This is a genomic window from Flavobacterium sp. ZE23DGlu08, assembly GCF_030505335.1.
Taxonomy (GTDB): Bacteria; Bacteroidota; Bacteroidia; order Flavobacteriales; family Flavobacteriaceae; genus Flavobacterium; species Flavobacterium algoritolerans.
Map to the genome: position 1 here is coordinate 3,113,712 of NZ_CP130045.1, position 115,343 is coordinate 3,229,054.

Annotated in this window: 103 protein-coding genes and 1 pseudogene (1 of these 104 only partly in view); 29 read left to right on the forward strand and 75 right to left on the reverse strand. The window is 34.1% G+C overall.

Going from position 1 to position 115,343, the window contains the following annotated elements:
* The 4 genes from Q1W72_RS13645 to Q1W72_RS13660 form a co-directional block, all read right to left on the reverse strand.
* A protein-coding gene (locus Q1W72_RS13645; RefSeq protein WP_302135852.1) for a DUF937 domain-containing protein crosses the window boundary here: on the reverse strand, positions 1–36 show its 5' portion. Its footprint begins 531 nt before the window's first position; only the first 36 of its 567 coding nucleotides appear in the window; it begins with the start codon at positions 34–36; its stop codon lies beyond the left edge, outside the window.
* 96 nt (positions 37–132) lie between these two features.
* Positions 133–1,083, reverse strand: coding sequence for a D-2-hydroxyacid dehydrogenase (locus Q1W72_RS13650; protein WP_302135854.1), 951 nt, complete (start codon positions 1,081–1,083; stop codon positions 133–135).
* 161 nt (positions 1,084–1,244) lie between these two features.
* The gene (gene serC / locus Q1W72_RS13655; RefSeq protein WP_099714778.1) at positions 1,245–2,315 is read right to left on the reverse strand and encodes a 3-phosphoserine/phosphohydroxythreonine transaminase; all 1,071 of its coding nucleotides are present in this window, start codon (positions 2,313–2,315) and stop codon (positions 1,245–1,247) included.
* Between the two features lie 93 nt (positions 2,316–2,408).
* Entirely contained in the window at positions 2,409–3,467 is a 1,059-nt protein-coding gene (locus Q1W72_RS13660) for an acyl-CoA reductase (protein WP_099714779.1), read from the reverse strand.
* Positions 3,468–3,602: 135 nt separating this feature from the next.
* Here Q1W72_RS13660 and Q1W72_RS13665 point away from each other — a divergent pair, with 135 nt between their 5' ends.
* On the forward strand, positions 3,603–3,953 hold the full coding sequence (locus tag Q1W72_RS13665; protein ID WP_091171992.1) for a 4Fe-4S dicluster domain-containing protein: 351 nt from the start codon (positions 3,603–3,605) through the stop codon (positions 3,951–3,953).
* 82 nt (positions 3,954–4,035) lie between these two features.
* Here the strand turns inward: Q1W72_RS13665 and Q1W72_RS13670 are convergent, their stop codons facing one another.
* Both Q1W72_RS13670 and Q1W72_RS13675 read right to left on the reverse strand, forming a co-directional pair.
* Positions 4,036–4,572 carry a hypothetical protein gene (locus Q1W72_RS13670; protein WP_099714780.1) on the reverse strand — a complete coding sequence of 179 codons (537 nt, stop codon included), beginning with the start codon at positions 4,570–4,572 and terminating at the stop codon, positions 4,036–4,038.
* Positions 4,573–5,011: 439 nt separating this feature from the next.
* Entirely contained in the window at positions 5,012–7,705 is a 2,694-nt protein-coding gene (locus tag Q1W72_RS13675; RefSeq protein WP_099714781.1) for a TonB-dependent receptor, read from the reverse strand.
* Between the two features lie 303 nt (positions 7,706–8,008).
* On the opposite strand from Q1W72_RS13675, the gene ychF reads away from it, so the two are divergent.
* The 5 genes from ychF (at position 8,009) to Q1W72_RS13700 (ending at position 14,840) form a co-directional block, all read left to right on the forward strand.
* A complete protein-coding gene (gene ychF / locus Q1W72_RS13680) occupies positions 8,009–9,103 on the forward strand; it encodes a redox-regulated ATPase YchF (protein WP_099714782.1) in 1,095 nt (364 codons plus the stop codon).
* 251 nt (positions 9,104–9,354) lie between these two features.
* Positions 9,355–9,876 (forward strand): NADPH-dependent FMN reductase, encoded by a 522-nt coding sequence (locus Q1W72_RS13685; RefSeq protein WP_099714783.1) that lies wholly within the window; start codon positions 9,355–9,357, stop codon positions 9,874–9,876.
* Between the two features lie 163 nt (positions 9,877–10,039).
* On the forward strand, positions 10,040–11,902 hold the full coding sequence (locus tag Q1W72_RS13690; protein WP_099714784.1) for a DNA topoisomerase IV subunit B: 1,863 nt from the start codon (positions 10,040–10,042) through the stop codon (positions 11,900–11,902).
* A gap of 11 nt (positions 11,903–11,913) precedes the next feature.
* The gene (locus tag Q1W72_RS13695) at positions 11,914–12,099 is read left to right on the forward strand and encodes a hypothetical protein (protein ID WP_121342524.1); all 186 of its coding nucleotides are present in this window, start codon (positions 11,914–11,916) and stop codon (positions 12,097–12,099) included.
* Positions 12,100–12,149: 50 nt separating this feature from the next.
* Positions 12,150–14,840, forward strand: coding sequence for a DNA gyrase/topoisomerase IV subunit A (locus Q1W72_RS13700; RefSeq protein ID WP_302135867.1), 2,691 nt, complete (start codon positions 12,150–12,152; stop codon positions 14,838–14,840).
* Positions 14,841–14,896: 56 nt separating this feature from the next.
* On the opposite strand, the gene Q1W72_RS13705 is transcribed toward Q1W72_RS13700, so the two are convergent.
* The 8 genes from Q1W72_RS13705 to murQ form a co-directional block, all read right to left on the reverse strand.
* Positions 14,897–15,559, reverse strand: coding sequence for a PolC-type DNA polymerase III (locus tag Q1W72_RS13705; RefSeq protein ID WP_367881664.1), 663 nt, complete (start codon positions 15,557–15,559; stop codon positions 14,897–14,899).
* Positions 15,556–17,475, reverse strand: coding sequence for a DUF294 nucleotidyltransferase-like domain-containing protein (locus Q1W72_RS13710; RefSeq protein ID WP_099714788.1), 1,920 nt, complete (start codon positions 17,473–17,475; stop codon positions 15,556–15,558). The genes Q1W72_RS13705 and Q1W72_RS13710 overlap by 4 nt, the downstream gene beginning before the upstream one ends.
* A 158-nt stretch (positions 17,476–17,633) precedes the next feature.
* Positions 17,634–18,404 carry a TerC family protein gene (locus tag Q1W72_RS13715; protein ID WP_099714789.1) on the reverse strand — a complete coding sequence of 257 codons (771 nt, stop codon included), beginning with the start codon at positions 18,402–18,404 and terminating at the stop codon, positions 17,634–17,636.
* A gap of 39 nt (positions 18,405–18,443) precedes the next feature.
* A complete protein-coding gene (locus Q1W72_RS13720; protein WP_099714790.1) occupies positions 18,444–18,818 on the reverse strand; it encodes a DNA topoisomerase IV in 375 nt (124 codons plus the stop codon).
* Between the two features lie 23 nt (positions 18,819–18,841).
* On the reverse strand, positions 18,842–19,414 hold the full coding sequence (locus tag Q1W72_RS13725; RefSeq protein WP_099714791.1) for a pentapeptide repeat-containing protein: 573 nt from the start codon (positions 19,412–19,414) through the stop codon (positions 18,842–18,844).
* Positions 19,414–19,635: a DUF6095 family protein gene (locus tag Q1W72_RS13730; protein WP_099714792.1), complete on the reverse strand. Its 222-nt coding sequence runs from the start codon at positions 19,633–19,635 to the stop codon at positions 19,414–19,416. The genes Q1W72_RS13725 and Q1W72_RS13730 overlap by 1 nt, the downstream gene beginning before the upstream one ends.
* 10 nt (positions 19,636–19,645) lie before the next feature.
* On the reverse strand, positions 19,646–19,948 hold the full coding sequence (locus Q1W72_RS13735; RefSeq protein ID WP_099714793.1) for a Dabb family protein: 303 nt from the start codon (positions 19,946–19,948) through the stop codon (positions 19,646–19,648).
* Between the two features lie 6 nt (positions 19,949–19,954).
* Positions 19,955–20,767, reverse strand: a complete 813-nt coding sequence (gene murQ / locus Q1W72_RS13740) for an N-acetylmuramic acid 6-phosphate etherase (RefSeq protein ID WP_099714794.1) — start codon at positions 20,765–20,767, stop codon at positions 19,955–19,957.
* Positions 20,768–20,980: 213 nt separating this feature from the next.
* Here murQ and Q1W72_RS13745 point away from each other — a divergent pair, with 213 nt between their 5' ends.
* Entirely contained in the window at positions 20,981–22,123 is a 1,143-nt protein-coding gene (locus Q1W72_RS13745; protein ID WP_302135869.1) for an AraC family transcriptional regulator, read from the forward strand.
* Between the two features lie 156 nt (positions 22,124–22,279).
* Positions 22,280–24,670, forward strand: coding sequence for an outer membrane beta-barrel family protein (locus Q1W72_RS13750; protein WP_302135870.1), 2,391 nt, complete (start codon positions 22,280–22,282; stop codon positions 24,668–24,670).
* 47 nt (positions 24,671–24,717) lie between these two features.
* On the opposite strand, the gene Q1W72_RS13755 is transcribed toward Q1W72_RS13750, so the two are convergent.
* A complete protein-coding gene (locus tag Q1W72_RS13755) occupies positions 24,718–25,386 on the reverse strand; it encodes a ZIP family metal transporter (protein ID WP_302135872.1) in 669 nt (222 codons plus the stop codon).
* Complete coding sequence (locus Q1W72_RS13760; RefSeq protein ID WP_099714798.1) at positions 25,387–26,151, reverse strand: bifunctional 2-polyprenyl-6-hydroxyphenol methylase/3-demethylubiquinol 3-O-methyltransferase UbiG; 765 nt, start codon at positions 26,149–26,151, stop codon at positions 25,387–25,389.
* 69 nt (positions 26,152–26,220) lie between these two features.
* Between Q1W72_RS13760 and Q1W72_RS13765 the strand changes: the two genes are divergently transcribed.
* Positions 26,221–27,396 carry a class I SAM-dependent RNA methyltransferase gene (locus Q1W72_RS13765; RefSeq protein ID WP_099714799.1) on the forward strand — a complete coding sequence of 392 codons (1,176 nt, stop codon included), beginning with the start codon at positions 26,221–26,223 and terminating at the stop codon, positions 27,394–27,396.
* Between the two features lie 58 nt (positions 27,397–27,454).
* Entirely contained in the window at positions 27,455–27,691 is a 237-nt protein-coding gene (locus tag Q1W72_RS13770) for a hypothetical protein (protein ID WP_099714800.1), read from the forward strand.
* Positions 27,692–27,772: 81 nt separating this feature from the next.
* Here the strand turns inward: Q1W72_RS13770 and Q1W72_RS13775 are convergent, their stop codons facing one another.
* From Q1W72_RS13775 to rlmD, 3 genes are all read right to left on the reverse strand, one after another.
* A complete protein-coding gene (locus Q1W72_RS13775; RefSeq protein WP_302135875.1) occupies positions 27,773–28,606 on the reverse strand; it encodes a DUF6048 family protein in 834 nt (277 codons plus the stop codon).
* Positions 28,578–29,114: a DUF6452 family protein gene (locus Q1W72_RS13780; protein WP_099714802.1), complete on the reverse strand. Its 537-nt coding sequence runs from the start codon at positions 29,112–29,114 to the stop codon at positions 28,578–28,580. The genes Q1W72_RS13775 and Q1W72_RS13780 overlap by 29 nt, the downstream gene beginning before the upstream one ends.
* A 118-nt stretch (positions 29,115–29,232) precedes the next feature.
* Positions 29,233–30,645 carry a 23S rRNA (uracil(1939)-C(5))-methyltransferase RlmD gene (rlmD, locus tag Q1W72_RS13785; RefSeq protein ID WP_099714803.1) on the reverse strand — a complete coding sequence of 471 codons (1,413 nt, stop codon included), beginning with the start codon at positions 30,643–30,645 and terminating at the stop codon, positions 29,233–29,235.
* Between the two features lie 501 nt (positions 30,646–31,146).
* Here rlmD and Q1W72_RS13790 point away from each other — a divergent pair.
* Together Q1W72_RS13790 and Q1W72_RS13795 are read left to right on the forward strand one after the other, a co-directional pair.
* A complete protein-coding gene (locus tag Q1W72_RS13790; protein WP_099714804.1) occupies positions 31,147–32,190 on the forward strand; it encodes a sensor histidine kinase KdpD in 1,044 nt (347 codons plus the stop codon).
* Between the two features lie 108 nt (positions 32,191–32,298).
* Positions 32,299–32,709, forward strand: coding sequence for an OsmC family peroxiredoxin (locus tag Q1W72_RS13795; protein WP_099714805.1), 411 nt, complete (start codon positions 32,299–32,301; stop codon positions 32,707–32,709).
* Between the two features lie 69 nt (positions 32,710–32,778).
* On the opposite strand, the gene Q1W72_RS13800 is transcribed toward Q1W72_RS13795, so the two are convergent.
* The 3 genes from Q1W72_RS13800 to cysM form a co-directional block, all read right to left on the reverse strand.
* A complete protein-coding gene (locus tag Q1W72_RS13800) occupies positions 32,779–33,765 on the reverse strand; it encodes an aldo/keto reductase (protein WP_099714806.1) in 987 nt (328 codons plus the stop codon).
* 26 nt (positions 33,766–33,791) lie between these two features.
* A complete protein-coding gene (locus Q1W72_RS13805; protein WP_233206874.1) occupies positions 33,792–34,484 on the reverse strand; it encodes an SGNH/GDSL hydrolase family protein in 693 nt (230 codons plus the stop codon).
* A 143-nt stretch (positions 34,485–34,627) separates the two neighbouring features.
* Positions 34,628–35,515: a cysteine synthase CysM gene (gene cysM / locus Q1W72_RS13810; RefSeq protein ID WP_099714808.1), complete on the reverse strand. Its 888-nt coding sequence runs from the start codon at positions 35,513–35,515 to the stop codon at positions 34,628–34,630.
* Between the two features lie 392 nt (positions 35,516–35,907).
* Here cysM and Q1W72_RS13815 point away from each other — a divergent pair, with 392 nt between their 5' ends.
* Positions 35,908–36,606, forward strand: coding sequence for a DUF1003 domain-containing protein (locus tag Q1W72_RS13815; RefSeq protein WP_099714809.1), 699 nt, complete (start codon positions 35,908–35,910; stop codon positions 36,604–36,606).
* A gap of 35 nt (positions 36,607–36,641) precedes the next feature.
* Here Q1W72_RS13815 and Q1W72_RS13820 read toward each other — a convergent pair whose 3' ends face one another.
* The gene (locus Q1W72_RS13820) at positions 36,642–36,920 is read right to left on the reverse strand and encodes a DUF2752 domain-containing protein (protein ID WP_199074775.1); all 279 of its coding nucleotides are present in this window, start codon (positions 36,918–36,920) and stop codon (positions 36,642–36,644) included.
* Positions 36,921–37,021: 101 nt separating this feature from the next.
* Here Q1W72_RS13820 and Q1W72_RS13825 point away from each other — a divergent pair, with 101 nt between their 5' ends.
* Positions 37,022–37,204 (forward strand): hypothetical protein, encoded by a 183-nt coding sequence (locus Q1W72_RS13825; RefSeq protein ID WP_099714810.1) that lies wholly within the window; start codon positions 37,022–37,024, stop codon positions 37,202–37,204.
* Positions 37,197–37,748: a Smr/MutS family protein gene (locus tag Q1W72_RS13830; RefSeq protein WP_099714811.1), complete on the forward strand. Its 552-nt coding sequence runs from the start codon at positions 37,197–37,199 to the stop codon at positions 37,746–37,748. Before Q1W72_RS13825 ends, Q1W72_RS13830 begins: the two co-directional genes overlap by 8 nt.
* A gap of 153 nt (positions 37,749–37,901) precedes the next feature.
* On the opposite strand, the gene Q1W72_RS13835 is transcribed toward Q1W72_RS13830, so the two are convergent.
* A complete protein-coding gene (locus Q1W72_RS13835; RefSeq protein ID WP_143394884.1) occupies positions 37,902–38,846 on the reverse strand; it encodes a hypothetical protein in 945 nt (314 codons plus the stop codon).
* Positions 38,847–39,050: 204 nt separating this feature from the next.
* Here Q1W72_RS13835 and Q1W72_RS13840 point away from each other — a divergent pair, with 204 nt between their 5' ends.
* Both Q1W72_RS13840 and Q1W72_RS13845 read left to right on the forward strand, forming a co-directional pair.
* Positions 39,051–39,971 (forward strand): EamA family transporter, encoded by a 921-nt coding sequence (locus Q1W72_RS13840; protein ID WP_302135880.1) that lies wholly within the window; start codon positions 39,051–39,053, stop codon positions 39,969–39,971.
* An 18-nt stretch (positions 39,972–39,989) separates the two neighbouring features.
* Positions 39,990–41,114, forward strand: a complete 1,125-nt coding sequence (locus tag Q1W72_RS13845; RefSeq protein WP_302135881.1) for a cysteine desulfurase family protein — start codon at positions 39,990–39,992, stop codon at positions 41,112–41,114.
* Positions 41,115–41,185: 71 nt separating this feature from the next.
* On the opposite strand, the gene Q1W72_RS13850 is transcribed toward Q1W72_RS13845, so the two are convergent.
* The 25 genes from Q1W72_RS13850 to Q1W72_RS13970 all read right to left on the reverse strand — a co-directional run bounded on the left by Q1W72_RS13850 (position 41,186) and on the right by Q1W72_RS13970 (position 73,925).
* Complete coding sequence (locus Q1W72_RS13850) at positions 41,186–43,402, reverse strand: glycosyltransferase (protein ID WP_302135882.1); 2,217 nt, start codon at positions 43,400–43,402, stop codon at positions 41,186–41,188.
* Positions 43,403–43,412: 10 nt separating this feature from the next.
* A complete protein-coding gene (locus Q1W72_RS13855; RefSeq protein ID WP_302135883.1) occupies positions 43,413–44,456 on the reverse strand; it encodes a pesticidal protein Cry7Aa in 1,044 nt (347 codons plus the stop codon).
* A 20-nt stretch (positions 44,457–44,476) separates the two neighbouring features.
* Positions 44,477–45,475 carry an MlaD family protein gene (locus Q1W72_RS13860; RefSeq protein WP_302135884.1) on the reverse strand — a complete coding sequence of 333 codons (999 nt, stop codon included), beginning with the start codon at positions 45,473–45,475 and terminating at the stop codon, positions 44,477–44,479.
* Positions 45,476–45,483: 8 nt separating this feature from the next.
* Positions 45,484–46,236: an ABC transporter ATP-binding protein gene (locus tag Q1W72_RS13865; RefSeq protein WP_282716067.1), complete on the reverse strand. Its 753-nt coding sequence runs from the start codon at positions 46,234–46,236 to the stop codon at positions 45,484–45,486.
* 6 nt (positions 46,237–46,242) lie between these two features.
* Positions 46,243–47,025: an ABC transporter permease gene (locus Q1W72_RS13870; protein WP_282743925.1), complete on the reverse strand. Its 783-nt coding sequence runs from the start codon at positions 47,023–47,025 to the stop codon at positions 46,243–46,245.
* A gap of 176 nt (positions 47,026–47,201) precedes the next feature.
* Positions 47,202–49,097, reverse strand: a complete 1,896-nt coding sequence (locus Q1W72_RS13875) for an SPFH domain-containing protein (protein WP_099714820.1) — start codon at positions 49,095–49,097, stop codon at positions 47,202–47,204.
* A 220-nt stretch (positions 49,098–49,317) separates the two neighbouring features.
* Positions 49,318–51,921 carry a cation-translocating P-type ATPase gene (locus Q1W72_RS13880; protein ID WP_302135888.1) on the reverse strand — a complete coding sequence of 868 codons (2,604 nt, stop codon included), beginning with the start codon at positions 51,919–51,921 and terminating at the stop codon, positions 49,318–49,320.
* A 49-nt stretch (positions 51,922–51,970) separates the two neighbouring features.
* Positions 51,971–52,264 carry a chaperone modulator CbpM gene (locus Q1W72_RS13885; RefSeq protein WP_302135890.1) on the reverse strand — a complete coding sequence of 98 codons (294 nt, stop codon included), beginning with the start codon at positions 52,262–52,264 and terminating at the stop codon, positions 51,971–51,973.
* On the reverse strand, positions 52,261–53,175 hold the full coding sequence (locus Q1W72_RS13890; RefSeq protein WP_302135891.1) for a J domain-containing protein: 915 nt from the start codon (positions 53,173–53,175) through the stop codon (positions 52,261–52,263). Before Q1W72_RS13890 ends, Q1W72_RS13885 begins: the two co-directional genes overlap by 4 nt.
* Before the next feature lie 54 nt (positions 53,176–53,229).
* Positions 53,230–53,802, reverse strand: a complete 573-nt coding sequence (locus tag Q1W72_RS13895) for a YceI family protein (RefSeq protein ID WP_302135892.1) — start codon at positions 53,800–53,802, stop codon at positions 53,230–53,232.
* Positions 53,803–54,061: 259 nt separating this feature from the next.
* A complete protein-coding gene (locus Q1W72_RS13900) occupies positions 54,062–55,123 on the reverse strand; it encodes a reverse transcriptase domain-containing protein (RefSeq protein ID WP_302135893.1) in 1,062 nt (353 codons plus the stop codon).
* A gap of 498 nt (positions 55,124–55,621) precedes the next feature.
* Positions 55,622–56,776 carry a phosphatidylserine/phosphatidylglycerophosphate/cardiolipin synthase family protein gene (locus Q1W72_RS13905; RefSeq protein WP_302135894.1) on the reverse strand — a complete coding sequence of 385 codons (1,155 nt, stop codon included), beginning with the start codon at positions 56,774–56,776 and terminating at the stop codon, positions 55,622–55,624.
* Positions 56,763–57,866 (reverse strand): site-2 protease family protein, encoded by a 1,104-nt coding sequence (locus Q1W72_RS13910; RefSeq protein ID WP_302135895.1) that lies wholly within the window; start codon positions 57,864–57,866, stop codon positions 56,763–56,765. The genes Q1W72_RS13905 and Q1W72_RS13910 overlap by 14 nt, the downstream gene beginning before the upstream one ends.
* 97 nt (positions 57,867–57,963) lie before the next feature.
* The gene (locus Q1W72_RS13915) at positions 57,964–58,953 is read right to left on the reverse strand and encodes a 2-hydroxyacid dehydrogenase (RefSeq protein WP_302135897.1); all 990 of its coding nucleotides are present in this window, start codon (positions 58,951–58,953) and stop codon (positions 57,964–57,966) included.
* 182 nt (positions 58,954–59,135) lie between these two features.
* Entirely contained in the window at positions 59,136–60,134 is a 999-nt protein-coding gene (locus Q1W72_RS13920) for an alpha-ketoacid dehydrogenase subunit beta (RefSeq protein ID WP_302135898.1), read from the reverse strand.
* A gap of 12 nt (positions 60,135–60,146) precedes the next feature.
* The gene (locus Q1W72_RS13925; RefSeq protein ID WP_199074777.1) at positions 60,147–60,452 is read right to left on the reverse strand and encodes a zinc ribbon domain-containing protein; all 306 of its coding nucleotides are present in this window, start codon (positions 60,450–60,452) and stop codon (positions 60,147–60,149) included.
* 28 nt (positions 60,453–60,480) lie between these two features.
* Positions 60,481–61,428: a thiamine pyrophosphate-dependent enzyme gene (locus Q1W72_RS13930; RefSeq protein WP_302135901.1), complete on the reverse strand. Its 948-nt coding sequence runs from the start codon at positions 61,426–61,428 to the stop codon at positions 60,481–60,483.
* Positions 61,429–61,544: 116 nt separating this feature from the next.
* Positions 61,545–62,003 carry an OsmC family protein gene (locus tag Q1W72_RS13935; protein WP_233206876.1) on the reverse strand — a complete coding sequence of 153 codons (459 nt, stop codon included), beginning with the start codon at positions 62,001–62,003 and terminating at the stop codon, positions 61,545–61,547.
* 35 nt (positions 62,004–62,038) lie between these two features.
* Positions 62,039–62,794: an SDR family oxidoreductase gene (locus tag Q1W72_RS13940; protein WP_302135904.1), complete on the reverse strand. Its 756-nt coding sequence runs from the start codon at positions 62,792–62,794 to the stop codon at positions 62,039–62,041.
* A 12-nt stretch (positions 62,795–62,806) separates the two neighbouring features.
* A complete protein-coding gene (ppsA, locus tag Q1W72_RS13945) occupies positions 62,807–65,227 on the reverse strand; it encodes a phosphoenolpyruvate synthase (RefSeq protein ID WP_302135906.1) in 2,421 nt (806 codons plus the stop codon).
* A gap of 735 nt (positions 65,228–65,962) precedes the next feature.
* On the reverse strand, positions 65,963–71,218 hold the full coding sequence (locus Q1W72_RS13950) for an endonuclease (protein ID WP_302135908.1): 5,256 nt from the start codon (positions 71,216–71,218) through the stop codon (positions 65,963–65,965).
* Positions 71,219–71,546: 328 nt separating this feature from the next.
* Entirely contained in the window at positions 71,547–71,993 is a 447-nt protein-coding gene (locus tag Q1W72_RS13955; RefSeq protein ID WP_302135910.1) for an endo-arabinase, read from the reverse strand.
* 111 nt (positions 71,994–72,104) lie between these two features.
* Positions 72,105–72,590: a DinB family protein gene (locus Q1W72_RS13960; RefSeq protein WP_302135912.1), complete on the reverse strand. Its 486-nt coding sequence runs from the start codon at positions 72,588–72,590 to the stop codon at positions 72,105–72,107.
* 29 nt (positions 72,591–72,619) lie between these two features.
* Complete coding sequence (locus Q1W72_RS13965; RefSeq protein WP_099714836.1) at positions 72,620–73,201, reverse strand: TIGR00730 family Rossman fold protein; 582 nt, start codon at positions 73,199–73,201, stop codon at positions 72,620–72,622.
* 106 nt (positions 73,202–73,307) lie between these two features.
* Positions 73,308–73,925, reverse strand: coding sequence for a hypothetical protein (locus Q1W72_RS13970; protein ID WP_302135914.1), 618 nt, complete (start codon positions 73,923–73,925; stop codon positions 73,308–73,310).
* A 128-nt stretch (positions 73,926–74,053) separates the two neighbouring features.
* On the opposite strand from Q1W72_RS13970, the gene Q1W72_RS13975 reads away from it, so the two are divergent.
* Positions 74,054–75,592, forward strand: a complete 1,539-nt coding sequence (locus Q1W72_RS13975) for an IS1182 family transposase (RefSeq protein WP_302135917.1) — start codon at positions 74,054–74,056, stop codon at positions 75,590–75,592.
* A 223-nt stretch (positions 75,593–75,815) separates the two neighbouring features.
* On the opposite strand, the gene Q1W72_RS13980 is transcribed toward Q1W72_RS13975, so the two are convergent.
* The 10 genes from Q1W72_RS13980 to truA all read right to left on the reverse strand — a co-directional run bounded on the left by Q1W72_RS13980 (position 75,816) and on the right by truA (position 86,520).
* The gene (locus Q1W72_RS13980) at positions 75,816–76,268 is read right to left on the reverse strand and encodes a hypothetical protein (protein ID WP_302135919.1); all 453 of its coding nucleotides are present in this window, start codon (positions 76,266–76,268) and stop codon (positions 75,816–75,818) included.
* A 191-nt stretch (positions 76,269–76,459) separates the two neighbouring features.
* Entirely contained in the window at positions 76,460–77,845 is a 1,386-nt protein-coding gene (locus Q1W72_RS13985) for a WD40 repeat domain-containing protein (protein ID WP_302135921.1), read from the reverse strand.
* 150 nt (positions 77,846–77,995) lie between these two features.
* The gene (locus tag Q1W72_RS13990) at positions 77,996–78,364 is read right to left on the reverse strand and encodes a hypothetical protein (protein WP_302135922.1); all 369 of its coding nucleotides are present in this window, start codon (positions 78,362–78,364) and stop codon (positions 77,996–77,998) included.
* A 261-nt stretch (positions 78,365–78,625) separates the two neighbouring features.
* On the reverse strand, positions 78,626–79,099 hold the full coding sequence (locus tag Q1W72_RS13995; RefSeq protein ID WP_302135924.1) for a nuclear transport factor 2 family protein: 474 nt from the start codon (positions 79,097–79,099) through the stop codon (positions 78,626–78,628).
* Between the two features lie 80 nt (positions 79,100–79,179).
* Entirely contained in the window at positions 79,180–79,749 is a 570-nt protein-coding gene (locus tag Q1W72_RS14000) for a Crp/Fnr family transcriptional regulator (protein ID WP_302135925.1), read from the reverse strand.
* Positions 79,750–80,213: 464 nt separating this feature from the next.
* Positions 80,214–81,131: a cysteine synthase A gene (cysK, locus tag Q1W72_RS14005; RefSeq protein WP_121342479.1), complete on the reverse strand. Its 918-nt coding sequence runs from the start codon at positions 81,129–81,131 to the stop codon at positions 80,214–80,216.
* 3 nt (positions 81,132–81,134) lie between these two features.
* Entirely contained in the window at positions 81,135–81,971 is an 837-nt protein-coding gene (locus Q1W72_RS14010) for a serine O-acetyltransferase (protein WP_121342478.1), read from the reverse strand.
* A gap of 229 nt (positions 81,972–82,200) precedes the next feature.
* Positions 82,201–83,589 (reverse strand): dihydrolipoyl dehydrogenase, encoded by a 1,389-nt coding sequence (gene lpdA, locus Q1W72_RS14015; protein WP_099714842.1) that lies wholly within the window; start codon positions 83,587–83,589, stop codon positions 82,201–82,203.
* Between the two features lie 300 nt (positions 83,590–83,889).
* Positions 83,890–85,644 (reverse strand): ABC transporter ATP-binding protein, encoded by a 1,755-nt coding sequence (locus Q1W72_RS14020; RefSeq protein WP_099716297.1) that lies wholly within the window; start codon positions 85,642–85,644, stop codon positions 83,890–83,892.
* Between the two features lie 120 nt (positions 85,645–85,764).
* Positions 85,765–86,520, reverse strand: a complete 756-nt coding sequence (gene truA / locus Q1W72_RS14025; protein WP_302135927.1) for a tRNA pseudouridine(38-40) synthase TruA — start codon at positions 86,518–86,520, stop codon at positions 85,765–85,767.
* 247 nt (positions 86,521–86,767) lie between these two features.
* On the opposite strand from truA, the gene Q1W72_RS14030 reads away from it, so the two are divergent.
* Entirely contained in the window at positions 86,768–87,265 is a 498-nt protein-coding gene (locus Q1W72_RS14030; protein WP_302135928.1) for a metallophosphoesterase, read from the forward strand.
* Here the strand turns inward: Q1W72_RS14030 and Q1W72_RS14035 are convergent.
* The 3 genes from Q1W72_RS14035 to Q1W72_RS14045 form a co-directional block, all read right to left on the reverse strand.
* A complete protein-coding gene (locus Q1W72_RS14035; protein ID WP_302135929.1) occupies positions 87,240–88,967 on the reverse strand; it encodes a tetratricopeptide repeat-containing sensor histidine kinase in 1,728 nt (575 codons plus the stop codon). The genes Q1W72_RS14030 and Q1W72_RS14035 overlap by 26 nt on opposite strands.
* 67 nt (positions 88,968–89,034) lie before the next feature.
* Positions 89,035–89,697 (reverse strand): response regulator transcription factor, encoded by a 663-nt coding sequence (locus tag Q1W72_RS14040; protein WP_099714846.1) that lies wholly within the window; start codon positions 89,695–89,697, stop codon positions 89,035–89,037.
* Positions 89,698–89,856: 159 nt separating this feature from the next.
* Complete coding sequence (locus Q1W72_RS14045) at positions 89,857–90,270, reverse strand: DUF4293 domain-containing protein (protein WP_099714847.1); 414 nt, start codon at positions 90,268–90,270, stop codon at positions 89,857–89,859.
* A gap of 181 nt (positions 90,271–90,451) precedes the next feature.
* Here Q1W72_RS14045 and rho point away from each other — a divergent pair, with 181 nt between their 5' ends.
* Positions 90,452–92,242: a transcription termination factor Rho gene (gene rho, locus Q1W72_RS14050; RefSeq protein WP_302135931.1), complete on the forward strand. Its 1,791-nt coding sequence runs from the start codon at positions 90,452–90,454 to the stop codon at positions 92,240–92,242.
* Between the two features lie 130 nt (positions 92,243–92,372).
* Here the strand turns inward: rho and Q1W72_RS14055 are convergent, their stop codons facing one another.
* From Q1W72_RS14055 to Q1W72_RS14070, 4 genes are all read right to left on the reverse strand, one after another.
* A complete protein-coding gene (locus tag Q1W72_RS14055) occupies positions 92,373–93,638 on the reverse strand; it encodes an RsmB/NOP family class I SAM-dependent RNA methyltransferase (protein ID WP_099714849.1) in 1,266 nt (421 codons plus the stop codon).
* A gap of 181 nt (positions 93,639–93,819) precedes the next feature.
* Positions 93,820–95,805 (reverse strand): KUP/HAK/KT family potassium transporter, encoded by a 1,986-nt coding sequence (locus Q1W72_RS14060; RefSeq protein ID WP_099714850.1) that lies wholly within the window; start codon positions 95,803–95,805, stop codon positions 93,820–93,822.
* A gap of 117 nt (positions 95,806–95,922) precedes the next feature.
* Positions 95,923–97,884: a KUP/HAK/KT family potassium transporter gene (locus Q1W72_RS14065; protein WP_099714851.1), complete on the reverse strand. Its 1,962-nt coding sequence runs from the start codon at positions 97,882–97,884 to the stop codon at positions 95,923–95,925.
* A gap of 118 nt (positions 97,885–98,002) precedes the next feature.
* Positions 98,003–99,409 carry a hypothetical protein gene (locus Q1W72_RS14070; protein ID WP_302135934.1) on the reverse strand — a complete coding sequence of 469 codons (1,407 nt, stop codon included), beginning with the start codon at positions 99,407–99,409 and terminating at the stop codon, positions 98,003–98,005.
* Positions 99,410–99,527: 118 nt separating this feature from the next.
* Between Q1W72_RS14070 and Q1W72_RS14075 the strand changes: the two genes are divergently transcribed.
* A complete protein-coding gene (locus Q1W72_RS14075) occupies positions 99,528–100,589 on the forward strand; it encodes an oxidoreductase (protein ID WP_099714853.1) in 1,062 nt (353 codons plus the stop codon).
* 71 nt (positions 100,590–100,660) lie between these two features.
* Here Q1W72_RS14075 and Q1W72_RS14080 read toward each other — a convergent pair whose 3' ends face one another.
* The 5 genes from Q1W72_RS14080 to Q1W72_RS14100 all read right to left on the reverse strand — a co-directional run bounded on the left by Q1W72_RS14080 (position 100,661) and on the right by Q1W72_RS14100 (position 103,816).
* Entirely contained in the window at positions 100,661–101,119 is a 459-nt protein-coding gene (locus tag Q1W72_RS14080; protein ID WP_099714854.1) for a sensor of ECF-type sigma factor, read from the reverse strand.
* A gap of 48 nt (positions 101,120–101,167) precedes the next feature.
* Entirely contained in the window at positions 101,168–101,581 is a 414-nt protein-coding gene (locus Q1W72_RS14085; protein WP_099714855.1) for a hypothetical protein, read from the reverse strand.
* 33 nt (positions 101,582–101,614) lie between these two features.
* Positions 101,615–102,157: an RNA polymerase sigma factor gene (locus Q1W72_RS14090; protein WP_099714856.1), complete on the reverse strand. Its 543-nt coding sequence runs from the start codon at positions 102,155–102,157 to the stop codon at positions 101,615–101,617.
* A gap of 60 nt (positions 102,158–102,217) precedes the next feature.
* Positions 102,218–103,339, reverse strand: a complete 1,122-nt coding sequence (locus Q1W72_RS14095; RefSeq protein WP_302135937.1) for an SRPBCC family protein — start codon at positions 103,337–103,339, stop codon at positions 102,218–102,220.
* 288 nt (positions 103,340–103,627) lie between these two features.
* Positions 103,628–103,816 carry a hypothetical protein gene (locus Q1W72_RS14100; protein WP_099714858.1) on the reverse strand — a complete coding sequence of 63 codons (189 nt, stop codon included), beginning with the start codon at positions 103,814–103,816 and terminating at the stop codon, positions 103,628–103,630.
* 81 nt (positions 103,817–103,897) lie between these two features.
* Here Q1W72_RS14100 and Q1W72_RS14105 point away from each other — a divergent pair, with 81 nt between their 5' ends.
* A complete protein-coding gene (locus Q1W72_RS14105) occupies positions 103,898–104,290 on the forward strand; it encodes a nucleoside triphosphate pyrophosphohydrolase family protein (protein ID WP_282716120.1) in 393 nt (130 codons plus the stop codon).
* 88 nt (positions 104,291–104,378) lie between these two features.
* Here Q1W72_RS14105 and Q1W72_RS14110 read toward each other — a convergent pair whose 3' ends face one another.
* Positions 104,379–105,446: a branched-chain amino acid aminotransferase gene (locus Q1W72_RS14110; RefSeq protein WP_099714860.1), complete on the reverse strand. Its 1,068-nt coding sequence runs from the start codon at positions 105,444–105,446 to the stop codon at positions 104,379–104,381.
* Positions 105,447–105,750: 304 nt separating this feature from the next.
* Here Q1W72_RS14110 and mnmD point away from each other — a divergent pair, with 304 nt between their 5' ends.
* Positions 105,751–106,413, forward strand: a complete 663-nt coding sequence (mnmD, locus tag Q1W72_RS14115) for a tRNA (5-methylaminomethyl-2-thiouridine)(34)-methyltransferase MnmD (RefSeq protein ID WP_302135941.1) — start codon at positions 105,751–105,753, stop codon at positions 106,411–106,413.
* A gap of 168 nt (positions 106,414–106,581) precedes the next feature.
* Positions 106,582–106,779, forward strand: coding sequence for a hypothetical protein (locus tag Q1W72_RS14120; RefSeq protein WP_099716298.1), 198 nt, complete (start codon positions 106,582–106,584; stop codon positions 106,777–106,779).
* A gap of 30 nt (positions 106,780–106,809) precedes the next feature.
* Here the strand turns inward: Q1W72_RS14120 and Q1W72_RS14125 are convergent, their stop codons facing one another.
* On the reverse strand, positions 106,810–107,751 hold the full coding sequence (locus Q1W72_RS14125; RefSeq protein ID WP_099714862.1) for a LysR substrate-binding domain-containing protein: 942 nt from the start codon (positions 107,749–107,751) through the stop codon (positions 106,810–106,812).
* A 97-nt stretch (positions 107,752–107,848) separates the two neighbouring features.
* Between Q1W72_RS14125 and Q1W72_RS14130 the strand changes: the two genes are divergently transcribed.
* From Q1W72_RS14130 to can, 4 genes are all read left to right on the forward strand, one after another.
* Positions 107,849–108,328 carry a Dps family protein gene (locus tag Q1W72_RS14130; protein ID WP_302135943.1) on the forward strand — a complete coding sequence of 160 codons (480 nt, stop codon included), beginning with the start codon at positions 107,849–107,851 and terminating at the stop codon, positions 108,326–108,328.
* 492 nt (positions 108,329–108,820) lie between these two features.
* Entirely contained in the window at positions 108,821–110,416 is a 1,596-nt protein-coding gene (locus Q1W72_RS14135; protein ID WP_302135945.1) for a SulP family inorganic anion transporter, read from the forward strand.
* 19 nt (positions 110,417–110,435) lie between these two features.
* Complete coding sequence (locus Q1W72_RS14140) at positions 110,436–111,119, forward strand: carbonic anhydrase family protein (protein WP_099714866.1); 684 nt, start codon at positions 110,436–110,438, stop codon at positions 111,117–111,119.
* An 81-nt stretch (positions 111,120–111,200) separates the two neighbouring features.
* Positions 111,201–111,836, forward strand: coding sequence for a carbonate dehydratase (gene can, locus Q1W72_RS14145; protein ID WP_282712502.1), 636 nt, complete (start codon positions 111,201–111,203; stop codon positions 111,834–111,836).
* 28 nt (positions 111,837–111,864) lie between these two features.
* Here the strand turns inward: can and Q1W72_RS14150 are convergent.
* Together Q1W72_RS14150 and Q1W72_RS14155 are read right to left on the reverse strand one after the other, a co-directional pair.
* Positions 111,865–113,069, reverse strand: a pseudogene (locus tag Q1W72_RS14150) (LETM1-related biofilm-associated protein).
* Between the two features lie 277 nt (positions 113,070–113,346).
* Positions 113,347–114,123: a superoxide dismutase gene (locus tag Q1W72_RS14155; RefSeq protein WP_302135949.1), complete on the reverse strand. Its 777-nt coding sequence runs from the start codon at positions 114,121–114,123 to the stop codon at positions 113,347–113,349.
* Between the two features lie 297 nt (positions 114,124–114,420).
* Between Q1W72_RS14155 and Q1W72_RS14160 the strand changes: the two genes are divergently transcribed.
* Entirely contained in the window at positions 114,421–115,338 is a 918-nt protein-coding gene (locus Q1W72_RS14160) for a YihY/virulence factor BrkB family protein (protein WP_302135951.1), read from the forward strand.
* Positions 115,339–115,343 lie beyond the last annotated feature (5 nt).

Sequence of the window (115,343 nt, forward strand, 5' to 3'; positions counted from 1 at the left end):
AAACTGTTGTGCTAATTGTGTTAATTGTTCAAACATGGAAAGTATTTTTTAAATTAGAAATCAAATTTAATGAAAAAAGGGACTTATTAAACAAAGTTAATAAATCCCTTTTTATTTATTTAGTCAAAAATACTAGCCTAATATGCTAATAATTTGTGAAGCTAATTCAGTACCAATTCTATCTTGAGCTTCTCCTGTTGCTGCTCCAATATGTGGAGTCAACGAGATTTTATGATTCATCAAAATAGCCATTTCAGGAGTTGGTTCGTTTTCAAAAACATCTAATCCTGCAAATAATACTTTTCCGCTGTCTAATGCTTTTACTAATGCCACTTCGTCAATAACACCACCACGAGCACAGTTTACAATACCTACACCGTTTTTCATGATTGCCAATTCTTTCTCTCCAATGATGTAACCATCTTGAGCAGGAACGTGTAATGTGATGAAATCAGCTTCTTTGAATAAAGATTCCAATGGTTGAGAAACGATAGTTGTTGTGATAGATTGTCCGTCAAAAAACGCTACTTTAATATCAACTTGCGGGATAAACATATCAGCAGCAATTACTTTCATACCTAAACCTAGTGCCATTTTAGCGGTAGCCTGACCAATACGGCCAATTCCTACAACACCAAGCGTTTTTCCTCTTAATTCAACTCCGTTTGCATAGGCTTTTTTCAAACCTTCAAAGTTTGTATCTCCTTCAAGAGGCATATTTCTGTTAGAATCGTGTAAAAAACGAACACCAGAAAATAAGTGTGCAAAAACCAATTCTGCCACTGATTCTGATGACGAAGCTGGAGTATTGATTACATGAATTCCTTTGCTTTTAGCATAATCCACATCAATGTTATCCATTCCTACACCACCACGACCTATAATTTTTAATCCTGGGCAAGCGTCGATGATATCTTTACGAACTTTAGTCGCACTACGTACCAAAACTACACTTACATTATTTTCGTTTACAAAATTAGCTACTTGTTCTTGAGCTACTTTTGTAGTTATAACTTCAAATCCACCTTTTTCTAAAGCTAGAATTCCACTTTTTGAAATTCCATCGTTGGCTAATACTTTCATTTGTATTTATTTGTTTATTCGGTTATTTGTTTAATCGTATTTTGGATAAAAAATAACTGAATTATTAATTAATTTGATTGTTGGTTTAAATAATTAAAACAACACAATAATATTTTCTTGTTTTTTGGTTATTTCGATTAAACAAATAACCAAATTAACAATTAAACTTTTGACTCTAATGCTTTCATTACATCAACTAATACTTGAACACTTTCTAATGGAAGTGCGTTGTACATAGAAGCTCTGTAACCACCTACTGAACGATGTCCAGGTAATCCGGATATTCCAGCTGCTTTCCACATTGTATCAAATGTTGCCGCATGTGCTTCATCATTTAATAAGAAAGTAGCATTCATGTTTGAACGGTCTTCAACAACTGCAGCCCCTTTGAATAATGGGTTTCTGTCTATTTCTGCATAAAGTAATGCCGCTTTGGCATTGTTTATTTTTTCTATAGCAGCAATTCCACCAAGGTTTTTCAACCATTGTAATGTCAATAACGAAGCATAAACTGGAAAAACAGGAGGAGTATTATACATACTTTCTGCTTTGATATGTTTAGTATAATCAAGCATGCTTGGGATAATTCGGTTATTTTTAGCAAGAATTTCTTCTTTTACAACAACCAAAGTAGTTCCTGCCGGTCCCATATTTTTTTGAGCTCCTGCATAAATCAAATCAAATTTAGAAAAATCCAATTCTCTTGAAAAGATATCAGAACTCATGTCACATACAATTGGCATATCAACTGATGGGAATTCCTTCATTTGTGTACCAAAAATGGTGTTGTTACTCGTACAATGGAAATAATCTGCATCTGCTGGTACGGTATATCCTTTTGGAATATGATTGTAATTTTGTTCTTTTGATGAAGCGACAACAACTGTGTCTCCAAAAAGTTTCGCTTCTTTTATTGCGCCGGAAGCCCATGTTCCTGTATCAAGATAAGCTGCTTTTCCGCCTTCTTTCATTAAGTTATAAGGTACCATCAAAAATTCTAAACTAGCTCCGCCAGCAAGAAATAATGCTTGATATCCTTTGCCTTCAAGGCCTAAAAGTTCAATAACAATTGCTCTTGCTTCATCCATAACGGCAACGAAGTCTTTGCTTCTATGCGAAATTTCTAAAAGTGATAACCCAGAATCGTTAAAATTTAATATAGCTTGTGCTGATTTTTCAAAAACTTCTTGTGGTAAAATACAAGGTCCTGCGCTGTAGTTGTGTTTTTTCATGGTGTAGTTTATGTCCAAAAATTTAAAGTGCAAATTTCGGCAATAGGAATTTAAAAGGCGTTAAATAATTCGAAATAATTAAACATATTTCTACTATGTTGTTAACAAAAATGAAATTGTATCAATGTTATCTGCGTAATTCCACAATTTAGGTTTTTGGGTTTGTCCAAAATCAATACTGCCTTCTATAAGATTGTCACTTACAATGCACTGAATTTGCTCATTTTCTGATTGTAATCTCGTTTTCAACTCATTGATATCCTCATAAAACTCATAAAACACACTAGAAATAGGTGAGGCATGGCTTTGATCTTCTTTTATTGTCAAAAAGCCATTGTCTAATAATTTAAAATTACTCATTAGGAAAACGGCCTTGTTGTAATCGTAATTGTTAGCGTATTTTTCATAATGGATCACGTCTTGGTACTCAAATATTGCTTCAAAAAATGCGTTAAATACGTATCCTTTTGGGACAAAAAGTTTAGAAACATTTCGACAGCCCAATCCAAAATATCGAAATATATCTTCCCCTAAAGCGGTTAGCTGCTCTTTGGTTTCTTTGCCAGTTAAAACAGCAATTGAGTTTCTGCTTTTTCTAATGATAGAAGGTTTGTCTTTGAAATAATATTCAAAATAACGGGCCGTATTATTACTTCCGGTTGCTATTACGGCATCAAAGTTTTCTAATTTTCCTGCTACAAAAGTGATGTTGTTGGCTAATTCAGAATCAATTGCAATGATGTACTTCGCCAAAAAAGGCAACAAATGTTGGTCATTTGAGGAAGTTTTTACCAATACATTATTTCCCGTAATTAAAACCGACAGGAAATCATGGAAACCCACCAACGGTATATTTCCGGCAAGAATTAAGGCAATGTTTTTAGGTTCTTTTATTTGAAAATCATAAGCAGAAAGCCATTGATTTAAGTTTTCGGCAGTCAATGCTTCAGCCCAAGATTGGATAGAAAAATAGACTTGTTCCGGTGTATACCATCCATTATGTGATTGAGATAATTTTATTAATTCGATAAAATCATCAAAAAACACATCGTTGTGCAAAACAGTTGGATTCTTAGAGCTATTATCTTCGGAAAATTGACTTAAGAATTTTCCTAATTCAACAAAAACACTTTTTTTTGTTTCTAATGTCATAATGTTTGCTTATGAATAGTTTTGATTGTAATTTTGCACAAAAATAAGCATAAATATGTCGAAAGTCAAAAGTCCTAATGTCAAAAGAATTTTGGCGTTTGACATTCGATATTAAGACTTTAAAACTATAGAAAAATGGCAATTATTATAACAGACGAATGTATCAACTGTGGTGCTTGTGAACCAGAGTGCCCAAATACAGCAATATACGAAGGAGCAGATGACTGGAGATATAAAGACGGAACAAAACTTAAAGGGAAAGTGATTTTACCGGATGGTACCGAAATTGATTCTGATGAAGCTCAAACTCCTATTTCTGACGAAGTGTACTACATTGTACCAGGAAAATGTACAGAATGTAAAGGTTTTCATGACGAACCACAATGTGCTGCAGTATGTCCTGTAGACTGTTGTATTCCGGATGATAATCATGTAGAAAGTGAAGAAACGTTATTGAACAGACAAGCGTTTTTACATAACGAATAAAGATAAAATTTTATATTTTTACAACAAAAAAAACCTGTTTGCCTCGGCAAACAGGTTTTTTTTTGAGGTATTTTGAAACAGATTATTTTTTGATAATTACAAAAGTTTCTACCGTTATTTTGTCTGTTTTGTCATCATAGGATTCTAAAACTAAATTCCCATTGGCATCAAAGTAACCATAAGAAGTTTTGTTTTTTGAACTATAGATATAGTTGTTGTTTGATGTTTTTCTCAAAACAGCGGCTTTTTCAGCATTAGGTTGGTATATCGTATATCCACTTTCAGCGAGTTTGACTTCATATTTTTGTCCGTTCAAATCATAATATGCGGATCTATCTACATCAACAATATTTGTAACTCCATTTGCGGTAATGCTAGTAATAGCCGTTACTTCAACAGGTGTTTCTTTTCTTTCTTTGTTTAAAGCATTAGATTCAGCGTCTTTTAATTCAATTTTTTGAATTTCTTTTACTTCTTGAGTTTTTATTGATTTTTTTTGACCATCAGAACTTTTTACAGTAGTTACAGTCGTTTTAACTTCGGATTTAACATTGTTATTCTGAGCTTGAATATTTATTGAAAATAGAAAAGCAACCATTCCAAAAATTAGAGTCTTCATAATATTTAATTTTGTGATTAATACAAAGCAAATTTACAATCCTCTGGCTCAGTACTTGTTACGTAATTATTATAAAAGATTATATAATTTACATAAAGGGGCATAATAAGTATGTTTGATTCTTGATTTGCAAGAATTATAAATGTGTCATTCCTATAGATTTTCCGGTCAATTGTAATGATTCCAAAGTCATTTAAATATAAAACAATTGTATTTCGTTTTAAGGTAAAAATGAGAACTGTAGAAAAAATCACCTGTAATTATTTCTTTTTCATCTTTTTTCAAGGTGTAATATTACGTGGTGCAATCCAGTATAAAATTTTATGATGAATTTGTTTTACAATTGCGATGTGCGATAATAACTAAATTCATGTAGAATAAACGAAATAAAAAAAGGGCTATCTTTCGACAGCCCTTTTTGAGTTATTCAATAAATGAATTAGAATTTATAGTTTAAAGATAAATTAAACATAGTTCCTAATTGGCTAAAGTGATATCCATCATACGTCATTTGAGAATAACGTTGGTTGAAAGTGATCAAGTTAGATTGATTTTTTACTTGAGCTGGGTCATTTAAAAGTTCTACACCCTTAGCATTTTCTGCTACAAATTTCCATTCAGGTAGTACATTTAAAAGGTTGTTTACATTCAATGCCAAAGTTAGCTTTTCAGTAGCAGAAAAAGTAACTCCTAAATCAGTAACAATTTTTGGAGTAAATTCAGTTTTTAAATTAGCTCTTAAATACTCTACAGATCCAACTGGAGCATTCGGGTCATTTGTAGCTAAACCATCTTGATTAAAGGTAGTTTTACCAAAGTAAGTGTTGTTAAGAGAGAAACCAAATTTTCCAATTTCATAATTCGCTCCTAAAATCCATTTTGTTTCTGGTCTTGAAGTAAACATTAAAGATTCAAGTATAGGTCCAAAATTGTCACTTTTTACAGGTGAGATTCTTTCATTTTGAAAAGTAATATTTCCAGATAAATTGAATCCAAGTTTTCCTGTTCCTAATAGAATGTTGTTGTAATTAGCAACTACATCTAAACCTGAAGTTCTAGAGTCAAATGAATTCTCAAACCAAGCTACATTACCAAATTGAGTATCCTGTCTGTCTCCTAAAACGATTCTGTCTTCCACTTTAATGTTGTAGTAATCGATTGTGAAATTAAAGTTTTTAGAAGGTTTTGCTCCAATTCCTACAGTAATATTTGTTGATTTCTCAGCATCTAAAGGATCAATTCCTAATTGACGTGCTTGTGGAGAAACGTTATTTATAATTCCACTAACTTGTATTCCTTGTCCAGCAACGAATGAATACTGTGATTTTTGAGTGTAAATTTGGTGTAATGTTGGAGCTCTGAATCCAGTAGAAATAGATCCTCTTAACGTGATTTTGTCATCTAAGAATTTATATCTAGAACTCAATTTCCATACTGTGGCATCACCAAAATCGCTATAATCTTCATAACGAACAGTACCATTTATCAAGAAATCTTCCGTTACATCATAAGCAAGGTCAAAATAAGCACCAATATTATAACGGTTCCATTTTGATGAATTTTCAGGTCTGTTTCCAGCGAATGAATCTGCTCCCATACCATCCCAAGAAGCTTTGTCTCCTTCAATTACTTCAAAAGTTTCTGTTCTGATTTCAGATCCAAAACCAATACTGATTTTATCTGATAATACTTTAGAGATATCTAAATTCCCTACAACATGGTTGAAAGAAGTTCCCCCTGGTTTAAAAGAGATTGGACTATTTTCTAAATACACATTATTTCCATCAGCATCTTGAATATCTGATCTGTTAAAAGAGTTGTCCACTGAATAAGTTTGTGTATTTCCACCTACAGTAATACTGGCGTCAGTATTCCAATCGTTTTTTGTTGATTTATATCCCAATGTACCATTGTAATCATTTAAATCTCCCGTAAATGTTGGTACATATCCTTGATAAGATGCTGGTGTTCCATCTCCAAAAAAGTCTTTTAGGAAAGGATAATCAGCTAAAGTTCTCCAGTATGGAGTTCTGTAATTAGCAAATGAGTTTACTTTTTTGTAAACATAAGCAGCATTGTAGTATAATAATGTTTCATCAGATAAACTAAATCCACCGTTTACCAAGAATTTAGCAGCTGCAGTTTCTGGAGATCCATTGATATTTCCTGCGTCTGGTTTTTTAGCTAGGAAAGCTTGAACATCAGAAAGTGAAGCTCCAAAATCTCCTGCTTCACCAGCAGCGTCTACAGTTCCAGGTCTGTTAGATAAATTTACTTTAGAAAAATCAACTGTATAATTTACAAATCCTTTATCTCCTACAGTAGAACCATTATTCATACTAACCCCTAACATTTCACCATCACCTTCAGAAGTCATTCCACTTCTTACAGTTACAGATCCACCGTTTGTATTCTTTTTCAAAATGATGTTCATAACTCCTGCAATCGCATCAGAACCGTATTGAGCAGATGCACCGTCACGAAGTATTTCTACTCTTTCGATAGCATCAGTAGGAATTGCTGAGATATCAGCACCTGTTTCTCCACGTCCCGGAGAGGTTTGTACATATAATAATGAACTTAAATTTTTACGTTTCCCGTTGATAAGGATTAAAGTTCTACTAGGTCCCATGTTTCTGATTTCATATGGATCCAATAATGAAGTCGCATCATTCACAGGTGTTTGAACCGTGTTGAAAGATGGAATTTTGTACTGTAACGCTTTGTCAAAAGAAGCTTGTCCTGTTGATGTTAAGTCTTTTGAAGACAATACATCTATTGGAAGTGCAGATGTCGTGTTACTTCTTGGCGCCGTTCTGGTTCCAGTAACAACAACTTCGTCTAGATTTTGTCCACCTTCTTCTGATAAAACAACATTTATAACAGCATCTGTAGCGGCTTTTTCTAATTTAGAAAACCCTACATAGCTGAAAACTAGTGTAGCTCCTTCTTTAACTTTTATCTTGTATGCGCCATCCATATCGGTAGAAACCCCATTCTGAGTCCCTTTTTCAACAATGTTTACACCTGGCAAAGGGTTGCCGGTATTGTCTTTAACGACACCCGAGACTTCTTTTTGTGCGAAAAGAAACGAGACGTTTAATAGAAATAATAATAATGCAAATTTTTTCATAATAAGTTGTGTTTGGTTTTTGTTTGGTTTAAAATCGTTTGCAATATAATTTTTTTTTTAACAAAAGATTAGCATATCGTTTAATTTTTTATAAAAAACATATGAGACCTGTTTAAACTGCAATTTTTACTTACTTAAACATTTATAAAATCTTATATTTGCAAACTTTTAAAGTAAATGCTAAACTTTTAACAGGCAACGGTTATCGGTAAAGAAAATGATCATAATGTCTCAATCGTTCTGTTTTTTTAAACAAATAGGATTGCGATACAATATTCCATTAAAAATAAATATTATCTACATATGAAAGCAGGGATTGTAGGATTACCAAATGTTGGAAAATCAACATTATTCAATTGTTTATCTAATGCAAAAGCACAAAGTGCGAATTTTCCTTTTTGTACTATCGAACCTAATATAGGTGTTGTGAATGTTCCGGATTCCAGAATAGAAAAACTGGAAGAATTAGTAAAACCAGAACGTGTGCAAATGGCAACTGTTGATATCGTTGATATTGCAGGATTAGTAAAAGGAGCTAGTAAAGGAGAAGGTTTAGGAAATCAGTTTCTGGGAAACATTAGAGAGTGTAATGCTATTATTCACGTTTTACGTTGTTTTGACAACGATAATATTGTTCACGTTGACGGGAATGTAAATCCAATTCGTGACAAAGAAACAATCGACATAGAGTTGCAGTTGAAAGATTTAGAAAATGTTGAAAAACGCTTGGAAAAAGTAAAACGTGCCGCTAAAACTGGAAATAAAGAAGCAATTGTCGAAGAAGCATTGTTGAACAGAATTAGAGAAACGCTACTTCAAGCAAAATCAGCGAGAACTATTACGCCACAAAACAATGACGAAGAAGTTTTGATGGAAGGTTTTCAATTGATTACTGCAAAACCAGTATTGTACGTTTGTAATGTTGATGAAAATTCGGCAGTTAACGGGAATAAATATGTAGACCAAGTTCGTGAATTGGTAAAAGATGAAGATGCTGAGGTTATCGTGCTTTCTGTAGGTGCTGAAGCGGATATCACCGAATTGGAAAGCTACGAAGAACGTCAGGTTTTCTTAGAAGATATGGGTTTAAGTGAGCCAGGAGCATCAGTATTGATTCGTGCTGCTTACAAATTATTGAAACAACAAACTTATTTTACGGCAGGTGTCAAAGAAGTTCGTGCTTGGACTATTAATATTGGAGCAACTGCACCGCAAGCTGCAGGAGTGATTCACACTGATTTCGAAAAAGGATTTATCCGTGCCGAAGTTATTGCGTATGAGGATTTCGTTCAGTACGGTTCAGAAGCTAAATGTAAAGAAGCCGGAAAATTCAAAGTAGAAGGAAAAGAATACATTGTTAAAGATGGTGATGTGATGCATTTTAGATTCAACGTCTAAAAAAAAGTTATAAAATCAAAAATCATAAAGTCGAAAGTTAGTAATTGCTTTCGACTTTTTTTATGCACCTAATCCAGCTTTACACTTTAAGATTGATCTGAAAAATGCTTTACGTTGTAATCTGGGGTAAAATAGATTTGGGTGAATACCAGATTTCATAGTTTCATATTCGTTTTCAAAATGGGAGAATCTGTGGCTAATTATTTTGCAACAGAGTCAATTTTTACTACTTTTAGTAAAAATAAAGTATCATGAAAATAATCGCTTTTGGCGGAAGCCCCAGCAAAAACTCTATCAATAAAAAATTAGCGACGTACGCAGCAAATCTTTTTGAAAATGCCGAAGTGGAGGTATTGGATTTAAACGATTTCCAAATGCCCATATTTACTGTTGATATAGAAAAAGAAATTGGTCAGCACGAGTTAGCAAAAGCATTTTTGGCTAAAATTGCCACCGCAGATATTCTAGTGGTTTCTCTTGCTGAAAATAATGGAAATTATTCAGCGGCTTTCAAAAATGTTTTTGATTGGTGTTCCAGAATTACAGGAAAAGTTTTTCAGGAAAAACCTATGCTGTTGATGGCAACTTCTCCGGGAGCCAGAGGTGGCGCAAGTGTTTTGGAAATCGCTAAAAAAGCTTTTCCATTTTATGGCGGAAACGTTAAGGCTGCTTTTTCACTTCCTAGTTTTGATGCTAATTTTGATATTCTAAACGGTAAAATTTCTAATCCTGAATTAGACAATCAATTGAAAGAGATTATCAAGAATTTTTAAATTTGAACATCAAAAATCAATATCAATTTGAAATCTGCAATCTAAAATCATTAATCCTAAATCCTCAATCGGTTGTCAATATCATTCTTAATAACTTTGATGACTACCTATTTTAAATTTTATCGAATTACACTACATTAGCACAAAATCCACAAATTTTACAATGTCCGAACAAAATCAATATACCGAAGATAATATTCGGTCGCTCGACTGGAAAGAACACATTCGCATGCGTCCCGGAATGTACATCGGAAAACTAGGGGATGGTTCTTCTGCAGATGATGGTATTTATATTTTAGTCAAAGAAGTCCTCGATAACTGTATCGACGAGTTTGCAATGGGCGCCGGAAAAACTATTGAGGTGACAATTAAGGACAAAACGGTTACTGTTCGGGATTATGGCCGTGGTATTCCGCTAGGAAAAGTGGTTGATGTAGTGTCAAAAATGAATACTGGAGGGAAGTATGATTCAAAAGCTTTTCAGAAATCAGTTGGTCTTAATGGTGTCGGAACTAAAGCAGTCAATGCGCTTTCTAATTATTTCAGAGTAGAGTCTGTTCGTGATGAAAAACAAAAGGCAGCCGAATTCTCCGCAGGAAATTTGGTTCTCGAAGAAGAAATTATAGACACTACCAAACGAAAAGGTACCAAAGTTATTTTTACTCCTGACGAAACCATTTTCAAGAATTACAAATTCCGTATGGAATATGTAGTGAAAATGATTCAGAATTATTGTTATCTAAATAATGGTTTAACCATCATTTTTAATGGCGAAAAATACTATTCTGAAAACGGACTTAAAGATTTATTAGAAGCTACAATTAATGTTGAGGATTTAGAATATCCAATTATACATTTGAAAGAAGGCGATATTGAGATTGCCTTAACACACAGCAAAACCCAATATTCTGAGGAGTATCACTCTTTTGTAAACGGACAAAATACCACTCAAGGTGGAACGCATTTAGCAGCATACCGAGAAGCGATTGTAAAAACCATTCGGGAGTTTTATAATAAAAGTTTCGAAGCATCTGATGTCCGAAAATCCATTGTTACCGCCATTAGTATCAAAGTAATGGAGCCTGTTTTTGAGTCGCAAACCAAAACCAAATTAGGTTCGACAGATATGGGTTCAGAACCAGGAATGCCTTCGGTACGTACTTTTGTAAATGATTTTGTAAAAACAAAATTAGATAATTATTTGCACAAGAATCCTGCAACTGCGGATGCTTTACTTCGAAAAATTCTTCAAGCCGAAAGAGAACGTAAAGAGCTTTCTGGTATTCGAAAATTAGCAACAGATCGAGCTAAAAAAGCGAATTTACACAACAAGAAATTAAGAGATTGTCGTGCACATTTACCCGATACCAAAAACCCAAGAAATTTAGAAAGTACGCTTTTTATCACTGAGGGAGATTCGGCTTCTGGTTCTATTACCAAATCACGTGATGTAAATACACAAGCGGTTTTTAGTTTACGAGGTAAGCCTTTGAATTCGTATGGAATGAGCAAGAAAATTGTTTATGAAAATGAAGAATTCAATTTACTGCAAGCGGCTTTGGATATTGAAGACGGATTGGAAAAATTGCGTTACAATAATATCGTGATTGCAACGGATGCCGATGTCGATGGGATGCACATTCGACTATTATTGATTACGTTTTTTCTTCAGTTTTTTCCTGAATTGATAAAAGAAGGACATTTGTATATTTTGCAAACGCCACTTTTCAGGGTTCGAAACAAGAAAGAAACAATATACTGCTATTCTGATGAAGAGCGCAAAGATGCTATTGAAAAACTAAAACCAAAACCGGAAATCACCCGATTTAAAGGATTAGGAGAGATTTCTCCGGATGAGTTTAAAAATTTCATTGGAGAAACCATTCGTTTAGATCCGATTATGATGGACAAAAACACTTCGATTGAACAATTATTGTCTTTCTATATGGGTAAAAATACGCCAGACAGACAGGAGTTTATCATCAAGAATTTGAAGGTGGAATTAGATGTAATCGAGAAAGTTTAAATAGTTATAAAATGCCTACAAAAAGAACACTAATTTTTATCGCTTTACTATTTGTGATTAGTTTTTCAACTACCTTTTTTATTATAAGGAGTAATGATCATAAAGAATGTGATATAGTTATAAAGAAAGAGAAGGATAAAAATGGAATTGAGGTTACAAAGGAAGAGCATGTTTGTAAAGAAAAATATTCTTTTTAGAGTTTTTAGAACAAAATTAGAATTGATTACGATTCAATAGAATATATTTAATGAAAGACGAAGAAGACGAAAATACAATTCCGGAAGGTCAGGAAGAAGATAATTCGATTGATGAAAATCAATCTGAAGATAAATCTTTTGAAGGCCAGCATTTTTACGATAATCAAGAAGACGGAAACGATACCATTACCAAAGTTACGGGGATGTATAAGGACTGGTTTCTGGATTATGCTTCGTATGTGATTCTGGAACGTGCCGTTCCAGCGATTGAAGATGGTTTTAAACCGGTGCAACGTCGTATCATGCACTCTCTAAAAGAATTAGATGACGGTCGTTATAATAAAGTTGCCAATGTTGTAGGACACACCATGCAGTATCATCCTCACGGAGATCAGAGTATTGGTGATGCGATGGTACAAATTGGACAAAAAGAATTACTGATTGACTGTCAGGGAAACTGGGGGAATATCCTAACTGGTGATGGCGCTGCAGCTTCTCGTTACATCGAAGCGCGTTTGTCTAAATTCGCTTTGGAGGTTATTTACAGTCCAAAAATTACCGATTGGGGCGTTTCTTATGATGGACGAAGAGCAGAACCAAACAATCTTCCGGTGAAGTTTCCATTGCTTTTGGCACAAGGAGCCGAAGGTATTGCGGTAGGTCTTTCCACGAAAGTGTTGCCTCATAATTTCAATGAATTAATCGATTCTTCGATAAAAATATTAAAGGGGAAACCTTTTACACTGTATCCAGATTTTATGACGCAAGGTATTGCCGATGTGTCTAATTATAATGATGGATTGCGTGGCGGACGTATTCGTGTTCGTGCCAAAATTGGTCAACTAGACAAAAATACTTTGGTGATTACCCAAATTCCGTTTTCTACAAATACGACGACTTTGATTGATAGTATTTTGAAAGCAAATGATAAAGGGAAAATCAAAATCAAGAAAATTGAAGACAATACCGCTGCTGAGGTCGAAATATTAATTCATCTTTTTCCAGGTGTTTCTCCAGATAAAACCATTGATGCATTGTTTGCTTTTACGGCTTGTGAAACTTCGGTAGCGCCATTAGGTTGTGTAATTGAAGATAACAAACCGTTGTTTATCGGGGTTTCGGATATGTTGAAAATTTCAACCAATAGAACGGTACAATTACTGAAAAGTGAATTGGAAATTCAATTGAGTGAACTGGAAGAACAATGGCATTTTCTTTCTTTGGAACGTATTTTTATCGAAAATAAAATCTATCGTGACATTGAAGAAATGACGACCAGAGAAACGGTAATTAAGGCCGTTGATGATGGTTTGAAACCACATACGAAACATTTAAAACGCGCTGTTACCGAAGATGATATTCTGCGTTTATTGGATATTCGAATCATGCGTATTTCAAAATTTGACAGCAATAAAGCGCAGGATAAAATCGAAGCATTGGAAGGCGATATTGAACAAGTAAAACACAATTTAGAACATCTGATTGATTTTGCTATTGCCTATTTTACCAAATTAAAAGAGAAGTATGGAAAAGGGCGGGAACGCCAAACAGAACTTCGTATTTTTGACGATATTGAAGCGACGAAAGTAGTTTTAAGAAACACTAAATTATACGTTAATAAAGAAGAAGGATTTGTAGGTACGAGCTTGAAAAAAGACGAGTACGTTACGGATTGTTCTGATATTGATGATGTTATCGTATTTCTTCGTGATGGAAAAATGATGATTACCAAAGTAGATGCGAAAACATTCGTGGGTAAAGATATTATTCACATTGCTATTTTTGACAAAAGTGATAAGCGTACCATTTATAATATGATTTACCGAGATGGAAAATCTGGGCCTTCTTATATAAAAAGATTCAATGTTTCAGGAGTTACCCGAGACAAAGCATACGATTTAACCAATGAAACTGCGGGTTCTCAAGTATTGTATTTTTCTTGTAATCCAAATGGAGAAGCTGAAGTAATTACGATATTATTGCGTCAGGTAGGAAGTGTCAAAAAATTGAAATTCGATATTGATTTTGCCAGTTTAGCGATAAAAGGTCGTGCTTCCAAAGGGAATTTGGTGACCAAATATCCAATCAAAAAAATAGAACTGAAGGAAAAAGGTATTTCTACTTTATTGCCAAGAAAAGTTTGGTTTGATGATACCGTTCAACGATTAAACGTAGATGCAAGAGGGGAGTTGTTAGGGGAGTTCAGGCCTAATGATAAAATTTTGGTCATATCGCAATCTGGAAAAATAAAAGTAATTACACCAGAATTATCGACTCATTTTGATGAAGATATGGTGGTTTTGGAGAAATGGATTCCAAAGAAACCAATTTCGGCGATTTATTATGATGGAGAAAAAGAACGTTATTACATCAAACGTTTCTTAGTGGAAACAGAGAATAAAGAGGAAAGTTTTATCACGGAACATCCTAATTCACAATTAGAGATTGTATCAACGGATTATCGCCCTGTGGCTGAATTAATTTTTACAAAAGTAAAAGGAGTTCAAAAAGAGGCAATGACGGTAGACATAGAATCATTTATTTCGGTAAAAGGATTTAAGGCTTTGGGGAATCAATTGACAACCGATAAGTTGAAACAAGTAAACTTGCTGGAACCTTTACCGTATGAAATTCCTGTCGAGGTTATTCCTGAGGATTTAGAAGTAAAAGGAGAAACAGATGCTGATGATTCTGATATTCAATTGGAAGATGACGGACAGATTACTTTGTCTTTAGAATAAATAAAAAGCTCCTGAAAAGGGGCTTTTTTTATGCGTTTTTGCCAATTTTTATGCGCTTATTTAAACAATTGTCTTAAGGTAATTTCTTTTCTCTCTCTCAATTTATTTAGAATTTTCAAAAAGGCAATTGCAGTAATATAAGCATCTCCCATTGCGGTATGCCTGTCTTTTTTTGAAATATCAAATTTATCGGCAAGCTCGTCTAAACTATAATTTTCTTTACGTTCCAATAAATTAGATACCAATAACGTTTTTTTATACAAAACAGCCGTGTCTAAAGTCTTGTTTTTTAATTCTGGCAATCCGTTTCTTTCGAGTGCCTTATTAATCATAGTAATGTCAAATATGGTATGATGTGCAATGATAATAGAATCTCCTAAAAAATCTAAAAACTGTTGTAAGGCTTCTAATTCTGTAGGGCGGTCTATGACAAATTCTTTCAGAATTCCATGAATTTTTGCAGTTGCCTGATCGTAATGTTCTTGTTGAATGTAAACTTCAAAACTTCCATTGATAGGAATCGTATTGTTTTGAAGAACAATAGCGCCAATGCAAAGTATCCTGTCAGTTGTATAATCAAATCCGGTGGTTTCTGTGTCCAATACAACAAAACGTACCGCATCAATATCGTTTAATAGTTCCTCATCAGATGATTTTTCGGATTTCCCCAATAAATCAAATAAAATAGTTTTACTTTTTTCTATAAAATTTATCATCATAATATATTTGAAGGATTAAATCGGATGGTAATGACTTCTTGGAGTTCCTTAATGGTTTTGAACGTTCGCTTTAGCTTAATCTTTTCTAATTTAGATAACGCTTCGAGAGCAATAAACTGCCCGGAATCATTATGCAAAAGCCCTTGTTTTGTTCTGAATTTTAATAATGCTTTATAGGAATACGAACAAGCTAAATACAATTCTTTATTGTTGGGTTCTAATTCTGCCAATTTTTCAAAACGTTCGGGAGTATTGCTGATTGATTTTACGGAATGAGATAGAATTAAAACCCTTGCAGCATCTGTTAGTGGCATTAAAGCGCGTCTTTTTATATCGAAAAAATCTTTATGGGCGCCATCTTGCTCTACTAAAAATTGTCTAAAGAACCCTGTTGGAGAAGGACTTTGTAGCGCGCCACTTACCAAGTGAATATAAAAAACAGGATTTGCTTTTATGTTTTCAAAAATAAATTCTGAAAGCTTGTTTACCAGTTCGCTGTCTCCATATGACAGACTGTAATCAAAAAATATAAAGGACAATAAGACTTCATTTTTCCCTGGATTGGTAATCCAATGATGAACCTGACTTTCCCATTCGCCAAGACTTAAGCACCACTTTGGGTTAGAAGCCATCATTTCTGCCGGACAGTAATCATAGCCAATTTCAAAAAGTCCTTTGTTGACATGTTTGGCAAATTCTAAAAAATAGTTCTTGGTCTTTTCTTTTAAATCTTCAGGTACATCCTCATAGACTAAAGCATTGTCTTGGTCAGTATGCAGTAACTGTTCACTTCTTCCTTGACTTCCCAACGCCAACCATCCAAATTTTACTGGAGGAGGTGTTTTCATTTTTTTCAAGGATATTTCAATGACTTGCTTGATACAGGCATCATTTAATTCTGTAATTATTTTAGAAGTGAGTGTCATCGGAATATTTTGGTCTAAATATCCTTGTAACAATTGCATTATATTGGCGCGTATTGGTTTTATCTGTTTTGCTTTTTTAGCTCTTTTTACCGCTTTAATCAATACTGCTGGATTATTGCCAAGTTCTACCATAACATCATGTTTGGATAGGATTCCAACAGCTTTGGAATTTGGCGTGCCATCTTTCGTAAGGCATAAATGGCTGATATTGCTTTTCATCATGGCCATTTGAGCTTGCGTAACGGTCATTTTCTTAGGATAAGTAATAACAGGAGTTGTCATTATTGAGGCCGCAGTTGTTGTGATGGGAAATTCTCCAGTCACAATTTTGTTCCTTAAATCTTTATCTGTAATGATACCAATGGGGAGCGAATCTTCGATTACAAGAATGGCCCCCACATTTTTTTTGGTCATGGTCTCCGCAATATCTTTTGCAATAGTGTTTGAATAACAGGTGATTAGTTTTTTAGAATATTTTACAGGCTGTAAGTCTAATAGTTTTCTACCCGTGTCCAGACCTTCCAGATCTATTGTTTCTCCATATAGTTTTCCGCTGTGGCTTTTGGAATAAGGATTGTGTGTATTAGAAGCAAAACTTTCGATTAAAAAATTTCCCACAGCTCTGTTTTCTAACGCATAAGGTTTGAAAATAGCTATTGGAATGGCATAAAGAATGCTTTCTTCATGAGTTCTGGCTTCCATTTTATAGTTTTCATTGGCTATAAGTGGTCTCAGCCCAAAAATATCCCCTTCATCACACATATCCAGGATATCATTTTCCAGGCTAGTTCTAAGTGCGACTGCTCCTTTGTGTACAACATAAAAAGAGGAATGGGTTTCTTCGTTTTCGGCAAAGATGACGCTGTCCTTTTCTTTATAAATAATGGAGATTTGTTCAGAGATAACTTCGATGTCTTTTTGATGTAAAAAGGAAAAAGGAGGGAAGTTTTTTAAAAAGTCAGCAACTCTATGGGAGATTGTATTTTTCATGGTGCTTATTTGTGTCTAAGGTAATTTATAAAAAATAAAATAAAAAGAAAAAAGACCAAATTTGGGTCTTTTTAGTATTTCCCCATTTAAGGAGGAATATATTTTCAGAATAAAAAAAAGCTCCCGAAAAGGAGCTTCTTTATCAAAAAATAGTTTGATTATTTATTTTTCTTCATTTTCATATTCAGTACTTCGACTAATAATGAGAAAGATATGGCAAAATATAAGTACCCTTTTGGTACTGGAGTAACATGATTTCCAAAGATTAAAGCATTCGATAAATGAGCACTTTCTGTAAGTAGCATCATTCCAATTAGAATCAAAAAGGATAATCCAAGTATTTGAATAGAAGGATGTTTGTTGACAAAATTCCCAACAGGAACAGCAAATTGCATCATAATTAATACAGAAATAACCACAGCAGTAATCATAATATATAAAGCACCTTCAACTCCGTTTGTCATACCTACCGCGGTAAGAATACTGTCAAAAGAGAAAACTAAATCAATCATGATAATTTGTAACAGTACGTTCTGGAATGATTTTGTGGCAGCTTTTCCTATTTCTTTTTCTTCATGACCTTTCTCGTCTACTTTTTCACGAATTTCATTGGTACTCTTATAAATCAAGAATAATCCTCCGCCCAGTAAAATAAGACTTTGGCCAGTAATTCCCGCTGAAAACCAACTAAAATCAATATGAAACCAAGGTTCTTTCATTTGAATCAATAAATTGATACCAAACAAAAGCGCAATTCTCATGAACATGGCAAGGAACATTCCTATTTTTGTCGCTCTCTTACGTTGTTCAGGAGGTAATTTTCCTGTAGCAATTGATATGAAAATAATGTTGTCGATTCCTAATACAATTTCCAAAAAGGTCAATGTTAAAAGGGCAATCCAAGCATCCGGATTTAAAAATACTTCCATGTTTAGTTCGTTATTATTTATTAATTTGAGTTTGTAAGCTTAATCGGAAATCTTAGTAACGGTTCCTCTTTGTTTTTCATCAACACCAACCATTCCAAATTCAAAGGTATAGGAATTTTTTGTGGTTGTCAAAATTTTCATACCAATGGCCTTTTCCTCAGCCATATTTTTTGGATGCAATTTCAGTAAAACATATTCACAATCATTTACCCATCGTATCGAAGCAGTATCAGTCTTTCCTTCAAAAGTTTCTATTTCAATACTGTCATTACGTTCAAAAAGGGCAATTTTTTTTACACCGTCAACTTCATATTCAAACTTGAATTTTCCAGTTTTAAAATCCTTGCAATTGCGCTCCGCATCATAGCATGACATTAGTAATAGTAGTGGGAGGAGGAATAGTATTTTTTTCATTTCTTAGTATGTTTACTTTTTAACTATTGTATTTTGATATCGTATTTGTCCAGAAGTCCAATGATTCCTTGTGTAGAAAACTTGGCTTTTCTCATAGGATTGAATTCGGGATCAATTTTAAAATTAGATGCTTTTGAAAAATCGGCTGCGGCTAATTGTGTATTGTTAAAAATAGCACCATCCAAATTACTGTTATCAAAAACAGAACTCGTGAGATTGGTGCCAACAAAACTTACTTCTCTTAACGAGCAAGAATTAAATTTTGTCTTTGGCATTTTTTTATTGGCAAAAGAAGAATAATCCAAAACACATTCTTGAAAATTGACGTTAAACAAGAAATCATCGCATTCCTCAAATTGGATACCCAATAATTTACAGTTTTTGAATTGTACGCCTTTCATACTTGTTCCTAATAATTTGGTCATAGCAAGATTACAATCAATGAACTCGCAATCCATAAAAGTGCTATAGGAGAAATCACTGTTCGATAAATCACAGTTTTTAAAAACGCAATCTTCAAATTCTCGGTTGTTTACTTTTTTATCGACATAGACGATTTTTTCAAATGTTTTTTGAACGTGAATTAGGTTTTCCATTAGTCGTTAAATAAGCTTTTCATAATTATTTTTAATCCCAAATACATCAAAAGCATAGCTGCTAAACAAGCAATTATTCCTATTGCTAAAACTAAATAATGCCACACATTCTGTTGATTCATAAAAGCATTATAAATCACTGCCGGTCCCAAGAATAATAATGGTAAAGCTCCCGCTAAATATTTAATTCCTTTAGATAGTAGTTCCTTGTTGGTTGCCATAATTTAATAATTAAAATTCATAATCCACACAATATCTCAAATCTCTAATTTTACCTATCCATTCAGCAACAATATTATGTGTTGGATGATTTTGGTATTTCTCTAATGTTTCAAACGAATTAAAATAGGAGTGCAGTACGGCATCAAAGTTTGAATATTCACTTTCAATATTAATTCCTACTCGTATTTCAACTATTTCAGGAATATCCTTTTTTAAATCTTCAAGTCTCTCTTTTAGAATAATTGCATTTTCGGCTTTGCTTTTGCCTTCTGCAAAATCTTTTAATTTCCACATTACTATATGGTGAATCATCGTTGTTTATTTTTTAAAATTATCAACGGCTTTCCTTACACTGCCGTGTTTTTTCAATAATTCGGCACCTTCTTCATAGGAAACGGGAATTTCTCCCATAATCATTTTCACACCGCGATCGACCAGTTTGCTGTTGCTCAATTGCATATCAACCATTTTGTTGCCTTTCACTTTACCCAGTTGAATCATAGTTGCGGTAGTAATCATATTTAGTACCAGTTTCTGGGCTGTTCCAGCTTTCATTCTAGAGCTTCCGGTTACAAATTCTGGACCTACAACTACATCAATAGGGAATTTTGCTGTTTGCGAAAGCGGACTTCCTGCATTACAAGAAATACTTCCTGTGGTTATATTGTTCTCGTTGCACGTTTGTAATCCTCCAATAACATAAGGTGTTGTTCCCGAAGCAGCTATTCCTACCACGACATCATTTTCATTTACATCAAAAGCTTTCAAGTCAATCCAGGCTTGTGTTGCGTTGTCTTCGGCATTTTCTACGGCTCTGCGGATTGCGGTGTCGCCTCCGGCAATTATCCCAATTACCAAATCGAAAGGAACGCCAAATGTTGGTGGACATTCCGAAGCATCAAGAATTCCCAAACGTCCAGAAGTTCCTGCGCCAATATAGAATAATCTCCCGCCGAGTTTCATTTTGGCAACGATTTCAGTGACTAAATTTTCTATTTGGGGCAACGCTTTTTCTACGGCAAGTGGAACAGTTTTGTCTTCCTGATTGATATTAGATAACAATTCTTGAACTGACATTTTTTCTAAATGTTCGTATTTTGAAGATTGTTCGGTGGTTTTTGTGAAGGTCATTTTTCGTATAATTGGACAACTCCAAAATTAACCTTTTTTATCACAATCTCGAAATTTTCTATTTTTAGTTTCAGGTTTTTTAGTGTCAAGTTTCTTTAAATTTGATATAAATTGATTTACTTTTTTTAGTTTTTAATTTCTCATATGGAGAAAGGTTATTGAATCTTTGTTAGATGAACTAAAATATTATATTTGTTAAATATTAAAAAATAAATGGATAGAATAATCTTATTGCAAGGGATTGCACGGATTTCAGTTTTTGTGTCTTTATTGATGGCATTTTTTTTACTGACTGTTAAAACTGAAAATAAATTGGCTAACCGTTTATTTGCCTGGTTTTTTATTATTTCGGCTATTGATCTTAGTGGTTTTTTTGTTACTGATTATATTCAGGATTATCTTGATTTGATGATTTTTAGATGGACAATCTGTTTGTTGGCAATGCCCTTATTTTATCTTTATGTATTGTCAGTTTGTTATTCTGATTTTAGATTGAAATGGAAACATTTAGTGCATTTACTTCCTATTTTACTAGTTAATTTAGTTTTTATTCCAAGACTTTATTTAGCCAGTAATTCAGATATGAAACTCTTATCCGGAGATCTTGAGCATATGCCTGAAATATACTTAATCCAGATTTTAATTGAATTTCAATATGTGTTTTATATTGTTAGCGCATTTTTAATTTTGAAGAAATACAGAGAAATTTATCTGGAAAACTATACCAATCCTAGTACTTCAACATACAAGTATCTTTTTCAGATGACTACTGTTTTCTTAATCGCGCACGGTTTGGTTGCATTAAAAAACCTCTTACGGTATAGCGATTACAGACAAATGTTTCTTTGGTTAAATGTAGTTGTAGGAAGTGTAGCTTTATTTATCACCTGTTGGTTAGTGATGAAAGCATTGAATCATCCGGAGCTTTTTAGGGGAATTAATTCTAGATTACAATTGACAAAAGATATTCTGCCTAAAGTCGAAGAAAAGACAGCATCTAAAAATGTTCAAGACGATGCGATTTCCAGTCAAATTTCGATATTAAAACAATATATGGCTCAGAAAGAGCCTTTTCTTGATCCATCGCTTACCATTCAGGAGCTTGCCAATCAAATTGATATTCCGGTTCGGGATTTATCGGTTTTGATTAATCATCATATGGATCAGCACTTTTTTGATTTTGTCAATGAATATCGTATTCAAAAAGCGATGGGTATTTTAAAAGATCAGTCTAGGAGTCAGCTTACTGTTCTGGAAATTTTATACGAGGTTGGTTTTAACTCCAAATCTTCTTTTAATACCTCTTTTAAAAAACACACCAATTTGACGCCTACCGCTTATAGAAACTCCTTGTAATGAGTGGTTTGTAAAAAGTCGTACTTCATACCTGATAAAGTCGAACTGATTTTCTGAATAGAAATTGGTTCGACTTTTTTTTGTCGGTCGAATTCTGAAAATTTCTAAGGCAACTTTGCTTCAAATTAATCGAAACAAGTTTTAAAATTAGAAATCATGAAAAAAGTAAATCTCCTTATCTTTTTATTATTGCCTTTATTTTGTTTAGCACAAGCATCATTTAAATTAAAAGGAAAAATAGCAAGCGAAACAATTCCATTAGAATGGGCAGATATTTCCATATCGAATTCAGAAGGAAAAATTATAGATGGTTCAACCTCCAAACAAGACGGTAGTTTTGAAATCAATCTTAAAAAAGGATCTTATAAAATTGGGATCACCCTTTTACAATTTAAAGATTATGAAAAAGAGTTTACAATAGAAAATGATATGGATTTAGGAACAATCATTTTAAAAGAAAGCGCAACCAATTTAAAAGAGGTTATCATTCAATATAAAAAGAAAACAATCGAACAGAAAACGGATCGTTTGGTTTATAATCTTGAAAACAATGTTACAACAGTTGGCGGAGACGCTTTAAGTGCCATTAATACGGCTCCCGGAGTTGTCGTTCAGAATAATACAATTAATATTTTAGGAAAAGGAACTTCCCGTGTTATGATAGATGGACGAATGATTGAATTAGTAGGTGAGGAACTGAATAATTTTTTGAAATCAATTTCGGCTAGTGATATTAAAAATATTGAAGTTATCAGTAATCCGCCGGCAAAATATGATGCCGAAGGAACTGGTGGATTGATTAATATTATTATGAAAAAAGGAGTTCGTGATTCCTGGAAAAACACGACTACAGTTTCTTATGATCAAAATAAATATAGTATTTATACTTTAAGAGATAACTTTTTTTACAATAAAAACAAGTTTAGATTTTCTGCCAGGATTAATGCAAAAACAGGTTATTTGAATGCTACAGATGATTTAAAAATGTATTTTCCTGATGGACTTTCCCATATGAAAAGTGCAACAAAGGTAAAAACTGAAAATCTTTCGGGTAAATTGGCTTTAGATTATGATCTTTCAGAACGTACTACTATTGGATTTCAATATTTAAACGATAAAAATAACCCTGATTTTAAATCGGATATTAGAATTGAGAATTACAATATTCAAAACGAATTGGATAATGTTACACTGAACAATAGCTTCACTGATAAAGGATCAAGAAATCAAACGTATAATGCACATTTGATTACCAAACTAGATTCCTTAAAAAGGAAGTTATCTTTTGATGTGGACTATTTTAATTACAGTTCAAAATTCGATAGAAACTTTGTCGCTAATAATTTCACGCCAGATATGACATTTGTTGATATAAATCAGTCGGGAAGAAACATTTCGAATCAGGATATTGACAATTGGAGTTTTAAGGCAGATATGGAACATCCGCTTCAAGCGTTGAATTTGTCTTATGGTGCAAAAATGAGTTTTACAAATAGTGTGAGTGATGTACTTTATTACAATACAATTACAGGAACTCCGGAATTAGATTCGAACCAATCCAACCGATTTAAATACACTGAAAACAATCAGGCGGTTTATGTAAATGCAGATAAAAAACTCAATGAAAAATGGAATTTCCAAATGGGATTAAGATTGGAGAACACTCAAACTAATGGATTTTCTGAAACAATGAATCAGGAAACAGAAAATAATTATTTGAAATTATTCCCAACGTTTTATGCTTCCTACAAGAAAAACGAAAACAATACTTTTAGTTTGAATTATGGAAAAAGAATCAACAGACCACGTTTTGACTTATTGAATCCGTTCAGAATTTACATCAGCAGCAATAGTTATTCCGAAGGGAATCCGTTTTTAAGACCTTCATTTAGTGATAATTTTGAGTTGGCACATTCTTATAAAGAGATTTTTAGAACGAGTGTTTTTGTAAATGCTATTACAAACGGTTATGGAGTTTTGTTTACCTCAAACCCGGAAACCAATACGCAGATTGTAACCCGCGAGAATTATTTTAAAAACTTAAATTATGGAATAGGGGAAAGTTACTCGGCAAGTTTTACAGATTGGTGGTCTAGTGAAAATTCATTGTACCTTTTAGGAGCAAAAACAGAATTTATTAAATATATCAATGCTACACCATCAAACAGTTTACAAATTGATTTTTCTACAAATAATACTTTTTTATTAAGTAAAACGACAAAATTGCAAATCGATTTTACGTATACAACGCCTTTTAAATCCGGTTTATATGAAGTAGGATATGCCTCGAGTTTTGATATTAGTTTCAAACAGGATTTGTTTAATAAAACCATGCAGATTGCATTTTTGGCAAATGATATTTTTAATACCTCTTATTTAAAAGACTTTACTTCAGTTATAAACGGTGTAAAACAGGTATATGAGCAGAAAGAAAGTAATCGATTTGTACGTTTATCTGTGGTTTATAATTTTGGAAACAAAAAGATCAATGTACAACAGCGTGATTTTGGGAATAAGGAGGAGAATAAAAGAACTGGAGGTAATTAGAAAATTAAAAGCTAAGAAACAGAAATCTGTTTCTTAGCTTTATAAATTTATATAAAATATGCCAACGCAATTCCTATCACAATCATAGAAACTTTGGCGATATTGAACTTGTGTCCTTCGCTGCTTTCGAAAATAATGGTAGACGAAATATGAAATAATATTCCTATTACAATGGCTGTAATTTCAGTATAATACACGTTTAATATTGGCAAATAATCAGATAAAATAGTTCCTAGCGGCGTCATGATTGCAAAGGTGACCATGAAGAAAAAAATGGCTTTTTTATTTAGACTTGCATTGATGAAAAAGGTAGTCAGAATAATAGCAATAGGCAGATGATGGATGGCAATTCCTATAGCTAAATCATGATGATGGCTTACTGGAAACCCTTCTAAAAATGCATGTATACAAAGGCTGATGAATAATAACCACGGGATTTGTGTCATTATTTCATGTCCGTGAACGTGACCGTGTTCAGCTCCTTTTGAGAAAAATTCCAATATAATCTGGAACAAGATTCCCAGCATGATAAAGAGTCCAATGTTTGGGTTTGCACTTTCATAAATTTCAGGTAATAAATGCATTACCGTTAATGAAAGTAAAAAAGAACCACTGAAAGCCAATAGCAATTTTAGGTTGCTTTTGTTCTTTGGACGTATAATCAATGCGACGATATATCCTATGATTACGGAAAGTAAAGGTAAAAGGTAATTCATTTATTTAAAAATCATGATTAGGCGTTCACTATCTGTTTTATGGAATTTTTTTAATTTGTAATCGCCAAAAATATCCAATAAATAAATTCCGGCTTCTTCCATTAATTCCTCAAAATCTTTTAGGGTAAGGGCTTTTACTTTTTCGGTAAAATGAAATTTTTGACCTTTATCTTCAAAATCAATTTCTTTGTAAATATGACCGTCTTTCAAATAGCGTTTGATATGAAACTCGATGCCTTCGACCGTTTTTGTTTCTTCAGGAACCAGTGTTTCGAGTACTTGAGCAACATTCATGAAGTCAATCACGGCAAAGCCATATTCCGAAAGGCTTTCTTTGATGGCTTTTAAAGTAGTTAGATTGTCTTCGTCATTTTCGAAATAACCAAAGCTGGTAAATAAATTGAAAATAGCATCGAATTTTTCTTCAAAAGGTTCACGCATATCGTGTACTTTGAAATGAAGGGTTTCATTCGTATTTTTAGTGGCTTCGGCAATACTGTTTTCAGATAAATCAGCTCCAAGAACATTGAATCCTAATTGGTTCAAATAAATAGAATGACGGCCTTTGCCACATGCTAAATCCAATACTTTTGCCTTTTCTGGAAGATTAAGATAATGGGTAAGATTATCCATAAAAACCTGTGCTTCTCTATAATTTCTGTCTTTGTAAAGGATGTGATAATACGGAGTGTCAAACCAAGAGGTATACCAGTTTTCAGATGATTTCAGATGATTTTCAGTTGGTGGATTTTGTGCTGCAGACATTTATTCTTTTTCAATTAATTCGATTGATGCAAATTTAGTGTATTTTTGCAACGAATACTTGATTTTACAATGGAAAATAATTATAAAATGGTTGCCAAAACCTTTTTTGGTTTTGAAGAAATATTAGCGAAAGAATTACAAAACCTTGGCGCACAAAACGTGGAGCAAGGCGTAAGAATGGTGAGTTTTAAAGGAGATAAAGGGTTTATGTACAAAGCAAACTTGTCTTTGCGTACGGCTTTGAAAATCCTGAAACCTATTTATTTTTTCAAGGCAAATAATGAGCAGGCTTTATACAAAGGCATTTCGGGAGTGAATTGGTCTAAATTACTGAATGCCAATCAGACTTTTGTGATTGATACAACGGTGCATTCGGAATATTTTAATCACTCGGAATTTGTTTCTCAAAAATGTAAAGATGCGATTGTCGATCAGTTCAGAGAAAGAACGGGGCAACGTCCAAGTATTGATAAAGTACATCCTGATTTAAGAATCAACATCCATATCGATAAAGACCAGGTTTCAGTAGCGCTTGATACTTCAGGAAATGCATTGAATCAACGTGGGTACAGAACTGCTACCAATATTGCTCCTATAAACGAAGTTTTGGCAGCAGGAATTCTATTGCTTTCCGGTTGGGACGGTCAAACGGATTTCTTGGATCCAATGTGTGGTTCGGGAACATTCTTAGCCGAAGCAGCTATGATTGCTTGTAATATTCCGGCAAACATCAACCGTAAAGAATTTGCTTTCGAAAAATGGAACGATTGGGACAATGATTTGTTTGATGCTATTTCAGACAGTTTATTGAAACGTATTAGAGAGTTTCATTACACGATAAAAGGCTATGATAAAGCACCAAGTGCGGTTCAAAAAGCCAAAGACAATATCAAAAATGCCAATCTGGACGAATATATTTCGATTGAAGAACAGAACTTTTTTGATACCGAGAAAACTTCAGAAGGGAAATTGCACATAGTTTTCAACCCGCCGTATGATGAGCGTTTGGATATTCACATGGAAGAATTCTATAAAAACATTGGTGATACCTTAAAGAAAAATTACCCAGGAACGAATGCTTGGATGATTACAGCAAATCTGGAAGCTTTAAAATATGTTGGACTTAAACCTTCGAGAAAAATCAAACTTTTTAACGCCGGTTTAGAAGCACGTTTGGTAAAATACGAAATGTACGAAGGAAGTAAGAGAACAAAGTTTCAGGTAACAACTGATAGTGCTGAATAAGCAATATTCAATTTTTTACTTTTCGACCTTTGACTTTAAAACTTTAAGACTTAAAAAAATGACCAAATTACAAATACGAGCATTTCTATACCAACTGGGATGTTTTGCAATATTATTTATTTCCGCTCGATATGTAGTGGCACATTATACTAATTTAACTTCTTTCTGGATTCCATTAACGGCATTTGTTATAGGAACTCTTTTAGCACCAAAATTTCAATCCGTAAAAACTAAAGACGGAGAGAAATTATTCATGAAATGGATTTTTATGAAAGGAATTAAGGAAATAGGGTAGCTTATAAATTACGAATTAAAAAAAATATCGCAAAGAGAACTGTTGTTTTCTTTGCGATATTTTTTTATTCCTAATTCGTAATTACTTTTTCTCCTCTTTTTTAGGAACTGCAACAGGTTTTACTTTTTTCTTATAAATAGGGACAAAATATGTAACGGTATAGTTAAATCCTACTCCAAAATCACCATCGTAAGTTCTGTTAAATCCAGGAATATATAAGTTGGAGAAATTCTCCGGTTCTTTGTTGGTTACTAATCGGTTCAATCGAAGACTGAAACCCACAAAAACATTATTGAATACTTTTGCTTTCACTGCGGCCACCACTTCAATCCAACTGGCAGTTAAACCATCAAATTTTTCACCGGAAGGAATTACAGGAACTTCGCCAAAATAAGGATTCGCATTGTAAATTCTATAACTGTTTAATTGCTGATTAAAAGTACTGAAACCATAGCGCATGCCTACGGAAATAATATTTTCCATATCCAGCCAGTTTTCATAAACATTATAATCAAAACCTGCTTTTAGATACGAACCTTTGGTAGTGAAATTAAGGCGGTCATCATCAGTGGTTTTGTTTTCGTTTCCAATTTCGGCAGCCAAAAAATATTTTTTTGTCAATCGATAATCTCCCACAAACTCAATTCCTTTATAATCTTCGTCGTATAAAGCGCGTGTCAATTTGAATAAATCCAGTCCAACACGAATCCCATATCGGTCTGTTTTTACAGGAATCGAATCGTTCTTTATGATTTCAGGACTAATTTCGACCAATGGTAATGGCGCTTCAGGAATAATCTGGTCCGTTTTGGTGTTTTTGGGGTCACTTTTGACAGGAGTAGTTTCCTGAGCTTGTACCAAAGTCAACGATAATAGGAGACAAAAACTAAAAAAAGATCTTAATGTGTGTTTCATTTTCGTTTTCTAAGTTACTTTTTTCAACCGAGATGTATTCTATCCATTTTTCATCTGCAACTGCAGCATCGGTATGTGTGTATGGATTTATTGGGTCTAATGTAAAGATAGTTTTGTAGCCACAAGCTCTCGACACAAATAATTCTTGGGTTGTATAATCAAATTTTATATTGTCTACGTTTACCAAAGCTGGATTTGTATTTCCAGAATTTAAAGTAAAACTATAACTGGTGCTGGTTCCAACTGTTTTTAGCGGAATCGAAATCGTGCTTCCATTCGTAAGGTATTTAGCATCTCCGGTGGCAGTATTAAAAACAATTCCCTCAGTCATTCCTTCGCCAACTACTTTTAGATTTGTCACATTTTTTAAAACCGAAGGATTCAAGAAATCATAAAAGCTAATCACCAAACGAGGCGTAGTGGGTGTATTTGCATCGCAAATGTCATCCTTCTCGCAACTGGAGAAGGAAAGTGCTAATGCAAATACCAATAAAATTATTTTTTTCATTTACAATTTGTTTTTGTGTAATTCGGTATGCAATAGGATTGCTGAATTGAAAAATTTCAATGACAATATCAATTTTTAAAATCTACAATCAACATTCAAGAACCGGCAACCTAAATCGCTATCTTTTTTCCAAAAGTACAACATTCTCCACGTGATGCGTTTGTGGAAACATATCCACAGGACGTACTCGAGTCACTTTGTATTTTTCGTCCATTAAAGCTAAATCACGCGCTTGTGTAGCCGAATTACAACTTACATAAACTACTTTTTCAGGAGCAATTTTCATAATTTGTTCAATTACATCTTTGTGCATTCCGTCTCTTGGTGGATCAGTGATGATTACATCAGGATGACCGTGTTGTGCGATGAAACTATCGTTGAAAACAACTTTCATATCCCCTACAAAGAACTCACAATTGGTAATTTCATTGCGTTCAGCATTCAGTTTGGCATCTTTAATAGCTTCAGGAACACTTTCAACACCAATTACTTTTTTTGCTTTTTTCGAAACAAACTGTGCAATAGTTCCCGTTCCAGTATATAAATCATACACAATTTCATTTCCGGTAAGACCGGCAAAATCGCGCGTTATTTTATACAATTCGTATGCTTGGTCGGAATTGGTTTGGTAAAAAGATTTTGCATTAATGCTAAATTTCAAACCTTCCATTTCTTCTAGAATATAATCTCTTCCTTTATATAATTTAATATCGGTATCGTATAAAGTATCATTCGCTTTATTATTGATAACATATTGCAGCGAAGTAATTTGGGGGAATTTCTCGTAAAGATGGTCGAGAAGTAATTCTCTGTTGGCTTTGTCGTTTTCAAAAAACTGAATCAAAACCATGATTTCACCAGTCGAAGCAGTACGCAACATCAAAGTTCTCAATAAACCTTCGTGGGCTCTTGGATTAAAGAAAGTCAAACCATGTTCGTTAGCAAAAGCGCGAACCTCGTTTCTAATCGCATTCGATGGGTCTTCCTGTAAATGACATTTATTAATGTCCAGAATTTTGTCCCACATTTTCGGAATGTGAAAACCAAGTGCGTTTCTGTTTCCTAAATCTTCGGTGCTGTCAATTTCTTTTTCAGTTAACCAACGGCTGTTCGAAAACGAAAATTCCATTTTGTTTCTGTAAAAAAACTGTTTTTCGGAACCAAGAATCGGTTCAAATTCCGGAAGTTCTATTTTTCCAATGCGTTGCAAATGGTTTTTTACCTCATTTTGCTTGTAATACAACTGTTGGCTGTATTTCATATTCTGCCATTTACAACCGCCACAAACACCAAAATGCTCGCAAATTGGGTCTACACGATGCTCTGAATATTCATGAAAATGAACCGCTTTTCCTTCATAATAAGCCTTGCGCTTCTTGAAAGTCTGCACATCAACCACATCACCCGGAACCACATTCGGGATAAAAACTACTTTTCCGTCGGGAGCCTTTGCTACCGATACGCCTTTTGCACCAGCATCAAGGACTTTTATTTGATGAAAGACAACTTTGTCTGTATTTTTCTTTGCCATAGCGCAAAAATAAGCGTTTGAATGGTTTTATAAATTCAAATTAGGAAATATTTTTAATTTCAAGTGTTTTTTATTGGAGCCATTCCCGCTTTCCACTAGAACCCCGATGCTTCGGGGCTCTTTCGCAAGCAGCAACACTGCGCCCGTAAAGGAGCTTCTCCCGAAGTTTCGGGAGGCGCTCTTTACCGGCAAGTGTTCCAAAGCTTTCGCAACGGCGGGTTTTTCGCTGTAATCGGGGGCAGGGAATTGTGGTCTAGAATTGGGTGTTGTTGTTCAGCGAAGATTTCAGATAAGCAATTGTGATTTATTTCTATAAAAAAATAAGAATAGTATTAAATAATCAACTTTAAGAACCAAATACTCTTTTTAAACGTATGTTGGTTGAAGTAAAATACTTAATTTAATATTTTATTTAGAATATCTTAAGTATTAGTAAGAAATTAATCACTTATTTTGTTCTTTGTAATTTTCTGTTGTTTAAAAAAACGAAATAAATTGTCTATGCAGTTATATAAAAAATTATCTAACATAGGTTTTCTTAAAAAGAGTTATGCGTTCAAATTTTTGTTTGTCGCATTTATAGGAATTCATATTCCGTTGATTGGGTTGTTGTTTTTTGTGCTTTATGGCAGTAAAACCATTTCTGCAGATACCATTTTAATTTTTGCACTTATCATGACCTTAGTAGCTACAGGTACAACTTTGCTATTTTTAAAGCAGCTAATTAAGCCAATTGAAGTAGCTTCTAAAGCCTTACATGTGTATAGAAACAAGAGAATTGTTCCTTCATTACCAACTAATTTCTCTGATGAAGCAGGTTTATTGATGAGTAATATTCAGGATTCAATCGCTGAAAATGAAAATTTCATTACTGAAAAACAAGATTTAGTGTATTTGCTTTCCCATGATTTAAGAAACTTTGTCGGGAATTCTAAGTCGGTGGCGTTGCTTATTTTAGAGGAAGAACCTTCTGAATCTATAACTGAATTAGCCCAATTAATACTTCAATCGACAGAACAACAGTATAATTATATTGAAAACTTTATCAAGCTGCTGAAAGAGCAAGATCAAGTTATAGAAAAAAAATCCGAAAATGATATTGTTCAGTTTTCTTCTATTTTTTCTGTTGTATCTAAGCAATTGGATCAGCTGCTAAGTAATAAAAACCTTAAACTGGATTTATCAATTGAAGTCGAAGAAGCACTTTTGAAAATTGATAAAGTGTTGCTGATACGAGTTTTAGTGAACTTAATAGATAATGCTATAAAATTCTCGTTTCCGGATAGTGAAATCAAAGTTCGTGTTTATATGCAAGGCGGTAAATTGTTTTTTACAATAACAGATGAAGGTATAGGTTTTGATCAAAAGCAAAGTCACGAACTGTTCAAAAAATTTACTAAAATGAGTAAGTTAGGAACATCAAATGAGCCTTCAACAGGAATTGGATTGTATTTATGTAAAAAAATAATAGAAAGACACGACGGACAAATTTTAGCAGAAAGCGACGGAATTAATAAAGGAGCTACTTTTTCTATTGTTTTTTAGCGCATCATAGAAAATACACGAACTTTAAATTTTCGTTAAAAAATCCTATTTCCGAAAGCGTTTTTTTACAAATGAACTAAATTTGAGAAAACATAAAAATTTATAATTATGAAAAGAAATGCAACCGCAGTTTGGAATGGTTCACTTAAAGAAGGAGCCGGGAAACTTACCACACAAAGTACCACATTAAAAGATACACAATATTCGTTCAAATCTCGTTTTGAAGAAGGAGTAGGGACTAATCCGGAAGAATTAGTTGCAGCGGCGCACTCAGGCTGTTTTACCATGCAACTTTCGGCTTACATCACTGAAGCCGGTTTTGAAATTGAAAGTATCGAAACCAAATGCGATATCGACTTGGTAGATGGAACAATTATAACGTCACACTTAACCGTGAATGCAAAAGTAAATGCTATAACAGATGATGTTTTTCAACAGTTAGTTACTAAGGCTGAGAAAAATTGTCCTATTTCTAAACTATTGAATGCTGCAATTTCTACTACGGCTACTTTAGCATAAAAATAAGATTCACATAAAAAAAGGCTCGATTTAATTTAAATCGAGCCTTTTTTTATGTGATAAAATGGATTACCAAAGTTGGTGCACTTCGGGTTTTATATAACGCTCATAAATTTCATTCATTGCTGCAATTTTTTCATAAGTCAATTTAGGTAAATCATAAACTGATAAATTAGACAGCACATGACTTTCATTGGAAGCGCCAGGAATTATACAGCTAACTTCATCAAAGCCCAAAATCCATTGTAAAGCAATAGGAGCCAAGTTTGTTGCTTCGGGGAATAATGCTTTCAATTCTTCTACTGCTTTTAAGCCTAGTTCGTAATTAATGCCGGAGAATGTTTCGCCTTTGTCGAAAGCTTCGCCATTTCGATTAAAATTACGATGATCTTGAGTGTCAAAAGTAGTTTTAGCATTGAATTTCCCTGTCAGAAGCCCACTCGCAAGTGGAACTCTAGCAATAATACCAACATCATGTTTTGTTGCTTCTTTGAAAAACAGTTCGGATGGACGCTGACGGAAAAGATTAAAAATAATCTGAACCGAAGTTACATTTGGAAATTCAATCGCTTTTAGTCCTTCTTCCACTTTTTCGACGCTAACGCCAAGATTTAAAATTTTCCCTTGCTCTTTCAAACGGTCAAACATTTCAAATATTTCCGGACGATAAAATACTTCAGTCGGAGGACAATGCAATTGTATTAAATCCAGTGTTTCAAGACCAGTTCTTCTCAAACTATCTTCCACAAATTGTTGTAGCACTTTGGGCTGATAACCTTCATTTACGTGCGGATTAATGTGACGACCGCATTTTGTAGCCACATAAATTCGTTCAGAACGGGAACGAACCACTCGACCTACAGCAGTTTCACTCAATCCGTTTTCATAAACATCGGCAGTGTCAATAAAATTTACGCCATTGTCAATTGCAGTATTGATTAATTCATCTGCGGTTTTATCATTGAAAGCAGAACCCCATTTTCCGCCTACCTGCCATGTGCCAAGTGATATTTCTGAAATTTCAAAATCTGTTTTACCCAGTCTGCGATAGTTCATTTTTTGCTTCTTTTTAAAGTAATAATTTATTTTTGTGATAAGACTTTGGTAATTGCTTTTTCCGCAAGTGGTGCCATTACTTGATATCCTGTTTTATTGGGGTGTACTTCATCATTAGAGTACGAAGCAGGCAAACCTTTTCGTTCATCTGCCATAGCCGAAAAGTAATCAAGATATAGAATGCCATTGGCGTCAGCGTAATTTTTTATCATTTTATTGAGAGCCATTACTTTTTCAGCAGGATTTTGATTGGGCTTCCAAGAGAAATCATAAGCGGGCAATACAGAACAAAGAATGACTTTAATCTGGTTTGCTTTTGCCAATTCGGACATCGAAAAAATATTATTTGCAATCATATCCAATGTTGCAGGACCGGTATTGCCGGCAATATCATTTATTCCAGCCAAAATAAGCACAGCGGCGGGTTTTAAAGCGATAACATCAGCTCTGAAGCGTATTAGCATCTGAGGCGTAGTTTGACCGCTAATACCGCGATTAACGTATGGTTTTCCGGCAAAATATTCGGGGTCGGTTATACTCCAAAATTCAGTTATGGAATCTCCCATAAATACAATTCTTTTTTGTCCGGGCGTTACCGGTTTCAGATTTGCATTTTCATTTTGGTATTTATTTAAATTTGGCCAGTCTTGAGCCTGTACTTTTCCTCCCATAATGATTGATAAAAATAGAATGCAGTAAATTAATGGTGTGTTTTTCATTTGTAACCAGATTATAAAGTTTGAATCAGTTAATAGTGTATTGATTAAAATAGAAATTGTTCTTGCTTAAAATCGAAACAACCTTCCTTTTTATATCCGAAAGATACAGAAAAGGAAGGTTGTTTTTATAAAGTAAAAGTAATTTAATCAAACAAATCCGAAGATAAATAGCGATCGCCACGGTCACAGATAATGGCTACTATAACTCCTGATTCTAATTCTTCAGCCATTTTTATTGCAGCTGCAACTGAACCGCCACTGCTCATTCCTGCAAAAATGCCTTCTTCCAGCGCCAAACGTTTGGTCATGGCTCGTGCTTCGTCTTCAGAGACTTCAATGATTGTGTCTACTTTCTTGGCGTCAAAAATTTTAGGCAAATATTCTTCAGGCCATTTTCTGATTCCCGGAATTTGAGATCCATCGCTGGGTTGTGCACCTACAATTTGAATCGCAGGATTCTTTTCTTTTAAGTAAGTTGAAGTACCTATAATTGTCCCTGTTGTTCCCATAGCAGAAACAAAATGGGTTACGGTTCCTTCTGTATCATTCCATATTTCTGGGCCTGTGGTTTTATAATGTGCTTTCCAGTTGTCGTCATTTGCAAACTGATTGAGCATGATGTAACCGCCTTCGGCTACTTTTTTATCAGCATAATCTCTGGAGCCTATTATTCCGGTATCTGCAGGTGTCAAAATTACGGTTGCGCCATAAGCACGCATGGTTTGGGTGCGTTCTTTGGTGGAATCTTCTGGAAGCACCAATTCGATTTCGATATTGAATAATTGGGCAATCATCGCCAAAGCAATTCCCGTATTTCCGCTGGTTGCTTCAATGAGTTTGTCTCCTTTTTTGATTTCTCCTCTTTCCAGTGCAGAAGCTATCATGTTGTAGGCTGCCCGATCTTTTACACTGCCACCGGGATTGTCTCCTTCGAGTTTTAGCAAAAGTTTTACATTTTTATTTTTTATCAAATTAGTAGTTTCTACTAAAGGCGTGTTTCCAATAAGGTCTAATATTTTTTGTGATTTCATGCTGTTTGATGTCTTAAATTGTAATAATCAGATTTTAAGTTGATTACAATTAGTATTCGTTTTTGAACAATGTTTTTTAAAGGGGGATTTTAAAAACAGCAACAACAATAGCAGAAAGGAATATTTTTGTAGTTCAGTGACATTTTCATGGGTTTTAAAACGAATCGCAAAGATATTGAACTATTTCGAATTATTTCTTTCTTAAACATAAAGCTATCTTGTTTATTTAGACACTTTTGTTAAATAAATGGATAGTAAATGCAGTGGGAATTACTGTTTTAGCTTTTTAAGATAAAAAGTTGGGTCGTATCTGTTTTATTTTCAATGTATAGGAGCTGAATTATTAGTTTTGATGAAAGTGTTTTTTTAAATTAGCCAATAAATAACAATCCATGAAATCCAAGACTACTTTTATAAGCGATATTTCCCAAAAAGAATTTCCAATAGCGGATAAAATTGCTGCCAAAACCATTCGAAACCCAATATTGGCGCTTATTCAAAATGATTACCCTGATTTTGATGAGGACAAATTCCTCTCAATTGGGGAGTTGAATATGTATCGGGAGAAATACATTTCTAATTATTTATTGGTCGAAATTGGGGAGTTGTCAAATCTGGAAACCAGAGTTATCGGTTCCTTGAACGAAGATAAATCATTAGTGAGTATTGTAGAGGATGAAATTGGTGTTCGTACAGTGGGGCAAAAAGTAGCGGATAAAGTAGCGGCTTTTGGCGGAAGCTGGAAATTTATAATCCTTTTTGGAGTATTTATTCTTTTTTGGATTCTGATTAATATTTATGTTTTCTTGAATAAAGGATTTGATCCGTACCCATTTATTTTGCTGAATTTAATTTTGTCTTGTCTTGCCGCACTTCAAGCTCCAGTAATTATGATGAGTCAAAATCGTCAGGAAGAAAAAGACAGGGAAAGAGCCAAAAAAGATTATATGATAAATTTGAAATCAGAACTTGAAATTAGAATGCTTCATGAAAAACTGGATCATTTAATTATGCACCAACAAGAAGAATTAATAGAAATTCAAAAAGTCCAAATCGAAATGATGAATGATATTTTGACTCGAATCAAATAATATTTTTGTTCTAAAAAAATCAAAAAAAGAACTTTTTAGTAGTGCTTAAAATAATAACCCACAATCATAAAAATGCCATTTAAGATTGCTGAGCCAATGATGATTTTTTTGTAATTCCTGTTTTTGTCGATAAAATTAAAACCTAGAATTCCTAGAAATAACAGGGTGGTAAAAATGGCTGGATACATCTTAAAAGCACCTTCAAAATTGCCATTCAAAAGCAACAAAAAACTCCTCTGAAAACCACAGCCCAAACACTCTATTCCAAAGAGTGTTTTGCTTAAACAAGGGAGCATATATTTTTCTAAATCCAATGGTTTTTCTTTTTACAATTTTACGAAAAAATAAGAAACGGTTGCGATAATAATTGATGCAATTTTAAATTCATTACTTTTGAAAACTGATATTTAAAAAAATGAGAAAGTTTATAATTCCAATAATGGTTGTGGCGATAACTGTTGCTTTATACGAGCAGGTGAGTGCCGAAAAAAATGTGTATATAATGGTAATTGCAATTGTGGTTTTCATGATGGGAATGATGCAATTGAGTGCCAAGACGCCAAGTAAAAATCAAGATAAAGAAGACGAAAATGTTTAACAAAGGAGATAAGGTTTCAGTACTCGATGAAGCCATCAATGGAGTAGTGTTGTCAGTCAACGAGAAGCAAGTTACGATTGAAACAGAGGATGGATTCATGATGACATTTTTTGTCAATGAGTTGATTAAAATAAACGATTCCAGTAACTTACTTGATTCTATCAGAAGAATTAATGTAAGTGAGGTTTCAAAAGAAAAAGAGATACCAAAACCACGAAGTTTTGTGAAAGAAAAGAAATCAAAGCACGAAATTCCCGCTCCGGAGTTTGATTTGCACATCGAAAAACTGGTGCCAAATAAACGCGGAATGTCGAATTATGATATTCTGACTTTGCAGACTGATACGGCAAAACGACACATAGAATTTGCCATCCGGAATCGCATTCCAAAGATTGTTTTTATTCACGGCGTGGGTGAAGGAGTTCTAAAAGCAGAGCTGGATTTTTTATTGGGTCGCTATGATAACATTGCTTTTCAAGAAGGGAATTATCAAAAATATGGTCAAGGTGCAACAGAAGTTTTTATCAAGCAAAGTGCCATGTAAGTTTTGTTTTAGTTTTTAAAATCTCAAAAAAAAGGTCCCATTTTCAAGCAAATTTTCTAATGAAAACAGCTTAAAAATCGGACCTTTTTTTGGGACTAAAAACAGTTGTTTTTTGCCTCTATTTTTGCCTCTATTTTTGCTTCTTATTTGGGATTAATTTGTAGTCAATAATTCACCATAAATGTAATTATCACCCAAAATAAAATCACTGCTTCCCTTCTTCATTTTTGCTTTTTTAAGGACAACGGTATGTTTGAAACCAGCTCCCAAAGTAGCAGTTGTTACCTCTACAATTCCGCTTTCGTTTGCCACTCCAGCCACTGCAATCCATTCTTCACTTACTGCAGGAGTAGCCGGAAAAGTAGTGTTGCAAAAATAAGCACCCGTAAGTAAACCGGAGAATAATCGATACGTAAGTTTGTTTTTTGTGTCACTGATTAATCCGGTTCTTGGAGCGTTTAGCGGTGTCGCTTCATTAACAATTAAAGCGGGATCAATGTCTAAAATAAGTGCTTCACTACTATTGTAATCATACAATTGTTTTGAAGAACTGCATTGTTCAAGCGTTTTATTGAATGCAAAAGGTAAAGGAGTAGCACTAATTATATAGTCCCCAAAAGGGAATGTTTCGTAAACTTGTGTTCCGTTACTTTTTACAAATGTGATGTTTTTAAAGGTAATATTATGATTGTAACCTGTAATTTTAGTACTGTTATCAGTGGTATTTGTAGTTTTGATAGCGGTAGTATTTATAACTATTTTTCCACCTGAAGTGGTCCATTGATCCATAACTATAGGTGTTGCCGGCGGTATAGTTTCGCAAATGGTTGAGGAAGTTACGGCGCCATTGTAAAAGCGATATAGCACACGATTTGAAGCATTAATGTCTAATTCCTGCGATATAGTTTCAGTAGGGAAAGTAAATCCCAGAACTTCAAGAATAAGGGCTTCGCTATCTTTTAGTTTGTAGATAATATCATTTGTAGTACAATTTTGTGCGGCAACATCTTCAAAACTAATGTCTTCTTGAATCAAATCTCCATCATCACAACCGTTTAACAGTAATGCAAAAACCAGTAGGCTTACAACTCTTTTCATTTTTATAATATTTGTAACAAAAATAGAATTTTTAATTTGTTCCAATTGCATTCCCCTTTAAAAATAGATTATTTAACAGGATATTGGGTTTTTAAATTTCAAATAGTGAGAGCAATACAATAGCATGTGCTTTATTGTATTGCTGCTATTGGATGAATTCAAAGCGAATAGAAATCATTATCTTTGCGCAAATTTTACACTATAATGAGACCTAACAAATATTATTTAGCTGCTTTCTCTGCCTTTTTTATCTGGGGTTTTTTTAGTTTAGCATTAAAACCATTACACAATTATCCTTCTTTAGACATTTTATTTTACCGTGTTTTTTTTAGTGTGGCGCTGATGGTAATTATCAATGTCGTTTTTCGACGCAATATCATACTGCAAAATTGGAATCATTTCAAATCGATGACAGCAAAACAAAAGCAAAGTGTTATCTCGTTGACACTTGGCGGCGGCGTATTTCTATCCTCAAACTGGTTTGTTTTTATTTATGTGATGAATCACGTTAGTGTAAAAGCGGCTTCATTAGCGTATATGATTTGCCCAATTTTAACGACCATACTGGCTTTTTTTATATTAAAAGAGAAACTGAGTAAATGGCAATGGGTTGCCGTTTTGATAAGTGCCTTTAGTTGTATTTTATTGTCATTGAATCATTTTGAAGACATTTTTTACAGCCTTATTACGGCAGCCACGTATGCAATGTATTTAGTGAGTCAACGAAAAAATAGTGAATTGGATAAATTCCTAGTTTTGACAATTCAATTAGTTTTTACGGCAATAATTCTGCTTCCTTTTTATCCCAATTATAGTGGAGATTTGCCCACAGAACCCTTATTCTATGGCTGTTTACTGGTAATCGTAGTCTTTTTTACGATTATTCCGTTGTTTTTAAACTTGTACGCTTTAAAAGGAATTAATTCGTCAGCAGTTGGGATTATGATTTATATTAATCCGATTATTGGGTTTCTATTAGCGATATTTTATTATAATGAAAACGTTAGTTCACTTCAGTTATTTTCCTATTTCCTGATTATGATTTCGATAGTTGTTTTTAATGAAAAGCTTATTTTTTCTAGAAAATCGAAAAGTATTCCAGCAGAAATAGAGGGTTTAAAATAATTTATAATTTTCAAAAAAATGAAAAAAGTATATCTCGATAACGCTTCTACAACCGCTATTCGTACCGAAGTAATCCAGGAAATGACCAAAGTAATGACGGAAGATTATGGGAATCCATCGTCAACGCATAGTTTGGGTCGTGCCGCCAAAAGTATATTGGAACTTTCTAGAAAATCGATTGCCAAGAATCTAAATGCGACTGCACAGGAAATTATCTTTACATCTTGTGGTACCGAAGCTAACAATTGGATTCTTCGTTCTGCGGTCAAAGATTTACAGGTAAAACGAATTATTACCAGTAAAATAGAGCATCATGCGGTTTTATACACGGCTCTGGTTTTAGAAAAAGAGTACGATATTCAAATTGATTATGTGAATGTGAAACCAAATGGAGAAATTGATATTACCCATTTAGTAGAGTTACTTTCGAAGGAAAAGAAAACATTGGTCAGCCTAATGCACGTGAATAATGAAACGGGGAATGTTCTGGATTTGGAACGAATAGGTCGCATTTGTCAAGAACATAATGTTTTATTTCATTCGGATACGGTACAATCCATTGGAAAAGCAACGATTGATTTGCAAACGATTCCTGTTGATTTTATTGTGGCAAGTGCCCATAAATTTCATGGACCTAAAGGCGTTGGTTTTGCTTTTATTCGAAAAAATTCAGGGTTGCAACCCTTGTTTTTTGGTGGCGAACAGGAAAAAGGATTGCGCGCCGGAACCGAAGCATTGCACCAAATCGCTGGTATGGCAAAAGCATTGGACGTTTCCTATACCAACTTAGAAACTGAACAAAAGCATGTTACGGAGTTGAAAAGTTATTTGATTGCCCAACTCAAAATTGAATTTCCGGAATTTAAAATCAATGGAAATCCGGATGGTTTTTATACCGTTTTGAATGTTTTATTGCCTTTTGCAGCAGCAAAAACAGCGATGATATTATTCCATTTGGACATGAAAGGAATTGCAGTTTCCCGCGGAAGCGCCTGTCAGTCAGGAAGTGTTAAGCCTTCGCATGTTTTAGCCGAAATGCTTTCTGAAGAAGATTTGAAGAAACCGAGTTTGCGCATATCGTTCAGTCATTTCAATACAAAAGAGGATATTGATTTACTTATTGAAGCATTGAAAAGTATCTAAAAAAGAATAATCAGAATGAATGTTAATTTATGTACGGATAAACTAGATTAGTGAAAATGATACGTTTAATTTCAGGTATATTTTTCCATTATTAGTCGGGCTTTAAAATAGCATAAAGTCGATTCGGCTCCTTGATTGATGTTAATGTGTTTGTCTTCCAGTCCATCATAGGACGCCCCATTTTCTGGATTGTACATGATTTGTTTCAAATGATTATTTCCTAAAAACCAGATGAAAGCCAGTTTAAGTTGGTCTTTGTATTTTTTATTTCGGGTAACTTCATAGAATAAATCCAATGCAATAATGGTAGTTGCCACTTCTATAGGTTGTTCTCCGTAGAAAATCCTTTCATTTTCTTTCTTAAACCAACCTCTGTTTGAGATTACTTTCAATTGTCCTTTCATAAAATAATGAGAAAGCAGAAAATCAAATGTGATTGCCGCAATTTTTTTGTACTTAGGATTTTTGGTTACTAAATAACTGTACATCATCGCTTCCGGCAAAACGTTATTGGCATAGGTCATATAATCCTCGTACCAGCACCAATTTTCAGCTGAATTGATATTATAATGGCGCAAAAGTTCATCGGCAAGTTTCTCTATATGGGTCTTTATCTCTTCGTCTTTATAAATAGAATGATATAAATATAGGCCTTTCAACGCATACGCAATTGCTCTTGGAGATTTAATATCATCAATTCTTTTGATGGCTTTATCCCAACATTTTACCGCTTGGCAAATCATTTCTAAGGGTAAAGTGTCCCTGTGGGAAATTACGGTTCCTAAACTCCATAACGCTCTGCCGTTAGCATCTTCAAGATTTACTTCTTTGTTTTGTTTGGTTAATTGATGGTCAAAATCTTTGTAGTTGTCAAACCAACCGTTTTTTTGCTGGATGCCTTCTATGAAATTCAGATATGTATTGGCTAGTTTTAAGGTGTTTTTATCCGGAAAAGCTTTATTATACAGAACCATATTGATCAATGCTCTGGCATTATCATCTAAGGTGTAACCCGATTCAGGATCGGGCTGGCTGAATTTTGAAAACTGAAGTATTCCAAAATCTGTAGTGAGTTTCTTGATATGGTCTAGTTTTATAGGAGGAAAATTGAACCTTAAATCTTCTTCTCGATTGGTTAATTGGTCAAAAAGCAATCGATATTGAATAGCAATATTTTCCCAGTTAGTGGCGTGTGACAATGAAAAGGCATTTTTGCCCATCGCTATTCGTTTTTCTTTATTTTCAATCAAGTATACTATTGCGTTTTTGAATTCTTCTGAGCTTTCAAAACTATTCAAAAGTATTCCGTTGCCATTTACCAATTCTTCAACGGCATGCGGAATTGGAGTAGAAACAACAGTGCAACCACAACTCATGGCATAAGCAAATGTCCCGCTTACGGCTTGATTAGGATCTTTGGAGGAGAATAAATAGATGTCTGATAAAGTTAAATATTCCAGTAATTGCCACAATTGCAGGTATTCATTAATGAAAATGACATTGTTTTCCAGATGAAGTTCTTGTACAATATTGATAAGACTGTTTCGGTACATTTCTCCGTCTTGACGAATTATTTCAGGATGTGTTTTTCCAATCACCAAAAAAACTACTTCGGGATTTTTTTTAACAATTTCAGGTAACGCTTGTAATACGGTTTCGATGCCTTTATTTTGGCTGATTAAACCAAATGTAGCCATCACTATTTTATCCGAGAAACCATAAGTGTTCTTCAAAATGTTTTTTTGTTCCCATAATACATTGTGATTGCCATGCGGAATTACAATAGTTTTGGTTTTTTCAACACTGTAATTAGTGGTCAAAATTGTCTGTGAGTTTTTAGTAAGCACAATGATACGATCAGATAAATCAGCTATTGCATGAACTATTTTCTTTCTTTTTTCATCCGGATTGGGTAGCACGGTATGAAAAACAGTAACAATTGGTTTGTTTAAAGCTAATATAAAAGAGAGTATATAATCCCCATATTCTCCCCTGAATAAACCAAATTCGTGTTGAATGCACACAAGTCCTATATCGTTTCGTTCATTTATTTTTTCGGCAACCATTCGGTAATGTTCCAATGAATCAACGGGTAAAATAAAGCTTACTTCATTATTATATTCAAAGTGTTGCTCACTATTTTGCAAAGCGCATACTTCAACCGGCAATGTATCTCCAAAAACAATTTTCACTGCATTGACAATATCATTTGAAAAAGTTGCTATACCACATTCTCTTGGTGGATACGAACTTACAAGTAACATTTTTATTCCTTTTTGGAGTTTCATGGCGCTTTTTCTAAGATTGCTTTCTCAATTCAAGTAGCAATTCATTAATGTCTAATTTTGCTACGGCAACATGCTTATCCGCTACACCATAATAGAGGTAAAGATCATTCCCAAATAAAGCATGACCGGTTGGGAATACTATGTTTCTTACTTCGCCTTCTATTTCCCATTCCTTGGTAGGGGAAAATAGCGGATAAAGTAATCTGGAAATTTCAATTTCGGGTTTGTCTAATTGCAGTAATGCGGCTTTGGCATGATATATTTTTCCTGTTGTAGTTTCCTGAACACCATGATAGATTATCAACCAGCCAAATTCAGTTTCTATAGGCGGTCCGCCGGCACCAATGTAGTTTACCTCAAAGATATCTTTTGGATCAAGTACGATATGATTGACAAGGTTTTTAAGATAATCTTCCCAAAAAGATTCGGTTAAATCCTTCCAATCATCAAATTGCACAATCTGAATTCCAGGCCAAATGCGGTGCAATAACACAAATTTTCCGTTTATTTTCCTTGGAAATAAAACCACATCTTTATCTCTGAGTAATCTGTGTTCATCTTCAACTAATCCTATTTGAGCAAAAAGGTTATAGTATTGATGGTATTTTGGATTTAACTTGTTTTTATTGATGTCACAAAAAGTTACAAAATTTTCATATTCTTGGTAATTTACATGCGGAGTTATGATTCCATGTTTCTCAAAATGAATCAAATCCTTTGACGTAGCTAGTGCTCCCATTGCATTGACGCCATCATAAGCAGTATAGGTGATATAATAAGTATCCTCAATTTTTACAATTCGGGCATCTTCTACGCCGTGTTTTTCGTAATCAAAATCACGGGTTATCAATGGTTTTTCATGCCTTTCCGTTACTTTAAGTGGGCCATCAATTTTTGCATAACCTATGGTTGAAAAATTTCCGTGTTCTACCGCTCGGTATAAAATATGAATGGTATTTCCATCCTGATAAATACCGGGATTGAATACACCGTTATTTTCAAATGTATTGTCAGTAGGACTTAGAATTATTCCTAATTTCTCTATTGTAACCATGATTCCATCTTTTTTGCTGTTCAATATTTTTTATCCACTTCTTCTTTCTTTGGTTCTTTATTTCTTGCTTTTTCCTGTTTTTTAAAATAACCCCGAAATAAAAAATTGTGTTTCAAGGCTTCCATATTTTCATTCAAACGCAAACTCGCTTCGTTAATATTTGTCATCGTAGAGTCTATTTTTCGAACTAATGCCGGATTATTCGACAAGTAATTTATAGCTCCTTTTCCATCTTTAATGTTTGCAATTGTAGCATTGAGATTGGTTACTACTTTGTTTATTTCAGTGCTGGATTTATCTAAATTGCGAACTACCGCTTTCATATCATTGGCAACAGCCGTATCTTTCAAAAAGCCTATCACGTTATCTTTATTTTCTAAAGAAGAAATGAGTCGGTTTAATTTTGTCACAGATTCGGAAGTTCCTTTTCCGGTAATTTTTAAGTACAGCATGGTTTCTTTCAGGTTATTGGCTACAGTGGAATCTTTAATCAATAAACCCACTGTTCCTTTGCCTTGATTGATTTCCTGTGTAATTTTTAGTAAATCAGCCGTAAGAAGTGCCGCATTTTTATTGGTCACACCAAGGGTATTCAGTAAATCATCAGTACGGATTCGGCTTAAGGATTTAATCTCATCGCCGGGACTCACAGCGGCTTCCATCCCTTTACCGGGAATAATATTTATAATCATATTACCTACTAAACCATCAGAGCCAATCGTGGCAATTGCATTTTTTCTGATGTGAGGAAAAATGGTTTTATCTATGAGCATATCGACTTTGATGGTGGAGTCATTGATCATTTCCATTCCGCGTACAGTGCCTACATTTATTCCTGAATACCGTACATTATTGCCTAATTGTAAGCCGCTTACATTGTTGAAAACCGCTTTAAGATGATTGGTTTTTCCAAACATTTTTTGCTTATCGCCAATGAAATACACTGCCAGTACAAATAGCGTTAATCCGATGATTACAAAAAGTCCAAGGCGCAGTTTTTGTGATGTCGTTTTTTCCATATGTATTCTTATTTAAAGAAAGCTTGTACTTTAGGATCTGTTGAGGTTGATAATTCCTCAAAAGTTCCTTCCATATAATTGATACCGTCAACCAATAAAATCATTCGGTTCGAAATCACTCTGGCGCAATCCACATCGTGTGTTATGATTATTGCCGAAGTGTTGTATTTTTTTTGGATAGACATCATTAGCAGCAAAATTTCCTTTGCCGTAATAGGATCTAAACCAGTTGTTGGTTCATCATAAAGAATTATTCTTGGCTGCAGAATTAAAGTTCTGGCCAAAGCGATTCTTCGTTTCATTCCTCCCGAAAGCTCTTCGGGCATTAAATTTATGGTATGAGCCAGCCCCACATTTTCTAAAGCTTCCATAACCAGTGGCGTGGTATCGGTTATTTTTCCAAATTTTTTTTTGTGACGGCGCAAAGGAAATTCTAAATTTTCCCTGACGGTCATTGAGTCATAGAGTGCGCTTCCCTGAAAAAGAAAACCTACTTCAGTCCGAAGGTCATCCAGCTCTTCCCGGCTGAGTTCGCTAATATCTTTTCCCATTATTACAACAGTTCCACTGTCATGTTCTTCTAATCCAATAAGGCATTTTATCATAACAGATTTTCCTGAACCTGATTTTCCCATGATAACCAGATTTTCCCCTTCATTCAAAACCATATTAAAACCATCCAAAACATGATTATCACCATAGCTTTTTTTTAAGTCTTTGATTTCTATTATGGCCTTTTGATTTGGTATAGATGTATTCATAATCAGTTATAAATCATAAAAAATATCAGTGATAAAAACAGCAATAAAATCAATAATAAACAATAACATCGAGGTGAAAACCACCGCAGAATTAGCTGCTAAACCGACACCTGCAGTTCCTTTTTTACAATAATATCCTTTAAAACAACCCACCAACCCGATGGCAAAACCAAAAAAGAACGTTTTAATGGTTGCCGGTATTAAATCCCCAAATTCCAACGCATCAAAAACCTGATTGTAATACAATAAAAAAGAAACATTCCCTTTTATGTTTTCTACTAAAAATGAACCAAAAATGGCAATGGCATCTCCAAAAAAAACCAAAATAGGAAGCATGAAAGTAGTTGCTAATATGCGGGTTACCACTAAATATTTGAAAGGATTTGTACCGGAAACTTCCATGGCGTCAATTTGCTCTGTAACTCTCATAGAACCTAATTCAGCACCAATACCGGAACCAATACGGCCAGCACAAATTAATGCGGTAATGATGGGCCCAATTTCTCTGATAAGTGAAATACTTACCATGGACGGCATCCAGGAAACGGCTCCGAATTCCTGCAATGTGGGTCGTGACTGTAAAGTGAATACTAAGCCAATGATAAATCCGGTTACTGCAACAAGCAACAAGGAACGATTTCCCATATAAAAGCATTGTCTAAGGAACTCTTTGAATTCCGAAGGGCTTTTAAAAGCTTCTTTAAAAAAACGCCCGGCAAAATAAGAGAGCTCGCCAACTTCAAGTAAAAAACTTTTAAACAATTCGATTATTTTAAAAATACTATTCATTAGCAAATGAATTAATTTTTAATAAAAAAAGTTATTCAAATATACAATTATTTACCTGATTATCAGTATTTAAGGGTGTTCTTTAGCTGTTTTTTTGAGAAATTATAAAAACAAACGCCATTCAAATTTTGAATGGCGTTTGTTGAACATTTTATAAAAAACTATTGTATTACTGTTTATTCCTTCTCACTTTTTGTATCCATCATTTCCATTAGTTTCATTCCAAGAAGACCGCTGATTGGTCCATCAGATCCATTATTTCCAGAGATTAAAACATCAGGAATTACTTTGATTTTTCCTTTGCCAATCTCCTCAGTTATTTTGTATTTCGTGAAGTTATCACCACCCATTGCAGAAACTTGTAATTGATAGGCTTCTGCAGTTGATTTACCAATAGCCATAATTTTTTCAGCTTCGGCAAGACCCGTTTTAGAAATTCTTTCAGCTTCGGCACTTGCAGTTAGTTTTGTCGCTTCTGCCTGTGCTCCAGCTCTTGCTTTAGTAGCTTCCGCTTCGGCATTGGCACGCATTTTTGTAGCTTCTGCCTCTGCATTTACATTTAATTTTAAACTGGTTGCATCTCCTTCTGCTTTTTTAACTGTTGCATCAGCAGTACGTTGGGCAATTTCAACACTTTGAGATGCTTTTACGATTTCTTTTTGCATATCCGCAATAGCGGTTTCTTTTTCCATTCCCTGACGTTGTTCCTGAGCCATTCTTTGTGTCTGATAAGTTTTTTGCTCTTCTTCGGCAATCTTCCTGTCAGTCAGAGTTTTCATTAGGGATTCTGGAGGTACAATATCTCCTATTAGTGTGTCAACTGCATTTACATTGTATTCATCAAGAACCACTTTGATATGATTTTTAGCAGATTCCTGACGTTCTTTTCTTGTTGATAAAAAGGATATTACATCACTTTCTTGAGCGGAGTTTCTAAAATAATTCCCAATTGTTGGTTCCAAAACCTGTGAAACAAGATTATTCATACTCCCAAAACGGGCAATTACTTTTGGAGCTTCATTCGCGGGAACATGAATAATTTGGGACACATCCAGATTAAAAGGGAAACCATCTTTTGAACGAACCGTAATTGTGGATAAATTTTGGTCTAAATTATGGGATTCACTGCGTGCATCTGCCCAGTTCAATACTAGATTTGTTGTAGGAACAGGCTCTAATTTAGTAGTGTATTTATTTAAGGCATATTTTCCGGGACCCAGCGGCTCCATCCATACACCACGTTGCCCTTTTGAAACAATATTTCCATGTTTGAAAGTATCACCTGTTACATCTTGTCCGTCTTCGCCAATATAAGAGATCACAACCCCAACATACCCTATAGGCACATCTGTCATAGGAGTTTGCTCTATTTGTATTGCCCAAGTATTGATATAATAGGATCCGGCAAGCATAACCTGTGGTTGCAATCCACGATTTCCGCCATTTTTTAGAAATTGATCAAAATCTTGAAAGTTATTATGATTTTCAACAAATTTACCTGCAATTTGACCAATAGGAATTGGCTCACCATCCATAGCAGTTACAATTCCGACCATATTCTCTGAAATCACAATTTGAGGAGACATTACCACTTCAAATAAAAAGGTATTAATCCTGTAAGATCCTGTAGTTATAAAGGCGGATTGACGTCCTTTTTGCCCACCATTATTCAGAAATAAGGTAGCGTCCTGAAAATTGTCTGAATTCACTTTTTGTGCCAAAATTCTACCCGTTGGTATTTCGGCACCATCCTTACTTAAAAGTAGCCCAATATTACCTTCAGGGATAATGGTAAATGGAGCCATTTCAACAGAAAATTGCCACGGCCACATAGCCCAATATAATCCTGGAGCAAGTGTTTTTGCCTGAAAACCAGCTTCCCCTTTGGTAGCTATAATTCTACCGTCTGGTAAGGATTTTTCGGATCCAAAGAGGACGAATTTCTTGGTCACTAAACCAATTTTATCTTCAGGAACGATTACCATTCCGAAGAAAACACGTAAAACGAATTTGTAAAGAATCAGGCATATAATCAATACCAGTACCCACCAATAATTTGTAATTGTTGTCATATTATATAAATTAGAATTGTAAAATTAAGGCAATTTTTAGTGTTAATTCTAAAAATTAGAATAATTAACGTTTGAATAATCTTACTAAATTTATATAAAAAAATATGGCTTTTAACACTGTAAACAGGCTCTTTAAGACCCGATTAATTTTGATTCAATCAAAAGTTGGCATTTTGAATATTAACATTTTTTTGCGGTGTTTTTTTGCTCTTAAATTATTTTAAAACAGAACATGGAAGTCAATAACTCGTCTGTTTTTAATCCATTTCTCTATTTCTCCGGCCCAAAATACAATACTTGATATCGCTAAGGTTAGTCCTAGTTCATATAAAGATAAAGGTTGGGTCTTAAAAATTTCGTTAAAGAAAGGCATGTAAATAATCATGAATTGAAGGAGAATGGTTATCAATAGGGCACCAACCATAGGTCTGTTAGAAAAAAATCCAATTTTGAATATAGATTCACGCCCGGAGCGAATGACCATTACATGTCCCAACTGGCTAAAACAAAGCACCGTAAAAGCCATCGTTTGCCAATGTGTATTGGTATTATATATTGCGTAAGCTTGCATTCCTATGGTGACGCAGCCCATCAAAAAACCAATCCATAAAATGTGTAAAGCCATCCCGTTTGAAAATATATTTTTCTTCGGATTTCTGGGGGAACGTTTCATGATATTTGCTTCAGATGGTTCTGAGGCTAGTGCTAATCCTGGTAAACCGTCCGTTACCAGATTAATCCACAGGATGTGAATTGCCAATAGTGGAATGGGTAACCCAAAAAATGGAGCTAAAAAAATCGCCCATATTTCGCCTGAGTTTCCTGTCATAATGTATTTAATAAATTTTAGGATGTTGTCAAATATTTTTCTGCCGTGTTTAACGGCAATAATAATGGTGGCAAAATTATCATCCAATAAAATCATGTGCGAGGCTTCTTTAGAAACTTCGGTTCCGTTGATTCCCATAGCAATACCAATATCAGCATTTTTTAGTGCCGGAGCATCATTCACACCATCGCCAGTCATTGCCACAAAATGATTTTTGGATTGTAAAGCATTAATGATTCTTAGTTTCTGTTCTGGATTTACACGGGCATACACTTTTACCTTTTCTACAATTTGGATAAACTCACTTTGTGTTAATGCACTTAGTTCTGAACCTGTTAAAACTAGGTCGTCATCCGTGACAATAATGCCTAGCTTTTCTGCAATTGCTTTGGCAGTCAGCTTGTGGTCACCCGTAATCATTACCGGAATAATACCGGCTTCCTTACATTCAGAAACTGCTTGTTTTGCTTCTTCTCGTGGGGGGTCAATCATGCCTACAAACCCAATAAGTGTTAATTCATTTTCTATCAAATTAGCATCTGAAGTATCCGGTAAAGACGGAAGTGTTTTCATTGCATACCCTAAAACCCGATATCCTTTTTCGGCCATTTCGTTGACTTTACGTTCAAATTCAGGAATAAGTGATTTTTGATTGTCATTCAGTTTGTGAAACAATACATCGACAGCCCCTTTTGTAATCACGATTATTTCACCATTAGAATTTTGGGTTTGATGCATTGTAGTCATGCATTTTCTTTTAGAATCGAAAGGCAATTCTCCAATTCGAGGTGATTTTAGTTCTAAATCAGAGCGATTCAAATTTTTATCGGATGCATATTGTACCAATGCTAACTCCGTTGAATTGCCCAACCATTTTCCGTTTTCATCTTTTGTGACATCATTATTTAAAGCGATAGCGAGCAGCAATATGTTTTTTTCTTTAAAAAAAGGCTCATATTCTGTATCCGATGTTTCAAAAATTTCCTGTACAGTCATTTTATTCAACGTAAGAGTTCCCGTTTTATCAGAACAGATGTACGTCACGGAACCCAAAGTTTCCACAGCCGGTAATTTTCGAATAAGGGCATTGCTTTTAGCTAATTTTTTAGCACCAAAGGCAAGTGCAATCGTAACTAATGCTGGTAAAGCTTCAGGAATTGCGGCAACAGCGAGTGAAATAGAAGTAATTAACATGGTCAAAACAGATTCTCCCCGCAACCATCCGATTAAGAAAATTATAGCGCAGATAATAAGTATAATCACTGATAATCGTTTGCCAAAAGCTGCTAATCTTTTTTGTAAGGGCGTAGAGGTTTCATCGGTTTGGATCATTTTTGCGATGTGTCCAAGTTCAGTATGCATTCCAGTTGCTGTAACGTAAGCCAGCGCTCTTCCGTTAGTCACAAATGTTCCTTTGTATCCCATATTAGTTTGGTCACCAAGCGCATAATTTCCTTCGGGAAGTTCCTCAGGATTTTTTTCTACATTGTTTGATTCGCCCGTAAGTGCTGATTCATCGACTTTTATCTGATGGGTTTCAAAAAAACGGACATCAGCAGGAATAACATTTCCCGCTTCGAGTACGACTACATCGCCAGGAACAATATCCGATGCAGGAAGGTCGATTGTTTTTCCTTCACGTAGAATACGGGTATGGTTTGCTGCCATATTCTTTAATGCTTCCATTGCTTTTTCAGCTCGATACTCTTGGATAAATCCCACCGCAGCATTAATAATAATGATGGCAAGAATAATTATTGTATCCGTAAGATCACCTATTATGCCTGAGATAATTGCTGCAGCAATAAGAATGAGAATCATGAAATCAGATAATTGAGAAAGCACCATCTGTAGAATTGTCTTCTTCTTTTTATCTTCTATTTGATTTTTTCCATGTTCGCGCAAGCGTTCTGACGCCTTAATATCATCAATACCGGACGGAGTTGTGTTTAGCAACTGTGTTATTTCTGATAGCGGTAGTAAATGCCAGTTCATATTTTTTACTTTTTATATGCAGTAAAAAAAATATTGAAATTGTTAAATCTCAACTTTCATATAAACGCAATCTGTTTTTAGTGGAAACAAGCTCATTTTGCAAAGCATCAATTTTTTGCAATAGATTAAATACAATATCAATTCCCTCTGTATTAATATCTAATTCCTGATGCATGCGTATCATTTTCTCTATTTCATAGATTGCATCCGGATGGATATATTGCGTTTCTTCGATTGTTTTTATTTCTAGCAAACCCATTTCGCTGAGGTTATCAAAAAAGGAGATTGCTACTTTATAATGAATGCATAATGCGGGTATCGGTATCAGGCTTTCTATGTTCATGACGTTCTTAACTTAGCGAGTTCCATAAATAGTTCTTTTTCTTTTTCGGAAAGATTTGTGGGTATTTGTATGTGATAGGTAATGTATAAATCCCCAAATTCACCTTCCTTTTTATAGACAGGAAATCCTTTTCCTTTCAGTTTTACTTTTGTTCCGTTTTGGGTTCCGGGTTTTACGGTTAGTTTTACTTTTCCGTCAAAAGTATCTGCGGTGATATCGCCACCCAATATGGCAGTATATAAATCTAAGGGAACAGTGGAGTAGAGGTTGTGTTTATCCAGCTTAAAGTTGGTGTGGTTTTCTATGGTGAAAGTGATGTACAAATCTCCTTTTGGTCCACCGCCAGCGCCTTCGCCACCAAGTCCGCTAATTTTTATTTGTTGGCCATTTTCAACTCCGGCAGGAATCGTAATCCGAATGTTTTTGCCATTAACTGTCAAGGTGCGTTTGTGGGTGGTGTACACGTCTTTTAAGTCAAGATGTAATTCTGCATTAAAATCCTGCCCTTTGAACTGTGCACTGCGACGACCTCCGCTTCCTGACGAACGACCTCCAAACATAGATTCAAAAAAATCAGAGAAATCTCCTCCGCCACTAAATCCTCCTCCGCCAAATCCTCCAAAACCATCCTGTTGGCCGCCTCTGTGATACTGCTGCTGTTGTTTTGATTTTTCAAATTCTTCCGCATGCTGCCAGTTCTCACCGTAGTCATCATATTTTTTACGGTTCTCGGCATGACTCAAAACTTCATTGGCCTCATTGATTTCCTTGAATTTTCTTTCAGCTTCCTTATCGTTAGGATTTAAGTCGGGATGGTATTTACGGGCCAGTTTTCGATAGGCCTTTTTAATCTCGGCTTCGGTTGCTTTTTTGTCCACTTCAAGAATCTTGTAATAGTCTATAAATGCCATCTGGATTGTTTTTATATAATTTGTAGGCTTTATTAATACTTTAATCGAATGTATTTACTGTTTAATGAACTCACAATCTGCTTTAATTTGTACTTCGTCACTAATCATTTTCGAAGGGAATTTAGGACCTACATTAAATTCAGAACGCTTTAAAATTCCGCTAAACTTAAAGCCTGCAGTAATTGCTTTTGATTGTTCATTCACTATAGTTCCTCTATACCACATAGTAACTATTGCCGGTTTTGATATTCCATGCAATGTGAGCGTGCCAATAAGTTTGTATTTATCCTTTCCGATTTTTTTTATGGAGATGCTTTTAAAAGTCATTTTAGGGTATTTTTCCACGTCAAAGAAATCAGCACTTCGCAAATGATTATCACGCATTTCCACTTCGGTGTCAATAGAGGCTACATCAGTCGAAAGTTCAAATACAGCATCACTAAAATTCGATTTAGTAGTTGTTGCAGTTATCTCAAATTTTTTGAATAGTCCTGCTATATCCGAAATGCCATGATGTACGGTGCTAAAAGTAAGTTTTGAGTGCATTGGATCTGCTTTCCATGTTGTTTGAGCCAGCAGAAAAGTAGATAAAAATAATGTTGCGATGATGGTTGTTATTTTTTTCATGAGGTATTATTTGTTTAATTATTTGATAGGTTATAAAGACGTCCGGAGTTTGAAATCTTGCTTTTATCAGTAAGAATATGTATAAAAAAGACAGCACAAGTGATTGTGATTTTTATACATTTTGCTCTATCAAATTTAATTAATTTTCAGGTATTAAAATAGTAATAAATAGCTTTATTTCAACAAGTTATAAAAATAAAAAAAACTCTAAAATGAGTTTTTAAGCCATAGTTCTTTTACCAAGAATATTTTTTAATTCTTATATTGGTAATAATTCGTCCTCCATAGCTTTTAAATCCTGTTTCTTTTTTAGCTCTTTTAATATAGATTTGTATTCTAAAAATTCGATGTCTTTTGGATTTATTTGTAAAACAAAATTGATTTTTCCCAACAAATGTTCGAGGTAATTTTTTTGGTTGATTTCTTTGTATTCGCGGTGTTCCTCAAAACCAAATTTCTTGATGTAGTACATAGCTTGTCTTAAATCATTGCGTTTGTGGAATACCACTTGCGGTTTTTCATTCACAACAATTCCAGTCACGGTTTGGCGTGTATCGGACGTCATGAGTTTAATCTTGTTTTTATTGATGCGAAGGTTTAATTTTTCAACAGTTTCAATAACTTTATGGAGCAGTTTATTTTCATCAAAATCCCCCGAAAAACTCATATCGTCAGCATAACGGGTGTATCTTATTTTATGCAATTTGCAGTAAGCGGCAATCTCGGCATCGGCATCTTTAAAAATTAAATTTGAAAGATACGGACTTGTGGGCGCGCCTTGAGGCAAAGTTCTGTCTCGGGTGCATAATTTAGAAAGCAATCTCGATACCATCTTAGAATATCCTAATTGATGAAATTCTTTTTCAACTAATCCAATAGTTATTGATTGAAAGAAATTCTCTAAGTCTAACGTAAATACTTTAGGCTGATTTTTATGAAATTTTAGGTTTTCTATAAGGCTTACATTTGTTTTGTATGCTTTCGCAAAAGGGCTGATGGGAACTTTATTGAGGATATTTCTCAAAATCCAGATTTGGATTTCTTTCAAGCTCGGAAGCGGTTCAGAAATGAGTCGTTTTGTGCCATTTTTTTTTGAAATCTCAAAATCACGATAAAAATAGCGGGGATACACAGCCGCTTTTTTTAAGTATTCTTTTTTGTATCCCACCAGAAGCGATAAATGGCTTGGGTTGTAAATAATCGGTACATCATGAGAAAATAAAACTTCGGCATAATCCAGACAGCGTTGAATATTTGGCAGGGAATAGCCTATTTTATGGGATTTGTCTGTAAAGGTATCTTTGTATTGTGCAAAATCCATAGCGTTGAAATCGTTAATGGAGTAGGGACTATTCTGTCCCTAACCCCGATTAAGAATACCGGTTTAAAAGTTCGGAGCTCTGCGGAGAATCTTTTAAACCTGGTGCTTGAAAGAACATTCAATTACAGAGCAGTGACTCACGGCTCCGATGTTAACCTGAGCTAACAAATTTCTTTGAGAAATGAACTAAAAAAATAATTCATCCTGACTGGGAATAAACACTATTTTACTGCTTAATTTTGGAATTTTACTCTCCAAATCTTTTTGAATCCAATCCTCTTTTTTTTTAGTTTTTAGTCGGTGTGGTTCCATTAGTAGTTTATTTATAAAGTACTTATTATTAGTGTTTTAAATGATTTAAAATCATATATAAAGTTAATTAAAAATAATTTATTAACAGTACTTATAGGGATAATTTTTTAAACAATGATTTTGATTTTAGAAACAGAATATACTTTTTGTTTTTTAATAAAAATTGAAATTATTGTTTTCAAAAAATCAATTATTGAATCGCTTGTAGGGAGTGTACGTCACAATTATTTCTATTATTCGGGTAATGCAATATGAAAGAAAATTGATGGATTTCGTCAATAGATTATTCTTGATTTTTAAGGAATCAGGCGTTATGCTTTGGCATTGAGCAATAATTTTGATGAGGTGTGCTTGAAACATTTTAGAAAATAAAGAAGAATTTATTTCGACATTCATTTCAAGGCTTCCGTACGAACTTAAATTATTCAGATTAAAAGATCCTATTGTAGTCCAATTGCCGTCTATTACCGCGACTTTTCCGTGTAAGATTGATTGATCCCACTCGTACAATTCAATATTATATGTAAGCAGTTTGTCGTAGAGAAAGCAGGTAGCGCGCCTTGTAAGCGGTAAATCTGATTTTCCCGAAAGAATTAATTTAATTTTCACCTTATTTTTAGATGCTTTTTTCAAGGCTCGAATGATTCGAATCCCTGGCAGAAAATAACTTCCCACAATAATGATGTCTTTTTTCGCATTTCTAATGGATTTTATATACCCATCACAAATCTCATTTTTGCCTTTTAACCAGTCATTCTGAAGAATACGAACCATCGCATCTTCCTGAACAAGAAAAGAAGATTTTATTTTACTGTTGTGTAAGTGTCTTTTTTTGAAATAGATATCGGTACACAATTTTTGAAGCGGCTCGGCAATTTCTCCTTTTAATTGAACTGCATAGTCGAGCCAAGGAGCTTCTGTATCCGAACCACAATATTTATCGGCTACATTTATACCGCCAATAAGCACGACTTTTGCATCAGCAACAATAACTTTTCGGTGTAGTCTTCTGCCTAGGTAAAAAGTATAGGTTGAAAATAAAGGAGCAAAAAAACGAATGTTTATGCCGCTTTGTCTCATTTCTTTTAGTATTTCTGAGGGAAATGATAAAGACCCTAAACCATCCAAAAGGACATAAACCTGAACCTTACGCGAAGCGGCTTCTTTTAATGCTTTAATAATTCTATTTCCGGTTGTATCGTTTTCAAAAAGATACATTTGCATGTGAATTTCAATCTGTGAATTCCGAATAATAGCCTCTAATCGAGAAAAATAATCTTCGCCACTGTAAACAAGCTCCAGATTTTTTGGAGCAATAAGGCTATTTTTACTTTCTATCATGGGCTTTATTTATTTTCACTTCGTTAATTAAAAGAAATTCCATAAGATTTTCAACATCCAAAATACCAACAACTTTATTATTTTCCATAACGAGCATTAATCTTGATTTATTGAGTTGAATGAGCTCAAAAACTTTTTCTAAAAGAGAATCACTGTCGAGGTAAACTAAATTTCGGTCCATGACGTTGTAAATAAATTCATCATCTCCTTTTTTTGAAAGTGCCATAATAATTTGGTCTCGATTCAGTGTTCCTACCGGAATACCTTCTTCAGTAATCAGGAAATTCTTGTTTTGGCTGTCCAATACCAATTCAACCGCTGTTTTTACAGTATCATTTGCATCAATCGTCGGGTATTGTTTCATTACAACATCATGCACTTTAAAGCCTTTCAAGATGAATTTAGACTCCGTATAATCTGCTTCAACCTGAGCTCCAATAATGACAAAAATACCGATAAAAACTAAAATCGGAGAAGTGAAAAATCCAAAAATAATGAATCCCATTGCCAATAGTTGTCCTATCCGTGCCGAAATTCTTGTGGCAACATGCCTTTGTAACTTGAACGATAACAGCGCCCGTAAAATCCTGCCGCCATCCATAGGGAATGCGGGGATTAAATTGAAAAGTGCCAACCAGAAATTGACTAAAAAGAAATTGAGAAAGAAATTATTCGCGTTCACGCCATTAGATAATTCCGCCATTAATTGCTCAGAAGTATCCGGAATCGTAATGAAAATCCCCGTGATAAAGGCCAATGTAATATTTACCAAAGGTCCCGCAAAAGCGACTATTAATTCTTCGGATGGTTTTTCTGGTAATCGTTCCAGTCTGGCCAATCCGCCAATGGGTAAAAGGGTGATGTCTTTGGTTTTTATGTTGTAATTTTTTGCGGCTAAAGCATGACCGAGTTCGTGTAATAAAACAGTAACAAAAATGCACAAGATAAACAGCACAGACCATATTATTTGAGTAACATTTTGCCCTGATCTGTAGTTCATGAAAATGATAAACAGAATAAGTAAAGTGAATGTCCAGTGTATGAATATTCCAATACCAGATACTTTTCCGAGTTTAAAGGATCCTTTCATCTTTTGAGTTTTTAATACTGCTAACCCCAGCATGATTATAAAAAACAGACAAACAATAAAATATTCTATTCGTTTACAAATGATTTCAAAACGGGTATCAATTCACCTCATTTCCAGAAATACCATTATAGGCCCAGGCATTCAAATTCGCAATTGTAGTGTGTGCAATTCCCTCTAATGCTTCGTTTGTCAAAAAACCTTGATGTCCGGTAACCATCACATTAGGATGGGAACGAAGTTTTAAAAACAAATCATCATTTATTGGAGTATCAGTATGATCTTGAAAAAATATTGGTTTCTCTTTTTCGTAAACATCTAATCCTGCAGCGCCAATGGTTTTATTTTCGATTGCTTCTAATAAGTCTTTTGTATTTACAATTCCTCCACGGGCAGTATTAATAAAAATCACTCCTTTTTTCATTAATGAAAATGTGCTTTTATTAAACAGATGGTTTGTTGTTCCATTGAGTAGATAATGAACGGATATCACATCAGCAGTGGCACATAAATCTTTTAGTGAAACGTAAGTAATTGGAATTTCATCCATGAGTTCCTTGTTTTCCTTAATATCAAAGGCTATTATTTTACAGCCAAAACCATGCATTATTTTTGCAAATGCAGCTCCTATTTTTCCAGTTCCTACAATACCTATTGTTTTTCCATGCAAATCAAAACCCACCAAATGATCCAAACGATAATCGCCAATTTGCATTAACGTCTGACCTAAAACAAGTTTTCTGTTTAGTGCCATTAACAAGGCCACGGCTAGTTCAGCAATGGCGTAAGGCGAATATTCAGGAACATTTGCCACTTTAATCGCTAATGATTTTGCTCGGGCCAAATCAACATGATCGTAACCTACGGAACGCAGAGCAATATATTTTACACCACAAGTATATAGTTTCTGCAATACTGTTTCTGAAGCATCATCCGAAGTAAAAAGTGAAACAGCATCAAATCCTTTGGCAAGGGCTGCGGTACTTTCATTCAAAGGCTGCTCCGTAAAAACTAATTCGGGATTACCATGCGCTGCTTTTTCAAGGAAAGCCTTATCAAACCCCAATATGCTATAGACTAATACTTTCATTTTTGCTGTTTTTCATTTCTAAAAAAATACTTGTTAAGGTAGTGAATTTTTAGCAAACTTGTTTCAGTAATTTCAATTCTTATTTTTAAATTTAATGAATATAAGTTGTTTTTAATCAGCGGTTTTAAAGAGCAAGCGGATGCTTATGTTGCTTCTCAAATTGGTGTTTTTTATCAAAAAAATTAATTCCGATAAAGCATCTTTTTTACGGCACTTATGATATCATTTTTTTGAGGAATGGCTGCTTCTTCCAAATGTGCAGGGTAGGGAATAGGGACTTCAATACCACACAATCGTTGTACAGGAGTATTTAAATTATAAAAGCCGTTTTCCATAATACGTGCACTCACTTCCGAGGAAATACTCACAGAGCGCCAAGCATCTTCTACTATCAATACCCGATGCGTTTTGGCAATCGAAGCCAAGAAAGTAGCCTCATCTAATGGTCGCAAAACACGTAAATCAATGACTTCTGCATCAATCCCAACGGTAGCTAATTCGGCAGCAGCCTCTAAAGTTTTATACACTCCGGTTCCGTAAGTGATAATCGAAATGTCCTTTCCTTCTCGTAACACTTTGGCTTTAGCAATAGAGGCAATTGGCAAATCAGTCGCTATTTCTTTTTCGAGATTAAGCAGCATCGTATATTCAAACAATAACACAGGGTCAGGACTTTGCAGAGCGGCATACAGCATACTTCTTGCATCTTCGTGCGTTCCCACTGATAGGACAATTAATCCTGGAATGTGTGCATAAAAAGGTTCCCAACTATGCGAATGTTGTGCTCCTAACTGGCGTCCAATACTGCTTCCCATTCGTATAATTAGAGGAACATTCAATTGTCCGCCGGACATGTGCTGTAAAGTAGCCGCATTGTTCACAATTTGGTCCATTGCGAATAGACTGAAATTGACTGTCATTATTTCAATAATGGGTTTCATACCAGCCATTGCTGCTCCAATTCCGGCTCCAACAAAACCAGCTTCTAAAAGTGGGACATCCATAATGCGCTCTTCTCCAAATTCCTGTAATAACCCTTTGCTTACAGCAAAAGCTCCTCCGTAGCGGCCCACATCTTCGCCCATCAAAAAGACGCGTTTATCATTTTGCAATGCTTCGCGAAGGCCTTGATTCAAAGCCTCACGATAGGTGATGGATTGTGTGGTCATGTTGCTTTTCATGGGAAGAATTGATTATTGTTGTTTGCTTTTCCAACGTTTTAAAGCGGGTAAAATATTCACGGCTTTTTGAATCATATAACTGGGAAGTTTTCTTTTTTCCATATAGGTTTGTACAGCATTTTTCATGTCGTCCAGATTCATTTCCGGATTTTTAAAATCACTGTTTACATAACAATACTTGCAATAATCATTGCTTTTGATACCGTTATTTTCGGTTCCTTTTAGTTTGTCTGCATGAAGAGGCATACCGCAACTTTGACAAAATTGGATGTCTTCCATTCTGTTTTCTTTTAATGAGTTTAGTGTAAAGTTTTTCATGGTGTTTTTTGATTTTAATGTTTATAGTTTAAATTTCGGTGTAAACAAATTTTGTCAATTGCTCTAATGGTTCCCGAGCGCTTTCTTCGGCAAAATCCAGTGCTTTCTGGATTTTTGTTTTTATTTTACTTTCAAAACCAGCAATCTCATTTTCCGTAATCCATAGCTGTTGCAAAAGAAACTGCTCGAATTGCGGAATCGGATCTCGTCTTTTCCATTCCTCCACTTTCTTTTTAGCACGGTATAATTCGACATCAAACATGGAGTATGCTCTAAAACGATAGGTGTTACAAATCAGTAAATAGGGTTTCCCAGTATTTTTTATTTTTTCTACAGCAGCATTGGCAGCCTGCATTACTTTTATTAAATTCATACCATCAACGGCTGAAGATGCAATGCCTTTTTTTTCTAATTCTGCTACAGTATGTGAATATCGGACTGCGTTGCCCTTAGCATACAAGTTATTTTCACAGACAAATAAAACAGGAACTTTCCAGAGTGTCGCCAGATTCTGAGCTTCTTGAAATTGACATTTGGTAATGTCATCTTCGCTAAAGAAGCAACAGATAATGTTGTTTTTCTTTTGTTTTTTGGATGCCAATGCCATTCCAACAGCTATTGAAAGATTGCCACTCAATACAGTATTATTTCCGTGAAAATTTTTTGAAGCATCAAAAAGATGCATGGAGCCACCTCGACCTCGGCTGCAGCCTTCTATTTTTCCATACATTTCAGCCATAATTACATCAGGATCAATGCCACGTGCCAAAGCATGACCATGTTCCCGATAGGTACTCAATACAGTATCATTATCGGTTAAAGCCTGCATTATCCCTACTGCTGTGGCTTCTTCACCTATGTATAAGTGCAGGAATCCTCTGATTTTGGCTTTAGTGTATAACTCAGCAGCTTTTTCTTCAAATCGCCGAATGAGCAGCATTTGATATAAAAGTAAAAGTCCTTTTTTCGCATCCATGAATTATCTTTTTTGAATCAGTTTTTGACTCGTTATTTTACTCTTGTGCTACTATTGAAATCTAGTACTCGGATAATTATGCTCTGTTTTTTTGGAAATATTTTCTGAATGTTATTCTAGAAAGAATTGCCAAGTGGAACAAGATTATACTCAATAATTATTTCTGGCTCTAACCGAATGGTTGTTTTAATGGCATTTGAAATCAAACAGGCCTTTTCACTCAACTCCAAAATATGTTTTGCCCGTTCTGGTTTTTGGGAATAATGGATGACGAGTTTGGGTTGAAGAATGATTTCGGTTATGGTATGTTTCCCATTGATTTTATCGACAATACAAGTCGATTTACTCTCAAAACTTATAAACTGAAGTTTTGAATTTTCGGCAATCGACAGAAAAGTAGTTAATAGACAACTGTTTATTGCAGCAACAAACAGGTGCTCTGGAGACCAAATTTTATCCATTCCTTTCGGGAATTCAGGAGGTGTCGCGACTTCAATATTTTGAAGCAAAACGGGAGAACTTAAGATCCCTTTCCTTTTGTCGGACCATTTTAGATTTACTTCGTAAGTATACATTCTATACATTTTTTAGTGGTATTAAAACTCAAAAATTATTGTGCGACAAATCCGCCATCTACTGCCATTGCATGTCCAGTTACAAATGAAGCTTCGTCTGAACACATCCAGACCACTGCATTTGCTATCTCTTCGGGTTTGCCAAAACGTCCTATTGGCTCTAAACCTGTAAATTGTTCTATTGCTTCTTTTGTTTTTCCGGTAAGTCGATCAATCATTGGTGTTTGTATCACTCCTGGGCAAACGACATTTATTCTGATTCCTAGTTTAGAACATTCTAAAGCTGCTGTTTTTGATAATCCAATAACGCCGTGTTTAGAGGCTACATAAGCAGGTAAACCAGCGAATCCGACTAATCCGGCTACAGAAGCACAGTTCACAATAGCTCCTTTGCCTTGTTTTACTATTTCGGGAATCTCATATTTCATGCATAGCCAAATTCCTTTTAAATTGATACCTATTGTTCGATCCCAGTTTTCTTCGGTGCAATCTTGTGTCATAGCGGATATTCCTTCAACACCTGCATTGTTATAAGCATAATCCAAACGTCCAAAAGTGGCTATAGTTTTTTCAACCATCGCTTTTACGTCTTCGGTTTTTGAAACATCGCATTTGATGAAAATGGTTTCGGCACCTAAATCCTTGATAATACGCATTGTTTCACTGTTTTCTATCCAATCCACGACAACTACTTTAGCTCCTTTTTGGGCGAAAGCCAAGGCAGTAAATTTACCGATTCCGGAGGAACCTCCCGTCACGATGGCTACTTTATTTTTGAATGTTGCTTCCATAATTAAATCGATTTACATTAGAATTTTTCTTTTTGTTTTCTTTTCCGCTTCCAAAATATTTTCAATTCCTTTTATTAGAGCATCTGGATTAAACGAGATACTGTCAATGCCTTCGTTCACTAAAAATTTGGCAAATTGGGGGAGATCGCTCGGAGCTTGTCCGCACAATCCCACTTTTATTTCAAAACGTTTGGCCACCCGAATCGTTTCTTTAATTAAAGATTTGACAGCAGGGTTTTCTTCGCTGAACAAATAACTTACCAGTGCGGAATCGCGGTCTAAACCTAATGTGAGTTGCGTTAAATCATTGGAACCAATAGAAAATCCGTCAAAAAGTTTTGCAAATTCATCGGCCATTAATACATTACTCGGAATCTCAATCATGACATATACCTGTAATCCGTTAATGCCTTGCACCAATCCGTTTTTAGACATTTCGGTAAGTACATTTTCACCTTCTTCAACGGTTCTGCAAAAAGGAATCATCAGTTTTACATTGTGCAGTCCCATTTCGTTTCGTACTTTTTTCATGGCTTCGCATTCTAAAGCAAACCCTTTTCGATAAAAATTACTGTAATAACGCGAGGCACCACGGAAACCAATCATGGGATTTTCCTCATCTGGCTCGTAATATTTTCCTCCGATGAGGTTGGCATATTCGTTACTTTTAAAATCACTCATTCGAACAATTACCTCTTTTGGATAAAAAGCGGCGGCAACAATTGCTACAGCTTCAGCCAGTTTATCAATGAAATAGTTTTTAGGATCTTCATAGCCTTTTGTCATTGCGGCTATTTCGGTAATAATTTTCTCATCTGTTATTTTTTCAGGTTCGCACAACGCCAACGGATGAATTTTAATAGTATTCGAAATGGCAAATTCCATTCGCATCAAACCCACGCCCTGATTGGGATAATGGCTTAATTCAAAGGCTCTTTCGGGATCAGCAAGAATAAGCATGGGAGCTGTTTTTGGCATTTCAAGTTTGCTGAAATCCTGTTCTGATACTTCCCATTTCAATTTTCCGTCATAGATGTTTCCTTCTTTGCCTTCGGCACAGGAAACGGTAATTTCCTGACCATTTTTTATAACAGAAGTAGCATTTCCGCAACCCACAACGGCAACTGTTCCGAGTTCTCTGGCTACAATCGCTGCATGGCTGGTGCGTCCGCCTTTGTTGGTAATGATTGCCGATGCTCTTTTCATAATGGGATCCCAATCCGGATTAGTCAAATCGGTTACTATGATTTCCCCGTTTTGCAATAAATCGCCTTCTTGCGGACTGTTTAGAATACGCGCTTTTCCGGAAGCAATTTTATCGCCAAGCGCAATTCCTTGTGTCAAAAGCGTGCTTTTTTCTTTGAGTTTGTAAATTTCCCGAACTTGTTTATTCGCTTTTCCATGAACGGTTTCCGGACGAGCTTGAACGATGTAGAGTTGGTTATTCAAACCGTCTTTTGCCCATTCAATATCCATTGGTTTTTTATAATGTTTTTCAATTTTAGAACACCATTGAGAGAGTTGAATAACTTCTTTATTTGTTAGCGAAAACTGATTTTGTTTTTCGAAAGATGTATCGGTGTTGATAATGGTATTTTCTGCCGATGTGGTTGCTGATTTTTCTGCATAAATCATCGTGAATTCTTTTCTCCCGCACTGGCTTTTCAGAATGGGATTCAAATCCGGGTTTTCTAAAGTAGGTTTAAAAACCATCCATTCATCAGGCGTCACAGTTCCCTGAACAATATTTTCTCCTAATCCCCAACACCCGTTGATGATGATGGTGTTTTCAAAACCGCTGTCGGGATCAATGGTAAACGCTACACCGGACAAAGCTTTATCGCTTCGTACCATTTGCTGTACGCCAACAGAAATTGCAATGTCTAATGCGGCAAAACCCATGTCATGACGGTACTTGATGGCTCGATCTGTAAACAAGGATACAAAACAGCGATGAACGGCATCCAATAATTGTGTAGTACCGTTGATGTTTAAAAACGATTGCATTTGGCCTGCAAAACTCGCAGTTGGTAAATCCTCTGACGTAGCACTGCTTCGCACGGCCACATCAAGGGTATTGCAGTTGCATTGTTCACTAAGGGATTGGTAGGCAGCGTAAATTTCATCTCGAATTTCGTCCGGAATAGCAGCAGATAAAATAAGGTTTCTGGCTTTTTCTCCAATGGAAGAAAGATTGGAATAGTGCTGTGTATCTAATGAAAATAATAAATCCTTCAATGGTTTTTCCAGATTATTCATTTTCCTGAAAAGACGATATCCTTCAGCAGTAACAGCAAACCCATTAGGAATACGAATCCCTATTGGATTGAGTTGATTGTACATTTCGCCGAGAGAGGCGTTTTTGCCACCAACTTTACCAATAGCATCAATATCAATTTGGTCAAAAAACAGTATGTATTTGTACTTCCCCATTTCGTATGTTTTTTAAGTATAAACAGACCATTATTGGTATGCTAGATTAGAAACAATAGAAAATTACTGGGGCGGATTTTTTAGTTAATTAGGATAGTAAATTTTGTAATGCTGAAGTAGGTTTGAAATTTACATATCAAGTTTAAAAGATGAGGTAGTAGGTGTTCCTGCCTGTTTAAACCAATACTGTAAATTTAAACAAATAATTATTTTATTGGTACAAAAAATATACTTTTTTTTAATATTTTTTATTTTAAGTATTTAATAAACAGCTATTTGTGTTTTCTTGTATTAAGGTTGTACTATTTGTTTTATTGCCTTTTGCATCAGCAAAAAAGGTGATGCTATTGTTTCATTTGGATATGAGAATAACTACAGTTTCTCGTGGAAACGCCTCCTAGTCTGGAAGTATAAAATCCTGATAGGTTTAAGCCGAAATGCTTTCTGATTAACATTAAAATGATAATAAGTTTGTGCATCTTGTTTAGTCATTTCAATACAAAAGCGGACATTGATAGTTGTTTTTTAAATCAATATAGAATACCTAATATTTTTTGATTGCAAATAATGTTTTAGATTATGTAAATAATTCTTTTTTGTTTTCTTAAAAGTTGGAGTAGAATTAAAATGTAAATAATAGCTGTAGCCGATCAAAAAAAAAGCCATCAAAATTACTTTTGATGGCTATAGTTGATTTATTGGATAGAGAGAATTTTTTTATCTCTTTATAAAAAATTATTGTTTAATCAAGTATTTGATATCTTTAACTTTACCATTTATAGCGATTTTCAAGAAATAGTATCCTTTATTCAATTCTGATAATTCTAATTTTGTAATTGATTTTCCAGCTTTAACTTCTTGACTGCTTTGTTTTTCAATCTGTCCGTTGAAGTTATAAAGTAAAAAGTCAACCTTTGTATTTTCAGAAATGTTAATGCTTACATCTACACTTTCTACGAATGGATTTGGAAATACATTTACATCAGTTATCGATACGGAATCTTTATTTATTGATGCACAATTACCTAAACTGTCTCCATGGGCTAAATGGCTTGCAACAGCATTTTCATCAATACAAATTGTTTTTCCGTTATGACATATTTCCACTTTTGGATTTTTTGAATTACTACCACAACGCACATCAATTACATTGACAATCTTTTCTGTGGCAGATATACAACCGTTAGCGTCTTTCACAATTAGTGTATATGTCGTAGTTGCCGTAGGACAAACTGCAATACTACTTGTGGTTGCTCCATTGCTCCATTGGTATGTATAAGGTAATACTCCTCCAGTTACTGTACCGGCAGAAAGTGTCGTGCAGGAAGCATTAGTGTAACCATAATATACATTTACCTCATTTGTTGATGGAATAGTAATCAATGAAGGCTCAGTTATAATGAAATTAGCAGTCAATTTATTGTTTAAAGCATCTTTTACAATTACAGTATAAGTTCCTGCATCAAGATTATATACGGAGTTTGTATTTGTAATTTCATCAGTACTCCAAGTATAGGTGTATGGTGCAATTCCGCCTGAAACAGAAACAGTAGCAGTACCATTAGCTTCGCCATTGCAAGTAATATTTGTTGCACTGCTAGCGTCAAGAGTAAATTCTTTTAATTGCAATCTTACAGAAACTGGAAAGTGGTCCGAAGCTGTTTTTGTATAATCACTGGTGTAAAATTCATAATGTACTCTAGCGGATTCATTGATGTATAAATGAGCAAGTTCATTAGAAACTGTTATATGATCAATCATGTTTTCATAAGTAACATACGATCTAAAGCCAGCTTCACTCAATGTTTTAGTAAGTACATTAAAATTAGAACTGTCATTTACATAATCTTCATAAGTAGAAACTGTAGTTGTTACATCAGATACTGTATAGTCAACATCATCGTTATAATCTCCTAGTAATACTAAGTTTGAATCGGGATATTGTGCACTCAATGTGTCTTTTAGAACTTCTACATCAAACTTACGCATATCATATTTGCTTTGCGCATCACCACTGGTATTTGCTCTTGCATGAAGATTAATAATATTGATTTGTTTTTGATTACCATCAATTGTAACATTTGCAGTCATCATAAATGGCAATCTACCGCTTGCAAAGAATCTAGATTTATCAGCATCAGGATAATTTGCAAGTGCTGAAACATCGCCACCATTATAAAAAGGATGAATGGTTTTCAAAAGCACCTTGGTATTCAACGGAGTTACTGTTTTATTTTTATAAATAAATCCAACTTTTTGTTTTGGACTACTAAAATCATTAGGATATGATGTAGCCTCTGATAAAACATAACTGTAATCATTCATTTCGCTAACCATCTGAGCAAGCAAAGCATCATCAGAGATTTCTTCTACAGCATAAATATCAGCATCTAATTGCTGTAAAACATTTTTGACAGCCGCTTTTTGTATGGCATCAGAGTTGGTGTTTCCTGCTGCAGGCGAATTGGTTTCATCACCAAACCAAGCGATGTTCCAAGTAGCGATATCCAAAGTTTTTTCTTTTGAAATTGCTAAATCATTACCAGTTTGTTCATATTTATTTGCACAAGGTAAGTCTGTTCTCATTCGAGGTAATAGTTGTTGAGTTGCAAAATAATTCCCCACAACACCTATTATTTCTGAACAATTTTCTGGTTGCGCAAAACCTGTAAGATCATTTACATCTGCATCGATTCTCAATTGAGCTGTTCCGCTAGCATCCGTAATATTAGTGTTTGAATTACCAAACATCATGGCACCAGGTTTAGGAAAAGTTGTGTTTTGAATGCGAACTAATTCAGCAGGGTGGTTTGCCATTTCACTCAAAGTGATAGTAAGAGGCACAATAGGTTGATTAGGTAATCCATTATTGGTAACCGCACTTACTGGGCTTATTTGTACTTGTTCGCTGAAAGTGCTTCTAGTTCCTGTAATTGTGATAGAATCTCCTATTTTAAAAAGTCCAGTTCCATGAACCGATTTGTCAAAAACAGCTATCGCTCCTGTAGCATCTTGTAGGTAAGCTGATCCTGCAAATTGGTCAGAAACGGTTAAAACTCCAGTTACAGTTACAATTTCTCCATCTGTTTTTGCTCTAGCTTCAGCAATTGGAATAACTACCAGTATATCAGAAGCATTACCAAAAAACTGTCCTTTATTTATAGTTCCAAAAGTATTATTGACTGCTTGCCAAGTAAAATCAGCATAAGTAAATCCTACTCCAGTTAATTGTAATGAAGTTCCTATTGCCGCAGTACCTGCTTCAGCAATACCTATATCCGTACTTTTTATTCCTGCAGCAGGACCATTAGTAGCAGTAAAAGTACCTTCGTAGCTTAAAAATTGAATAACTTTTCCAGAAGCATCTACTAATGCAATTCCGTCAGGAGCACCATTTTGTAATCCAGCAATACTTACTGATACAGTACCATAACCATTTAATTGATCTGGAATAATTCCGGATAAATTTCCTGTTGGAGTATAGCTAGCTCCTCCTGTTCCATTGTAAGGAATGATGCTCCATCCTGTTAGATCAGTTCCTGAGTAACCAGCAATTTCTACTGCTTCACCAGTATCAGTTCCCGCATTGTCATAATGGATTTCATTGATAAAAACTAATTCACCAAATTTTTCTCCCTTGTTAGGTTTTCCAAAAGTACTTGGTGCTGCTACCCATGTAAAATCAGCATATTTAGTTCCTTTACCAATAAGCTGAAGTGAATTTCCAACAGTTGCAGTACTTGCCTCAGCAATACCAATATCAGTACTTGTCATTCCTGCAGCAGGACCATTGCTCGCTGTAAAAGCACCTTCGTAACTTAGAAATTGAATGACTTTTCCCGTTGCATCTACTAAAGCAATTCCGTCAGGAGCACCATTTTGTAATCCTAGAATAGCAACTGATACTGTTCCATATCCGTTTAATTGATTTGGAATTGTTCCTGATAAATTTCCTATTGGAGTATAAGAAGCGCCACCATTACCATTGTAAGGGATGATTTTCCATCCTGTTAAGTCGGTCCCTGCAAGCCCAGCAATTTCAACACCTTCTTCAACATCTGTTCCTGCATTATCATAGTGAATTTCGTTGATAAAAACAGCTCCAGCTGGAGTAGGTGTAGTATTATTTAAGGTAGTTATACTAACCACATTACTAGCTATTGAAGCGTTGTCATTAGCATCTAATGCAATCACTGTTAAGGCGTAAGTAGTATTTGGTGTTAAACCAGTAAGAGTAAAACTAGTGGCTGTTGTAGCTGCTAATAATGTACTTCCGTTATAAATTTCAAAAGAAGCATTTGATGTTCCTGCTGTCCAAGATAAAGTTGAAGTGGTTGCAGTAAGATTAGTTGCCACTAAATTTGTTGGTGGAGTAAGAGGCTCGGCAACCATTGCGAATGATTGTCCGTTATTGATGTTTCCATAGGTGCTTGCAACTGATGTTTGCCATGTAAAATCACTGTATTGATTTCCAGATCCTTTCAACTGTAATGATAAGCCTATTGATTCGGTTCCAATTTCAGAAACACCAATATTCGTACTTGTCATTCCGCTTGCTGGACCATTAGTAGCAGCAAAAATTCCTTCATAGCTTAAAAATTGAATTACATTTCCTAAGTTGTTTACTAATGCAAGGCCATCTGGTACTCCATTTTGTAATCCATTTATAGATACAAAAACAGTTCCAAATCCATTAGACTGATTCGGAATTATACCTGATAAACTTCCTGCAGGAGTATAAGATGCACCACCATTTCCGTTATAAGGAATAATGCTCCAACCTGTTAAATCGGTTCCAGCTGTTCCAGCAATTTCAACACCTTCACCTACATCAGTACCTGCATTATCATAATGAATTTCGTTCATGAAAACAACAGAAGTAGTTGGAGTTGGTGGTGGTGTACCAGCTAGAGTTTTTACAGCTACGTTATTACTAGCGTTTGAAATGTTTCCAGCCGCATCAAATGCTTTTATGGATAAAGTATAATTTGTATTAGCTGTTAATCCAGATAAAACATAACTAGGGGTTGAAGAAGAAGCAATTTGTGCTGTTCCGTTATAAATTCGGTATCCTAAAACGCCCACATTATCTGTAGACTGAACCCATGTTAATGTAGTTTCTGATGCGGTTGTATTTGTGGCAACCAAGTTAGCAGGTACAGACGGAATTTCTGTATCCAATTGAACACTACCATCAAATCTATTTTGAGCTTGTGGCCCACCCCAAATTGCTGTCGCAAAAGCAGGATTATCAATAAAAGGGTTTCTGTTTCCTTGAACTCCTTCTAATATTGTATTTCTATTAATTTCTACTTGGGAAACTGGATCTTCTGCACTCCATTCTAGTAGAATATCGGTCATATCAGTACTGTAGTTCTGTGAGCTTACAGTAACTACACTAGGAAGACATTGTGTACCATAATGCAAATACATGTACATAATCATACGGGCAACATCACCTTTCCATTCATCGCCAGGATAGAAGATATTGTTGAGTAATTTAGCATTTCCAGATCCGGCACCAAAAGGATAATTGTTTCTAGTTGCATTAAAATTTACATCTGAGGCTCTTAAATGATGTGCATCACTTCCTGGACCTTCACTTCCTAAATTAGGATTTCCTAATGATCTAGGAAATACATGTTCTCTATTCCAGTCCCCTTGGTTTCCACCATTTTTATCTTTGGAGCGGGTTCGGTCATTTGTTAAATCAGCATCACTGTCATTATAACCATAAATCAGTAAAACTTTCGAAGGATCGTTAGGATCTAAATCAGTTTGTTTCAGAGCATCCCAAACTCCAGGGGTATAAGTCAAATAAGTAGAATGGGTTGAAATGATTAAATTTGACAGGCTTGTTTTTAAGGCATTTCCTGTTTGGCTAATGTTAGTTCCGTTATAATAAGCAGGAACTTGAGCATTGGAAATAAAACTTAAAAAAATAAATACAGCTACAAGAAAGAACTGTGTCTTTAAGTAAAATTGCTTCATAATTGTTTTAATAATTTGTTGGACTGTAAAACTATAAATATTACTTTTCTTATTTACTGAATACTATTAACAAATTGTTAAAATTATTAACATTTAATATTGGTTTATAAACGTTTATTTAATAGAATTGATAAATAATTAGTTATTTGTTGATTCAAAGTATTACTATTATTTATTAGTTTGTCTGTAGACATAATATAAAAGAAGAAAATCTATAAATAATGCTTCTTTTTTTGAGTAAAATTAAATTTTTTTAAAATCTATTAAAACAGAGATTGTAATGTTGTACCGTAAATTAGAAAACATAATAAAGTTGAAGATTTAAAAATTATTTTGGATTATATAAGTGAATGGATTGCCCCACTAATTTCCATTGTCCTTTTATTTTTTCTAATAATCGAATTTCATAGGAAAAAGTTTTTTTGCCATCCTTAGCCGTAGATTCTTCGTCATGGCTTACCCAGGCGCTATTTCCATTAATACTCATTTTATAATTTGTATTTACAGAAAAACCGCCATTTCCCATGGCACTAGGATTGGTGTTAATCATAGCAGTTGGCGGAATATCAAGTGTAACTCCATCAGCAGTAGAAATCAATATTCGGCTGTACGGTTGAATGTGCCAGCACTCCGAATGACCTTTACTATCAGCAGCTCTCCATGTTGCGGATTCTTTTTCCAGTAGTTTTTTTATAACTGCAGCTTCATCAATCTTTTGGCTATAACTTGCCATGTTGATAATTAGGATAAGAAAAAAAGATGCTGTCCACTTCATATTGTTCGTGTTTTTTTGGTTTGGAATAATTGCCTGACTGTTTTAAGGCTAATTTAAGTAAATATATTGTTTTATACCATAAAAACAAACTACTGCTCAGTTGTTTGCGGTTTAGTGTAGTTGTTTAATTGTGGTTTTAAATGTCTCAATTTGTCTTCTGTGACGTAAAATATGAACTATTGCATGTTCCATTAATTGTTCGATGTCATAAAGTTGTCCCCAAGAAGTCCTAATTTTCTTTGAAGCATCCCATTCTTCAAGTGCATCATCATCAATAGCTGCAAATGTTTCCTGTGTGAATTTTAGAATTTTATTTAAATCATTTATATAGTCAGCAATGGAACTCCGATTTACTTTTTCGGGACGTACAGTATTCTTGTTTTTAAAATTCTGAATGTAAACACAATAAGAATATCCGGAACTCACCACATGAGAAAGTATCGTTTGAATGGATTTGCAATCCGGATTTAGCGTCGCATGATCTACTGTAAATGTTAAGTCCTCCTCTGAAATATCATGAATTACGTGCTGCAATTCAATAATCGCTTTTTTATATTCAGCTAATAATGCGCTAACCGCGTTTTGATTGTTATTCATTTGTTGAATTAAAGTCTTGATTTTTTTAATTATTCATTTCCTTTTTTAATCCATTTTCCAACTTCGGGAGCGACATAATTTTCCATTTTATCAAGCAAATCTGCGGCATTATCGCTCACCAGTATCATTTGCTGATTGGTTGGTTTTAGAAAACCTTTATCGACCATGTTTGCAACAAATTCCAACAGCAAATCATAAAAACCATCGACATTCAAAATTCCGATTGGTTTTTTATGGAGCCCAAGTTGTGCCCAAGTCAGCATTTCGAAAAATTCTTCCAGAGTTCCAAATCCGCCAGGCAAAGCAATTATGCCATCGCTAAGTTCATTCATTTTGGTTTTTCTCTCATGCATACTTTCCACGATGAATAATTCGGTCAATCTATCGTGAGCGATTTCTTTGTTCATCAGAAAGCTTGGTAAAACACCAAATACTTTTCCGTTATGATTTAAAACTCCATCTGCAACACTTCCCATAAGACCTACTTTTGCACCGCCATAAACGAGTTCATAATTATTTTCAGCCATTATTTGTCCCAGTTTGAAAGCTTGAATTTCATAATTTTTTTCGTTTCCAAAACTGGATCCACAAAAGACAGTAATTCTTTTCATGTATAAAATGTTTCTTATTTATTTTTATTTGATAGTTTGTTGGAAGACTAATTTAGATAATTTTGGATTAAATTAAGTCTATTGCACAAATCCATTGTAGTAGCTGTTAGCGGTTCGGTTTTTCTATTTCCAATAGCTTTTCGTCAAACCAGACATCTTCATATCCATTTTCGCGTATTAGAAATCTAAATCCTACGTCAAGTCCTAAATAGTCAATCAGTTTTGGTTTTCTCTGCATTAAATGTTCAGCACAAATTGGTTGAAAAAAATTATCGTCTTCCGAATATTCTCCACTCCAAATAAACCAACAAACTTCTCCTTTTTTGGTTCTATGTCTTAATCCATTTAATGTGCCTAAATCTAAATTTTCTGAAATACCAATGTTAAGTGTTTTATTGATGGGCTTCCAATTTGAGCCATATTTTTCACAAATTTCTTTTTGTTTTTCAATGTGGACATTCCAATTGTTATAAATCATTAATTCGTGAACATCATTTTCAAGCCTGTTTTTCCAAAGCTTCATATTTACTTTGTTGATAGGAAAGTTTATTTCTTCATTATCCCATTCGAAAAGCGTTTCAGAAATTATTTCGTCATTTTCATTCCATTCTACTTCATCTGACATGATTGCATCAAAAGCAAAAACTGATAAATCATTTGAATTGATTTCATCATTTAAAAATTTGTCACATAATTCTATTAATTGCTTTCTTTCGATATTCATATTTTATCGTTTTTCATTCGGCTCTTTAAACTGACCGCTAACGTCAGTCTGTGAAAAAACCTCCGTTGTATTATCATCAAATATAACAAAATACTAGTATAAAAAGAAGATTTTTCGTATTTTTAAGAATGCAACATATCACAGGTATTTCCCGTCAACAAATGCGTTTTTCAAGTTTAGAAGACACTATAAGTCCCGATAATCAGGTGCGATTTATAGATGCCTTTGTCGAATATATTGACCTCTCTAAACTCGATTTTGCTGTAAAAACGCTCAAGACCGAAGGTCGCCCAAGTTTCAATAGTAAAGTATTTCTAAAGATGTATTTATACGGTTATCTCAACGGAATCAGAAGTGGCCGTGATCTAGAAAAGGAATGTTTGAGAAACATCGAAATGCAATGGCTTTTAGAGGATATTCGTCCCAATTACCACAGCATCTCAGATTTTAGAAAAGACAATCCTATTGCTTTGAAAAAATTATTCAAACTCTATGTTCTCTTTTTAAAAGATTCTGACTTAATAGGCGGTGAAACTATAGCTATTGATGGCACCAAAAGTCGCGCGCACAATAGTAAGAAAGCCAATTTTAACCAAAAGAAAATAGACAAACACTTAGCTTATATTGAAGCTAAGACCCAAGAATACTTGGATACCTTGGAAGAAAATGACGGCAAAGATAATCCAGCTATAATCCAAAATATCCAACAAAAGTTAGACCGATTGAAAGGGAACAAATTGCGTTATGAGCAACTGGAAGAAAAACTAAAAGCAAGTGGCGAGCCTCAAATAAGCACAACTGACAGTGATGCCAGAGCATTACTAGTTCAAGGACAAGTAGTTGAAATTTCGTTTAATGTTCAAGCCGCAGTCGATGCTAAAAATAATCTTGTTGTAGCCACGCACACCATCAATAAGAATGATCGCAGTGCTTTGTCAGCTATTGCCATAGAAGCCAAAGAGAATCTGGGTATCGAAACCTATACTGCATTGGTCGATAAAGGTTACCATAATGGCAAACAAATAGAAATCTGCAAACAAGCCAACATAACTACCATTGTAGCACAGCCTGAACAAGGAAAAAGTAACGAAAACGGTACGACCAAGGCTTATTTGGTAGCCCAATTTCAATACGATCACGACACCGATACTTATACTTGCCCACAAGGCGAAACACTAAAAACTACAGGCAGTTGGCATAAGAAAACTACAGATAAAGACAGTTATAATTTTAAAAAATACCGAACCCCAAAATGCAAAGAATGTCCCGTAAAGCATTTATGTACAAGTAGAGCTGCAGGCAGAGAAATCGACCGAAGCCAATATGCCGATGCCGTAGAAGAAAACAACAAGCGTTACCATGCAAATGCGCAGTTGTACCGCATGAGGCAAGAAATTAATGAACATATTTTTGGCACCATCAAACGACAATGGGGCTATAACCATACCAACTTAACGGGATTAGAAAAAGTAAACGGAGAACACAGCCTGATTATGCTGGTGTATAACATCAAACGCAGTATCAATATCCTAGGCGTTCCCGATTTGATTGCCAAACTCAAAAAATGGAACTCACCCTACAAGGCAAAAGTCTTGTTTTTGCTAAAAACGAGTTATTTAAAGCTGAATTTAGAGTTCTTTTTTTCCAGTTTAAAATTAGCAGCCTAAAAAAGACCTTTCTTAAAAGGCTTTCTTTTGGATTGTAGAAAAGGAAAAATTGAAGATTTTAACGCAAAAAAGAGGTTTTTTCACAGCCTGACGTTCTGGTACACCAGCGGATTTGGGACTAAATTAAGCGCATTTTTCGGATTTGACAAATTCTCAAATACAAAACCAACTCTCCATTAAGTCTATTGCTCAAATCTCGTTAAATCGCTGTTAGCAGTTGTTTTTACAAATTGCTTTTGATATCAATGTTATAAAATGATGCTATATGCTTTGCAATTTTCTCAGCTTCTTCTTTGCTGTTAGTTCTATATAGAGTCTTAATTTGATTTGTTTCACTAAATAAATTTATTAAAATTATTTCACCAGTTAAAGTCGTAGATGCTGCTAAAGGTTGATATTTATTTTCAATTTTCTGTTTCACTTTTGTTTTGAGTATCGAGATATAAGCAATCTTTGGATAAGTATCCCAAAAACCTATATTGATACTATATATTGAAAAAATGTTTCTAAACTTATTTTCATCAAATTTGATCTCGATACCATCTGTAGAAGCTAAATATAATCCTCCAAAAAAAGAAAAAAAACCTAGAATGAACTTTAATCCAGAATTTATGTCAATTAAAAATAACAGAATTATAAAAATCAACAAAAAAGTTCCTGCTATTTTTCTGAGCATAGAGATTTTCTTAATGTGCAAATAATTTCTCATTGTATGGGATTAAAATAACCGCTAACGTTTTCGGGCTTGGCGAAGGTGGCGATTTTCACCACAAATGTTGATACGGAGAACCAAACTTTGATTAAACACGAATGTGTTTGCGGAGCACTGAAACGCCACTTTTGTCAAACCCGTGTTATGCGATGTTTTTATTTCCATAGTCCTACTGATGTTACGAATGAACAAAGTATTCCGCAAAAAAATAAGTTAATTATTAGTGGAATGTAAATTTTGCTTTTGTCACTATGGGTTATCATTTTTATGTAACAAAAAAGCAAGGAAATCGGAACAGTGAAAAGGGTAAGCCAACTAAACCATACTGAAAAAAAGAACAATCCAGATAATACCGTTGTTGTCCAAATCATCGGTGTTGCATATTTTGTCAATGTAGTTTTATAGAAATAAACAACCAATCCAATTCCTAAACTCCAGCAAGTCAAAATTGAAAGTAGGATGTAGGAAGAAATTTTATTGTCTGTGTTTCTTGTCAATGCCCAAAAACCCGCTATTAAGGTCATTAGAATAGAAATTGATAAAAGTCCATTTAGTTTTGCTTGGAATAACCCATCTCCTAAAACCATCTTTAAATCGCCAGTATTCCAGTTCCAAAATTTTAATGACCTGTCACCTGAGGCACTGATTAGTTGGTTTTTGCTATTAAATGAAAAATCGTCTACTGAATTTAAATTGTGTCCTTGAAGTGTTCGTATTAAAATTTTTTTCTGCCAATCCCATATTTCAATGTCGCCACCCCAAATACCAGCCACTAAATACTGTCCATCAGGTGTAAATTTAAAAGTACTTACTTCACAAACGGAGTTCTCTTTTTTTATATTAAGAATCGATAATACTGCACCTGAATTTAAGTCGATAACCCTTAAGATACTTTTATTTATATCATTAATCGCAATGATATTTTTTTGAGGGTTAAAAACTGGTGAACCACAAAACTTTCCAACCACTTTTGTTACTGATAAGGATTTCAAATCAAAAAATGTCAAGTGGCAAGAACTATCTATATAAGCTAAAACATCTTCTTTATTTATTGAAAAGTTGGTGTTATTTACACTAAGTTTTTTTATTAAGTTTCCATTTTTCCAATCCCAAATGAATATTTTGTCGTCATAGCCTGCACTAATGATATATTTGTCTGAAATACTGAATTTAACTTTGTTTACTCCTTTAGTGTGTCCATTTAATGTTTTGATAGCTTTTTTATCTAACAATGACCATACTTTAATTGATTTGTCAATGCTCCCGCTTGCAAATAGCTGTCCACTATGTGAAAAAGCGACTGTCTTAATAGCGTCAGAATGTCCAACTAATCTGTCTGTACATTTTCGGTTGTCCCAAAGTAATAATTCATTTTCACTTGCACTTACAACAATGTCTTGTTTGTTATTGTCAACGGAGTAAACCCAAGATTTGTGTTTTTCAAATTGTCCAGTATTGAATGCGTAAATCATGTACCCAATTGTCAAGATGATAATTGAGAATAAAAAAAGAGATATTTTGTCGTTAAGGTTATCTCTCATAAAATATCGTATAACGTTCTGGCGGCTTCACGTCAGTTGCGGCATTTGGAACTGAGTACTCTCGGCTGGACAAAACGAAGTTATGGAAAAAGGTGGTTCATTTTACAAGAAAAGTAGCAATTGCGTGAAACCGCTGTTATATGCCGCTTTTTATTCCGGAGACCTTTTAAGAAATGTAGGATATCCTTTTTTCCATATTCTTTCTTTTGAGTTCCACATTAGGTAAGGGCCATCAAAACCTTCCAAATAGATTAACTCAAAAGTCTTATTGTCTAGCTTTTTATATTCTGGTTGTAAAAAATCTATTTTATCTCGAAATTCAAATTTCTTTAAAGTAGTCCAATCCTCGTCTTCAGGCAAGCCGTTTGTTTTTTGAAAATTTTCAATGTTGCAGATTATTTTATCTCCAAGTTTTATGTCTGCATATCTATTTATAGTCATTGGAAGATTCCACCAAATTACCAAAAGTACAATTGGAATTGCCAAGCTTGAGAAAATAATTAGAAGGAATTTTTTCACGATTTAGTTTTAAGGTTTATTTTCACCCGGCGCGCTAAAGTGGCATATAACGTTTCGTGGCTTGGCGAAGTAGCGGGTTTTCACCGTAAAGTTGTAAAGGTAATCAAAAAGTGAGCTTCGCAATTTCAGCCCTTAGAAAATTCTAAACCAGCTATTTCGCCAAACCGCTGTTATGTGCAGCTTTTATAAACCTTACTTCAATATTGTCCTCTGTTTAGTCACTGCAAATTTTGATATCGATGAGTTTCTTCAGTATTTATTTTATAAATATTTAGGAAGTTTGACTGTCTGTCCTGAAAATTTATTAGTGTCAACCCACATATAGTCGTAAGATCTACTGGCAAAAAACCATTCTCCATTGATTTTTTCCAATTTATCGTTAAACAGCCCGTAATTGTTGTAATATTTTTCACCTGGTCCTTGTGCAACTTCATGTATAATCCATCTTGCAGTTGCATTATTTCCATTAATTTCAATAACTCCTGAATGGACGAACTGTACGAAAAAATCTCTTTCTTCTCGAAGCGTTTTTATAAATGCAGCAATTTCATCAGCTCCTGTTCTAGTATTATAAAATGGTAGGTTAATGGTAAAAAGGCCATCTGATTTCCACAGCGCTTTTAAACCTTCGTAATTGCCATTTGTAGCGGTATCAGCAAACTTTGCTACAATATTTCTGATTGCCAAGTCATCTTCAAGGTTTATTAATCTTTCCTCTGTTGTTAATTGTTTCATTTTGAATATTTTTTAAATTAATGAAGTGCAAAGGTGGCGTAACTATATGTAAAAGGATTTGCCATTTGGCAAAAAGTGATTTAGCCTATACTTTTTCTAATTCTACTTAGAGAGGATTGTGTAACACCTAAATAAGATGCTATGAAAGAAAGTGGAATACGGTTGGAAAGTTTCGGATATTTCTCCATAAAAGTTAAATAATTGGTAGTGGCGTCTTCCGAGACTAACGGACTAATTCTTTCTATTTTTTGAAGCAATGCTTTTGAAATAATTTTATGTACGATAGTATCCCAACCAATGATTGTATTGGAAAGTTCCTTCCAATCTTTCTTTGAAAAAATGATGAGTTTACAATTAGTTACGGCTTGAACATATGACGACGAAGGGATTTCATTGTCAAAACTGTCTAAATTCACTAAAATATTATTCTCTTCAATGAAATATTTGGTAATTTCTTCACCTTTATTATTGTAATAACAAACTCTGGCAATTCCTTCTATAATAAAGCCAAATTGTTTTGAAATTTTTCCTGCTTCTAAATAGTATTCATTTTTTTGAAGTTGTAATTCACTTGCCTTCTTTGAAATTAAGTCAATTTGCTGTTCGTTTAAACTTCCAAACTGTAATATATATTCTATCAATTCTTTCATAGCACAATTTAGTAAATGTAATTCTTCTAATATTTGTCATTTGGCAAAAAAGTATTTTTCGTAAACGTCTGAAAAAGTTGCACATAACTAGTATATACTACTGACGACATCAGACATATCATCCCTAAATGAGGTAGATATGTCTGATAAAAGTCAGTCTTTATCTGTTTTCAAATGTATAATAATTATCTTATAAATCATCAAAAGGGCTTTTAATTTGTTGAATACTTTTGTCTTACAAGAGAATCTATTTAGCACCTTTTGCGTGAAGGATGGAAGTGGAGCTCTTTATTGTTTTATCCCGAAGGGTAAAATAATAAAAGCGGAAACAAACAGCCTGACCTTGTTGTAGGACTAAACAAAGTAATTTATACGAAAGTGTAACAACAAGGACACGCCCAAAAAAAGCCACAAAAAAACCGACTTGTTTTCACAAATCGGTTCGTATTTAAAGGGATTTCCGTTTATACAAATAAGCCTTCGATGCTTAAATAATGTTCTCCGGTGTCGTAACAAAAAGTCAAGACTTTGGCATTTTCAGGAATTTCATGCAGTTTTTTGGCCACTGCTGCGAGTGATGCTCCAGAGGATATTCCTACGAACATGCCTTCTTCTTTGGCGGCTCTTTGGGCATAGGCAAATGCTTCGTCTTTGCTTACTTGGATTGTTCCGTCCAGTAAATCAGTATGTAGGTTTGTGGGGATGAATCCTGCTCCAATTCCTTGAATAGGGTGGGGAGCTGGTGTACCACCACTGATTACCGGGGATGCTTCAGGTTCTACGGCGTAGACTTTCAGGTTGGGGAAATGTTGTTTCAATATTTCGGCACAACCTGTGATGTGACCGCCGGTTCCTACACCGGTTATTAAATAATCCAGTCCGTCAGGGAATGCTTTTATGATTTCCTGAGCGGTGGTTGTTTTATGAATTTCGATATTGGCAGGATTCTCAAATTGAAGCGGTGACCATGCATTAGGCATTTCGGTTACTAATTCCTGTGCTTTTTCCAGTGCGCCTTTCATTCCTTTTTCACGCGGCGTCAAGACAAATTCGGCACCATAAAGACTCATGAGTCTGCGTCTTTCTATAGACATGGATTCTGGCATAACCAGTATTAATTTATAGCCTTTTACGGCAGCAACCATGGCGAGACCAATTCCCGTATTTCCGGAGGTAGCTTCAATTATAGTACCACCTGCTGCCAATAATCCTTTTGCTTCGGCATCTTCAATCATCGCAAGAGCGATTCTGTCCTTGATACTGGCCCCGGGATTAGCACGTTCCAGTTTGATCCAAACATTATGGTTGGCACCAAACAAACGATTGATTTTTACGTGTGGCGTGTTGCCTATTGTTTCGAGTATGTTGTTGTATTTTGTCATAATTTATATGGAGAAAAAATTAATATCTTTTGTTTCCTGCTGATTCAAAACAGTATTTTTATTGGATTGCATGACAAATGAATACGGATTCACACTCTTGGTTATAAACGTATTTCCGCCTATAATACTGTGGTTTCCTATGATGGTGCTTCCGCCCAAAATGGTGGCATTGGCATAAATAATAACATGGTCCTCTACGGTAGGATGGCGTTTTTTTTCTTGCATGTTTTTCTCGACTTGCAACGCTCCCAAAGTAACTCCTTGATAAATACTCACGTGTTTTCCTATGGTTGTGGTCTCTCCAATGACGATTCCGGTGCCATGATCTATCATAAATGGAACGTCGATGGTAGCACTTGGGTGAATGTCAATTCCGGTTTTGCTATGCGCATATTCGGTAAGAATTCGCGGCAGCAAGCAAGAGGTACGGGAAGCAATGGCATTAGCAATGCGATAGACTTCTATGGCAAAAAAACCGGGATAGGAATTGATGATTTCCTGAATGCAATCGGCAGCGGGATCCGTATCTAATATGGCTTGTGCATCTTTTTGCATGAATCCGTAAAGGTCAGGAAGTACGGTGTAAAACGATTCGGCGTCATCCAGAATTTCATTGGCTGTCTTATCTTTTACAATCTCCGAAAGGATAGCAATAAAGTTGGCTTTATTTTGGTCCAAAAGCAATTCGATTTGTATGGTTTCCAAAACTTTCTCTGGAAATAATATTTTGAATAAATCATCAATCCAATTGATAATTTTGGTAGAATCGATGGCTCTTACCCAATTTTTATTTTGGTTTTCATGCAGTGTATTCGAAAAACGGATGGTTTCAGTATTCATTTATGATGGAATAAAATCGGAATGGAATTAGTAAAATGGCTTGAAATACAAATATAAAGCAGAATTGAATAGGTTCATAACGCTGCTTTGTAAATAAATGTTAATATGTTAAATTCCCACAAAATGGATGCTTTGTGTTGGAAATGATTCCATAAAAAAAATCCGATTTGCTTTCACAAATCGGATTAATAAATCTGAAATCAAAAATCGTTAATCTACAATCTGAAATCTATAAATGTATTACCTCGCCATAAGCATCAGCAACCGCTTCCATAACGGCTTCACTCATAGTTGGGTGTGGGTGAATTGATTTAAGGATTTCATGTCCTGTAGTTTCCAGTTTACGCGCCACAACTGCCTCAGCAATCATATCCGTAACTCCGGCACCAATCATGTGACATCCTAACCATTCTCCGTATTTAGCATCAAAGATTACTTTTACAAAACCATCCGGTGTTCCGGCAGCTTTTGCTTTTCCTGAAGCTGAAAATGGGAATTTACCAATTTTCAATTCGTATCCTTTTTCTTTAGCTTGTTTTTCAGTCAAACCTACAGAAGCAATTTCTGGAGTAGCATACGTACAACCCGGTACGTTTCCGTAATCGATAGGTTCTACATGTAATCCTGCAATTTTCTCCACACAGTTGATTCCTTCAGCAGAAGCTACGTGAGCTAATGCTTGCCCTGGCGTAACATCACCAATGGCGTAATAACCCGGAATATTCGTTTGGTTGTAAGCATTTACCAAAATTTTATCTTTGTCAGTAGCAATTCCTACTTCTTCTAATCCGATGTTTTCAATGTTGGTTTTGATTCCAACAGCCGAAAGTAAAATTTCAGCTTCTAATACTTCTTCTCCTTTTGCTGTTTTGACAAATGCTTTAACACCTGCTCCAGTAGTATCAATTCTCTCAACAGAGGAGTTAGTCATGATTTTGATACCTGCTTTTTTCAAAGAACGCTCCATTTGTTTCGAAATGTCTTCGTCTTCAACAGGAACTACATTTGGCATAAATTCTACGATGGTTACATCAGTTCCCATAGAGTTGTAGAAATGTGCAAATTCAATTCCAATCGCTCCGGAACCAACAATAATCATCGATTTTGGTTGCGTTGGCAATGTCATTGCTTGTCTGTAACCAATTACTTTTACACCATCTTGAGGCAAGTTTGGTAACTCGCGAGAACGTGCTCCAGTCGCTACAATGATATGATCTGCACTGTATTCAGTAACTTTATTGTCTTTGTCAGTAACATCAACTTTCTTTCCTGGTTTTAGCTTTCCAAAACCATCAATTACGTCGATTTTATTTTTTTTCATCAAGAATTGAACACCTTTGCTCATTCCATCAGCTACTGAACGGCTACGTTGTACAACAGCAGGGAAGTCTTTATCAAATGATGAAACAGTCAATCCATAATCAGAAGCGTGTTTTAGATAATCAAAAACCTGAGCTGATTTTAGTAACGCTTTAGTTGGGATACAACCCCAGTTCAAGCATACACCACCTAAGTTTTCTTTTTCTATTACGGCTACTTTAAAGCCTAATTGTGATGCTCTAATAGCTGTAACATAACCACCTGGACCACTTCCTAAAACTATAATATCGTATTTCATTTTGTGCTTGTTTATTTGTTATTTGTACAAAATGCAGTCGGCAAGGCCTCGTGTCATTTCAAAGTTTTTTATTTGTTTTTTATTGGTAAAATGAATTCGTAAAAACTCATTTCATTTTGTGTGTTTTTCTTGTTTATTTGATTGGGCAAATTTAAGGATTTATTCTGTTTTGAGAAAGTTTCAAAGTAATAAAGTAGCAAACTAACAAATTTTCAGAAAAAGACCTTGGTTTTAAACAAACTGCTGCAAGGTAAAAATCAAATTTGTATTTTTTTAGTCTTTGTCGCTTTGTGAAAAAAACTAATTCGCTACCGAAAACTGGGAATCATACAAGTTTTTGTAATACCCACTTTCACGGTTTATTAATTCCTGATGCGTTCCTTGTTCTACTATCAATCCTTTGTCCATTACCACAATTTTATCTGCGTTGACAATCGTTGCCAAACGATGCGCAATCACAATGGATGTTCTGCCTTTGGTAATCGTTTCCGTAGCACGCTGAATCAATTCTTCGGAATATGTATCTATCGATGAAGTGGCTTCGTCCAGAATCAAAATACTCGGATTACTCACATACGCTCTCAAAAAAGCAATCAATTGGCGCTGACCCGAAGAAAGCATAACGCCGCGTTCCTTCACATCAAAATCATAATTATCCGGCAAACTCATGATGAATTCATGGACGCCAATTTTTTTGGCTGCAGCCAAAACTTGTTCGCGACTAATTTCAGGATTGTTCAAGGTAATATTGTTGAAAATAGTATCGGCAAAAAGGAAAACATCCTGCAATACTACTGCAATTTGTTTTCGCAAGGAACTCAATGTGTAATTCTCAATATTGTGATTGTCTATATAAATAGAACCGCTGTTGATTTCGTAAAAACGATTCAGCAAATTAATAATTGTAGATTTTCCGGCACCTGTAGAGCCTACAATCGCAATAGTTTGCCCCGCACTAACCTCTAAATCAATCCCTTTTATCACTTCTTCATCCGGAATATATCCAAAACGTACCTTCTTAAACTTGATGTCTCCCTTAAAGATTGGCGCTTCGATAACTCCAGTATCTTGAATTTGATCTTCGGTATCTAAAATATCAAAAACACGGTTTGCGGCAATCATTCCCAGTTGCATCTCGTTGAATTTATCCGCAATTTGACGCAATGGATTGAATAACATCCCGATGAACATCGTGTACGAAAATAAATCTCCAAAAGTGGTGAAATTATCTCCATTTAATATCTTGATTCCGCCATACAAGACAATAAAACCAAGGGTTAAGGATGAAATAATATCGGCAATAGGAAAAAATATGGAGTTATAAAGAATGGTTTTTATCCATGCTTTTTTGTGCTTGTCGTTGATGCTTTTGAATTTTTCGTATTCAATTTCTTCCCGATTAAACAGTTGGACAATCTTCATTCCCGTCACGCGTTCCTGTACAAAGGAATTCATATTGGCAATTTGGGTACGTACTTCCTCAAAGGCGACTTGCATTTTCTTTTGGAAAATTCGAGTGAAATAAACTAAAATGGGCATCGCCACAATCACAATCCATGTCAGTTTCCAGTTCATATAAAACATAAAAGCCAGTACCACAACCATCTTCATCAAGTCACTGATAATCATAAATAATCCCTGACTAAAAATTCGGGCAATGGATTCAATATCTGAAACCGAACGTGTCACCAATTGTCCCACAGGAACGTGATCAAAATATTTCATTCGGAAACTTAAAATATGGCGAAATAATTTTGTTCGAATGTCTTTCACAATATCCTGACCGAGCCAGTTTGCCCAATACACAAAGTAAAACTGCGAGAATACTTCCAGTAAAAGTACAATTCCCATCAGGATTACATACAATAATAAGCCCTTTTGGTCTTGGGTTGCGATGTAACCATCTACGGTTTGTTTCAATAAATACGGACGTAATGCCGCAAAAATCGACAGTGAAACGGCAAAAATAATCACACCGTTAAAACGCCATTGATAGGGTTTGGTGAATTTTAATATTCGTTTGAATAATCTGGTATCAAATGCTTTTGCTTTCATATTTTTTGTATTTATCCTGATTGTTTTCAGGAGCTATTTCCAGCTATTCGTTTCAATCTTTTATGCTTTTGGCAACAAAAACATAAAAGGATTTCTCCCGAAACCTCGTGACTATCAGGGCTATTGCGTAATGTAATCGTATTCTATTTTGGTTAAATACAAACCATGCGCCGGAACCGAAAAACCAGCTTTATCTCGGTTTTTACTTTCTATTATGGCATTAAAATCAGCCAGTGTAATCTTGTGTAATCCTATGTTTACCAATGTTCCAACAATGGCACGAACCATATTTCGTAAAAAACGATTGGCCGAAATGGTAAAAATTAAGTTCCCGTTTTCTTGTTCGGTTGTGCCTCGAGTCCAATAGGCTTCAAAAATTGTACAGTCAAATGTGTTTACATCAGTATTTACTTTTGAAAAACATTGAAAATCAGTGTGATTGAATAGTATCTGCGCTGCTTCATTCATCAAATCGATATCTAGCTTTTGATGAAAATACCAACTTTGTTCTTGCGAGAAAACATCTTTAAACGTATTGATATGATATTCGTAGGTTCTTTTTGTGGCATCAAAACGGGTGTGCGCTTCATCATGAACTGGAATAATTGCATAAATCACAATATCTTTAGGAAGATAAGAGTTGAGTTTATGCACTAAACTTGGAATATCAAATGGGGTTTCAAAATCAAAATGAGCATACATTTCTTTGGCGTGAACGCCGGTATCCGTTCTTCCGGCTCCCATAAGATTGATGGTCGTATTCAATAGCACCGAAAACGCTTTGTTCATCGTTTCCTGAACGGAAGCAGCATTGGGTTGGTATTGCCAGCCGTGATAATGGGTTCCGTTGTATGCTAATTTGATGAAATATCTCAAGTGAATTTTTTTGAAGCCACAAAGATACTTATTAATTTTTTTGCCACGAAGTCGCTAAGGCGCAAAGTTTGTTAAGTTTCAATTTGATTTTTTATTTGGAATTCGAATGTTTATTTTTACCACAAAATCCTAGCCCTGATAGAAGTGAAAATCCTTTATTGTTTTTGCTGCCAAAAACAATAAAGATTGTAACGGATAGCAGGAACTAGCTCTAGATTCCTTCGTACCTCGCAATGATACCATAAATATGAAAAAAATACTGCTCCTTTCTGATACGCACAGTCACATTGATGATACGATTTTGAAATATGTTGCTCAGGCTGATGAAGTTTGGCATGCGGGCGATATAGGTGATTTGGCTGTAACCGATGCGATTAAAAAGCTAAAACCGTTGCGTTGTGTTTATGGTAATATTGACGATGCAAAAGCTCGATTGGAATTTCCGTTGCACAACCGTTTTATGTGTGAAGGAGTCGATGTTTGGATTACACATATTGGCGGGTATCCGGGGAAATACAGTCCCAATATTAAAGCAGAGATGGAATTGAATCCACCAAAATTATTTATTTGTGGACATTCGCACATCCTGAAAGTCATTTTTGATAAAAAACATAATTTATTGCACATGAATCCCGGTGCAGCTGGAAAAAGTGGCTTTCACCAAGTGCGCACGATGTTGCGTTTTGTGATTGAGGGAGATAAAATCAAGGATATGGAAATTATTGAGATGGAAAAACGGGTGTAGTTGTTTTTTTCTGATAGGAAATTGGCACTTCAATAGCCACAGTTGTTCCGGAATTAAGCTTTGAATGTATTGTGATAGTTCCTTTTAGATTATTTATTCGGGCTTTAATCTGGTTGATTCCAAAACCTTCCAGGATATAAAATTTATCGGAGTCAAATCCTCGACCGTTATCCTCGATTTTGATTTGGAGTGATTTATTGTTTTCTTGAATAGTTAGATTGGCTTGAGTGGCACGACTGTGTTTTATGATATTGTTGAGTAGTTCCATTATTATAAAATACATTTTCATTTCAAAATCCTCATTGTAACGTGTTTTTGTTGGTACAACAATTGAGTAATTAAATTGAATTACTGAGTTTGAATTTTTCTCGCATAAATCTTCTAATGCGTAAAATAAACCAAATCGCGCTAAAAGTGTCGGCATCAATTCATGGGATAAATCTCTTATTTGATCGTGTGCTTCTTCTAATATGGCTTTAGTTTTTATAATTTCTTCGGCATTAGTATGGTTTTGAGAGGTAAATGCATTGAGGTGTAATCCTGCTGAGGATAATAAGGCGCTGATATTATCATGTAAAAATGAAGCAATTTTTTTTCGTTCTAATTCTTGTCCGTTGATAGATGCGTTGATTGTATTTTGTTGCAGTTGACTTTGTATGTCTTTAATTCTGTTTTTTTGCTTAAGCTTTGAGTTTTCTGAGAAAATGTAAAAAAGGAAAAAGAAAAATAATAAAAGGACAATTATTACAATTACAATTTTTTTGTTTCTGGATTGCTCTTGTATAAGTAAATATTCTTTGGTTTTGTACTCGTTTCCTATTTTGTCGATTTCTCTTTTATACTCATCAATCTCAAGATTTATTCCGGCAACATTTGCTTTGTTGAGCTTTTCCTCGTTATTTAGTTTAACAGTAAGGTCATTGTAAAGTGCCAAATTCTTATATGCATTTTCATAATCTCCATTTTTTAATAAAAATTTAGAAAACTCATGATGTGAATACGACAAGTCTGATTTTTCATTTCCTTCATTTCCTAATCGGATGGCATTCTGAAAAAAAAACGACGCTTTTTGAGTGTCATTTTTGTAGCTATGATACATTCCATTTAGCATGTTCAGTGCAACAATGGTTGATTCATCACCATGTTTTTTGTGGTGTTTATTGATGTATTTTAAATAGGGAAGACCCTCTTCATAGCGTCCAATGTCAAAATACGCCCAGGTAATATTAAGTTTAGTAAAAACTATTTGAGCTGAATCATGAATTTTTGTGCTGTATTGCAACGATTTTTTGTAGTAGTAAATTCCTTTTTCATATTGTTTTTTGTCAAAGCAATAAATGTTTCCCAAGTTATTATTTAACCAGTTTTTTAAAACATCATTATTTGTTTTATTGGCGTAGATTAGTCCTTTATTGTAATAAAAAAAAGCTTTTTCATATTCAGATAATTGGTCAAAATTTGCAGCAATTGTGTTGTAGGTTGCAGCAATTAGATTGTCGTCTTTTAAAGCAATAGCATGCGTTAGGGCATGTCTTGATTTTACTAATGATTTTTCAAAATTACCCGCTTTCATAAGCTCATTGGCTTCTTTTGCAAGTTGTGTGACTTCTTTCTTTCGGGGTAATTTTTTATGTGCAAAAACAGTAATTCCAGAGAAATTAAGTAGTAAAATCAATACTATAACAATTTGTTTGTACGGCATAGATAATTTAATTTTTCTGTTTATGGTTGTTTTTAATTAAAAGTAAATCGCATTTGTGATTCACAAATCAGGATTTAATCAATTTGTTTTTAATGGCATATTTAACCAAACTTATAGAGTTTTTTGCATCTAGTTTTTTCATTATATTTTTGCGGTGGGTTTCAACAGTATTCACACTGATAAACAGTTGGTCACTAATTTCTTTACCGCTGTATTCAAGTGATATTAAGGTGATGATTTCTAACTCACGATCCGTTAAAATAGAACTTACGGCAGACTCATTTTTAATTAATTTCACATTGTCTTTTGTAACGGTACTAAAGATTTTTTCCCGTACTGATTTACAAAAATATTCTTCGCCTCTGGATACTGCCTGAATTGCTTCAACAATGTTTTCACCGGCACATTTTTTTGTCAAATAACCACTACTGCCCAGTTTCATTACTTCCTTTATTATTCTTAAATCATCATAACTGGATAAAACAATAATTTTACAGGGAAATCCTTTTTCGGCAAATTCCTTAATGACTTCAATTCCATCTTTTTTAGGCATATTAATATCTAAAATAAGAATGTCGGCTTTATTTTCGGTAACCTCATTGAAAATGGTGTCTCCATTGAGAGAGAATCCAACTACTTCAAAATCAGGAAGGGTATGTAGCAACGTACGAATACCATCAATAAGTATTTGATGGTCATCAGCAAGGTGAATTCTAATTTTTTGTAACATATCGTAATTACTATTTTCAAATTTATAAAAAAAATAGGAGAATATCATTTTATAAGATTTTTATTCTTTTTTTAATCCAAATAAAAAAGATTAGACACAAAAAAACCCGAATTGTTACATTCGGGTTCTCTTCGCACTAATAAACTAAAGTTTATAGGTTTACCTCAATCTGTCCACAGATTTTACAAGATCTTCATCCTTTTTGATAGCTTTATTAGCCAAGACTAATAACACGATAGCAACTACAGGTAGAAACATCCCAATACCTTTCTCTGAAACAGCAGGTGTTTCTCCAGATAGATTTAGTGAACGATATACAAACAATCCTAATAAAATCAAATTTAATATGATATTCAATCTGCCAATGACAAATTGATTTTGTCTTTTTTTATAGGAAACAATACTTAACAAAGTCAGTGTAGTACTCAATCCCAGTATTATGGTATATACTTGGCTTTGCATGAAATAAAAGTCTTTCCCATCTTTCATTGTCCATAACGGAATAAAAAATAGTAAGATGCCTGTAACAACAAAAGCAAGTAGTAAATATATGGTCTGAATTCTTTGTATCATTTGTTAAATATCTTTTACAAAAATATATTTTCTTTTTAATAAATACTATTGTCTGATTAAATTTTATTCGTATTATTGCATCATAATACCGTAAGCACTTCATACTGCGGTTGATTCAAAATAAAGTTCACTACCTATCTTTTACATTTTTCCAAAAATTAATTAAACTCATAGAACATTCATGTTTGATATTTCTGCATTAAAAGAAATGAAGCTTTCTGAGCTTCAAGAAATAGCTAAATTAGCTAAAACCATAAAATTTAACGGTGTAAAAAAAGAGACATTAATTAGTCAAATATTAGAGCATCAAGTGGTAAATGTTGATTCAGCATCAGATACAAAAAAAGAAAATAACCTTGATGACGATAAACCTAAAAGAGTTAGAATAGTTCCTGTAAAAAAAGCGGCAATTCAAAAAGCGGTACCAAATTCTCTTTTTGAAAAAGAAGAAGTTGCAGTTGAAATAAATGCTCCAGTTGAAAATAATCTTCCAATTGAAGCTGTTTCAATAGAAGAAAAATCGGCTCCAAAGCCAGAATCTGAAGGGAATGAGAAAAAAGTAGGTAAAATTATTAAATTTAATAAATCAGCTTACGAGAAGAAAATTGCTTTAAAAAAGGATAAAGAAGAAGTAAAAGAAGCAAGCACTGAGAATTTTATAGTTGCAGATACAGCAACTGAAGAGAAAACAGAAGCTCCTGTTGCTCCAGTAAAAAAGATAAATCCAAACCAATTACATAAGCAGAATCCAAATCAGAATCCGAACCAAAACCCAAATCAAAACGGGAATGGAAATGGGAATCAAAATCCGAATTTTAAAAATAAAAAAAGCAATTTTGCTGCTTCTGATTTTGAATTTGACGGAATTATAGAAAGTGAAGGCGTTCTTGAAATGATGCCGGACGGTTATGGTTTCTTGCGTTCTTCTGATTACAACTATTTGGCTTCGCCAGATGATATTTATTTATCGACTTCACAAATCAGATTGTTCGGTCTTAAAACCGGAGATACCGTAAAAGGTGTGGTTCGTCCACCAAAAGAAGGAGAGAAATTTTTTCCATTAGTTAGAGTTTTAAAAATAAACGGACACGATCCTCAAGTGGTTCGTGATAGAGTTTCTTTCGAACACTTGACACCAGTTTTTCCATCAGAAAAATTCAAATTGGCCGAAAAACAAAGCACGATTTCAACTAGAATTATCGATTTGTTTTCACCAATAGGAAAAGGACAACGTGGAATGATTGTGGCGCAACCTAAAACAGGTAAAACGATGTTGCTTAAGGAAATTGCCAATGCAATAGCGGCAAATCATCCTGAAGTGTATTTGATTGTTTTATTGATTGATGAGCGTCCGGAAGAGGTTACGGATATGCAACGCAGTGTGCGCGGTGAAGTAATTGCTTCAACATTTGACAGAGAACCGCAAGAGCATGTGAAAATTGCAAATATCGTTCTTGAAAAAGCAAAACGATTGGTAGAATGTGGTCACGATGTAGTGATTCTATTGGACTCCATTACACGTTTGGCCAGAGCGTATAATACGGTTCAGCCTGCTTCAGGTAAAGTATTAAGTGGTGGTGTGGATGCAAATGCATTGCAAAAACCGAAACGTTTCTTTGGTGCTGCCCGTAATGTAGAAAATGGAGGTTCATTAAGTATTATAGCTACCGCATTGACTGAAACTGGTTCAAAAATGGACGAAGTTATTTTCGAAGAATTTAAAGGTACAGGAAATATGGAATTGCAATTGGACAGAAAAATTGCTAACAAACGTATTTTCCCGGCTATCGATTTGACTTCTTCAAGTACAAGACGTGACGATATGTTATTAGACCAAAAAACATTGCAACGCATGTGGATTATGAGAAAATACCTTTCGGATATGAACCCGGTGGAAGCAATGGATTTCATTAATGACCGTTTCAAGAAAACGAAGAATAATGAAGAGTTTTTAATTTCAATGAATGATTAATCAAAAAGTTTAAAGTTTTTAGTTTAAGGTTTAAAGTTTGAAAAAAACATTGTGCTAAAAAAATAATCATATAAAAAAAGTCCTCGATTTTCGAGGACTTTTTTGTGAATTACATTTATGTTTTGAAACCTTAAGATTCTTCAGTTTTAATCGCCTTTGCAGGTTTTTCAGCTTTTTCTACAGCTTCTTTTCGTTCTAACAAAGCCATATAAAATCCATCAAAACCTGACTCTGAAGCCAAGATTTTTTGGTCTTTAATAAAATTGAATTGTTTACCAATGTCAGTTGTCAAAAAACGTTTTACCTGTTCTTGATTTTCAGATGGTAATATAGAACAAGTAGCGTACACTAATTTTCCTCCCGGTTTTACAATTTTAGAATAGCTTTCTAAAACTTCCGATTGTACTTTACGGATGTTGTCAATAAATTCCGGTTTCAATTTCCACTTCGCATCTGGGTTTCTTTTTAGAACTCCTAAACCGCTACATGGTGCATCAATTAAAACACGGTCTGCTTTTTCGTGTAGTTTTTTGATGATTTTTGTTGAGTCAATAATGCGGTATTCAATATTGAAAGCACCGTCTCTTTTGGCTCTGATTTTTAATTGCTTCAATTTGCTTTCATACAAATCCATAGCGATTAATTGCCCTTTGTTTTCCATCAAAGAAGCAATGTGAAGTGTTTTTCCACCAGCACCGGCACACGTATCAACAACACGCATTCCTGGTTTTACATCAAGGAAAGCCGCCACTAATTGTGAGTTGGCATCTTGCACTTCAAAGAAACCTTGTTTGAAAGCATCAGTCAAGAAAACATTGGCTCTTTCTTTTAACACTAAAGCGTCAGGTTGATTCTTTAATGTTTCAGTTTCAATGTTTAAATCCATCAAAATAGCGCGTAACGCTTCTCTTGTTGTCTTAAGCGTATTTACCCTTAAAATTACTCTTGCCGGTTGGTTTTGAGCTGCTATTTCAGTTGCCCAAACTTTCTCGCCTAATTCTTTAACTCCCAATTCATCCATCCAGTCCGGAATAGATTCTTTTAAAGCTCTCACTTTAGAAAGTTCGTCAAAACGTCCTTTTATTTTTCTTTCAGGAGTTCCTTCCAGCTGACGCCAATCCGGAATAGGATAGCCTCTTAATACTGCCCAAACAGAAAACATTCTCCAAAGATTGTCTCTGTCAAAAGGTTCTTTTACTTCGGCTATTTCTGCGTATAATCTTTTCCAACGTACAATTTCGTAGATGGTTTCGGCAACAAACTTTCTGTCAGAGCTTCCCCAACGTTTGTCTTTTTTTAAGGATCTTGCTACCACTTTATCAGCATATTCACCTTCATTAAAAATGGCGTTTAATGCATCTATTGTTGTGTAAACTAAATTTCTGTGTAATCTCATTTTGAATAATTGAGGTGCAAAGGTAGGTTTTTTTTATGTGAGTTTTTGTATTTGTGGCTTAGGAGTTTATAACAGTGTTGCTTGGAAATAGTTGTGCAATACATAAAAACAAAAAAGTCTTTTTCTGATAAAGAAAAAAACTTTTTTGAAATGAGATTTAAGGAAAAGAAAATACTGGAAATTACATATTAGGATTAGACTTTTCTATTCTTTTCATATTGATAATTTCAGGTGGATGAAGGACCATAGGAAATTGTTCCACTTTTACGGAGCTATTGTCTAAACCAAAAGCTTTTCCTTCAGATAAACTGAATTTTTTCAAAACGAAATAAGTGTTCATTACAATTTTTTCAAAGAAAGTTAAATCACTGTCATTAGAAAGAAACTTTTCGGATAAAACAAATTTGAAATCACCTATAATATTGTTCTTATTTAAGGATTCGTAACGGCTGGAAATATCCATTTCGCCTTTGCTAACCATGTCCTTGATTACTTCTTTGAACATTAAGTTTATTTTAGTTGGTTCTCTAAAGCCCAAGTAAAAATCAACTCTATATAAATCGTCTTTCAGAATTTCTGTAACTCGGTATTCTTTTTTATAAGGTTCGTTTAACACATTCACGTGTATAAACCAGTAGATGTCAGCTCTTTTTGGTCTTTTTCGAAGTATGGAGTACATTACTTTTTCTTCGATTTCATCGGATCGGGTTGCGTTTGTCATGTACACTAAATGCGTCGCATATTTAGGGATTGTTTCATCATGACTCAACTCACCAAGTACTTTTATATAATCGTCAATTTTAACAATTTGCGTGTAATTTTTACTGATTTTCTTGGCTAAAAACCAAGTGCTCATTATAAAAATCATGAATATTGCCACAAATAAAGTTACATAGCCACCTTCCATAAATTTAGAGACATTAGCATACAAAAAGCCAATTTCTATGGTAGCGTATAATGTAATTAATGGCGTCATAAAATACCATTTGACCCTTTTCATTATCAAATAATAATTTAAAAGCGTAGTGGTCATCATCATTCCTAAAATTATGGATAGGCCATAGGCATGCTCCATATATTTAGATTCCTTGAAATATAAAATGATCCCTACACATCCTACAAAAAGCAACCAGTTTATGGAAGGAATGTATAATTGTCCTTTTACGTCTGTTGGGTAGTTGATTCTTACTTTTGGCCAAAAATTCAAACGCATGGCTTCATTAATCAATGTAAATGAGCCGCTTATTAAGGCTTGCGAAGCAATAATTGCAGCAAATGTGGCAATTACAATTCCAATGGGTTGAAACCAATCGGCCATGATTAAATAAAACGGATTGTGATTGGAACTTCCTAATTGTGCTAATGTTTTTCCTTCGTGCATCAGTAAAAATGCTCCTTGTCCAAAATAATTAAGGATTAAAGTAGTTTTTACAAAAATCCAACTCACTCTGATGTTACGTCGTCCACAATGTCCCATATCCGAGTACAATGCTTCTGCTCCAGTTGTACATAAGAATACCGCTCCCAGAATTAGAAATCCTTCGCCACCTTTATCTGAGGTTAATAATTTATAGCCATAATACGGATTAATGGCTTTGAAGATTTCAACATTTTTAAAAATTTGGATGCATCCTAAAATTCCAAGCATAGAAAACCATACTAACATGGTAGGCGAAAAAAACTTACTTACCAGTTTCGCCCCAAATTGTTGAATACTGAATAGTATGAAAAGTATCGCGATTACAATTGGGATTGTTGGGATATCTGGTTTAAAAATGTGCAATCCCTCAACTGCGGAAGAAACGGAAATAGGAGGTGTTATGATGCCTTCGGCTAATAATAAACTTCCCCCAATAATGGCAGGGACAATTAGCCATTGTATTTTAGTTTTTTTGACTAGAGAATATAACGAGAAAATTCCACCTTCACCATGATTGTCCGCATTAAGGGTAATGATTACATACTTTAGTGTAGTTTGTAAAGTCAATGTCCACAATATACACGACAAGCCACCTAATATTAATTGACTGTTTATGGCATGTTCTCCAATAATGGATTTCATTACATATAATGGTGAAGTACCAATATCGCCATAAATTATTCCTAAAGTAATCAATAAACCAGCAGCAGAAAGTTGACTGTGTATGTTTTTATGCGATGTGCTCATGAAAAATTTTTAAAAAACTTTTCAAAGTTACTATTTTAGAATAAATTAACAGTAATTAATGAAGAAAAGATAATTAAAGCACAGTTTTTAGCACTGTACTTTAATTATATGGTATAATTATTTAATTCTTGTCAAACCTATCTTTTCAGGTGCATGAAGTACCATTGGGAATTTCTCTATTTTTACGGAACTACTGTCTAAACCAAATGCTCTTTCCTCTGATAAACTTAATTTTTTAATTAAGAAATAAGAGTTCATAATTATTTTTTCATGCCATCTTAAGTCACTATCGTTAGAAAGGAATTTTTCAGATAATACAAATTTGAAATCACCTATGATGTTGTTTTTATTCAAAGATTCGTATCTACTGGTAATATCCATTTCACCTTTTTGAACCATATCCTTGATCACTTCCTTAAACATCAAGTTAATTTTTGTTGGTTCTCTAAATCCTAAATTAAAGTCTACACGATACAAATCATCTTTAACAATTTCGGTTACTTTATATTCTGTTTTATAGGGTTCAGTCAATATATTCACATGGACAAACCAATAAATATCAGCTCTTTTAGGTCTTTTTTGTAAAATAGAATACATCACTTTTTCTTCTATCTCATCGACTCTTCCGGCATTAGTCATATATACTAAATGGGTGGCGTATTTTGGGATTGATAAATCAGCACTTAATTCAACAAGTACTTTTTTGTAATCTTCAATTTTAACAATTTTAGTATAACTCTTGTTGATTTTCTTAGCCAAATACCAAATAGTCATTACTGATATCAATGCAATAGCTATAAAAAGCGTTACATAACCACCATCAGCGAATTTAGTGATATTTGCTGCCAGAAAACTAAATTCGATTATTAAGTAAATGGTAATCAGTGGTACAATGAAATATAATTTTACTCTTTTCATTATCAAATAAAAATTAAGTAAAATAGTGGTCATTATCATGCATAAGATGATTGCTAAACCATAAGCATGCTCCATATTACTGGATTCTTCAAAGTGCAATACGATTCCGACACAACCAAAAAACAATAACCAGTTTATCGACGGAATGTACAATTGCCCTTTTAATTCAGTAGGATATTTGATTTTTACTTTTGGCCAAAAATTCAATCGCATTGCCTCATTTATCAATGTAAATGATCCACTGATTAATGCTTGTGAAGCAATTACAGCAGCAAGCGTAGCTATTACAATTCCTATAGGTTGAAACCAGTCTGGCATTATTAGGTAAAAAGGATTTCCGTTTTTTCCACCCAAACTTTGCAACGTTTCTCCTTCGTGGTGTGTTAAATAAGCGGCTTGACCAAAATAATTAAGTACTAAAGCGATTTTTACAAAAATCCAACTGATTCTGATGTTTTTTCGTCCGCAATGTCCCATATCTGAGTACAATGCTTCAGCACCGGTAGTACAAAGGAATACAAAGCCTAAAACAAAAAAGCCTTCTGGATGGATGGTCAATAAATGATACGCGTAATACGGATTGATGGCTTTTAAAACCTCGGTATTTTGAGAAATCTGTGAGATTCCAAGAACTGCAAGCATTGCAAACCAAATCATCATCATTGGTGCAAAAAATTTACCGACTAATTTGGTTCCAAATTGTTGAATGGTAAAAAGCACAAATAGGATGCCTATAACAATTGGGATTGTATTAATTTCAGGGTAATAGGTTCTGATTCCCTCAACTGCAGATGATACTGAGATAGGAGGAGTGATAATTCCATCAGCAAGTAATGCACTTCCACCGATTATTGCGGGGACTATTAGCCATTGGATTTTTGTCTTTTTGACTAAAGCGTATAAAGCAAAAATTCCACCTTCTCCATGATTGTCAGCACTTAGTGTAATGATGACATATTTTATAGTGGTTTGTAAAGTAAGTGTCCAAAAAACACATGAAATTCCGCCTAAAACAATATCAGCATTAATAACATGATCCCCAAGTATGGCTTTCATTACGTATAATGGTGAAGTTCCAATATCACCGTAAATTATTCCTAATGAAATTAATAATCCACCTAATGTCCATTTACTATGGAGGTCTTTGTGTGAAGTGCTCATGAAAAATTTTTAAAAAACTGGTCAAATTTACACTTTTAAAATAAATTAACGCTTTTTATACAATAAAAAAAACACGGCGTTATGAGCCGTGTTTTTAAAGTTTTCTATTGAAGTTTTTTTAAGATCTTCTATTGTTCTCTCTTGAAGAATTTCCTCTTTGAGATTCACTTCTTTGTGGTGCTGATTCTCTTGAGGAATTACCTCTGCTTTGAGATTCTGCTCTTTGTGGCGCTGCCTGAGTAGAAGGACTAGTTCTGTTTTGAGAGTAATCTCTTTGAGAATTTCCTCTTTGTGGCGCTGCCTGAGTAGAAGGACTGGTTCTGTTTTGAGAATAATCTCTTTGAGAATTCCCTCTTTGTGGCGCTGCCTGAGTAGAAGGGCTGGTTCTGTTTTGAGAATAATCTCTTTGAGAATTTCCTCTTTGTGGCGCTGCCTGAGTTGAAGGGCTGGTTCTGTTTTGAGAGTAATCTCTTTGAGAATTTCCTCTTTGTTGCGTTGCCTGAGTAGAAGGACTGGTTCTGTTTTGAGAGTAATCTCTTTGAGAATTTCCTCTTTGTGGCGTTGCCTGACTAGAAGGATTAGTTCTGTTTTGAGAATAATCTCTTTGAGAATTTCCTCTTTGTGGCGTTGCCTGACTAGAAGGATTAGTTCTATTTTGAGAGTAATCTCTTGATGAACCTGATCTTTGTGGAGTTGTTTCTCTTGATGAACCAGTTCTGTTTTGAGAATAATCTCTTTGATTTCCTGTTCTTCTGTTAGAGTAACCAACCTCGTTTCTTGAACCTCTTCTTTGATCTAATTCATAACGGTTAGTTACATTAGCATTTCTTCTGGAGAAGGAATAATTCGGGTGTTGTCTTTCATAACCATTTGAACGTCTAGAGCTGTGTAGAACAATTGCGCGCTCACTTCTTCTGTAATTAACATAATTGTAATTATTGTTAATGTTCAAGCTAATGTTGATGTTATTTCTATATCTGAATATTGGAAATGGATTCCATGCATAATAATAGGAAGGATAATATCCCCAATACCATGTAGAGTAATAAGGACAATAATTAGCAGACCAGAATGAAGCATAAATTAGTGGAGTACTATAATATACAGGCTCATAAATATAATTTTGACCATACATGTATACATCTCCTACAACTTGAACGTGAATGTTGTTATTTCTATCTTTTTCAACGTCAATTGTAGCAACATCTTGATATACGTCTCTATCTATAACAGATTGAATGATGATTACGTGAGTCCGATTTTCGACAGTTTCAATAACTCTCAAATAATCAACTTCATTGTCATTATTCAAATCTAAATTTGATATTTGTAGTTCGGGGTCATTCAGGCGTCTTTCAAAATCTTGTAGATTTCTAGAGTCACCAAAAATAGAAGCAACAGCTCTCAGATCAAGATTGTCACTGATTTCATTATTCATTGCATTTACTGATGTTCTATCTTGCGCCTGTATTTGAGTTGCGAAAACAGTAGTCAATAAACTCAATAGTAGTAGTTTCGTTTTCATAATTAATTGAATTAAGTTTATCCTTATTTTTGATTATCCAATTACTGTGCCAATTAATTTAAACCATGTTTACTATTCTTATTATTAATTGTAAATTAGCCCTAAAATGTATAAGAAAATGAGAACCTTTTTTTTGATTCTATTGATTTCAACTGTTTTGACATCCTGTAAAACAGCTGATTTTGTTGTAAAAAATGATGCTAATGCTGAATTTAAGTCTATTGTGGTAGATACATTATTTCAGGATAAAATAAGTATCAGGGCTGTTTTAATTGATGCAAATAAAATTTGGTTTGCAGCTGATAAAGGGAGGTTTGGTTTTTTTAATTTGGATAATAATCAAAAATTTGAAAGCAAGATTATCAAAGATTCCTTGAAGCTTGAGTTTAGAAGTAATGCCAAAACAAAAAAGCATATTTTTATTCTAAATGTTGGGAATCCAGCTTTGTTATATCAAATTTCAAAAGACGGAAAAGAAACAAAATTAGTGTATCAGGAAAATCACGAGAAAGTGTTTTTTGATAGTATGCAGTTTTGGAATGATAAAGAAGGGATAGCGATGGGAGACCCAATTGCTGATTGTCTGAACGTAATTATTACTCGTGATGGCGGAAATTCATGGAATAAAGTCCCATCGGATAAATTGCCAAAAGTGATGGACGGAGAAGCAGCTTTTGCGGCAAGCAATACTAATATTATAATCAAAGGAAATCATGCATGGATTGTTTCCGGTGGAAAAAAATCTAGAGTTTTTTATTCTCCTGACAAAGGAAATTCATGGAAAGTATATGATACTCCAATAGTGCAGGGGAAATCAATGACCGGAATTTTTACGGCAGATTTTTATGATGCTCAAACTGGATTTGTTGCCGGAGGAGATTATGAAGTGCGAAATCAAAATTTTTCTAATAAAGCAATCACTGCTGATGGTGGAAAAACATGGAAGCTAATAGCAGAAAATCAAGGTTTTGGATATGCTTCTTGTGTGCAATATGTTCCTGGAAGTAACGGTAAAGGGCTGGTAACAGTTGGTTTCTCAGGTATATACTATTCCTCGGATGGTGGTACTTCATGGAAACAATTTTCTACCGATTCTACTCTTAATACAATAAGGTTTATAGATAACCACACAGCAATTGCAGCGGGACAAAATAAAATGATTCGCATCAGTTTTAAATAATGAAAAACACCCTAAGTCTAATATAATCAGAGCTTAGGGTGTTTTTTTTGAACTAATAAAAATAAAAAAGATTATTTTTTTTGACCTTTGTTACGGTATTGTTGTAACAATTTTCTATTGAAATCTTCTTCAGCTTTTTTTAGTTTAACTATTTTTACGGCTGGTAAAATTGTTCTCACATTTTGCATGAATTTTTTTCGCAATAAAAATAACTCTTCTTCAGTATCTTCAATTTGGGCCAAAAAGGTATTTGCTTCTTTTTCAGTTATTTTATCCAGCGAGCCATCATTCATTCTTCTCATATACGTTTTCATTTTTTGATGTCTCAGTTCAAACTGTTTGTCATCAAATGTATTATATATTGGCCAGAATCTTTCGGCTTCATTAGTTGTTAAGTCTAATTCAGTCGTAAAAAAAGCTACTTTTAAAGCTTTTATTTGTTCTTTTTTCTCTTTCATACTTTCGCCTTGAGCGTAAAAGTTAAAAGAAACGAATAGTAATAGTATTGGTAATAATTTTTTTATGTTCATTTCGTATTTATTTAATTATAGCTTTGGATGAAAGCTTTACAGTCTAGTTTATTCTAAAATAAGATTTTCTAAGTTTGAATTTGTTGACAAATGATCTTCAATCGCATCATCTCCTAAAACAATACCGGTTTTTATGTTATTAATATCTTCAGTTTCTAGTACACTTATCAAGTCATATTGGTTTACATTAGATTGATACGTAATGTAATTTTCTAAAGCCGCAGCGTCTAATTCTTTTGTGTTTGTCGAAGAAGGACTTAAAATTGGAATCATCAAAGCAAGTACTAAAATTGCTACTGCCATCATAATTAAAGTTTTTCTTTTTTGGAAAATAGAAATTACTTTCGGCTCGTTTTTAGGTAATTGCTCCATCATTTTGATTGAAAAATTTTCAAAATAATGGTCTGGAGTTTTAAATCCAGTTTCAATTTTAGGTTCGTTCTCTAATTTAAATGTTTTCATAATATGTTTTAGACAGTGTTACAGCTAAAAGGTTTAATTTGTCGAAACAAAAGCTTCAATTTTTTTTACGGCAAGATGATAAGATGCCTTCAATCCACCAACAGTGGTTCCCAGAATTTCTGAGATTTCTTCGTATTTCAGTTCTTGAAAATATTTCATTTTAAAAACCAATTGTTGCTTTTCAGGCAATAATGCAATCGCTTTTTGTAATTTTATTTGAATTTCATTTCCGTCAAAAAACACGTCGGCTTCCAGATTATCAATAGTTTTGTTTTGTAAAGTTTCTGATGAAATACCACTCGTTTTTGATTTTTGTTTCAAAAATGTCAAGGATTCATTAGTTGCTATGCGATACATCCATGAAAAAAGTTTGCTTTCTCCTTTGAAATTTTTCAGATTTTGAAATATTTTTATAAAAGTATTTTGCAATACATCATCAGCATCATCGTGATTCAAAACGATGTTACGAATATGATTGTATAACGGTCTTTGATAATCCTGTAATAACTGCTGAAACGCTTGATTTTGCGTTTTAGAGTTTAACAATTGATTTATAAATTCCTGTTCTTCTTGCAAAGCGATTATTTAAGAGTTAGAATAGAATTTATCAAAAAGGTTTAATCTATTTATAAAAGATTAAAATTCAGATTGTTCTTCTTCTTTATTTATTACTGGTGCAGGCGTTTTTACGGCCTCTTCTTTCTTGACAGCAGCAGGAGTAAAAGTTGTTACAGGAATTACTTTGGGTTTTATTGGATAGTAAATTTCTGTAACCCATTTTGAAGGGTTTTTAATTTCTGTTTTGCTGATGGTGAAATTCTCTAAATGAGAAAATGTAGGGTCAAGAACAATTCGATTGGTGTTAATGTGTGTTTTTGCTTTATCCAAAGCTTTTTTCGAATGCGAATAATCTCCGGTTAAAGTAGTTTTAATGGCTTCGAATGGTTCCAGTTTTCCAGTTAAAATATCACTTCCTGAACTTGTTAAGATTTGGTTTTTTATAGGTACACAAAACGATAATTTAGTCAATCCTTTTACGGGATCATAAGTGTGATAAATTATAAATGGTTTTCCGTTTAATTCGATATTATTTTGTTCGCAAAAAGTAATCATTTTAGGGAATACAATTTGAGCATTTTTAATGACTTTTGAAATTTCACTGGTAAAGGTTTGTCTCAGATAAAACGTTCCAAGTTTTTTTACTAATCCGTTTACTTTTACGGCATACGTATTAATTTCAAAATCAAGAGTTTTGTCTAAGTTAGCTAAACTCTTTTCATATGTTTTCCCTATAATTTTATTTATACCTCCATTAAAAGCCGTATAAACTTTCATGGTAAAACTCATTTTTCCGGTAGTTTTCCATGTTACTTTTGTTCCGCCGATAGTATCTTTAAAACTCCAAAAAACAGATGATGAAGTTCCATCATAATTCATTTTTTGAGAAATACTGTCATTTTCTTTTACAAAAAGGGTCAACATATCACCTGTGCCTTCTTTTCCTTCCCATGAAAAGGAAGCTCCGGGACCAATTGTTTTTTTAGGATAGGTAATTTGCATTTCAGGATCTTCAACAATCCAGGAACTAAAATCTTCCCAGTTTCTATAATCATTAACAAAATTAAATACGGTTGATTTTGGAGAATTTATGATTTGACTTCTTTCTACGGTAAAATCTCCTTTTTGAGTTGCCACAAAAATGGATAGCGCCACAAAACTTAGCAATAGTAAAAGAAATAAGTATTTTAAAATCCTCATAATATACAGGTTTGTTAATTTTTGTAAAGTTAAAGATTTTATTTACAAGTCATCTAAAGTGTTAAATAAATATGGATTATTTTCTAAACAAGGGATGTTTGTCTGTTTGTTTTTGGTTTGAATTTAAAGCAGGATTTACAATTTTCGATTCTTTTCAACGGATTCTTTTTCGAATAAAAAACTAAATAAGGATAGTGGTTTTATTTATTAAGTATTTGTTGTTTAGTGTTTTAAATTAAATAAAAAAGTCCACTAAATAGTGGACATCATTTGTTTGGTTTAAAAAAACTAACGTTTGAAAAATACTTTTATTAAAAATAAAATTCCAATAAAAATTACAAATCCTATTAGAATCTTGTAATTCCCCTTATAAAACTCTTTATGGATTTTTAAATCTTTTCGATAGGCATAAATTGCAGCAATAACAAATGCAACAAAAAATAAGCCTGCAAACACTAATTGACCTTGACTAAACATAGTTTAAATTATTTCCGGCAAATTTAGGTAATAGTTTAGAAATAGTTGCTAATTTGCCTTTTCATTTAACAAAATAAAAAGATGCAAAAACAGATAAACTCAGTTAAAGAATTTCATACGGCTTTTAAAATTGGGCACAGTGAAATTCCTACAGCTAATTTAGGGGAAAGTAAACACACACTTCGTTACAACTTAATGAAAGAGGAAAACGAAGAATATCTTGAAGCAGTTCAAAACAATGATTTGATAGAAATTGCGGATGCATTGGGTGATATGATGTACATCCTTTGCGGAACCATTATTGAACATGGTTTGCAGCATAAAATTGAAGAAGTCTTTGACGAAATTCAACGTAGTAATATGAGTAAGTTAGGGCAAGATGGCAAACCCATTTATCGTGAAGATGGGAAAGTCATGAAAGGGCCTAATTATTTTAAACCAGATTTCTCTAAAATATTGGAGAACGGAGAATAGTGTTTCAAGATTTATTTACTTACAAGACATAAAAAAAAGCGATTTTCAATATGAGAATCGCTTTTTTTAATATTATAAAACCTTAGAATTATACTTTAACAGTCCATCCAAAAGTATCTTCTTCTAGTTTATTTTGAATGTTTTCCAATTTAGTTTTTAGTTGTAAAGCCATTGTGAATTCAATTTTTGGCAATTCATAATAAACATCCTGATAAGAGAATCCAGAAATTGGACTTACAACTGCAGCGGTTCCAGCACCAAAAATTTCTTTTAAACTTCCGTTTTTAGCAGCTTCAACAAGCTCAGAAACTAAAACAGAACGAATTTCTACATTTATACCTATACTTTTTGCTAAATCAATAAGTGTTTTTCTAGTCACACCATCAAGAATTCTTTCGCTTGTAGGAGCAGTTAGTAATGTATCATTTATTCTAAAAAATACATTCATAGTACCTGCTTCTTCCAGTTTGGTATGCGTAGCATCATCAGTCCAAATTACCTGTTGGAAACCTTCTTTATTTGCTAAATTAGTTGGGTAAAATTGAGCAGCATAATTCCCGGCAGCTTTTGCAGCTCCTATTCCTCCATTTGCAGCTCTACTGAAATGTTCTGCAATAAGTACTTTTACATCACCAGAATAATAAGAACTCACTGGCGATAATATAATCATGAATTTATAGTCATCCGAAGGATTAGCAATAACTCCAGTACCAGTTGCAATCATAAATGGTCTGATGTACATAGAATTTCCTTTTCCTTTTTTAATCCATGCTTCGTCTAATTGTAATAATTGATTCAGACCGCTCATGAATATCTCTTCAGGAACTTCCGGCATAGCCATTCTCACTGCAGAGGTATTAAAACGCTTATAGTTTTCATCAGGTCTAAAAAGCCAAACGTCATTATTATCATCTTTATAAGCTTTCATGCCTTCAAAAATCGCTTGACCATAATGAAAAACTCTTGTAGACGGGTCTAACAAAAATGGTGCGTAGGGTTTAATGACTGGTTTCTGCCATTCCCCATTTTTATAATCACATTCAAATAAATGATCTGTAAAAACAGAACCAAAGCTTAAGTTTGAAAAATCAACTTCATTTATTTTTGAAGAGGTCGCTTTTATTGTTTCAATTTTGTTAGTTTGAGTAGTACTCATAGTAATGTATTGTTTTTTGATTTTTTTTTTAAATGACAAACTGGAGCTTAAAAAACTGGATTTCTATAAGTTGAAGTTTAATCTTTGCAAAATTAAATAAAAATCAACAAAAGACTTGTCAAAAAACTATTAATTATAGCACTTAACTAAGATTTGTTTACATTTTAAAAAAACCAAAAAAATCATGCCCATTTCTATTGATTATACAATAAATATAGATTTTTCAGAGGCAAACGTATTAGATTTTGATTAATTTTGGACAAACATTATAGCTTTTAATCCATTATAACCTCAAAATCCGATTTTGAAAAGAGAAATAATCCAAACACTTGATGGTTCAACTACCATTCATATAGCAGAATGGGACGAATGTTATCATTCTAAACATGGTGCCATACAGGAAGCACAGCATGTATTTATTAAAAACGGTCTTTCATTATTTCCAAACAGGAATGTCTCTATTTTGGAAATAGGATTTGGCACAGGTTTAAATGCCTTTATCACTTTGCTGGAGGCCAAAAAAATGCAGCAATCGATTGATTATGTTGGAGTAGAAGCGTATCCAATTTCTGTAGATGAAGTTTTACTGATGAATTATGTTTCAGAATTAAATGCAAGTCAAGAAAGTGCAATTTTCGATAAAATGCACGAAAGCAATTGGGGCGAAAAAGTTGATTTGAGAGAGGATTTTTCACTGACTAAAAGAAAACAACTTTTTGAAGAAATTGATGATATTGATCAATTTGATTTAATTTATTTTGATGCTTTTGGATACAGAGTGCAACCTGAATTGTGGAGTACCGCTATTTTTGAGAAGATGTTTAAGGCGCTTAAAGCGAATGGTGTGCTGGTTACGTATGCCGCTAGAGGTGTTGTAAAAAGGAGTATGATTGAAGTAGGCTTTACCGTTGAAAAACTTGCCGGACCGCCTGGGAAAAGAGAAATGTTTCGTGCTAGAAAAAGCTAAGACTTATTGTTTAAGTGGTTTGTTTTCAGTGATTTATTTTTTTTGAATCAAAATCCATGAATTAAAAATAAAAAAATTAAAACTACGTTAAATAGTTATGTTGTAATAAAAAATAATGTATTTTTACAACACTTTAGAATCCAAATCTAACTAAAATCAACGTTTACTATGTCAAAAATCATGTATGATTATACAAAATCAATTTTGGAAAGAGTGAGTTTTGATCCATTGCTTTTTTGCAAGGAATTAGAAAAAGCCATCAAAACATTATTACCATACGAAATGGAGCAATTGCGAGAATGGTTATTAAATTTCACAATTGGAAAACCAGAATTAAAACAATGTTTACTAATCGTAAATTCATAAAAAAAAGGAACCGCAAAACGGTTCCTTTTTTTATTTTTTAGGTAGTGAACTTATAATTTGAACATTTTGAAATACGATAGCACCTTTTACAACTCCTGCAATTGTATTTCGAAGCGCATCAATTATCTGTATTTTTAATTCGCTCTTAGGGAAGATGAGGCTGACCTCTCTGGCAGGTTTAGGTTCCTTAAAATGGCGTAGTTTTAATTTGTCGGTTTCTTTCAAATCTAAGGTATGTAAATAGGGAAGTAACGTTGTCCCTAAACCTTCGTCGGCTAATTTTATAAGGGTTTCAAAACTTCCGCTTTCAATTTGAAAACGACTCGTTTCATTTTTACTTACATTCTTACATAAATTTAAAATTCCGTCTCGAAAACAGTGCCCGTCTTGTAATAGCAAGATTTCATCTAAATTTAAGTCTGAAACTTCTATTTCTTCCTTTTGAAAATGATGGTGGCTTTCCGGTATGTACGCTACAAAAGGTTCGTAATACAATACAATTTCTTTTATTTTTTCCTCCATCAAAGGAGTGGCGGCAATGGCGGCATCGAGATGACCGTTGTTTAGTTTTGTTATAATTTCTTCCGTATTCAACTCTTCGATTATGAGTTTTACTTTAGGATATTTTTTTATAAAATTATTCAAGAACATTGGCAATAGCGTAGGCATAATGGTTGGGATTATTCCTAATCTGAATTCGCCACCGATAAATCCTTTTTGTTGTTCTACGATGTCCTGAATCCTATCGGCTTCATTGACGATGTTTTTTGCTTGATTTACAATTTTTTGACCAATATCAGTAAGTTGAATCGGTTTTTTGGTTCTGTCGAATATCTGAATACTTAATTCTTCTTCTATTTTTTGAATTTGCATGCTCAATGTAGGTTGAGTTACAAAACATTTTTCGGCAGCTAGAGTGAAATTTTTATGTTCTGCTACTGCAAGAACATATTTTAATTGAGTGATTGTCATCTTTTATAGTAATATCTGATGCAAATATAAAAACAATCAATTTAACTTATAGTGTAAAGAGATGTTTTCTTATCTAAATTTACTGAAAATAAAAATCATGAAAACAAATATTTTAGGATTGCCGGTAAAAGAATCAGAACTGATAGTTGGTCAATTGAATGTTTTGTTGTCTAATTTTCAGGTTTATTATCAAAATCTAAGAGGAATTCATTGGAATATTAGAGGGAAACGCTTTTTTGATTTACATGTAAAATTTGAAGAGTTATATACGGATGCCCAAATAAAAATTGATTTAATTGCCGAAAGAGTTCTTACTGTTGGCGGAACACCACTGCATACTTTTGAGGATTACATAAATAATAATCAGCTAGTTGTAGGTAAAAATATTTCAAATGATGAAAAAGCAGTGCATTTAATTGTTACTTCATTGTCCCATTTGTTAAAAATAGAAAGAGAGATTCTTAACAAAACAGGAGAAATAAATGATGAAGGAACAAATTCCATGATGAGCGATTTTATATCAGAACAAGAGAAGACCATCTGGATGATGCAAGCTTGGTTAGAAGAAAGTTTGTAGTTTTATAAGAATTTAAAAAAAATGGAATGGATTTAGTGTTTTTCACTTTTATTTAATGTTAATTTTTTTTTAAATTTAGAAAAACGATTGCTTATTTAATAAACTTAATTCTATTTTTGCGCAAATGAAAATGATATCTAAAATATTTTTAATTCTATTTATCACTTTTCTCATCACTCCAACAATAGTTACTGTGATTGAGAAAAGTGCAGATATTTCTATTTTCTATAGTGTTTCCGAAGAAGAGCATGCGCACAAAGAAATCAAGACCTTTTTTTATTTAGAATCTCCTGCTGAAGTTGTTGTTTCATCGAGATTATCATCTAGCGCTATTTTATCTGAGAATTTATCGAAACACGATAATATCACTTCCTCGATATTCATTCCCCCGCCCAACGAAGTTTAATACAGTTTTCGATTTTAATTTTTAAAATCAATTTTCACATACAGCATGTGGAGAAGTTCTTTGTATTCAATTTTTAGTTCGGTATTATGACAAAAAAAATCAATCTTTTTGCTAACCTTAAATCTGATTTTGCATCTGGTTTAGTGGTTTTCTTGGTGGCGCTACCATTGTGTTTAGGTATTGCAATGGCTTCAGGTGCTCCTTTATTTTCAGGAATTATTTCAGGAGTTATCGGAGGAATAGTAGTAGGCTATTTAAGTACGTCTAACATAAGTGTCTCTGGACCTGCCGCCGGTCTGACTGCAATTGTCCTTACTGCAATAACAGATTTAGGTGCTTTTGATATTTTTTTAACTGCCGTTTTTATTGCAGGTCTGTTACAATTAATTTTAGGATTTGCCAAAGCAGGAAGTATTTCTAATTATTTTCCAACGAATGTTATTGAAGGAATGTTAGCGGGTATTGGAATTATTATTATTCTGAAACAATTGCCGCACGCATTTGGCTACGATAACGATTTTGAAGGCGATCAAGCATTTTCACAATCAGATGGTAGTAATACCTTTTCTGCGCTGTTTAGTATTTTTGATTACATCCAAATAGGCTCAATTGTTATTACATTGGTATCTATGGCGATTTTGATTTCTTGGGATAAAGTTCCATTTTTGAAAAAATTAAAATTAGTTCCCGGAGCCCTAATTGCTGTTGCTCTTGGTGTTATTTTGAATGAGATTTTCATTGGTACCGGAAGTGCTTTGGCTATTGGAAAAGAGCATTTGGTTTCTTTACCGGTTCCATCATCTTTTGAAGAATTTAAATCGATTATTGTAACGCCTAATTTATCTGGAGTAACGAATCCAAAGGTTTGGGTTATAGCATTTACAATTGCTATTGTAGCTTCGATTGAGACGCTTTTAAGTATTGAAGCGGCTGATAGAATGGACGTTCAAAAACGCTATACAGATACTAATATGGAATTGAAAGCGCAAGGAATTGGTAATATGGCGAGTTCACTTTTAGGAGGCTTACCATTGACATCTGTAATTGTGCGTTCCTCAGCAAACAGTAATTCAGGAGCCAAATCTAAAATGTCGACTATTATCCATGGATCATTACTATTAGTGAGTGTACTTGCCGTTCCAGTAATTTTGAATAAAATCCCGTTGGCTACGTTAGCAGCAATCTTAATCTTAGTTGGTTATAAACTGGCTAAACCAGCAACATTCAAGCATTTTTGGGAAAAAGGAAAGTATCAATTTGTACCTTTTATTGCCACATTATTAGCGGTTGTATTTTTGGATTTATTGAAAGGTGTTGCTCTTGGAATTTTCATCAGTATTATTTTTGTTTTAAAAGGAAATCTGAAGAGAGCCTACTATTTTAGAAAAGAAGAATATGCAGATGGCGATGTGATTCATATTGATTTGGCTCAGGAAGTTTCTTTCTTGAATAAAGCTGCAATCAAACAGACATTAAATAATATTCCGGAAAATTCTAAGGTAATAATTGATGCAAAAGATACGGTTTATATTGCGCATGATATTTTGGATTTAATCCATGAATTTAAAACGACCAGAGCAGTAGATAATAATATAAAAGTGAAGCTCAAAGGATTTAAAAAAGCCTACCAGTTAGAGAATACTGGAGAGGAAGGAAAACACGTTTTTGTTGAGCATAAATAATAAATAAAAGTTTTAAAAAATGAAGACATTAAATAAAGAATTGCAATCTGCAATTACACCAAGAAAGGCTTTAGAAATATTAAAAGAAGGAAATAACAGATTTGTAAATAATCTAAAAGCGCATAGAGATTTACTCGAACAAGTTAATGATACTCGTGATGGTCAATGGCCTTTTGCAACAATTTTAAGTTGCATTGATAGTAGAACTTCTGCAGAACTCATTTTTGATCAAGGTTTAGGTGATGTTTTTTCGGTAAGAATTGCTGGTAATATTGTAAATACAGATATTCTGGGAAGTATGGAGTTTGCCTGTAAAGTAGCAGGTTCTAAGCTAATTGTTGTTCTTGGACATAGCAAATGTGGTGCTGTAAAAGGTGCTTGTGACCATGTAGAAATGGGAAATCTTACTGAATTGTTATCAAAAATTCAACCAGCAGTTTATCAAGAAAAGGAAACTTTAACTGAAAGAAATGCTAAAAACCCTTCATTTGTAGAGAATGTTGCTCAAATTAACGTAAAGCGTAGTGTGAAAAACATTATTGAAAGAAGTTTTATTTTGGAGCAAATGGTTGAAAATGGTGAGATAGGAATAATTGGAGCTATGCATAATATAGAAACAGGTGAAGTTGTTTTCTATGATGATGTTCAATACATTAAAGATGATGAAAATCTAGGTTTCACAATAGCGGAATTGAGACATTAATATTTTAAAATTTCATATATTTGAATTTGATTGTATATTCTAAACAATTCAAAATTAATCAGATTAACAATCAAAATAATTATGAGCGATTTTTATAAAAAAATATTAGAGAATAATAAAAAATGGGTCGAAACTTCTTTAGCGAGCGACCCAAATTATTTTGAAGATCTTGCCAAAGGTCAAACTCCGCCATTATTATGGATAGGTTGTTCAGATAGCAGGGTTCCTGCCAATGAAATTGTAGGAGCAAAACCAGGAGAAGTTTTTGTACATAGAAACATTGCCAATATGGTGGTGCATAGTGATATGAATATGTTGAGCGTATTGGATTACGCCGTGAATGTCTTGAAAGTAAAACATGTGCTGGTATGTGGCCACTATGGTTGTGGAGGTGTCAAGGCAGCAATGGGGAATGATTCTATTGGAATTATTGATAACTGGATTCGCCATATAAAAGACGTATATCGTTTGCACAGCACCTATTTAAATTCTATCGAAGATGAAACGGAGCGTTTTAATACTTTTGTAGAATTAAATGTAAAAGAGCAGGTTTTTGACTTAGCCAAAACATCAATTGTACAGTCCGCATGGAAGAACGGTCAGGATTTAACCTTACACGGATGGGCTTACGGACTTAATTCCGGTTTTGTAACGGATTTAGATGTTAACATCAGTTCCGATAAAGATTTGGACGAAGTATACCAACTGAAATTCTAATAAAAAAAGCCGCGTTTAGCGGCTTTTTTTATTCGTTATCCAAATCCAGATTTTCATTAAAAGCAGATGGCAATAGAGTAGGTATGAATTTGATTAGAATAGGCAACAATAAACTACCTCCGGGAAGTAAAAATATGGTCAACGAAGGAACGGTTTTACAAATTTCCAACAGTTGTTTTTTGACTTTTTTCTTTTCTTTTTGTCCAAATCTCTTCGAGTAGAATAGGCTAATAATACCATTAACTCTTTGCTTTGCACAATTTCCTTTATCAATCTATTTTTATTACGGCTTATGAGCGTAACAACACTTTGAGTCGTTTGATCGTAAAAATGCTTGACAGGATTTGAATAGTTGAAATACGGTATTTCTTTTTTATGTTTCGTTATAAATGCATCGGTGCTCTCTATGCTTTGCTTTACAAAATCATCTGAAACCGATACTGTTTCAGCCAATGAATGCAAAAAGTAAGCCTCATTATTCTCTATTTTGCCATCACTCCATAAAGCCATTCCGGCAATATCTATCAAATAATATTGTTCTAATTCATTCGTAAAATAATCCAATTGCAGCGTTTCCAGACTTTGTACAGAGATTCGGGAAAATTTACTGTAGCGTATTGAAGCTTCAAAAAGTTTTATCAATAAATCATCGTATTGTGATTTTTTAGATTTAATTTTTAAAGCGAGTGTCACAATATTTACAATTGTCTCTTCAATTTTCTTTAGGTATTTTTCCGGAATTTCGCCATGTATTAAGTATTGGCGAAAAGCCAAAACATCTATAAAAAGCAACGCATTGGTTACCAGATGGGAGAAGTTTTTACTGATGATACTATCGTTCGTTTGGACACGTTCATCAATTATTTTTTCTAGCGTTAAGGAAAGGGAATTTTTTGGTAGTATTTTTTTAAACAAATTGAAACCTTGTGGATTCATTTGATTGTAAAACGTAACTGTTTGTTTAATGAAATTCTCGGAACTGATTTCGTCATTGGTCAAGCAAAAAACACCGTATAAAGTATTTAATAGTGCAACTTTAGAAATCTCTTCTTTAAACCAACCTTTGGTTTCAATTGTATTTACGGTATCAAATGTGATTATATGGCCATAAATAAATCCTGTTTCTCTAACTTTTTGATAAAATGTATCCGTAGTTTTAGAAACCGTTTTCTCTGAAATTTTTTGTTCAATAAAAAATTTATCTATCCAACCTGATGCCGAAGGGTTAATCATTGCTTTAATTTGAAGGTACAAAGCTATACTTTTTTGCGGTAGTTTTAACGGTGCTTTTTAGTTTAACACAGATACTACAATTAATTAGTATTGTTTTTTTAGTTTTAAACAAGATAAATTTAATTGTTATAATTTTTGATGAAAAACACTCAGAATCAAGCCGTATTTACATTGCAATGATTGACAATAGATATTAATAAAAATAGGATTTTGATACAAGAGGCGTTTATTAATAAGAAGCCCTGAATTACTATTAAAACAGGGCTTCTATTGGTATTTAAGAATTGAATAAAGCTTCAGCAGCATCCCAATTGACTACATTCCAAAAAGAAGCAATATAATCAGCTCTGCGGTTTTGATTTTTTAGATAATAAGCATGTTCCCAAACGTCTAAAGCTAAAACGGGTTTCCCTTTTAATCCTTTACCACGCAAACTCATCAATGGATTGTCTTGATTTGGCGTTGAACCGATAACTAATTTGCCATCTTGAACTACTAGCCAAGCCCAACCGGAACCAAATCGTTTCATAGAAGCATCACTGAATTGTTTTTTAAATTCATCAAAAGAACCAAAAGTAGCAGTTATTGCGTCGCCTAATTTCCCTTTTGGAGTACCACCGCCATTTGGTTTCATTAAACTCCAGAACAAACTGTGATTGTAATGTCCGCCACCATTATTGCGAATCGCTTCTGGAAATTTCGACATTTTTCCGAATATGTTTTCCAGTGATTTAGAATGTTCAACTAAGTTTTTATCCAAAGTTTCAATTGCCTTATTCAAGTTTGTCACATAAGCTTGATGGTGTTTGCTATAGTGAATTTCCATTGTCATTTTATCAATATGAGGCTCTAAAGCATCGTAAGCGTAAGGTAATTTTGGAAGGCTATAGTTTCCTTGAAAATCGAGAGTGTCTAATTCCGATATTTGATTTTCTAATTTTAAAGGGTTTTCAGATGCAAAAGCAGTATTAAATAAGCTAGAACCAATGATTGTTCCTGTCGAAAGTATTGCTGTTTGTTTTAAAAAATTTCTTCGTGTATTATTATTTTCCATAGGTTGAAAATTTATCCTAAAAAGGTTATTAAAGTAGGACATAAATTTAAACATTAAAACATAGGGATGGGTTAATAAAGACTTAAAATTTGGTTAGTTTTTTGTTTACAACATATTTGAAACACCTTAAATGTATAGGAATTATGTAAATTTCATTTCAGATTTATATAAAATATCTTTGTAATTTTGGGAACACACTCAAATCGAATAGCCTTAAAAAGGGATTCTGTTTTTTGTAAATAAATGAAAATCAGAATGTCTTGATTTTTTCGTTTGAAAGAATATAAAAATATAAAAATGAAACATAAAGAAATAGCCTTGACAAGTTGGAGTTTACTGAAGCGTACCTATCAGGAATTTGATGATGACAATGCCATAAAATTAAGTGCCTCATTGTCCTATTATACGATTTTTTCGTTGCCTCCATTGTTAATTATTATTTTGTCAATTTTCAGCTTTTTCTTTGGAAGAGAAGCGGTCACAGGAAGATTCTTTGGGCAAATTAATGGGATGGTTGGGAATGAAGCTGCAATCCAAATTCAAGAAACAATTAAGAATATTGAATTGTCGGATAGCAATACATTTGCAGCTATTTTTGGAGGGATTATGTTACTTATAGGCGCATCAGGTGTGTTTGCCGAAATACAAAGTTCCATCAACTTTATCTGGGGTTTAAAAGCAAAACCCAATAAAGGAGTCATGAAATTTATTAAAAATAGACTAATGTCATTTTCGATGATTGCTTCTGTTGGTTTTTTACTGATGGTGAGTTTGATGGTTAATACCGTGATGGATGTTATAAACACGCGATTGCTTGTTTACTTTCCTGATACTACGGTTTATATATTTTATATTTTCAATGTATTAATTTTATTTGCAACGACTACAATTCTTTTTTCAATTATTTTCAAAACGCTGCCTGATGGAAATATAGACTGGAAAGATGCTTTGATAGGTTCCAGTTTCACTTCGTTTTTCTTTATGTTTGGTAAGTTTGCCATTGGGTTTTATTTAGGAAGTTCAACTGTTGCAACTGTTTACGGAGCAGCGGGTTCGATTATCATCATTTTAATTTGGGTGTATTATTCGGCAATAATCCTTTATTTTGGTGCTGAATTCACTAAAGTATATGCTAATGCGCATGGAAATAAAATTATTCCAAATGGGTATGCTGTCGCAATTAAGGTAGAAGTTGTAGAGGTTAAAAAGAGTTAAATGTT

Excerpts from the sequence above, each read along its gene's own strand:
- Q1W72_RS13650 (WP_302135854.1), bottom strand. The coding sequence starts at position 1,083 with ATGAAAGTATTAGCCAACGATGGAATTTCAAAAAGTGGAATTCTAGCT.
- serC (WP_099714778.1), bottom strand. The coding sequence starts at position 2,315 with ATGAAAAAACACAACTACAGCGCAGGACCTTGTATTTTACCACAAGAA.
- Q1W72_RS13660 (WP_099714779.1), bottom strand. The coding sequence starts at position 3,467 with ATGACATTAGAAACAAAAAAAAGTGTTTTTGTTGAATTAGGAAAATTC.
- Q1W72_RS13665 (WP_091171992.1), top strand. The coding sequence starts at position 3,603 with ATGGCAATTATTATAACAGACGAATGTATCAACTGTGGTGCTTGTGAA.
- Q1W72_RS13670 (WP_099714780.1), bottom strand. The coding sequence starts at position 4,572 with ATGAAGACTCTAATTTTTGGAATGGTTGCTTTTCTATTTTCAATAAAT.
- Q1W72_RS13675 (WP_099714781.1), bottom strand. The coding sequence starts at position 7,705 with ATGAAAAAATTTGCATTATTATTATTTCTATTAAACGTCTCGTTTCTT.
- ychF (WP_099714782.1), top strand. The coding sequence starts at position 8,009 with ATGAAAGCAGGGATTGTAGGATTACCAAATGTTGGAAAATCAACATTA.
- Q1W72_RS13685 (WP_099714783.1), top strand. The coding sequence starts at position 9,355 with ATGAAAATAATCGCTTTTGGCGGAAGCCCCAGCAAAAACTCTATCAAT.
- Q1W72_RS13690 (WP_099714784.1), top strand. The coding sequence starts at position 10,040 with ATGTCCGAACAAAATCAATATACCGAAGATAATATTCGGTCGCTCGAC.
- Q1W72_RS13695 (WP_121342524.1), top strand. The coding sequence starts at position 11,914 with ATGCCTACAAAAAGAACACTAATTTTTATCGCTTTACTATTTGTGATT.
- Q1W72_RS13700 (WP_302135867.1), top strand. The coding sequence starts at position 12,150 with ATGAAAGACGAAGAAGACGAAAATACAATTCCGGAAGGTCAGGAAGAA.
- Q1W72_RS13705 (WP_367881664.1), bottom strand. The coding sequence starts at position 15,559 with ATGATGATAAATTTTATAGAAAAAAGTAAAACTATTTTATTTGATTTA.
- Q1W72_RS13710 (WP_099714788.1), bottom strand. The coding sequence starts at position 17,475 with ATGAAAAATACAATCTCCCATAGAGTTGCTGACTTTTTAAAAAACTTC.
- Q1W72_RS13715 (WP_099714789.1), bottom strand. The coding sequence starts at position 18,404 with ATGGAAGTATTTTTAAATCCGGATGCTTGGATTGCCCTTTTAACATTG.
- Q1W72_RS13720 (WP_099714790.1), bottom strand. The coding sequence starts at position 18,818 with ATGAAAAAAATACTATTCCTCCTCCCACTACTATTACTAATGTCATGC.
- Q1W72_RS13725 (WP_099714791.1), bottom strand. The coding sequence starts at position 19,414 with ATGGAAAACCTAATTCACGTTCAAAAAACATTTGAAAAAATCGTCTAT.
- Q1W72_RS13730 (WP_099714792.1), bottom strand. The coding sequence starts at position 19,635 with ATGGCAACCAACAAGGAACTACTATCTAAAGGAATTAAATATTTAGCG.
- Q1W72_RS13735 (WP_099714793.1), bottom strand. The coding sequence starts at position 19,948 with ATGATTCACCATATAGTAATGTGGAAATTAAAAGATTTTGCAGAAGGC.
- murQ (WP_099714794.1), bottom strand. The coding sequence starts at position 20,767 with ATGACCTTCACAAAAACCACCGAACAATCTTCAAAATACGAACATTTA.
- Q1W72_RS13745 (WP_302135869.1), top strand. The coding sequence starts at position 20,981 with ATGGATAGAATAATCTTATTGCAAGGGATTGCACGGATTTCAGTTTTT.
- Q1W72_RS13750 (WP_302135870.1), top strand. The coding sequence starts at position 22,280 with ATGAAAAAAGTAAATCTCCTTATCTTTTTATTATTGCCTTTATTTTGT.
- Q1W72_RS13755 (WP_302135872.1), bottom strand. The coding sequence starts at position 25,386 with ATGAATTACCTTTTACCTTTACTTTCCGTAATCATAGGATATATCGTC.
- Q1W72_RS13760 (WP_099714798.1), bottom strand. The coding sequence starts at position 26,151 with ATGTCTGCAGCACAAAATCCACCAACTGAAAATCATCTGAAATCATCT.
- Q1W72_RS13765 (WP_099714799.1), top strand. The coding sequence starts at position 26,221 with ATGGAAAATAATTATAAAATGGTTGCCAAAACCTTTTTTGGTTTTGAA.
- Q1W72_RS13770 (WP_099714800.1), top strand. The coding sequence starts at position 27,455 with ATGACCAAATTACAAATACGAGCATTTCTATACCAACTGGGATGTTTT.
- Q1W72_RS13775 (WP_302135875.1), bottom strand. The coding sequence starts at position 28,606 with ATGAAACACACATTAAGATCTTTTTTTAGTTTTTGTCTCCTATTATCG.
- Q1W72_RS13780 (WP_099714802.1), bottom strand. The coding sequence starts at position 29,114 with ATGAAAAAAATAATTTTATTGGTATTTGCATTAGCACTTTCCTTCTCC.
- rlmD (WP_099714803.1), bottom strand. The coding sequence starts at position 30,645 with ATGGCAAAGAAAAATACAGACAAAGTTGTCTTTCATCAAATAAAAGTC.
- Q1W72_RS13790 (WP_099714804.1), top strand. The coding sequence starts at position 31,147 with ATGCAGTTATATAAAAAATTATCTAACATAGGTTTTCTTAAAAAGAGT.
- Q1W72_RS13795 (WP_099714805.1), top strand. The coding sequence starts at position 32,299 with ATGAAAAGAAATGCAACCGCAGTTTGGAATGGTTCACTTAAAGAAGGA.
- Q1W72_RS13800 (WP_099714806.1), bottom strand. The coding sequence starts at position 33,765 with ATGAACTATCGCAGACTGGGTAAAACAGATTTTGAAATTTCAGAAATA.
- Q1W72_RS13805 (WP_233206874.1), bottom strand. The coding sequence starts at position 34,484 with ATGAAAAACACACCATTAATTTACTGCATTCTATTTTTATCAATCATT.
- cysM (WP_099714808.1), bottom strand. The coding sequence starts at position 35,515 with ATGAAATCACAAAAAATATTAGACCTTATTGGAAACACGCCTTTAGTA.
- Q1W72_RS13815 (WP_099714809.1), top strand. The coding sequence starts at position 35,908 with ATGAAATCCAAGACTACTTTTATAAGCGATATTTCCCAAAAAGAATTT.
- Q1W72_RS13825 (WP_099714810.1), top strand. The coding sequence starts at position 37,022 with ATGAGAAAGTTTATAATTCCAATAATGGTTGTGGCGATAACTGTTGCT.
- Q1W72_RS13830 (WP_099714811.1), top strand. The coding sequence starts at position 37,197 with ATGTTTAACAAAGGAGATAAGGTTTCAGTACTCGATGAAGCCATCAAT.
- Q1W72_RS13835 (WP_143394884.1), bottom strand. The coding sequence starts at position 38,846 with ATGAAAAGAGTTGTAAGCCTACTGGTTTTTGCATTACTGTTAAACGGT.
- Q1W72_RS13840 (WP_302135880.1), top strand. The coding sequence starts at position 39,051 with ATGAGACCTAACAAATATTATTTAGCTGCTTTCTCTGCCTTTTTTATC.
- Q1W72_RS13845 (WP_302135881.1), top strand. The coding sequence starts at position 39,990 with ATGAAAAAAGTATATCTCGATAACGCTTCTACAACCGCTATTCGTACC.
- Q1W72_RS13850 (WP_302135882.1), bottom strand. The coding sequence starts at position 43,402 with ATGAAACTCCAAAAAGGAATAAAAATGTTACTTGTAAGTTCGTATCCA.
- Q1W72_RS13855 (WP_302135883.1), bottom strand. The coding sequence starts at position 44,456 with ATGGTTACAATAGAGAAATTAGGAATAATTCTAAGTCCTACTGACAAT.
- Q1W72_RS13860 (WP_302135884.1), bottom strand. The coding sequence starts at position 45,475 with ATGGAAAAAACGACATCACAAAAACTGCGCCTTGGACTTTTTGTAATC.
- Q1W72_RS13865 (WP_282716067.1), bottom strand. The coding sequence starts at position 46,236 with ATGAATACATCTATACCAAATCAAAAGGCCATAATAGAAATCAAAGAC.
- Q1W72_RS13870 (WP_282743925.1), bottom strand. The coding sequence starts at position 47,025 with ATGAATAGTATTTTTAAAATAATCGAATTGTTTAAAAGTTTTTTACTT.
- Q1W72_RS13875 (WP_099714820.1), bottom strand. The coding sequence starts at position 49,097 with ATGACAACAATTACAAATTATTGGTGGGTACTGGTATTGATTATATGC.
- Q1W72_RS13880 (WP_302135888.1), bottom strand. The coding sequence starts at position 51,921 with ATGAACTGGCATTTACTACCGCTATCAGAAATAACACAGTTGCTAAAC.
- Q1W72_RS13885 (WP_302135890.1), bottom strand. The coding sequence starts at position 52,264 with ATGAACATAGAAAGCCTGATACCGATACCCGCATTATGCATTCATTAT.
- Q1W72_RS13890 (WP_302135891.1), bottom strand. The coding sequence starts at position 53,175 with ATGGCATTTATAGACTATTACAAGATTCTTGAAGTGGACAAAAAAGCA.
- Q1W72_RS13895 (WP_302135892.1), bottom strand. The coding sequence starts at position 53,802 with ATGAAAAAAATAACAACCATCATCGCAACATTATTTTTATCTACTTTT.
- Q1W72_RS13900 (WP_302135893.1), bottom strand. The coding sequence starts at position 55,123 with ATGGATTTTGCACAATACAAAGATACCTTTACAGACAAATCCCATAAA.
- Q1W72_RS13905 (WP_302135894.1), bottom strand. The coding sequence starts at position 56,776 with ATGATAGAAAGTAAAAATAGCCTTATTGCTCCAAAAAATCTGGAGCTT.
- Q1W72_RS13910 (WP_302135895.1), bottom strand. The coding sequence starts at position 57,866 with ATGAAAGGATCCTTTAAACTCGGAAAAGTATCTGGTATTGGAATATTC.
- Q1W72_RS13915 (WP_302135897.1), bottom strand. The coding sequence starts at position 58,953 with ATGAAAGTATTAGTCTATAGCATATTGGGGTTTGATAAGGCTTTCCTT.
- Q1W72_RS13920 (WP_302135898.1), bottom strand. The coding sequence starts at position 60,134 with ATGAAAAGCAACATGACCACACAATCCATCACCTATCGTGAGGCTTTG.
- Q1W72_RS13925 (WP_199074777.1), bottom strand. The coding sequence starts at position 60,452 with ATGAAAAACTTTACACTAAACTCATTAAAAGAAAACAGAATGGAAGAC.
- Q1W72_RS13930 (WP_302135901.1), bottom strand. The coding sequence starts at position 61,428 with ATGGATGCGAAAAAAGGACTTTTACTTTTATATCAAATGCTGCTCATT.
- Q1W72_RS13935 (WP_233206876.1), bottom strand. The coding sequence starts at position 62,003 with ATGTATACTTACGAAGTAAATCTAAAATGGTCCGACAAAAGGAAAGGG.
- Q1W72_RS13940 (WP_302135904.1), bottom strand. The coding sequence starts at position 62,794 with ATGGAAGCAACATTCAAAAATAAAGTAGCCATCGTGACGGGAGGTTCC.
- ppsA (WP_302135906.1), bottom strand. The coding sequence starts at position 65,227 with ATGGGGAAGTACAAATACATACTGTTTTTTGACCAAATTGATATTGAT.
- Q1W72_RS13950 (WP_302135908.1), bottom strand. The coding sequence starts at position 71,218 with ATGAAGCAATTTTACTTAAAGACACAGTTCTTTCTTGTAGCTGTATTT.
- Q1W72_RS13955 (WP_302135910.1), bottom strand. The coding sequence starts at position 71,993 with ATGAAGTGGACAGCATCTTTTTTTCTTATCCTAATTATCAACATGGCA.
- Q1W72_RS13960 (WP_302135912.1), bottom strand. The coding sequence starts at position 72,590 with ATGAATAACAATCAAAACGCGGTTAGCGCATTATTAGCTGAATATAAA.
- Q1W72_RS13965 (WP_099714836.1), bottom strand. The coding sequence starts at position 73,201 with ATGAAAAGAATTACTGTCTTTTGTGGATCCAGTTTTGGAAACGAAAAA.
- Q1W72_RS13970 (WP_302135914.1), bottom strand. The coding sequence starts at position 73,925 with ATGAATATCGAAAGAAAGCAATTAATAGAATTATGTGACAAATTTTTA.
- Q1W72_RS13975 (WP_302135917.1), top strand. The coding sequence starts at position 74,054 with ATGCAACATATCACAGGTATTTCCCGTCAACAAATGCGTTTTTCAAGT.
- Q1W72_RS13980 (WP_302135919.1), bottom strand. The coding sequence starts at position 76,268 with ATGCTCAGAAAAATAGCAGGAACTTTTTTGTTGATTTTTATAATTCTG.
- Q1W72_RS13985 (WP_302135921.1), bottom strand. The coding sequence starts at position 77,845 with ATGAGAGATAACCTTAACGACAAAATATCTCTTTTTTTATTCTCAATT.
- Q1W72_RS13995 (WP_302135924.1), bottom strand. The coding sequence starts at position 79,099 with ATGAAACAATTAACAACAGAGGAAAGATTAATAAACCTTGAAGATGAC.
- Q1W72_RS14000 (WP_302135925.1), bottom strand. The coding sequence starts at position 79,749 with ATGAAAGAATTGATAGAATATATATTACAGTTTGGAAGTTTAAACGAA.
- cysK (WP_121342479.1), bottom strand. The coding sequence starts at position 81,131 with ATGACAAAATACAACAACATACTCGAAACAATAGGCAACACGCCACAC.
- Q1W72_RS14010 (WP_121342478.1), bottom strand. The coding sequence starts at position 81,971 with ATGAATACTGAAACCATCCGTTTTTCGAATACACTGCATGAAAACCAA.
- lpdA (WP_099714842.1), bottom strand. The coding sequence starts at position 83,589 with ATGAAATACGATATTATAGTTTTAGGAAGTGGTCCAGGTGGTTATGTT.
- Q1W72_RS14020 (WP_099716297.1), bottom strand. The coding sequence starts at position 85,644 with ATGAAAGCAAAAGCATTTGATACCAGATTATTCAAACGAATATTAAAA.
- Q1W72_RS14030 (WP_302135928.1), top strand. The coding sequence starts at position 86,768 with ATGAAAAAAATACTGCTCCTTTCTGATACGCACAGTCACATTGATGAT.
- Q1W72_RS14035 (WP_302135929.1), bottom strand. The coding sequence starts at position 88,967 with ATGCCGTACAAACAAATTGTTATAGTATTGATTTTACTACTTAATTTC.
- Q1W72_RS14040 (WP_099714846.1), bottom strand. The coding sequence starts at position 89,697 with ATGTTACAAAAAATTAGAATTCACCTTGCTGATGACCATCAAATACTT.
- Q1W72_RS14045 (WP_099714847.1), bottom strand. The coding sequence starts at position 90,270 with ATGATACAAAGAATTCAGACCATATATTTACTACTTGCTTTTGTTGTT.
- rho (WP_302135931.1), top strand. The coding sequence starts at position 90,452 with ATGTTTGATATTTCTGCATTAAAAGAAATGAAGCTTTCTGAGCTTCAA.
- Q1W72_RS14055 (WP_099714849.1), bottom strand. The coding sequence starts at position 93,638 with ATGAGATTACACAGAAATTTAGTTTACACAACAATAGATGCATTAAAC.
- Q1W72_RS14060 (WP_099714850.1), bottom strand. The coding sequence starts at position 95,805 with ATGAGCACATCGCATAAAAACATACACAGTCAACTTTCTGCTGCTGGT.
- Q1W72_RS14065 (WP_099714851.1), bottom strand. The coding sequence starts at position 97,884 with ATGAGCACTTCACACAAAGACCTCCATAGTAAATGGACATTAGGTGGA.
- Q1W72_RS14070 (WP_302135934.1), bottom strand. The coding sequence starts at position 99,409 with ATGAAAACGAAACTACTACTATTGAGTTTATTGACTACTGTTTTCGCA.
- Q1W72_RS14075 (WP_099714853.1), top strand. The coding sequence starts at position 99,528 with ATGAGAACCTTTTTTTTGATTCTATTGATTTCAACTGTTTTGACATCC.
- Q1W72_RS14080 (WP_099714854.1), bottom strand. The coding sequence starts at position 101,119 with ATGAACATAAAAAAATTATTACCAATACTATTACTATTCGTTTCTTTT.
- Q1W72_RS14085 (WP_099714855.1), bottom strand. The coding sequence starts at position 101,581 with ATGAAAACATTTAAATTAGAGAACGAACCTAAAATTGAAACTGGATTT.
- Q1W72_RS14095 (WP_302135937.1), bottom strand. The coding sequence starts at position 103,339 with ATGAGGATTTTAAAATACTTATTTCTTTTACTATTGCTAAGTTTTGTG.
- Q1W72_RS14100 (WP_099714858.1), bottom strand. The coding sequence starts at position 103,816 with ATGTTTAGTCAAGGTCAATTAGTGTTTGCAGGCTTATTTTTTGTTGCA.
- Q1W72_RS14105 (WP_282716120.1), top strand. The coding sequence starts at position 103,898 with ATGCAAAAACAGATAAACTCAGTTAAAGAATTTCATACGGCTTTTAAA.
- Q1W72_RS14110 (WP_099714860.1), bottom strand. The coding sequence starts at position 105,446 with ATGAGTACTACTCAAACTAACAAAATTGAAACAATAAAAGCGACCTCT.
- Q1W72_RS14120 (WP_099716298.1), top strand. The coding sequence starts at position 106,582 with ATGTCAAAAATCATGTATGATTATACAAAATCAATTTTGGAAAGAGTG.
- Q1W72_RS14125 (WP_099714862.1), bottom strand. The coding sequence starts at position 107,751 with ATGACAATCACTCAATTAAAATATGTTCTTGCAGTAGCAGAACATAAA.
- Q1W72_RS14130 (WP_302135943.1), top strand. The coding sequence starts at position 107,849 with ATGAAAACAAATATTTTAGGATTGCCGGTAAAAGAATCAGAACTGATA.
- Q1W72_RS14135 (WP_302135945.1), top strand. The coding sequence starts at position 108,821 with ATGACAAAAAAAATCAATCTTTTTGCTAACCTTAAATCTGATTTTGCA.
- Q1W72_RS14140 (WP_099714866.1), top strand. The coding sequence starts at position 110,436 with ATGAAGACATTAAATAAAGAATTGCAATCTGCAATTACACCAAGAAAG.
- can (WP_282712502.1), top strand. The coding sequence starts at position 111,201 with ATGAGCGATTTTTATAAAAAAATATTAGAGAATAATAAAAAATGGGTC.
- Q1W72_RS14155 (WP_302135949.1), bottom strand. The coding sequence starts at position 114,123 with ATGGAAAATAATAATACACGAAGAAATTTTTTAAAACAAACAGCAATA.
- Q1W72_RS14160 (WP_302135951.1), top strand. The coding sequence starts at position 114,421 with ATGAAACATAAAGAAATAGCCTTGACAAGTTGGAGTTTACTGAAGCGT.